This window comes from Balneatrix alpica DSM 16621 (genome assembly GCF_000619885.1).
Lineage (GTDB): Bacteria > Pseudomonadota > Gammaproteobacteria > Pseudomonadales > Balneatricaceae > Balneatrix > Balneatrix alpica.
The window spans coordinates 1-115,343 of sequence record NZ_KK211039.1 but is presented as its reverse complement, the minus strand read 5'-3'; the positions used below and the strand labels follow the sequence as shown (position 1 = coordinate 115,343).

The 115,343-nt window shown below is 53.2% G+C and carries 105 protein-coding genes and 6 tRNA genes (1 of these 111 running past the window's edge); 46 read left to right on the top strand and 65 right to left on the bottom strand.

The genetic code is table 11. From position 1 onward, the window contains the following. From Q334_RS0109970 to Q334_RS0109950, 5 genes are all read left to right on the top strand, one after another. Positions 1–845 carry the 3' portion of a PLP-dependent cysteine synthase family protein gene (locus Q334_RS0109970; protein WP_027313081.1) on the top strand. 202 nt of this gene lie to the left of the window's left edge, so 845 of the gene's 1,047 nt are visible here — the last part of the coding sequence; its start codon lies beyond the left edge, outside the window; it ends in the stop codon at positions 843–845. Positions 846–968: 123 nt separating this feature from the next. Further along, entirely contained in the window at positions 969–2,615 is a 1,647-nt protein-coding gene (locus Q334_RS20015) for a PAS domain-containing sensor histidine kinase (RefSeq protein ID WP_051527696.1), read from the top strand. Further along, positions 2,605–3,039, top strand: a complete 435-nt coding sequence (locus Q334_RS0109960) for a response regulator (protein WP_027313080.1) — start codon at positions 2,605–2,607, stop codon at positions 3,037–3,039. The genes Q334_RS20015 and Q334_RS0109960 overlap by 11 nt, the downstream gene beginning before the upstream one ends. Positions 3,040–3,043: 4 nt before the next feature. After that, complete coding sequence (locus tag Q334_RS18705) at positions 3,044–4,750, top strand: EAL domain-containing protein (RefSeq protein ID WP_051527695.1); 1,707 nt, start codon at positions 3,044–3,046, stop codon at positions 4,748–4,750. A 110-nt stretch (positions 4,751–4,860) separates the two neighbouring features. Continuing rightward, on the top strand, positions 4,861–5,124 hold the full coding sequence (locus Q334_RS0109950; protein WP_027313079.1) for a DUF1289 domain-containing protein: 264 nt from the start codon (positions 4,861–4,863) through the stop codon (positions 5,122–5,124). Here Q334_RS0109950 and Q334_RS0109945 read toward each other — a convergent pair. Together Q334_RS0109945 and Q334_RS18700 are read right to left on the bottom strand one after the other, a co-directional pair. Then, positions 5,121–5,324, bottom strand: coding sequence for a 2-hydroxymuconate tautomerase family protein (locus Q334_RS0109945; RefSeq protein WP_027313078.1), 204 nt, complete (start codon positions 5,322–5,324; stop codon positions 5,121–5,123). The two genes, Q334_RS0109950 and Q334_RS0109945, sit on opposite strands and share 4 nt — an antisense overlap. Next, the gene (locus tag Q334_RS18700; RefSeq protein WP_035461299.1) at positions 5,305–6,198 is read right to left on the bottom strand and encodes a DMT family transporter; all 894 of its coding nucleotides are present in this window, start codon (positions 6,196–6,198) and stop codon (positions 5,305–5,307) included. The genes Q334_RS0109945 and Q334_RS18700 overlap by 20 nt, the downstream gene beginning before the upstream one ends. Before the next feature lie 95 nt (positions 6,199–6,293). Here Q334_RS18700 and Q334_RS0109935 point away from each other — a divergent pair, with 95 nt between their 5' ends. Continuing rightward, positions 6,294–7,151 (top strand): LysR substrate-binding domain-containing protein, encoded by an 858-nt coding sequence (locus tag Q334_RS0109935; protein ID WP_035461297.1) that lies wholly within the window; start codon positions 6,294–6,296, stop codon positions 7,149–7,151. Positions 7,152–7,190: 39 nt separating this feature from the next. Here the strand turns inward: Q334_RS0109935 and Q334_RS0109930 are convergent, their stop codons facing one another. The 6 genes from Q334_RS0109930 to Q334_RS0109905 form a co-directional block, all read right to left on the bottom strand. Next, positions 7,191–8,117 (bottom strand): pseudouridine-5'-phosphate glycosidase, encoded by a 927-nt coding sequence (locus Q334_RS0109930; RefSeq protein ID WP_027313076.1) that lies wholly within the window; start codon positions 8,115–8,117, stop codon positions 7,191–7,193. Beyond that, the gene (locus tag Q334_RS0109925) at positions 8,107–9,201 is read right to left on the bottom strand and encodes a PfkB family carbohydrate kinase (RefSeq protein WP_027313075.1); all 1,095 of its coding nucleotides are present in this window, start codon (positions 9,199–9,201) and stop codon (positions 8,107–8,109) included. Before Q334_RS0109925 ends, Q334_RS0109930 begins: the two co-directional genes overlap by 11 nt. A 113-nt stretch (positions 9,202–9,314) precedes the next feature. After that, positions 9,315–10,289, bottom strand: coding sequence for an ABC transporter permease (locus tag Q334_RS0109920; RefSeq protein WP_027313074.1), 975 nt, complete (start codon positions 10,287–10,289; stop codon positions 9,315–9,317). A gap of 10 nt (positions 10,290–10,299) precedes the next feature. Continuing rightward, on the bottom strand, positions 10,300–11,394 hold the full coding sequence (locus Q334_RS0109915) for an ABC transporter permease (protein WP_027313073.1): 1,095 nt from the start codon (positions 11,392–11,394) through the stop codon (positions 10,300–10,302). Further along, on the bottom strand, positions 11,391–12,977 hold the full coding sequence (locus tag Q334_RS0109910; RefSeq protein WP_051527694.1) for an ABC transporter ATP-binding protein: 1,587 nt from the start codon (positions 12,975–12,977) through the stop codon (positions 11,391–11,393). The genes Q334_RS0109915 and Q334_RS0109910 overlap by 4 nt, the downstream gene beginning before the upstream one ends. A 15-nt stretch (positions 12,978–12,992) precedes the next feature. Continuing rightward, complete coding sequence (locus Q334_RS0109905; protein WP_027313071.1) at positions 12,993–13,985, bottom strand: BMP family lipoprotein; 993 nt, start codon at positions 13,983–13,985, stop codon at positions 12,993–12,995. A gap of 332 nt (positions 13,986–14,317) precedes the next feature. Here Q334_RS0109905 and Q334_RS20010 point away from each other — a divergent pair, with 332 nt between their 5' ends. Then, positions 14,318–15,763: an HD-GYP domain-containing protein gene (locus tag Q334_RS20010; RefSeq protein ID WP_051527693.1), complete on the top strand. Its 1,446-nt coding sequence runs from the start codon at positions 14,318–14,320 to the stop codon at positions 15,761–15,763. Between the two features lie 11 nt (positions 15,764–15,774). On the opposite strand, the gene Q334_RS0109895 is transcribed toward Q334_RS20010, so the two are convergent. After that, on the bottom strand, positions 15,775–16,176 hold the full coding sequence (locus Q334_RS0109895; protein WP_027313070.1) for an acyl-CoA thioesterase: 402 nt from the start codon (positions 16,174–16,176) through the stop codon (positions 15,775–15,777). Positions 16,177–16,266: 90 nt separating this feature from the next. On the opposite strand from Q334_RS0109895, the gene msrA reads away from it, so the two are divergent. Further along, positions 16,267–16,896, top strand: coding sequence for a peptide-methionine (S)-S-oxide reductase MsrA (msrA, locus tag Q334_RS0109890; RefSeq protein WP_245593677.1), 630 nt, complete (start codon positions 16,267–16,269; stop codon positions 16,894–16,896). A 106-nt stretch (positions 16,897–17,002) separates the two neighbouring features. Further along, entirely contained in the window at positions 17,003–17,917 is a 915-nt protein-coding gene (locus Q334_RS0109885; RefSeq protein ID WP_027313068.1) for a recombination-associated protein RdgC, read from the top strand. Between the two features lie 47 nt (positions 17,918–17,964). Here the strand turns inward: Q334_RS0109885 and Q334_RS18690 are convergent, their stop codons facing one another. Continuing rightward, positions 17,965–18,831: a bile acid:sodium symporter family protein gene (locus tag Q334_RS18690; protein ID WP_035461295.1), complete on the bottom strand. Its 867-nt coding sequence runs from the start codon at positions 18,829–18,831 to the stop codon at positions 17,965–17,967. 350 nt (positions 18,832–19,181) lie between these two features. Between Q334_RS18690 and Q334_RS0109875 the strand changes: the two genes are divergently transcribed. Both Q334_RS0109875 and Q334_RS0109870 read left to right on the top strand, forming a co-directional pair. After that, complete coding sequence (locus Q334_RS0109875; protein ID WP_027313067.1) at positions 19,182–20,306, top strand: cation diffusion facilitator family transporter; 1,125 nt, start codon at positions 19,182–19,184, stop codon at positions 20,304–20,306. Positions 20,307–20,309: 3 nt separating this feature from the next. Beyond that, positions 20,310–20,918: a YigZ family protein gene (locus Q334_RS0109870; RefSeq protein WP_051527692.1), complete on the top strand. Its 609-nt coding sequence runs from the start codon at positions 20,310–20,312 to the stop codon at positions 20,916–20,918. Here the strand turns inward: Q334_RS0109870 and Q334_RS18685 are convergent. Continuing rightward, entirely contained in the window at positions 20,915–22,528 is a 1,614-nt protein-coding gene (locus tag Q334_RS18685) for a SulP family inorganic anion transporter (protein WP_051527691.1), read from the bottom strand. The two genes, Q334_RS0109870 and Q334_RS18685, sit on opposite strands and share 4 nt — an antisense overlap. Positions 22,529–22,693: 165 nt before the next feature. Here Q334_RS18685 and Q334_RS0109860 point away from each other — a divergent pair, with 165 nt between their 5' ends. Next, on the top strand, positions 22,694–22,924 hold the full coding sequence (locus Q334_RS0109860) for a hypothetical protein (protein WP_027313065.1): 231 nt from the start codon (positions 22,694–22,696) through the stop codon (positions 22,922–22,924). Positions 22,925–22,961: 37 nt separating this feature from the next. On the opposite strand, the gene Q334_RS0109855 is transcribed toward Q334_RS0109860, so the two are convergent. From Q334_RS0109855 to Q334_RS0109840, 4 genes are read right to left on the bottom strand one after another with little or no spacing between them, the layout of a single operon-like run. After that, positions 22,962–23,918, bottom strand: a complete 957-nt coding sequence (locus Q334_RS0109855) for a 2-hydroxyacid dehydrogenase (RefSeq protein ID WP_035461293.1) — start codon at positions 23,916–23,918, stop codon at positions 22,962–22,964. After that, complete coding sequence (gene dnaQ, locus Q334_RS0109850) at positions 23,918–24,607, bottom strand: DNA polymerase III subunit epsilon (RefSeq protein WP_027313063.1); 690 nt, start codon at positions 24,605–24,607, stop codon at positions 23,918–23,920. Before dnaQ ends, Q334_RS0109855 begins: the two co-directional genes overlap by 1 nt. 12 nt (positions 24,608–24,619) lie before the next feature. Then, complete coding sequence (rnhA, locus tag Q334_RS0109845) at positions 24,620–25,042, bottom strand: ribonuclease HI (protein ID WP_211249528.1); 423 nt, start codon at positions 25,040–25,042, stop codon at positions 24,620–24,622. Between the two features lie 10 nt (positions 25,043–25,052). Then, a complete protein-coding gene (locus Q334_RS0109840) occupies positions 25,053–25,751 on the bottom strand; it encodes a class I SAM-dependent methyltransferase (protein ID WP_027313061.1) in 699 nt (232 codons plus the stop codon). A 94-nt stretch (positions 25,752–25,845) separates the two neighbouring features. On the opposite strand from Q334_RS0109840, the gene gloB reads away from it, so the two are divergent. The 6 genes from gloB (at position 25,846) to Q334_RS0109810 (ending at position 33,897) form a co-directional block, all read left to right on the top strand. Further along, positions 25,846–26,628 carry a hydroxyacylglutathione hydrolase gene (gene gloB / locus Q334_RS0109835; RefSeq protein ID WP_027313060.1) on the top strand — a complete coding sequence of 261 codons (783 nt, stop codon included), beginning with the start codon at positions 25,846–25,848 and terminating at the stop codon, positions 26,626–26,628. An 81-nt stretch (positions 26,629–26,709) separates the two neighbouring features. Beyond that, positions 26,710–28,302: a lytic transglycosylase gene (locus Q334_RS0109830; protein ID WP_051527690.1), complete on the top strand. Its 1,593-nt coding sequence runs from the start codon at positions 26,710–26,712 to the stop codon at positions 28,300–28,302. A 90-nt stretch (positions 28,303–28,392) separates the two neighbouring features. Next, positions 28,393–30,183, top strand: a complete 1,791-nt coding sequence (locus Q334_RS18680) for an extracellular solute-binding protein (RefSeq protein WP_035461291.1) — start codon at positions 28,393–28,395, stop codon at positions 30,181–30,183. Positions 30,184–30,200: 17 nt separating this feature from the next. Then, positions 30,201–31,277, top strand: coding sequence for a microcin C ABC transporter permease YejB (locus tag Q334_RS0109820; RefSeq protein ID WP_027313058.1), 1,077 nt, complete (start codon positions 30,201–30,203; stop codon positions 31,275–31,277). After that, complete coding sequence (locus Q334_RS0109815; RefSeq protein ID WP_027313057.1) at positions 31,274–32,299, top strand: ABC transporter permease; 1,026 nt, start codon at positions 31,274–31,276, stop codon at positions 32,297–32,299. Before Q334_RS0109820 ends, Q334_RS0109815 begins: the two co-directional genes overlap by 4 nt. Next, positions 32,296–33,897 carry an ABC transporter ATP-binding protein gene (locus tag Q334_RS0109810; protein ID WP_027313056.1) on the top strand — a complete coding sequence of 534 codons (1,602 nt, stop codon included), beginning with the start codon at positions 32,296–32,298 and terminating at the stop codon, positions 33,895–33,897. The genes Q334_RS0109815 and Q334_RS0109810 overlap by 4 nt, the downstream gene beginning before the upstream one ends. A 146-nt stretch (positions 33,898–34,043) precedes the next feature. Here the strand turns inward: Q334_RS0109810 and Q334_RS0109805 are convergent. The 9 genes from Q334_RS0109805 to miaE form a co-directional block, all read right to left on the bottom strand. After that, a tRNA-Ala gene (locus tag Q334_RS0109805) sits at positions 34,044–34,119 on the bottom strand. Between the two features lie 59 nt (positions 34,120–34,178). Then, positions 34,179–34,254 (bottom strand) — tRNA-Glu (locus tag Q334_RS0109800). 15 nt (positions 34,255–34,269) lie between these two features. Beyond that, positions 34,270–34,345: transfer RNA gene (locus Q334_RS0109795), tRNA-Ala, on the bottom strand. A gap of 45 nt (positions 34,346–34,390) precedes the next feature. Beyond that, positions 34,391–34,466 (bottom strand) — tRNA-Glu (locus tag Q334_RS0109790). Between the two features lie 16 nt (positions 34,467–34,482). Beyond that, positions 34,483–34,558 (bottom strand) — tRNA-Ala (locus Q334_RS0109785). Between the two features lie 98 nt (positions 34,559–34,656). Then, positions 34,657–36,141 carry a glutamate--tRNA ligase gene (gene gltX, locus Q334_RS0109780; protein WP_027313055.1) on the bottom strand — a complete coding sequence of 495 codons (1,485 nt, stop codon included), beginning with the start codon at positions 36,139–36,141 and terminating at the stop codon, positions 34,657–34,659. Between the two features lie 141 nt (positions 36,142–36,282). Beyond that, entirely contained in the window at positions 36,283–38,832 is a 2,550-nt protein-coding gene (locus Q334_RS20005; protein ID WP_051527689.1) for a methyl-accepting chemotaxis protein, read from the bottom strand. A gap of 4 nt (positions 38,833–38,836) precedes the next feature. Continuing rightward, on the bottom strand, positions 38,837–39,145 hold the full coding sequence (locus Q334_RS18670; RefSeq protein ID WP_035461289.1) for a SelT/SelW/SelH family protein: 309 nt from the start codon (positions 39,143–39,145) through the stop codon (positions 38,837–38,839). Between the two features lie 68 nt (positions 39,146–39,213). Then, positions 39,214–39,828, bottom strand: coding sequence for a tRNA-(ms[2]io[6]A)-hydroxylase (miaE, locus tag Q334_RS0109765; protein ID WP_027313054.1), 615 nt, complete (start codon positions 39,826–39,828; stop codon positions 39,214–39,216). A 308-nt stretch (positions 39,829–40,136) separates the two neighbouring features. Here miaE and acnB point away from each other — a divergent pair, with 308 nt between their 5' ends. Continuing rightward, complete coding sequence (acnB, locus tag Q334_RS0109760) at positions 40,137–42,713, top strand: bifunctional aconitate hydratase 2/2-methylisocitrate dehydratase (RefSeq protein ID WP_027313053.1); 2,577 nt, start codon at positions 40,137–40,139, stop codon at positions 42,711–42,713. Between the two features lie 100 nt (positions 42,714–42,813). Here acnB and Q334_RS0109755 read toward each other — a convergent pair whose 3' ends face one another. The 17 genes from Q334_RS0109755 to leuC form a co-directional block, all read right to left on the bottom strand. After that, positions 42,814–43,290 carry a flagellar basal body-associated FliL family protein gene (locus tag Q334_RS0109755; RefSeq protein WP_027313052.1) on the bottom strand — a complete coding sequence of 159 codons (477 nt, stop codon included), beginning with the start codon at positions 43,288–43,290 and terminating at the stop codon, positions 42,814–42,816. Then, positions 43,287–44,498, bottom strand: coding sequence for an O-succinylhomoserine sulfhydrylase (locus Q334_RS0109750; RefSeq protein ID WP_027313051.1), 1,212 nt, complete (start codon positions 44,496–44,498; stop codon positions 43,287–43,289). The genes Q334_RS0109755 and Q334_RS0109750 overlap by 4 nt, the downstream gene beginning before the upstream one ends. Before the next feature lie 82 nt (positions 44,499–44,580). Continuing rightward, positions 44,581–46,101 carry an amidophosphoribosyltransferase gene (gene purF / locus Q334_RS0109745; RefSeq protein ID WP_027313050.1) on the bottom strand — a complete coding sequence of 507 codons (1,521 nt, stop codon included), beginning with the start codon at positions 46,099–46,101 and terminating at the stop codon, positions 44,581–44,583. A gap of 75 nt (positions 46,102–46,176) precedes the next feature. After that, complete coding sequence (locus Q334_RS0109740) at positions 46,177–46,671, bottom strand: CvpA family protein (protein ID WP_027313049.1); 495 nt, start codon at positions 46,669–46,671, stop codon at positions 46,177–46,179. A 57-nt stretch (positions 46,672–46,728) separates the two neighbouring features. Continuing rightward, positions 46,729–47,331, bottom strand: coding sequence for an SPOR domain-containing protein (locus tag Q334_RS20000; protein ID WP_051527688.1), 603 nt, complete (start codon positions 47,329–47,331; stop codon positions 46,729–46,731). Further along, positions 47,324–48,601, bottom strand: a complete 1,278-nt coding sequence (gene folC / locus Q334_RS0109730; protein WP_027313048.1) for a bifunctional tetrahydrofolate synthase/dihydrofolate synthase — start codon at positions 48,599–48,601, stop codon at positions 47,324–47,326. The genes Q334_RS20000 and folC overlap by 8 nt, the downstream gene beginning before the upstream one ends. Before the next feature lie 74 nt (positions 48,602–48,675). Beyond that, positions 48,676–49,554 (bottom strand): acetyl-CoA carboxylase, carboxyltransferase subunit beta, encoded by an 879-nt coding sequence (gene accD, locus Q334_RS18660; RefSeq protein WP_035461287.1) that lies wholly within the window; start codon positions 49,552–49,554, stop codon positions 48,676–48,678. A 99-nt stretch (positions 49,555–49,653) separates the two neighbouring features. Beyond that, on the bottom strand, positions 49,654–50,457 hold the full coding sequence (gene trpA / locus Q334_RS0109720; protein WP_027313047.1) for a tryptophan synthase subunit alpha: 804 nt from the start codon (positions 50,455–50,457) through the stop codon (positions 49,654–49,656). Positions 50,458–50,466: 9 nt separating this feature from the next. Next, positions 50,467–51,684: a tryptophan synthase subunit beta gene (gene trpB, locus Q334_RS0109715; protein WP_370329267.1), complete on the bottom strand. Its 1,218-nt coding sequence runs from the start codon at positions 51,682–51,684 to the stop codon at positions 50,467–50,469. Continuing rightward, positions 51,671–52,297: a phosphoribosylanthranilate isomerase gene (locus tag Q334_RS0109710; RefSeq protein ID WP_027313045.1), complete on the bottom strand. Its 627-nt coding sequence runs from the start codon at positions 52,295–52,297 to the stop codon at positions 51,671–51,673. The genes trpB and Q334_RS0109710 overlap by 14 nt, the downstream gene beginning before the upstream one ends. Before the next feature lie 73 nt (positions 52,298–52,370). Next, positions 52,371–53,210 carry a tRNA pseudouridine(38-40) synthase TruA gene (truA, locus tag Q334_RS0109705; RefSeq protein ID WP_051527685.1) on the bottom strand — a complete coding sequence of 280 codons (840 nt, stop codon included), beginning with the start codon at positions 53,208–53,210 and terminating at the stop codon, positions 52,371–52,373. Between the two features lie 8 nt (positions 53,211–53,218). Further along, a complete protein-coding gene (locus Q334_RS0109700) occupies positions 53,219–55,723 on the bottom strand; it encodes a FimV/HubP family polar landmark protein (protein WP_027313043.1) in 2,505 nt (834 codons plus the stop codon). A 210-nt stretch (positions 55,724–55,933) separates the two neighbouring features. Continuing rightward, on the bottom strand, positions 55,934–56,977 hold the full coding sequence (locus Q334_RS0109695) for an aspartate-semialdehyde dehydrogenase (RefSeq protein WP_027313042.1): 1,044 nt from the start codon (positions 56,975–56,977) through the stop codon (positions 55,934–55,936). 109 nt (positions 56,978–57,086) lie between these two features. Next, on the bottom strand, positions 57,087–58,199 hold the full coding sequence (gene asd, locus Q334_RS0109690) for an aspartate-semialdehyde dehydrogenase (protein WP_027313041.1): 1,113 nt from the start codon (positions 58,197–58,199) through the stop codon (positions 57,087–57,089). 125 nt (positions 58,200–58,324) lie between these two features. Further along, complete coding sequence (gene leuB, locus Q334_RS0109685; protein WP_027313040.1) at positions 58,325–59,404, bottom strand: 3-isopropylmalate dehydrogenase; 1,080 nt, start codon at positions 59,402–59,404, stop codon at positions 58,325–58,327. 77 nt (positions 59,405–59,481) lie between these two features. Continuing rightward, positions 59,482–60,129, bottom strand: a complete 648-nt coding sequence (gene leuD / locus Q334_RS0109680) for a 3-isopropylmalate dehydratase small subunit (protein ID WP_027313039.1) — start codon at positions 60,127–60,129, stop codon at positions 59,482–59,484. A gap of 11 nt (positions 60,130–60,140) precedes the next feature. Then, positions 60,141–61,565 carry a 3-isopropylmalate dehydratase large subunit gene (gene leuC, locus Q334_RS0109675; RefSeq protein ID WP_027313038.1) on the bottom strand — a complete coding sequence of 475 codons (1,425 nt, stop codon included), beginning with the start codon at positions 61,563–61,565 and terminating at the stop codon, positions 60,141–60,143. Between the two features lie 131 nt (positions 61,566–61,696). Between leuC and Q334_RS0109670 the strand changes: the two genes are divergently transcribed. The 3 genes from Q334_RS0109670 to phaC all read left to right on the top strand — a co-directional run bounded on the left by Q334_RS0109670 (position 61,697) and on the right by phaC (position 64,833). Then, entirely contained in the window at positions 61,697–62,593 is an 897-nt protein-coding gene (locus Q334_RS0109670) for a LysR family transcriptional regulator (RefSeq protein ID WP_027313037.1), read from the top strand. 81 nt (positions 62,594–62,674) lie between these two features. Continuing rightward, positions 62,675–63,751 (top strand): poly(R)-hydroxyalkanoic acid synthase subunit PhaE, encoded by a 1,077-nt coding sequence (locus Q334_RS0109665; RefSeq protein WP_027313036.1) that lies wholly within the window; start codon positions 62,675–62,677, stop codon positions 63,749–63,751. 11 nt (positions 63,752–63,762) lie between these two features. Continuing rightward, positions 63,763–64,833 carry a class III poly(R)-hydroxyalkanoic acid synthase subunit PhaC gene (gene phaC / locus Q334_RS0109660; RefSeq protein ID WP_027313035.1) on the top strand — a complete coding sequence of 357 codons (1,071 nt, stop codon included), beginning with the start codon at positions 63,763–63,765 and terminating at the stop codon, positions 64,831–64,833. A 60-nt stretch (positions 64,834–64,893) separates the two neighbouring features. Here the strand turns inward: phaC and phaR are convergent, their stop codons facing one another. From phaR to rpsA, 3 genes are all read right to left on the bottom strand, one after another. Further along, positions 64,894–65,379 carry a polyhydroxyalkanoate synthesis repressor PhaR gene (gene phaR, locus Q334_RS0109655; RefSeq protein WP_027313034.1) on the bottom strand — a complete coding sequence of 162 codons (486 nt, stop codon included), beginning with the start codon at positions 65,377–65,379 and terminating at the stop codon, positions 64,894–64,896. Positions 65,380–65,759: 380 nt separating this feature from the next. Further along, positions 65,760–66,410: a hypothetical protein gene (locus tag Q334_RS0109650; RefSeq protein WP_027313033.1), complete on the bottom strand. Its 651-nt coding sequence runs from the start codon at positions 66,408–66,410 to the stop codon at positions 65,760–65,762. Between the two features lie 71 nt (positions 66,411–66,481). Beyond that, positions 66,482–68,131 (bottom strand): 30S ribosomal protein S1, encoded by a 1,650-nt coding sequence (rpsA, locus tag Q334_RS0109645; RefSeq protein WP_027313032.1) that lies wholly within the window; start codon positions 68,129–68,131, stop codon positions 66,482–66,484. A 290-nt stretch (positions 68,132–68,421) separates the two neighbouring features. Between rpsA and Q334_RS0109640 the strand changes: the two genes are divergently transcribed. Further along, on the top strand, positions 68,422–68,736 hold the full coding sequence (locus Q334_RS0109640; RefSeq protein ID WP_027313031.1) for a hypothetical protein: 315 nt from the start codon (positions 68,422–68,424) through the stop codon (positions 68,734–68,736). Positions 68,737–68,742: 6 nt separating this feature from the next. Here the strand turns inward: Q334_RS0109640 and Q334_RS0109635 are convergent, their stop codons facing one another. Then, positions 68,743–69,489: a hypothetical protein gene (locus Q334_RS0109635; RefSeq protein ID WP_027313030.1), complete on the bottom strand. Its 747-nt coding sequence runs from the start codon at positions 69,487–69,489 to the stop codon at positions 68,743–68,745. Between the two features lie 172 nt (positions 69,490–69,661). On the opposite strand from Q334_RS0109635, the gene Q334_RS0109630 reads away from it, so the two are divergent. The 3 genes from Q334_RS0109630 to Q334_RS0109620 all read left to right on the top strand — a co-directional run bounded on the left by Q334_RS0109630 (position 69,662) and on the right by Q334_RS0109620 (position 72,084). Then, positions 69,662–70,453, top strand: coding sequence for an enoyl-ACP reductase FabI (locus tag Q334_RS0109630; protein WP_027313029.1), 792 nt, complete (start codon positions 69,662–69,664; stop codon positions 70,451–70,453). Between the two features lie 120 nt (positions 70,454–70,573). Next, positions 70,574–71,188, top strand: a complete 615-nt coding sequence (gene udk / locus Q334_RS0109625; RefSeq protein ID WP_027313028.1) for a uridine kinase — start codon at positions 70,574–70,576, stop codon at positions 71,186–71,188. A 152-nt stretch (positions 71,189–71,340) separates the two neighbouring features. Next, entirely contained in the window at positions 71,341–72,084 is a 744-nt protein-coding gene (locus Q334_RS0109620; protein WP_027313027.1) for a hypothetical protein, read from the top strand. On the opposite strand, the gene Q334_RS0109615 is transcribed toward Q334_RS0109620, so the two are convergent. From Q334_RS0109615 to Q334_RS0109595, 5 genes are all read right to left on the bottom strand, one after another. Continuing rightward, a complete protein-coding gene (locus Q334_RS0109615; RefSeq protein ID WP_027313026.1) occupies positions 72,038–75,445 on the bottom strand; it encodes an SbcC/MukB-like Walker B domain-containing protein in 3,408 nt (1,135 codons plus the stop codon). The two genes, Q334_RS0109620 and Q334_RS0109615, sit on opposite strands and share 47 nt — an antisense overlap. Further along, positions 75,432–76,061, bottom strand: a complete 630-nt coding sequence (locus tag Q334_RS0109610) for a DUF4194 domain-containing protein (RefSeq protein WP_027313025.1) — start codon at positions 76,059–76,061, stop codon at positions 75,432–75,434. The genes Q334_RS0109615 and Q334_RS0109610 overlap by 14 nt, the downstream gene beginning before the upstream one ends. Next, positions 76,061–77,455 carry a Wadjet anti-phage system protein JetA family protein gene (locus tag Q334_RS0109605; RefSeq protein WP_027313024.1) on the bottom strand — a complete coding sequence of 465 codons (1,395 nt, stop codon included), beginning with the start codon at positions 77,453–77,455 and terminating at the stop codon, positions 76,061–76,063. Before Q334_RS0109605 ends, Q334_RS0109610 begins: the two co-directional genes overlap by 1 nt. 208 nt (positions 77,456–77,663) lie before the next feature. Then, positions 77,664–79,571, bottom strand: coding sequence for a DNA topoisomerase 3 (locus tag Q334_RS0109600; protein WP_027313023.1), 1,908 nt, complete (start codon positions 79,569–79,571; stop codon positions 77,664–77,666). 55 nt (positions 79,572–79,626) lie between these two features. Beyond that, positions 79,627–81,375 (bottom strand): YcaO-like family protein, encoded by a 1,749-nt coding sequence (locus Q334_RS0109595; RefSeq protein WP_027313022.1) that lies wholly within the window; start codon positions 81,373–81,375, stop codon positions 79,627–79,629. Positions 81,376–81,676: 301 nt separating this feature from the next. Between Q334_RS0109595 and Q334_RS0109590 the strand changes: the two genes are divergently transcribed. After that, positions 81,677–81,883 carry a hypothetical protein gene (locus Q334_RS0109590; protein ID WP_027313021.1) on the top strand — a complete coding sequence of 69 codons (207 nt, stop codon included), beginning with the start codon at positions 81,677–81,679 and terminating at the stop codon, positions 81,881–81,883. 322 nt (positions 81,884–82,205) lie between these two features. Here the strand turns inward: Q334_RS0109590 and Q334_RS18655 are convergent, their stop codons facing one another. Continuing rightward, positions 82,206–82,736, bottom strand: a complete 531-nt coding sequence (locus Q334_RS18655) for a hypothetical protein (protein WP_051527684.1) — start codon at positions 82,734–82,736, stop codon at positions 82,206–82,208. Between the two features lie 269 nt (positions 82,737–83,005). Here Q334_RS18655 and Q334_RS0109580 point away from each other — a divergent pair, with 269 nt between their 5' ends. After that, entirely contained in the window at positions 83,006–83,503 is a 498-nt protein-coding gene (locus Q334_RS0109580) for a hemerythrin domain-containing protein (protein ID WP_027313020.1), read from the top strand. Between the two features lie 46 nt (positions 83,504–83,549). On the opposite strand, the gene Q334_RS0109575 is transcribed toward Q334_RS0109580, so the two are convergent. The 3 genes from Q334_RS0109575 to Q334_RS0109565 form a co-directional block, all read right to left on the bottom strand. Then, positions 83,550–84,173 (bottom strand): L-threonylcarbamoyladenylate synthase, encoded by a 624-nt coding sequence (locus Q334_RS0109575; RefSeq protein ID WP_027313019.1) that lies wholly within the window; start codon positions 84,171–84,173, stop codon positions 83,550–83,552. A 98-nt stretch (positions 84,174–84,271) separates the two neighbouring features. Further along, positions 84,272–85,069 carry a PHP domain-containing protein gene (locus tag Q334_RS0109570; protein WP_027313018.1) on the bottom strand — a complete coding sequence of 266 codons (798 nt, stop codon included), beginning with the start codon at positions 85,067–85,069 and terminating at the stop codon, positions 84,272–84,274. Positions 85,070–85,126: 57 nt separating this feature from the next. Next, a complete protein-coding gene (locus Q334_RS0109565; protein WP_281173001.1) occupies positions 85,127–85,579 on the bottom strand; it encodes a pilin in 453 nt (150 codons plus the stop codon). A 215-nt stretch (positions 85,580–85,794) separates the two neighbouring features. Between Q334_RS0109565 and pilB the strand changes: the two genes are divergently transcribed. From pilB to Q334_RS0109540, 5 genes are read left to right on the top strand one after another with little or no spacing between them, the layout of a single operon-like run. Then, positions 85,795–87,504, top strand: a complete 1,710-nt coding sequence (pilB, locus tag Q334_RS0109560) for a type IV-A pilus assembly ATPase PilB (protein WP_407059841.1) — start codon at positions 85,795–85,797, stop codon at positions 87,502–87,504. A gap of 6 nt (positions 87,505–87,510) precedes the next feature. Continuing rightward, a complete protein-coding gene (locus Q334_RS0109555) occupies positions 87,511–88,746 on the top strand; it encodes a type II secretion system F family protein (RefSeq protein WP_027313015.1) in 1,236 nt (411 codons plus the stop codon). A gap of 2 nt (positions 88,747–88,748) precedes the next feature. Beyond that, positions 88,749–89,591 (top strand): prepilin peptidase, encoded by an 843-nt coding sequence (locus Q334_RS0109550; protein ID WP_027313014.1) that lies wholly within the window; start codon positions 88,749–88,751, stop codon positions 89,589–89,591. Between the two features lie 4 nt (positions 89,592–89,595). Then, positions 89,596–90,213 carry a dephospho-CoA kinase gene (gene coaE / locus Q334_RS0109545; protein WP_027313013.1) on the top strand — a complete coding sequence of 206 codons (618 nt, stop codon included), beginning with the start codon at positions 89,596–89,598 and terminating at the stop codon, positions 90,211–90,213. After that, a complete protein-coding gene (locus Q334_RS0109540; protein WP_027313012.1) occupies positions 90,210–90,425 on the top strand; it encodes a DNA gyrase inhibitor YacG in 216 nt (71 codons plus the stop codon). Before coaE ends, Q334_RS0109540 begins: the two co-directional genes overlap by 4 nt. An 87-nt stretch (positions 90,426–90,512) precedes the next feature. On the opposite strand, the gene Q334_RS0109535 is transcribed toward Q334_RS0109540, so the two are convergent. Further along, on the bottom strand, positions 90,513–90,845 hold the full coding sequence (locus tag Q334_RS0109535) for a 4a-hydroxytetrahydrobiopterin dehydratase (protein WP_027313011.1): 333 nt from the start codon (positions 90,843–90,845) through the stop codon (positions 90,513–90,515). Positions 90,846–91,097: 252 nt separating this feature from the next. On the opposite strand from Q334_RS0109535, the gene Q334_RS0109530 reads away from it, so the two are divergent. The 3 genes from Q334_RS0109530 to nfsA are packed head-to-tail and all read left to right on the top strand — an operon-like array spanning position 91,098 to position 93,314. Next, the gene (locus tag Q334_RS0109530) at positions 91,098–91,994 is read left to right on the top strand and encodes a ribose-phosphate diphosphokinase (RefSeq protein WP_027313010.1); all 897 of its coding nucleotides are present in this window, start codon (positions 91,098–91,100) and stop codon (positions 91,992–91,994) included. Continuing rightward, positions 91,981–92,574 (top strand): alpha-ketoglutarate-dependent dioxygenase AlkB family protein, encoded by a 594-nt coding sequence (locus Q334_RS0109525; RefSeq protein ID WP_027313009.1) that lies wholly within the window; start codon positions 91,981–91,983, stop codon positions 92,572–92,574. The genes Q334_RS0109530 and Q334_RS0109525 overlap by 14 nt, the downstream gene beginning before the upstream one ends. Continuing rightward, positions 92,571–93,314, top strand: coding sequence for an oxygen-insensitive NADPH nitroreductase (nfsA, locus tag Q334_RS0109520; RefSeq protein WP_027313008.1), 744 nt, complete (start codon positions 92,571–92,573; stop codon positions 93,312–93,314). The genes Q334_RS0109525 and nfsA overlap by 4 nt, the downstream gene beginning before the upstream one ends. Positions 93,315–93,370: 56 nt before the next feature. Here nfsA and Q334_RS0109515 read toward each other — a convergent pair whose 3' ends face one another. Next, positions 93,371–93,820: a flavodoxin domain-containing protein gene (locus Q334_RS0109515; RefSeq protein ID WP_027313007.1), complete on the bottom strand. Its 450-nt coding sequence runs from the start codon at positions 93,818–93,820 to the stop codon at positions 93,371–93,373. A 182-nt stretch (positions 93,821–94,002) separates the two neighbouring features. Between Q334_RS0109515 and Q334_RS0109510 the strand changes: the two genes are divergently transcribed. The 6 genes from Q334_RS0109510 (at position 94,003) to Q334_RS0109485 (ending at position 101,193) form a co-directional block, all read left to right on the top strand. Continuing rightward, positions 94,003–95,283 (top strand): imelysin family protein, encoded by a 1,281-nt coding sequence (locus Q334_RS0109510; protein WP_035461284.1) that lies wholly within the window; start codon positions 94,003–94,005, stop codon positions 95,281–95,283. A 102-nt stretch (positions 95,284–95,385) separates the two neighbouring features. After that, positions 95,386–96,813 (top strand): di-heme oxidoreductase family protein, encoded by a 1,428-nt coding sequence (locus tag Q334_RS0109505; protein WP_051527683.1) that lies wholly within the window; start codon positions 95,386–95,388, stop codon positions 96,811–96,813. Then, positions 96,810–97,919, top strand: coding sequence for an imelysin family protein (locus tag Q334_RS0109500; RefSeq protein ID WP_027313004.1), 1,110 nt, complete (start codon positions 96,810–96,812; stop codon positions 97,917–97,919). Before Q334_RS0109505 ends, Q334_RS0109500 begins: the two co-directional genes overlap by 4 nt. Position 97,920: 1 nt before the next feature. Next, complete coding sequence (locus Q334_RS18650) at positions 97,921–99,075, top strand: DUF1513 domain-containing protein (protein ID WP_051527682.1); 1,155 nt, start codon at positions 97,921–97,923, stop codon at positions 99,073–99,075. Positions 99,076–99,215: 140 nt separating this feature from the next. Next, a complete protein-coding gene (locus Q334_RS0109490; RefSeq protein ID WP_027313003.1) occupies positions 99,216–99,863 on the top strand; it encodes a 7-cyano-7-deazaguanine/7-aminomethyl-7-deazaguanine transporter in 648 nt (215 codons plus the stop codon). A gap of 13 nt (positions 99,864–99,876) precedes the next feature. Next, positions 99,877–101,193, top strand: coding sequence for an RsmB/NOP family class I SAM-dependent RNA methyltransferase (locus tag Q334_RS0109485; protein WP_081414412.1), 1,317 nt, complete (start codon positions 99,877–99,879; stop codon positions 101,191–101,193). An 81-nt stretch (positions 101,194–101,274) separates the two neighbouring features. Here Q334_RS0109485 and Q334_RS0109480 read toward each other — a convergent pair whose 3' ends face one another. Next, on the bottom strand, positions 101,275–102,792 hold the full coding sequence (locus Q334_RS0109480) for a fumarate hydratase (RefSeq protein ID WP_027313001.1): 1,518 nt from the start codon (positions 102,790–102,792) through the stop codon (positions 101,275–101,277). Between the two features lie 280 nt (positions 102,793–103,072). Here Q334_RS0109480 and Q334_RS0109475 point away from each other — a divergent pair, with 280 nt between their 5' ends. Beyond that, entirely contained in the window at positions 103,073–103,588 is a 516-nt protein-coding gene (locus tag Q334_RS0109475) for a CBS domain-containing protein (protein ID WP_027313000.1), read from the top strand. Here Q334_RS0109475 and Q334_RS18645 read toward each other — a convergent pair. The 5 genes from Q334_RS18645 to Q334_RS0109450 all read right to left on the bottom strand — a co-directional run bounded on the left by Q334_RS18645 (position 103,585) and on the right by Q334_RS0109450 (position 109,225). Next, positions 103,585–104,478: a prenyltransferase gene (locus Q334_RS18645; RefSeq protein ID WP_051527681.1), complete on the bottom strand. Its 894-nt coding sequence runs from the start codon at positions 104,476–104,478 to the stop codon at positions 103,585–103,587. The two genes, Q334_RS0109475 and Q334_RS18645, sit on opposite strands and share 4 nt — an antisense overlap. Before the next feature lie 20 nt (positions 104,479–104,498). After that, a complete protein-coding gene (locus Q334_RS0109465) occupies positions 104,499–106,139 on the bottom strand; it encodes a methyl-accepting chemotaxis protein (RefSeq protein WP_027312999.1) in 1,641 nt (546 codons plus the stop codon). A gap of 130 nt (positions 106,140–106,269) precedes the next feature. Beyond that, positions 106,270–107,589 (bottom strand): prephenate-dependent tRNA uridine(34) hydroxylase TrhP, encoded by a 1,320-nt coding sequence (gene trhP, locus Q334_RS0109460; RefSeq protein ID WP_027312998.1) that lies wholly within the window; start codon positions 107,587–107,589, stop codon positions 106,270–106,272. Positions 107,590–107,637: 48 nt separating this feature from the next. Then, the gene (gene thpR / locus Q334_RS19995) at positions 107,638–108,195 is read right to left on the bottom strand and encodes an RNA 2',3'-cyclic phosphodiesterase (protein WP_051527680.1); all 558 of its coding nucleotides are present in this window, start codon (positions 108,193–108,195) and stop codon (positions 107,638–107,640) included. A gap of 4 nt (positions 108,196–108,199) precedes the next feature. Continuing rightward, entirely contained in the window at positions 108,200–109,225 is a 1,026-nt protein-coding gene (locus Q334_RS0109450) for a coiled-coil domain-containing protein (RefSeq protein WP_027312997.1), read from the bottom strand. 219 nt (positions 109,226–109,444) lie between these two features. On the opposite strand from Q334_RS0109450, the gene Q334_RS0109445 reads away from it, so the two are divergent. After that, positions 109,445–110,581: a substrate-binding domain-containing protein gene (locus Q334_RS0109445; RefSeq protein WP_051527679.1), complete on the top strand. Its 1,137-nt coding sequence runs from the start codon at positions 109,445–109,447 to the stop codon at positions 110,579–110,581. Then, positions 110,578–112,341, top strand: a complete 1,764-nt coding sequence (locus Q334_RS19990; protein ID WP_051527678.1) for a LuxQ periplasmic sensor domain-containing protein — start codon at positions 110,578–110,580, stop codon at positions 112,339–112,341. The genes Q334_RS0109445 and Q334_RS19990 overlap by 4 nt, the downstream gene beginning before the upstream one ends. On the opposite strand, the gene Q334_RS18630 is transcribed toward Q334_RS19990, so the two are convergent. Then, positions 112,274–113,257: a LysR substrate-binding domain-containing protein gene (locus tag Q334_RS18630; protein ID WP_051527677.1), complete on the bottom strand. Its 984-nt coding sequence runs from the start codon at positions 113,255–113,257 to the stop codon at positions 112,274–112,276. The two genes, Q334_RS19990 and Q334_RS18630, sit on opposite strands and share 68 nt — an antisense overlap. Before the next feature lie 97 nt (positions 113,258–113,354). Between Q334_RS18630 and Q334_RS0109430 the strand changes: the two genes are divergently transcribed. Then, entirely contained in the window at positions 113,355–114,626 is a 1,272-nt protein-coding gene (locus Q334_RS0109430) for a D-serine ammonia-lyase (protein ID WP_081414410.1), read from the top strand. 78 nt (positions 114,627–114,704) lie between these two features. Here the strand turns inward: Q334_RS0109430 and Q334_RS0109425 are convergent, their stop codons facing one another. Next, positions 114,705–115,175 carry a GNAT family N-acetyltransferase gene (locus Q334_RS0109425; RefSeq protein WP_027312994.1) on the bottom strand — a complete coding sequence of 157 codons (471 nt, stop codon included), beginning with the start codon at positions 115,173–115,175 and terminating at the stop codon, positions 114,705–114,707. A gap of 89 nt (positions 115,176–115,264) precedes the next feature. Then, positions 115,265–115,340, bottom strand: a tRNA-Val gene (locus Q334_RS0109420). Positions 115,341–115,343: the final 3 nt, after the last annotated feature.

Sequence of the window (115,343 nt, the reverse complement as noted above, 5' to 3'; positions counted from 1 at the left end):
GGATCCGTGAAGGTACACCCATTATTGAGTCTTCCAGTGGCAGCACCGCTATCTCGGAGGCCTATTTCGCCCGCCTGTTGGGCCTGCCATTTATTGCTGTTATTCCGGAACATACCGCCAGCAAAAAAATCCGCCAGATAGAATTTTATGGTGGTCGTTGCCACCTCGTACCCGCCACCTCGATTTATGCTGAATCCGAGCGACTCGCCCACGAGTTGGGTGGACACTATATGGATCAGTTTACCTATGCCGAGCGTGCCACCGACTGGCGCGGCAATAACAATATTGCCGAATCGATCTTCCGCCAGATGCAGGCAGAACCCCACCCTATCCCGCAATGGATTGTGATGAGCGCAGGCACCGGAGGCACTTCCGCCACCCTGGGGCGTTATTTACGCTATCAGCGTTTAGATACCCAACTCTGTGTCGCCGACCCCGACTTTTCTGTGTTCTACCCCTATTATCACAGTCGCGATAACAACCTCACCTCATCCCAGGGTTCACGTATTGAAGGCATTGGCCGCCCCAGGGTAGAACCTTCCTTTATTGCAGATGTGATTGACACGATGATGCAGGTAGAGGATACCGCTGCAATTGCCACGCTCTACTGGCTGGATACGTTACTCGGCCGTAAGTGCGGTGCCAGCACCGGCACTAACGTATATGCGGCATTACAGCTTGCGCAGAACATGCAACAGCAGGGTCAGCAAGGCTCCATTGTTACCCTGATCTGCGATAGTGGCGAACGCTACCTGGACACTTACTACAACCCTGACTGGGTGGCCTGCAAAATTGGCGATATTCGCCCTTATCAGCAGCAATTACAGCAACGTTACCCTCTTTAACCGGAGGGCCATAAGCGCCTAACAGGTTCATTAAAAAGCTATTTCCAACCTCCTGGCTGACCCTAAAAGAGCTGCTATAGTTCTCTTACAAAAATTAACAGGGTTAGCTCAAGGAGCTTTGGAATGTCCGCATCCTCGCTAGGCAAGGGTCTCATTCAAGCATTGGAGCAACATGCCCCAGGCATTTTTTATCTCAAAGACGCCAACCTGCGTTTTACCCATGTCAGCCATAATTTCCTCCAATTATTAGGGCTAGAGAAAGAGCAGGTTCTGGGTCAAAGTGCCCGCAGTATTTTTGCAGAGCTGGCCGACCCTATCGAAAGTAACGAGTTTTCCGTACTTCATGGTTTGAAGCTGACGACTGAAGAAACCTATCCCCACCCACACCCTCATCAAGCCCCTCTTACCTTCTGGGTGGAAAAATTCCCACTGCTGGATGAGCAGCAAAATCTGCTTGGCATTTGCACCATTGGTCATGACATTTCCGAAGCCAAGCAAATGCAGCATGCCAGCCGGGAGCTGATCGGTGGCTTAACACGTCGCTATGGTGAGGCCTTTCTACAACATTGCAGCCAGAGTCTGCAGCGTTTATTGAATGCCGACTACCTGATGATTGCGCGCCTTAACGGCGAGGCGCAGGCAGTCCCTATTATCAACCTGGGTCCTGAGGGTAAAGCCTTACCCTTACAGCCCTATGCCCTGCATGACACCCCCTGCGCTCAAACCGGTCAGGGTTACATCTGCGTGCACCAACGCAGCGTTGCCGATCTCTATCCACGTGATCTGATGTTGGCTGAGCTGGGTATTCAGGCCTACATTGGTACCCCTTTGCGTAATGAACAACGCCAGGTAATGGGCATCATCGTGGCAATGTTTAAGCAACCACTGCAGGATCCACAATTTGCGCGGAGCCTGTTTGAGCTCTTTGCTGATCGCATTGCATCCGAAATTGAACGTGGCGATGCAGAGCAAGCCCTTCTTCAAGCCAATGAAGCATTAGAGCAACGGGTGCGCGAACGTACCCGTGAGCTGGAGTTCCTGAACAAAGAACTGGAGTCCTTTGCCTATTCTGCTTCCCACGATCTTCGTACCCCACTGCGTGCACTGGATGGTTTCTCCCATGCCCTGCTGGAAGACTACAGTGGACAATTGGATGGCTTAGGCACTCTCTATCTACAGCGTATGCGCTTGGCAGCGCAACAAATGTCACGCCTGTTGGATGGGCTATTAGAACTCTCCCGTGTCAGCCGTCATCCTCTACAACAACAAGAGGTGAACCTGAGCGACATTGCCGAGGAAATCTGCAGTCAGTTACGCTTAAGCGAACCCCAGCGCCGCGTTAATGTAGAAATCCAACCAACGATGACCAGTATGGGAGACCCCCGCCTGCTTTATTCGATGCTCCAGAATTTGATTGGCAACGCCTGGAAGTACAGCCGGCCACGGCCTGAGGCTAACATCGAGATTGGCCAAACGGCAGACCAGGTGTTCTATGTGCGTGACAACGGCATCGGCATGCCTGCCGACCAGATCAACCGTATTTTTGCTGCCTTCCAACGACTACATAGCCAAGATGAATTTGAAGGCTCCGGCATCGGTCTTGCCACGGTACAACGCATTCTACAACGCCATGGCGGCCACATCTGGGCAGAATCCCAACCGGACCAAGGTAGTACTTTTTATTTCATCCTGGCGGGCGGAAAAACTTCGTCTACACTTGCTCCATTGGCTTTGGACAACGCAAGGAGTAGCAAAACTGATGCTGCGTGAAGGAACCATTTTGTTGGTCGAGGATAATCCGGATGATGAACTCCTCACCCGCCGAGCCCTATTAAAAAACAATATCAGCAATAAAGTGGTGACCGTACGCGACGGTCAACAAGCACTCGACTACTTCAGTGCCCTAGACCACTCACATCCCCTTCCTGTGCTGGTGCTACTAGACCTTAATCTTCCCGCTCTTAATGGGCATGAAGTACTGAAGTATCTGCGCCAGCACCAGCGCACCCGTACCTTACCGGTGGTTGTACTGACCACGTCCAATGAGGAGGCGGATATCAACCAATCCTATTCATTAGGTGCGAATAGCTTCGTCCGTAAACCGGTCGACTTTGATTCTTTTATCGACTCAGTAGGCAGTCTGGGGCGCTACTGGCTGGAAATTAATCACCCGCCTCAGGTTTACGTTTGCTGAAGTTATGAAGCCTATTTCCATTCTGCTAATTGAAGATACCTACGACGACGAACTGTTGCTCGATATTCAGTTGCGTAAGGGAGGGTTTGATCCCCACATCAAACGGGTCTACTTACTGGACGACTTACAAGCGATGTTGCCACAAGAGTGGGACATCGTGATTACTGACCATAACCTACCCGGTTTTAATTGCTTGGATGTCATTGATCTGGTTCGCCAGCAACATCCAGACATCCCGTTGATTGTGGTATCGGGTAGCATGGGTGAAGAGCTAGCGATTGAAACCCTCAAAGCGGGTGCCAATGACTATGTGCTCAAACACAACCTTACCCGCTTAGTACCTGCCATTGAGCGTGAACTACGGGACGCCAATACCCGCCAAGCCCGCCGTGATGCCGAGCAACGCCTGCATTACATGGCTTTTCACGATGCCTTAACCGGCTTGCACAACCGCTTTGCCTTTGAACGGGCCTTAGAGCAAGTCTGCGCCAATCTCAGTGGCAGCGAGGTTCATACTCTGTTGTTTATCGACCTCGATGACTTCAAGGTGGTCAACGATAGTTGTGGCCACTTGGCGGGAGATCAATTGCTCATTCAGGTCGCGACGCTATTTCGCCAGCACTTAGCCAGCTGCCATCAACTCTGCCGCGTGGGTGGCGATGAATTTACCATTTTGATGGAGCACACCCCTCTACAAGAGGGCATGAAAATTGCTGAGCGTCTGCAAGAAGAAGTGCTGCGTTTTCGCTTTAACTGGCAAGACAAGCTTTTCTCGATTGGCGCCAGCATGGGCGCGGTTGAGATTACCCAACAGCTTTGTGAGCCCAGCATGATTCTGTCTGCCGCAGATATGGCTTGTTATTCCGCCAAGGAATCAGGTCGTGGACGCATCCATATTTATCAGGAACAGGATCTGGCCATTAGCCAGATGCGTGAGCAACTCGGCTGGGTCAATATACTTAATCAAGCAATGCAGAATCATGAGTTCTGTGCATTCTGGCAGCCCATAGTGGCACTGCCGCTGACGCAACATTCACAGCCTATTTTCTATGAGTTTTTACTGCGCTTACGCCAACAGGATCGCTTGATTCCGCCAGGAGTGTTCATCCCTGCCGCCGAACGTTACCACCTGATGAATCAGCTTGATCGCCATATGGTGCGTTTAAGTTTCCGCCATATTAGTGAACATCAGAATGGACGTTGCCTGTTCTTTATCAACCTTTCTGGCTCCACCTTGGGGGATGAGCACTTCCCACAGTTTGTTGCCGAACAAATGATTCTCCACAGCATTTCCCCGGAAACCCTTTGTTTTGAAATCACTGAGACCACTGCTGTTTCTAACTTTCAAAAAGCAAGTCAGTTTATTGGCAAGCTACGGGAACTCGGCTGTCACTTTGCCCTGGATGATTTTGGCGCTGGGATGAGTTCTTACGGCTATCTCAAGAATCTGCAAGTGGACTTTATCAAGATAGATGGCAGCTTTGTCCGTGATATTTGCGACTCACCGATGAGCATGGCGATTGTCGAATCGATTAATAAAATCTGTCATGTCGCCGGACTCAAAACCATCGCTGAGTTTGTCGAAGATGAACGTACTCGTGTGGAGCTGGAGCGTTTGGGGGTGGATTACTGCCAAGGCTATGCGATTGGCAAACCAGAAGCCGTTCCAGAACGTTTTGGCCTGCACCAGCTTGTCCAGCAGTCTTGCTAAGTGATTGACTGACCAATCTAAGACACTTACTTGAGCTGCCCCCAGACTTGGCAAAGCTCTGGCGTAACACCATACTGCCACAAGGCGATTCTGGAACATGAGCACAGAACGTGAGCCAATTAGACTTATTTGATATTCCCGTCCCCAGTCCCTGTGCTGGCGTCTGCGAAAGTGACAACCGGGGCTTTTGCCGCGGTTGTCTGCGTACTCGGGATGAGCGCTTCCATTGGCATCAATTTAGCAACCAACAGCGCCTGCAAGTCATTCAAGCTTGCCGTATGCGCTACCTGCGCCGCCTGCAAGCTCAACGACAACAGCAACGCGGCCAGGTCTCCGATACGCCTCAACCGCAACTACCACTGGATGAAAGCTAACGCCCCTGCGCCCGTCTATCGCTTACCAACTCCCCCGCCACGCCCCAATTATCCAGCTCGACTTCATCAATCACGACAACTGTAGTCGCAGGATTTTTACCCAGTACCTCAACCAGTAACTGAGTCACCCCACTGATCAAAGCCTGCTTTTGCTCGCGGCTTACCCCCTCACGGGTCACCTTAATATTCACGTACGGCATAACCTTTCTCCTTACATAACAGCTTGAGTAACGCTTGTTTGTTTGCCTGGATCACGCCCCCCAACACCAGCACGAGTCCCATTGCCGTCGCCCAGCTCCACCCCTCACCTAGAATAGGCACGGCCAGCAAGGCAGAAAACGGCGGAATTAATCCCATCATCATGCCCATTTGCGTGGCTCCTAAATGCTTAATTGCCTGGAGGTAGAGCACCATGGCCAATACAGTGGCAATTACCCCTTGATATACGCCCTGCAACAACACATCTTGCCATTGCCACTGAGATACGTCCGGCCACAAAAACAACCCGTAAATCGGGGCATAGAGCAGTGCCGAAACGATTCCCAAACTGAACGTTGCCTGCCAGGGAGTCATGCCCCAACGCTTAGCCAGCACGGTATAGAGTGACCAACACAGGGCTGAGAGAAAAATTAGGACATCACCTTGGCCGATGGCGGGGTCTTGCCAGGCATCCCCCATCAGGCAGGCCACCCCTGCCAGCATCAACGCCAAGCCCTGTAAACGTGCTTTAGATAAAGGTTCATCCAAGAGCTTCCAGGCCAGCAACGCAATAACAAACGGCAGCATTCCCGGCAATAACACCCCAGCATGGGCGACCGGTGCCTGGCGAAACCCTTGATAGGCCAAGCTGGCATAACCTAACCCCCCCACCAAGGCCAGCAGCACTGAACGGCCATGCCATAGAGATGGCCGTCCCTGCCACCACCACAGCGGTACGAGCAACAGCGTGGCAGGAAAAAAACGCAACGCCATCATGTCCCAGGCGCTGAGGGTGCTAAGACCGCCATGCCGTGACACCAGCATAAACCCCGTCCAGATACTGACCGTTGCTATCGCAAACCCGTAGCCCTTCATCACGCTCTCCTCTTGACTCCTTGCTAGCCTAAGAGAGAAGATCAATCTCATCCAATGAATAAATATGAATACAAAGTTCTCAAAATGAGATAGGCATGCTCAAAACACCGGAACTCACCGACCTGCACATCTTTCAGACCGTCGCTCATACAGGCAGCGTCACCCAAGCTGCCCAGCAATTGCATCGGGTCCAGTCCAATATCAGCACTCGTCTAAAACACTTGGAAGAATTACTTGATGAGCAGCTGTTTTGGCGCCAGGGCAAAGGCATGGAGCTAACCCCCGCGGGAGAGCGCTTACTCAGCCATAGCGAGCAACTGCTGAAACAGGCAGCGGAGATTTATCAGGTAGTCAAGCAGGATGAGCCCAGCGGTCCGCTGCGCATTGGTAGTATGGAAAGCACCGCTGCCGTGCGCATTCCGGTCATTCTGGCGGAACTGCACCAGTGTTACCCTAAGTTGGCGATCCGTTTACAAACAGGTCCTAGCCAACCCATTGCCCAGCAGGTGTTGGACAGGCAACTAGATGTCGCCTTTGTCGCCCATCCACCCGAACACGAGCAGTTACAGCAGCTCGCCATCTGGCAGGAGCATCTGGTTGGTGTGAGCGCACGTGATGGTGAGCATCAGGGCTACCTGCTCGCCTTTACCCGCGGTTGCTCCTACCGCATGGTACTGGAGCAATGGAGTCAAATGCAGGGAGGCCCACAGCGCCCCCTGCTGGAGCTGAACTCCTACCACGGCATACTCAGCTGTGCCAGTGCCGGAATGGGCTTGGGCATTGTGCCGCGTAGCCTGCTGGAAGTTTACCCCTACCGGCACGCTCTCCAGGAGCATCCCTTGCCAACGCAACTGGCACAGGTCACAACCTATATGATCTGGTTACGCCAACGCCAGCAACCCGGTATTGAGGCATTAAAACAGGCGCTCAGCCAACACTCAGCGCCTGAGTAAAGTTTCTCCAACCCCACATTAGGCGGCTGGAGCCCAAGCTCAGCGGCTTAACTGCTGATATTCAGCGGCAATTTTCGCTGCCAAACGGGCATTATTCATCACCAGCTGGATATTCGAGGCCAGCGAATTACCACCGGTCAACTCACATACCCGCGCTAACAGAAAAGGAGTCGACGCCTTACCACTAATCCCCTGTTGTTCTGCTTCTGACAGGGCCTGCTCAATCGCCGCATCAATCGCCTGTTTAGGCATCGCATAGGCCTCGGGTATGGGATTAGTCACCACCACTCCCCCATCCAAGCCCAGCTGCCATTTCACCTGCAAGGCTTGCGCAATCTGGGTGGGAGTGTCGAGGCGATAATCCACCTTATAATCACTATCACGGGTAAAAAACGCCGGCAGCGACTCTGTTTGATAGCCCACCACCGGCACACCATGAGTCTCCAGATACTCCAAGGTTAATCCCAGATCCAAAATAGACTTCGCCCCAGCACAGACAACAGCCACATTGGTTTGGGCCAACTCTTGCAGGTCGGCAGAGATATCGAAACTCTGTTGCGCACCGCGGTGCACGCCGCCAATACCTCCGGTGGCAAACACACGAATGCCCGCCAGCGCCGCAATAATCATGGTTGAGGCCACCGTAGTAGCACCATGACGCCGGGCTGCCAACACAAACGGCAAATCACGGCGACTGCACTTTGCCACTGCCTGCCCCTCTTTACCTAGCAAGGTAATCTCTTCCTGGCTCAGGCCAGCCTTCAAACGGCCATTAATAATTGCGATGGTTGCTGGCACCGCACCCTGTGCACGGACTTCCGCCTCAACCTGTAAAGCCGTCTCCACATTTTGTGGATAGGGCATGCCATGGGAGATGATGGTGGACTCCAGGGCAACCACAGGTTGACCGGCGGCCAAAGCGGCGGCTACCTCAGGATGAATATCCAAATACTGCTCAAGATTCATTAGACGTCTCCATAAAACGGGCTAATAACTGCGGGCTTAAACTGGGATGATTGGTGGATTCGCAGCCCAGGGTCAGGGCGGCACATGCCTGCGCAAAACGTGCTGCCTGGACTAACGGCTGCTGATTCAGCCAGCCCCACACCAGACCTGCCATCAGGGCATCCCCTGCTCCGGTGACATTGACAACTTCAACTGGGATAGGCGGCAGATGCTGCTGGGTCTGTCCATCGCTGCAGAACACTCCCTCTGCTCCTAAGCTGAAAACCACCTGCTGCACCCCTTCACTATGCAACCAGTCCGCCTGGGCCGGTGCCTCATTCAGACCGGCAAAGGCTTTCCCGGATAGCGTGGCTGCCTCCAACTGGTTGGGTTTCAGGGTATGAATATGGCCAAGCCAAGGGCGAATGCGCTCCACCTTATAGGCTGACACAGGGTCAACGAAGATCGGCGAATGCTGGCACTGGCTGCACAACCAAGCCAACGTCTCTGCTTGAATATTGGTGTCTAATACCAAAGCAGCAGCCTGTTGCAGCGCGTCTAATTGAGCTGCCAGCGCCTGGGGCGTGAGAGCCTCCAATACCGCCATATCATTAAAGGCAACCTGCATCTCGCCATCAGGCTGGTGCACTGACACATAGGTCGAGCTGGCTTGCCCTGGGCAAATCAGTGAGGCGCGCACATTAACCCCTGCACGCTGAGTGCTTTCCAACAGGGTTTGTCCGTAGGGGTCATCCCCCACAGCGGTGAGCAGGCGGCAATCTACCCCCAAACGGCCCAGATTTTCGGCGATGTTACGCGCCACTCCCCCCGGGGATGTACGTACTCGACCGGGATTGGAGTCCCCCATCCGTAGCGGTTGCGCGGCGATGGCACTGATATCCATATTGGCTCCGCCGACCACCATGACATAGGAAGAGGGTGCTAGGATGTATCCCTTGCCCAAAATGTAGCCCTTCTGACTCAAGTGCATCAGATGCACGGCAACAGCTGAACGGCTAATTCCTAGACGTTCTGCCAAGGCCTGCTGGGAAATCAGTGGATCCTGCCGCACCAGCTCCAGTATTTGTCGTTCACGCTGCGTCATAAACAAATGCTTACCATGCAAACTTTTGCTTAATTTAGCCTGATCCCCCCCCAAGGTAAAGCCCTAATAAAAAACCCGCCGAAGCGGGTTTTTTAACGACATGAAAAAACGCATTAACGTTCTTTCACATAAGGCTCACCAATCGCCTTAGGAGCCACCGCTTTACCGATAAAACCGGCTAGCAGAATGATAGTGAGCAAGTAAGGCAAGGCCTCAATAAACTGCACCGGCACAACGCCAATCCCAGGTAGAGACACCCCTTGCATCCGCACAGCAACAGCATCAAGGAAGCCAAACAACAGGCAAGCAAACAACACTGGCACCGGCCGCCATTTGCCGAAGATCAGCGCCGCCAAGGCCATAAAGCCTTGTCCCGCAGTCATGTCCCGAACAAATTGGGCATTTTGCGCGATGGCAATGTAAGTACCACCAATACCGCAAAGCAGGCCGCCAATCATCAACGCTCGGTAACGTAGCCACGCCACGTTAATCCCTGCCGTATCCACCGCCTTGGGATTCTCACCCACTGCCCGCAGGCGCAAGCCAAAACGGGTGCGGTAAATCACCCACCAGCTTAGCGGCACTGCCGCAAACGCCAGGTACACCAGCATGTTATGGCCACTGATTAACTCTGAATAGAGCGAACCAATCACCGGCACCTCTGCCAACAACTGCGCCCCAGGCAGATCAATCGAAGTAAAACGTGCCTCATTGCTGATATGCGGTGTTTGCCCACCTTCTTTAAACCACACCAACCCCAGCACTATGGTTAAACCCGCAACCAGGATATTGATAGCCACGCCACTAACCACCTGATTACCGCGATGAGTAATACAAGCAAAGCCATGCAGCATGGCAAAGAAGGTCGATACCACCATCGCCGCCAGTAACGCTAGCCAAGGTGAAGAGGACAGATAAGCTACTGCTGCCGCAACAAAAGCCGCTGCCAGCATCTTGCCTTCCAAGCTGATGTCTACCACCCCTGAACGCTCAGAGAACATCCCCGCCATAGCAGCCAAAATCAGGGGGGTAGCAACCCGCAGAGTGGCGTCCAAAGTCAGCACCAGTACTTCAAAAAATTCAGTCATGGTCGCCTCCTCAAGCCGCTTTACGGCTGAACGCTTTGCTCAGCCAGCCACGGTACATAAACTCCAATGCACCGCAGAACAGGATCACCAAGCCCTGAATCATCACCACGATGTCACGGGTAATATCGGGCATTTCAAAGGCTAATTCCGCCCCACCCTGATAGAGTGCGCCAAACAGCAGGCTGGCCAGAATAATGCCCACTGGGTGATTGCGTCCCATCAGAGCTACCGCAATACCGGCAAAGCCATAGCCGGCATTAAAGCCCAGCATCAGGCGGTGCTGCACACCGAGGATCTCATTCACCCCTACCAAGCCTGCCAAGGCACCAGACAAGCACATCACCCAAATAATGACACGGGCAGGCTTAATCCCGGCATACACCGCCGCCACACTATTGCTGCCTACCGCGCGCAACTCATAACCCCAGCGCGTGCGCCAGATTAAGAACCACACTCCAACACAGCACAGTAATGCCAGGAAAAAGGAAGCATTGAGCGGTGAAGACTCAAACTCCACTCCCAGCCCACCTAAGATGTCGTGGATAAAGGGAATCCAGGCGTGCTCGGCCAGCTCTCGACTTACCGGGGACATCTGTCCAGGAATGATGAGAATGTTCACCATCAGATAAACCATCAGTGCCGAAGCAAGAAAGTTAAACATGATGGTGGTAATAACGATGTGACTGCCGCGTTTAGCTTGCAGATAGCCGGGGATAAAACCCCAGAACGCACCAAAGGCCGCACTGGCAACAATCGCCAAAGGAATTAACAACCAACCCGGCAAATAAGGGTCTAAGCCAAGACACAGCAAACCTGCACCCAGCCCGCCAATATAAGCCTGGCCTTCACCACCGATATTGAACAAGCCTGCGTGAAACGCCACTGCGACTGCCAAACCGGTAAAGATGAAGTTAGTGGTGTAATAGAGGGTATACCCCAAACCTTCTTCATAGCCAAAGGCGCCATACAGCATGATCTGCGCAGCTTCCCAGGGATTTACCCCGATTGCCACAAATACCAGCGCCGTCACCGCAAAGGCGGTCAGAATATTTAAAGCAGGCATCAAGCCTGTATTCACCCACGCAGGAACCGCTGCTTGACTCATGCCTGCCCTCCTGCCTGAGCATTTGCCATCAGCAGACCCAGCGTGCGCTCATCGGCTTCTGCCGCGCTCACCTCACCGGTAATGCGTCCATCGCACATCACCAGAATGCGGTCACTCAGAGACATAATTTCTTCCAGTTCTACCGACACCAGCAAGATAGCCTTCCCCGCATCGCGCATGGCGATAATGCGTTGATGAATAAATTCAATGGCACCAATGTCCACACCCCGTGTGGGCTGGCCGATTAAGAGGATATCCGGGTGACGCTCCATCTCCCGCGCTAACACGATTTTTTGCTGATTGCCGCCGGAAAAATTGGCTGATTTCAGGAAGGGATCCCGCGGACGGACGTCGTAGGCTTCGGCCTTTTCCTGGTAGGAATGCAGAATCGCCGCTTTATCCATCAAAATCTTGCCATTAAATTCAGGCTCACGGTGATAACCGAGAATGGCCGATTCCTGTGCAGTAAAGGCAGTGATCATTCCCATTCGGTGGCGATCTTCCGGTACATGAGCCACCCCTAGTTGACGCAGCTGTGCTGCATCCTGAGGATGTTCTGCATCAATACCTACACCGGCAACCTCAATCCGTCCCGATGCGACGGCCATGATCCCAGATAGCGCCTCAAGCAGCTCACTTTGGCCATTACCAGATACCCCGGCAATACCCACAACTTCCCCTGCTTTAAGCGCAAAGCTGACATCCTTAACCCGCAATACCCCCTGTTTATCCTTCACATTCAACCGCTCAACCTTGAGCAAGGTCTTACCGGGATTTGCCGGGGCTTTATCTACACGTAGCAGCACTTTACGGCCAACCATCAACTCCGCCAGCTCTTCTTTACTGGTGGCGGCAGTCTGGCGGTGCGCCACCATTTCGCCCTGACGCATGACAGCCACTTGATCCGTGGCATCCATGATTTCCCGCAGCTTATGGGTAATCAGCAAAATAGTGACTCCCTGTTCACGCAACGAAAACAGAATACGGAACAGTTCGTCTGTTTCCTGCGGGGTCAATACCCCGGTGGGCTCATCCAGAATCAGAATACGCGCCCCACGATAGAGGGCTTTTAAAATTTCTACTCGTTGCTGTAAGCCTACGGAGAGCTCACCGACGATAGCATCCGGGTCCACTTCTAAGCGGTATTCTCGCCCTAGACGCAGCAGCTCTTGACGAACCTGCTCTCGTCCTTGACGCAGCAAGGCTCCCCCCTCAGCGCCGAGCATGACGTTCTCGACCACTGAGAAGTTATCAACCAGCATAAAATGCTGGTGCACCATACCAATACCTGCCGCAATAGCATCCTGTGAATTACGGATATTACAAAGCTGTCCATCCACCAGAATGTCTCCAGTGTCTGCTTCATAAAAGCCATAAATGATGCTCATTAAAGTGGACTTACCCGCGCCATTCTCACCCACAATCCCTTGAATGGTGCCGGCGGGCACTTGTAATGAAATATCTTTATTGGCCTGCACTGCTCCGAAACGCTTACTGATGTTACGCAGTTCCAGAGCGAGGGGCCGAGCTTGAGCGGAAACCGGGTCCGAAGACCCGGCCGCCTGTGGGGTTAGCACAGTCATAACAACCTATGGAAGTTAGATATCGCAGGAATTGGTAGCCATGTAATCATGGACCTTGATGTCGCCAGCCAGGATGCCCTTGCTCAGCTCTTCCATTTTAGCCTTCATTTCATCCGTGATCAGGTCTTTGTTGTTGTCATCATAGGCCCAGGAAACACCCCCTTCAGCCAGACCCAACACCTGAATTCCAGGCTTCCAGCTATCCGCCATCAGTTCTTTGATGGTGTTATAAGCAGCCACATCAACGCCCTTCACCATAGAAGTGAGCATGGTACCGGGGTGCAGGTGGTTCTGGTTAGAATCAACACCAATTGCCAGTTTGCCATTGTCCTTAGCGGCCTGATAAACCCCCGTGCCAGTACCACCGGCAGCGGCAAAGACGACGTCTGCGCCACGGTCAAACTGGCTCTTAGCCAGCTCAGCACCCTTGCCAGGGTTATTCCAAGCGGTGGGGGTCGACCCAGTCATGTTCTGATACACCTCAACCTGAGGGTTGATGTGCTTGGCGCCCTGCGCATAACCACACTCAAATTTACGGATCAGAGCGATATCCATGCCACCAACAAAGCCAACCTTACCGGTCTTGCTGGCCATGGCAGCCAAAGCTCCTACCAGGAAGGAGCCTTCGTGTTCTTTAAACACCACAGACTGCACGTTAGGCAGATCAACGACCATGTCTAGCAGGGTAAATTGAGTATCAGGAAACTCTTTAGCGACTTTCTCCAGGGCATGAGCCTGGTTAAAGCCGACTGCGATGACAGGGTTAGAACCACGCTTCGCCATCTTGCGTAGCGCCTGCTCAATTTGAGACTCGTTCGAAGGTTCGAACTCGGCTACTTCAATCTGGGTTTCATCGGTGAAGCGCTTCAGACCATTGGCCACTGCTTCGTTGAAAGACTTGTCAAACTTACCGCCCAGATCATAGACCACTGCAGGTTTTACATCCGCAGCCTGGACACTGAAAGAAGCAGACAGCGCCACCGCTGCAGCTAGCAAGGTACGTTTCATAGCACACCTTTCGCTCTGTTATTGTTGGGTTTAACCAGACAAAGAATAGCGGCTGATCTTACGAACAGCCGCCCACTGGTCAGCTATTATATGCAGTATCAAACCTAAGTCTAAGAAACCGCATTCAATTTATCCAAATGGTCAAATAAATAGCAACCAAAATTTCACGCTTTCTGCTTTAACAAAAAACTGCTTTTTTCCACAGAACTCAAAGGGGATTTACACTAGCATGCTGTCGCTACTGAGTTGCTTTTAATCCTGTTTAGCAACACAAGCAGACTAATGCTGGTTATTCTTACTGAGTAAGCTTAGTTGTAACTGCTGGGTGATGGATGGAAATCGACACTTTTTTTGGCTTGCCACTTGAGCAACAAGTTTATGATCTTGATGCGCTATTACGCAGCACTAAGTTGTTAAGCATGGTAAATAAGCATCAAGACGTGCTTGCTGCTGTGCAGGAGTACGGTCCTCGTAGCCTTAAAACCCAACAGTATCGCCGTAAAGCGGCGCTTATTGGCATTCGCCACTTACTCGATTCTTCTCTCCTTCCCTTTGACCCTTATTTCGACACAAAAGAAACCAATCACGCCAGCGAGGAAGATAGACGCTATCACGCCGAGAACAAGCTGCTTGCATATGCTTTACTGCTTGCCACTGGCCGCACTCTGGGCGCTCTGCGCCGCGCGGATTACAAACCGGACGTAAATACTCTTCGTCAGAGCTCGAGCAAACTAAGCCGCTTTGAGTTCTTAATGAGTATTCTGGAGGAGCAAATTAATCCTGCACCCATTCAGCTAGAAGCAAACGCTGAGCAGTCTTCCCGCAACAAGCTGCGTGACTTTGACAGTGAGCTGGTCAGCGCCCGAGCAATCCACCAAAAAGCTGTCTCGCTGATCAAGGGGGTGAGCCTACTCGTTGCTAATGAGGAAGCCCTGGATTTAGATCCCGTTTTCAAAAGTGCTGAGCTTATTTTACGTTCGCTCAACCGTAACCCTGATGCACTGGTGTGTGTAGGCCGTTTACGCAGCCCTGATAACTATCTGTTTGAGCACTCGGTCAACGTCTCCATTTTGCTTGGCCTGTTCGGGCTAAATTTAAATATGAAACCGGTGATGATTCGAGATCTCATTATCGGGGGATTACTACACGATATTGGCATGATGCGCATTCCTGCACACATTCGTGATAAACAGGGTCAACTTAGCAGCGAAGAGCTGGCCCTTATTCGCCGCAACCCCATCCTAGGTGAACAAATTTTAAGTGACTACCCACAGCTTAATGAGCTCACCCGCTCCATTGCTGCCCAGCAATATGAAAACTATGACGGCAGTGGTTATCCCAACCGGTTAAAAGGCAAGCGAATTGGGCTCTATGGAAGGATGACAGCCATCATTAATGCCTACGATGCCATGACCGTCGATCGCTGTTATAAGAACGCCAAAATTCCTGCCGCCGCCATTAAAACCCTGCTGCAGGCCAAAGGCAGCCGCTATGATCCGGAGCTGCTTCTACGCTTTATCACACTGATGGGGATCTTCCCCTTAGGCTCGCTGGTTGAACTCAAAAGTGGTCGTTTAGGCTTCGTCTTAAAACTCAACGACAAAACCAGGCAACCCAGTCTTGTTCGTTGCATTTACCATGCACAAAAACGCATGCACCTGCCGCCTGAGGATGTATGGCTGGAAACCCATATGGGCTCACCCGCCCAGGATGCCGTTGTCGCTCCAGTAGTGAATTTAGAGGCATTGCCTGAGTTAGACTTCAACCAATACCTCTGACACCTTAGGTCTTAGACTGCTGCCAGCATCAGCTCCCGCAAACGCCCTTCCACTGGACGGGCCTGCCGGGTACGCACATCCATAAAGACAAAAGTGATGGTGGCATCAGCGACCACAACCTGATCACGCTCACGCCGTACTTCTTGGGTCAGCTGCACACTCTTTTCTCCCAAACGCCCCACTGCACAACTGATGTCCAGCACATCCCCCAGACGTGCCTCGGCCTTATAGTTAATATTGATATTGACGATAGCGAACACTACTTGCTCCTGCTGCAGAACCTGCATGCAGTCGGAAGCCGCCAGCCAGTCCCAACGAGCAGCCTCTAAAAACTCTAGATAGCGGGCATTATTAACATGGCCAAAACTATCCAAATGAAAACCATGAACCTTTAGTTTAGTGGTGAAACTCATTTATCCTGTTCCTGTCCAAGCAAGGAGACGTTCAGCCATAGCCAATTTAGCTGAACACAAGTCACACCGAATCTAATGGAAGTTGTCACTATGCACCAGAAAAAACTCAGCATGCCCACTCCCGAGGAAGCCCTACCCGGGCGCCAAGAGGCCATGCCGGTGCCGGCAGAACACTATGTTCTCAAAACCCCACTAACAGGACCCTTTCCTGGCCACCTGCAACAAGCCATGTTTGGACTAGGGTGCTTTTGGGGGGCTGAGCGCAAACTCTGGCAACAGCCTGGTATTTACACCACAGCCGTGGGCTATGCCGGTGGCCTGACCGCCAACCCTACTTACCAAGAAGTTTGCACAGGCCTCACCGGCCACAATGAAGTCGTACTGGTTGTGTTCGACCCGACCCAAATTAGTTATCAGCAGCTGCTCAGCCTATTTTGGCAAGTACACAACCCCACTCAAGGCATGCGTCAGGGAGGAGATGTCGGCACTCAGTACCGTTCAGGTATTTACACCTTTAATAACGAGCAGCAACAGCAGGCTGAACACAGTAAAGCCTTGTATCAGCAGCGACTCAGCGAAGCTGGCTACGGCGCCATTACTACTGAAATTCTGCCCGCCCCTCAGTTTTACTATGCAGAGGAATATCATCAGCAATATCTCGCCAAGAACCCTGATGGTTACTGTGGTCTGGGAGGCACTGGCGTCAGCTGTATTCTCTAATCACCGCGACGCAGGCAGCCGTTAAGGCTGCCTGAAGGTGGCAAACTCCTTGGCAGTCACTACAATACCCCCCTCACTACCCCGTCACAGGATAGACCCCCCGGCCATGCTATTTCGCAACCTGATCATCTATAGCTTCACGAGTCCAATTACACTGGATGCCGATACCCTCGAACAGGCCATTACAGCACAGCGCTTTCAACCCTGCTCCAGCCAAGAAGCCGAGCGTTTGGGCTGGGTTGCACCCCTGCCCCAGGGCGATACCCTGGTGCATGCCAACCAGGGCTTTTACCTGCTCAAAGCACGTAAACAAGAGAAAATTCTGCCCGGACAGGTGGTGAATGAACTCCTGCAGGAACGAATGGATGACTTCGAAGCCAAGCAGTCACGCCGCCCCACCCGCAAAGAAAAACAAGAGCTGAAGGACCAGATCACCCTGGAGTTGTTGCCCAAGGCCTTCAGTCGCCACCAGCACTTCTGGATTTGTTTAAACCCGCAGCGCGGTTGGCTTGTGGTGGATGCCAGCAGCCATGCCAAGGCCGAGCCCCTACTGAATCTGCTCCGTGAAGCCTTAGGCAGCCTGCCAGTCATTCCTCCTCGAGTAGAAAAAAGCCCAGCAGCCATTATGACTGCTTGGTTGACAGACCCCAGTCAACAACCAAATGATTTAGTACTGGCGCAGGAATGCGAACTTCGCGCCCCTGAAGAAGATGGCGGTATTCTGCGTTGGCGCCGCCAAGCGCTGGAAGGAGAAGAGCTAGAGTCTCATCTAAGTGCCGGAAAGCAAGCAGTGCGCCTGGGGGTTCATTGGCAAGACTCACTAAGCTTTACCCTTTGCGAAGACCTCACTCTCAAACGCCTGCAGGCCAGTGAACGCCTGCAGGATGAGCTGGCTAACGATCAAAGCGATAATGCCCAGCAAGAGTTTGATGCCCTCTTCACCCTTAGTGCCCTGGAACTGGCTCGGCTGTTACCTGCCTGGATTAGCTGGTTTGAGGGTAACCTTGGCCCAGAGCACTAAGCCTCACAGGCGTTAGTCCGACTAACGCCTTGTCGTTTACCCGACGCCTAGCGGTAATCTGACTGAAACAGAGCCCGAGAGCCGATCAATAGCGCAGCAGGAATCAATTGGATAATGCCATAAGCTAATGGCACTAGCGCCATTTGCGGATTGTTCAATAAGCCAAGCGTGACCAACAGCGCCACCCCAGCATTTTGTACACCAATCTCAAAGGCGAAAGTCACCCGTTGCGCACCTGCCTGCCCTGCTGCCCAAGCCAATCCGGCCCCCAATGCCATCCCAGACAACACCAAAATCAATGTCGCCATGCCACTGGCCGCTAACAACTCGGGAAGTTGGTGATAGGAGTCCAATACCAGCGCCACAATCACCACCAGCATAAAAACCCCTCCTGCCCACTTCACAGGCTTAACCATTGCCTTAGCAAAAGTGGGCCAGCGCCAACGACAAAGCATGCCCAATACAATAGGCAGCATGGTCATTGCCACCAACTTCAACAACAGGGCTGAGACAGGAAAGCTCGGCTGCACATCCTGTAACTGCCACCACCACAGCGTCCACCAAGTCAACACCGGCAAAGTCAGTGGTGTTAACAAACTACTAATGGCAGTTAACGTAACAGAAAGAGGCACATCGCCACGGGCCAAAAAACTCATCAGGTTAGAGGTTGCACCGCCAGGGCTAAAGGTCAAGATCATCAGCCCCATCGCAATCAATGGAGGCAAACCGAACAAGTTAATAATCAGTAGCCCTAACAACGGCAAACCGATGAATTGCCCTATAAGCCCTAATAACACCAAGGGATAACGCTTCATTAATGGTTGAAAGTCATCGGCTCTCAGCGTCATCCCCATCCCTAGCATCAAGATAAACAGTGCCAGAGGCACAACCTGTTGAGACAAAAGCGTCGACATAAGCAATCCTTGGCCAAATAGAGCGCCTATTATGCGCCAGCACTAGCCAGACACCAGTGCTACTGATCAATAGAAGGCAACCAATGAGCCTCCCCCAGAATGAAGTTATCCACAAAAACTGGGGATAGCTCTGTGCATAGCCACGGTACAGGCATAACCTGCCAAAGCCGCTAACAACTGCTCATAAAACTACCAACCTGATTAATACCTTTGCCTTTACTCTTAGCAAGCCATCCATAAAATCAAAGACTTGCATCTTTCACCTGCTCCGCCCATGCTTGTCACGAGCTCACCTCACCCTTACATCCCTGTTAGGCTCACGACTGACCTTGATTAACTAAGCCACGCCCATGTCTATTGCTGCTGCCAACAAACAACAAGCCATGCAACGAGTGACCCTAATCGGTGCTCTCATTAATCTCGTCTTGGGGTTAGCCAAGACCTTTGCAGGTTGGCTGTTTCACTCCCATGCCTTGGTAGCCGATGGCATCCACTCACTGTCTGATTTACTGACCGATGTGATGGTGCTGGTCATTACCCGCATTGCCCACCAAGGACCGGATCATAACCATCCTTATGGACATGAGCGTTTTGAAACCCTGGGGACAGTGGTGCTAGGCACCATTCTAATCGCCGTTGCTGGTGCCATTGGCTATGACAGCCTGATGCGCCTCACAGCGGAGGACTCCGCCAGTTTTCCCACCTGGCCAGCACTAGCCGTCACCCTCGCCTCGATTCTTGGCAAAGAGTGGCTATATCACTACACCCGCCGGGCCGGGGAACGCTTGGGTTCAGAGTTAATGGTGGCCAATGCCTGGCACCATCGCTCCGATGCACTGTCCTCCATCGTGGTTTTGATTGCCCTGATTGGCAGCTTGGCAGGCTTTGTCTGGATGGATGCCTTGGCCGCCGCATTAGTTGCAGTGATGGTGGCCCATATTGGCTGGAAACTGTGTTGGAGCAGCCTGCAGGAACTTACCGATACCGGCTTACCCAGCCAGGAACTGCGCCAAATTCGTCACCTGATGCTGGATGAAGAAGGCGTTCACTCCGTCCACGATCTGCGCACCCGCAAGATGGGCGCTAACTTTCTCCTTGATGTTCACTTAGTGGTGGATGATGAGCTGACCGCCGCCGAGGCCCATCATGTTGGCCTCAGAGCCACCCAACGGGTGCGGGATCATTATGAGCAAGTGAAAGACATCGTCTTCCATATTGATGTGCTGGCAGATGAGCGTGCACAACTTCAGCTTCCCAGCCGCAGCACCATCCAGGCCTGGCTAGCGCCGCAATTACAACCCCAGCAGCTGCAACTGCTGCATCTCAAGCTTTATTACCTACAGCGCAAGATTCGTCTTGAACTGTATTTTCCGCTGCATCAGCGGACGCAAGCTCAGGCACTGGCTCAGCAAATTTTGCATTCTCCTCCTGCTTGGTTAGCCGATATCCAGCTCTGGTTTAATGAGACGGACTAATCCATGCAGCCTTACCTGACTCCCACCGGCCCCTTTGAGTGCGAAGAAGAGATCAAGCACAGCCGCTTTATTGCCAGCCTCAACCACTGCCCGGACCTGGACAGTGCGCAGGCCTGGATTCAACTCCAACGTCAACAGCATCCCAAAGCAAACCACCATTGCTGGGCCTATATCTGGGGTGCCCCCACCCAGCAACACAGCTATGGCAGCAGTGATGACGGCGAGCCGGCCGGCAGTGCCGGGCGACCTATGCTCAATGTGCTACAACACAGTGGCATCGGTCATATTTGCATCGTTATCAGCCGCTACTTTGGCGGCACCAAATTAGGAGTGGGTGGGCTGGTACGGGCTTATGGTGGCTTAACCCAGAGCGCCCTCAAGGAACTTCCCTGTCACACCCTTACCCCCACTGAAGCACTAGACTGCCGTTGTGGCTACAGCGAACATGCCCAGCTAGTGCGCATGCTCCCCACATGGCAGGCAAAAATACATTCTGAATACTTTGCCGCTGAGGTCAGCTTTGTGCTGGAAGTACCACCGCAACAGGTTCCCGCCCTTACACAACAGTTATCCCTGTGGCAGGTTGCTTTCCAATCCCGGCTCCCAGGCTAATACTCTGCCAACGCTAACTGCCGATCGGGATAACTGCGGATTCCCTGTCGATTCAGCGGCATTAACAGCCCCTGTACTTCTTCTCCCAACCCCGCCCAAACCACTTCCACCCCCTGTTGCTGCAAGGCCAGTTGCACATCCTCCATCGCCAGAGCTGTCGAGATATCCAAAAACGTCACGGCGCTGTAATCAATCACCAGCCGCTCACAGGTGGGTAAACGCTCCAACAGTCCCAACACGGCTTTCGCCGCCGCGAAACCCAGGGGCCCCTGCAATGTCAGCAGCACCATCCTTCCCTGCGCCCCTTGCAAGGCATGCCAACTGCTTTGATCCAACCAGGCAGGACAGTGTGGCTCCCCGCCCTGACTAAAGCGAATGCTGGCGGCCTGCAAACGGGCATAAGCCTGCATTTCCAACGCCTGAGTGATAAAAACGCCAACAGCAACGGCAATCAACAGGTCGGTGGTCACCGTCAGCACCGCTACCGACACCATTACGGCCAGCGCCATTCTCGGCAATTGGCGAGCCCGCTTCAGCAAAGGCCAGTCAATAATATCCACCCCCACTTTCAACAGGATGGCTGCCAAAACCGGCTGAGGAATGTATGCCACCCACTGGCCAAACCACAGCACCAGCATCAATAACACCAAGGCGTGCACCATACCTGATAAAGGCGTACGTCCCCCCGCATCGATATTCACCACGGTCCGCATAGTGGCCCCAGCACCTGGCAAACCACCCAGCAAGCCAGCAACCAGATTCCCCACACCTTGCCCAAGTAATTCACGGTCTGAATGATGCAGGTGGCGGCTGCGTTGATCCGCCACCAAGGAGGTTAACAAGGAGTCGAGGGAGCCCAATACCGCCAACATCAAAGCTGCTTGCAGCATGTCCCCCCATAACGGCCAGGACCAATAAGGTACCTGTAAGTGCGGCAAACCACTGGGTACCTCTGGCAAGGTCGCCACGGGCAAGGCCCACCAAGCCACCAGCACACTACCCAGTAACAACGCCACCAGTGGCGCAGGCAGGCGTAAGCGCCAGGCCTTGGGCCAACCATAGAGTAACGCCAGGGTAGCGGCCGCCAACCCCATACTGGCCAGCTGCCCCTGCTCTAACAAGCTGGGCAAGGCCTGCCATACCGCCGCGGGAGAGGACAGCGCCGCCACCCCTAAGATGCCAGGCAACTGTAGAATAATGATGATGATGCCAATGCCACTCATAAAGCCGGAGACCACCGGTAAAGACACCAGGGTGAGATAACGCCCAAGCCGCAGTAGGCCAAACAGCATTTGCAACACACCCGCCAACATCACCACCGTCATCGCCAAGCTAAGGCCCACTTGTGGATGCTGGCCAACAAATTGGGTCAAGACCGCAGCCATCACCACGGTCATCGGCCCTGTAGGGCCGGATATCTGTGCTGGGGTGCCACCAAACAGCGCTGCAAAAAAGCCAACTGCGATCGCCCCATAGAGCCCCGCCAAGGGACCCGCTCCAGAAGCAACACCAAATGCCAAGGCCAGGGGTAAAGCCACTATGGCAGCCGTCACGCCACCAAAGACATCCCCACGCCAGTACTTCAGGCTCCAACCATATACCCCGACCATGCTCACCTCCGCTGCTGTGCAGCAAGCATAGGCCAGCTACTGAAACACTCCATTACTACTTGGTCGCAGATCACCCTTGGCGTAGCCCATTCCCCCCCTTAAAAATACAAAAGCGGTCGAGAGTGATGACCGTTCTCCACTCTTTACCTGGATAAGGGGGTAGATATGCGTTTTCAGAGCACCGAAGACTTGGCCACCCGCTTACGCCAGCGTCACCTGGATGACCTGCTTGATACTGGCAGTCGGATCTTTGGCACATCCGAAGGTTTTTTACACTGGATGCTGACCGACGAGCGCAGCCTGCAAGGTCGGCACCCCGCTGACCTGGTCGGCGTGCCGGGAGGAGTGGATCGCCTCAAAGCGATCCTGGCGGACCTAACGCCACAGACGCATTAGGCCCTGGGGTTAGCTAAACGATTCATTAAACGATGCATTAAACCAAGCGCCGGAGTGACTGCCCCTGCTGCCAGGCCACTAAGTTTTCACGCAATTGCCCCAGCATACGCTGGCGTGATTCACGGCTGCCCCAGGCACAATGCGGGGTAATCAGCAAGTTAGGTAAAGACTGGCCTAACAGCGGATTGCCCTGGCGAGGCGGCTCAATGCTGAGTACATCCGTGGCCGCTCCAGCCAGCTGTCCACGCTGCAACGCCTCTAGTAAAGCCTGCTCATTGACGATGCCTCCACGTGCGGTATTGATCAGGAAGGCACTCGGCTTCATTTTTGCTAAGCGTTTGGCATCAAACAAATCACGGGTCTGTTCGGTAAGTGGACAGTGCAGGCTGACAAAGTCCGCCTGCCGCAGGGCCTCATCTAGCTCAATACGTCCCGCCTTGGCTTCCGCCCCTGGACGTACACACACCAGCACTTCCATAGCAAAAGCACGCGCCAACGCAGCCACCGCCTGCCCCAGCTCACCGTAGCCGACAATCGCCAGCTTCTTACCGCTGAGTTCACAAATGGGATAATCCAATAAACAGAACTGGCTACTCTGTTGCCATTGCCCTGCCTGCACTGCCTGCTGATAACGAACAAAGTTGGTTGCTAAGGCCAGCATCAGCATCAGGGTATGCTGGGCTACCGCTGCGGTGCCATACCCCTGACAATTACGCACATCAATACCCTGGGCTTTAGCCTGGACCAGATCGACATTATTGGTGCCAGTGGCCGACACCAAAATCAGCTGCAGCTGCGGCAAGGCTTGCAGGATCTCAGCGCTCAATACCACCTTATTGACAATCGCCACCTGGGCATCCGCCAAGCGTGGCAGTATTTGCTCCGCAGTGGTTGAGGGATATAGCTGTAGTTGTACCCCTTCAACTTGGAGGGTAGAGAAGTCTAAGTCCTGTCGATCCAGGCTATCAGCATCCAAAAAGACCACCTTGACCATCACCACACCTCCTCGACACCCATTTTGCTTAGAAATTGACGATGTGCCTCCTGCTCCTGCTCATTAGCCACTAAGATAGGGATACTGCCTTGGCGCTGCACCGCTCGGCGCTGCTCGCCATGTTCGCCTGAACTACCATCTCCTCCCGCATAGAGCTGCAAGCTGGTCTGGCCGCCAGTCATGGTCAGATACACATCCGCCAGGATTTCCGCATCCAATAAGGCGCCGTGCAAGGTACGGTTGGAGTTATCAATACCGTAACGTTTGCAGAGCGCATCCAGGTTGTTTTTTTGTCCTGGATGCTTGGCCCTGGCCATGGCCAGGGTGTCCACTACTGAACAGATATCCTCCACTCGCCCCAAACCAGGCTTGAGTAAAGCAAACTCATGGTTGATAAAACCAACGTCAAACGCCGCGTTATGAATGATCAATTCAGCGCCAGTGATAAATTCCTTAAACGCCTGCGCCACCTCGGCAAAGACCGGTTTATCCAACAAGAATTCATTGGTTATACCGTGTACAGCAATAGCCTCCGCTTCAACTTCCCGCTGCGGATTGATGTACTCATGGAAATTACGCCCAGTTAAACGGCGATCCATCAGCTCCACACAGCCAATTTCGATAATGCGATGGCCGGAGGCGGGGTCAATACCCGTGGTTTCGGTATCCAGAACAATCTGTCTGCTCATAGCACTCTCATATTATTTGGCTAAGGTTTTGATGCCTTCATTGGCTAGCTGATCCGCCAGCTCATTGCCCTCATGGCCAGCATGGCCTTTCACCCAGTGCCATTGCACCTGGTGCAATTGACATAATTGATCCAATTGCTGCCAAAGATCCTGATTTTTAACGGGTTCTTTATTCGCCGTTAACCAACCTTTACGCTTCCAACCGGCCAGCCACTGCTGAATGCCCTGCTGAACATAGCGGGAGTCGGTATAGAGATCGACTTCACAAGGACGTTTCAGCGCCCCTAACCCGGCAATGGCGGCCATAAGTTCCATGCGATTATTGGTGGTGTCTGCTTCACCACCACAGAGGCGTTTCTCCACCCCTTTAAAGCGTAATACCACCCCCCAACCACCCGGGCCGGGGTTACCTTTACAGGCACCATCAGTAAACATAAGGACGCGTTCAGTCACCCTGTCGGTTCCGCATTGAGGGTTTAGCAAGGGGTACAGCCACCAGAGGACGCTGATGCCAACGTGGTCGGATCGGTGTAATCCGTCTGACCTCTTTGGTTGCCACCACAATTTGGAATGACCCTAACCACCCCGCCAAACCCTGCTGAAAATGTCTGAGCCACGGCTGCTGCCAGCGGCGTACGAAATGTCCCTCATAGTGCTCGACTCGACAGCCAAGCAACACCAACCAATCACTTAAACGCCCACGCGCAATACCAGGCCACTTGCGCCAACCATAACGTCCATAAGGATTAAAGGTGACTATCACCAAGTGACCGCCGGGAATCAGCACCCGCACCGCTTCCCGTAGCGACAAGTGAGGATGCAAGCTCATATCCAGACTATGGTGTAACAGCAGTACATCCAGGCTATTTTCAGCGAAGGGCAACGCCTCGGGTCGTCCCAGCACAATGCGAGGGTGCACAGCTGAGTCCTGTAGACTGGCATGCAGTTCCATACAGTGGCGAATCGGGCTCTCCCGATACAGGCAGACATCCGGCATCACACTCTGCTGTAACAGGTGATAGCCGAACAAACCCGGCAATAAACGATCCAACGCCTGGCTTTCACGGGTTAGTAATGCTTTTCCCGCCGCTGTTTGCAGCCATGCCTGGAGCGTTTGCAGTTCTGCCTTGAACACCTGATCCATGCCGATACCACCGAGGTTAAATTGACAGGTCCGAGGGACTTGGACACCCTATGATAACAAGGCACTCCACTAATGGCAGTAAAGGATAAGACTCATGCTCCAGATCCACCCCATTCCCGCCTTTAGCGACAACTATATTTGGTGCTGGTATGACCCGACTAGCCGCCAGGCGGTGGTAGTGGATCCAGGCCAGGCGGAGCCTGTGCAAACCTTCCTGCAACAGCAGGGTCTACAACTAAGCGCCATCCTCATTACCCATCACCACCACGACCATGTCGGCGGCATTCTACCTTTATTGCAGCATGTTGACGTACCGGTCTATGGCCCCCACAACCCCCATATCAAGGGCATCACTGACACCCTGGATGAAGGCGAAGCCTTTGTGCTGCTTGGCCAGCGTATCAATGTGCTAGCCGTACCTGGCCATACTCTCGACCATCTCGCTTACCACCTGCCAGCCCAGGATGAACGTCAGGACTGGTTATTCTGTGGTGACACCCTGTTCCGAGCCGGTTGTGGCCGTCTGTTTGAAGGCACCCCAGAACAAATGCTGCAATCGCTGGAGCAACTCTGCCTGTTACCGGATAGCACCCAAGTGTTCTGTACCCACGAATACACTCTGGCTAACCTGGCCTTTGCCCAAGCCGTGGAGCCCAATAACAGCGACATTCAGGCTGCACTCCAACAGGACCAAGCCAAACGTCAACAGGGGAAACCCACGCTACCGAGCAATCTGGGCGAAGAAAAACGCATTAACCCCTTTTTACGTACACAAATCACAGCAGTGCGCCAACAAGCCGAACAATATCAAGGACAAAGCCTCAATTCCCCCTATGAAATCTTCGCCGTCCTACGTGAATGGAAAAACACATTTTGAACACTTTGTAATCAACTGAAGTTGACCCCACCTGTCCCCCTCCCTAAAATCGCGCTTTTGCACCGATTCGGGAGACTGGTTTTGCACTTACCCTTGACTCTGACCCAGCGCAAGAGCCCTGCGCTCTTGATCACCGTGTTGGCCCTCATGGTAAGTGCCTGCTCTAACCAAAATACTCGCCCCCAGCAAAGCGCTTTACTCAGCGATGAGGGGGAAATTCGCGTCCCTGCCTATATTCCCCGTGGTAAATCCGGCTCTCTTGACCAGTTGATGGAGATCCGTCTCAGTAGCACCGATGACCTCTGGCAGTTAACCCGCGATCACTTTAGTCTGACCGACTACTACGAACACCCACGGGTTATCGAACAGCGTGACTGGTATGGGCGCTACTCAAACTACCTGAGCAAAGTCTCCGAGCAGGCCAGTAAGTACTACTTCCATGTGCTCAACCAAGTACTAGCCCGTGGCATGCCGGCAGAAATTGCCCTCCTGCCGATTATTGAAAGTGCTTACAACCCTCACGCAGTCTCCCCTGGCCATGCCGTGGGTCCCTGGCAATTCTTAGCCGGCACCGCCAAGCACTACGGTGTTACCCAGAATTCCTGGTATGACGGTCGCAAAGATATCATTGAGTCCACCCGTGCGGCTTTGGACTACCTGCAAATGCTGGCTGATCGCTATGACGGCGACTGGCTACTAGCCCTGGCGGCTTACAATGCGGGTGAAGGCAATGTTGATCGTGCCATAAGCCGCAATCAAAATGCCGGCAAACCAACCGACTACTGGAACCTGCAATTACCTGGGGAAACCCATAAGTACGTCCCCAAGCTACTGGCAATTTCCGCCATGGTGCAGGAGCCAAATCTGTACGGCATCAACTTGTTCCCTATCTCCAACAGCCCTTACTTCACCGTTTTGGAGACTGATGCACCGGTCAATATTCGGCAATTGGCTAAAGAGGCAGGAGTGAACACCTCAGAACTCGAGGCTCTCAACCCAGGCTTTAAAAAGCCAATTACCACCCCTGCCGGGGCTGGTCCAGATCGTATTTTGGTGCCGATTGAAGTGGCAGAAGTTCTGCGTTTAACCCTTAATGACAGTGCAGATAAAGCGCCGGTCGACTGGCGCCGTTATCAAGTCCGCTCTGGTGACACCCTGAGTGACTTAGCCATTCGTTTTAATACCAGCACCCAGAGCATTAAAGACGCGAACAACCTCAAATCCAACAGTTTAAGCTTAGGGCAAGAATTGATGATTCCGGGTGGCGGCCCAGGCGCCTTACCAGAGCTAAAACTGGCGGAAAACCGCACCCTACAAAACCTAACCAAGGACACGCCACGCTACTATCGAGTGCAATCAGGTGACAGTCTCTGGACCATCGCTAACAAGCATGGCCTCAGTGTGGCGCAGCTCGCCAAACTCAACAAACTGAAACCTAATACCCCTCTCAAAGTAGGCCAATCCCTTAGCTTGGGTGCGCTCAAAGCCCGTGAGAATGAGAACAAAAGCAGTAAATACCGAGTTAAATCCGGCGACACTCTGTCACAAATTGCTGAAGACCATAAAGTGAGTGTTCAGCAGATCAAAGAATGGAACCGCTTAAAAGGCAATCAGCTACGTATCGGGCAAGAATTAGTGCTTTATCCAGCCTCCTTAGCGGACGCAGATTCCTAACCACATCAACACCTTAGCGGGCAATGCGCTAGCCCTGCCCTGCAAAAAAGGCTATCTTGTTTGCACGCTACGCTTGTGACAGGAGATGCCATGACCGCTTTGCTTGCCCGCTTGCTCAGCTTCAGCCTTGCACTCACCCCCCTGGCTCAGGCAGACGATCACGTCACCCATGCCTTAGCCATGCACGGCCAACCCAAGTATGGGGCTGACTTTAGCCATTTTGATTACGTAAATCCTGATGCCCCCCAAGGCGGCACCCTGCGCCAGGCCAGTATTGGCACCTTTGACTCCCTCAATCCTTTTATTGGTAAAGGCGTCAGCGCAGCCGGCAGCGGACTTCTCTATGACACCCTGGCGGTGCACGCCTATGACGAGCCCTTCACCATGTATGGCTTGGTCGCCAAAGACATCATCCTCGCCAATGACCGTAGCTGGATTGAGTTTCGCATTCATCCTGATGCTCGCTTCCAGGATGGCCACCCCATTAGCGCAGAAGACGTAGCCTACACCTTTAAGCTCCTCACCGAGCAGGGCAACCCCTTCTATCAGGCCTACTACCATGACGTCGGCCAGGTAGAGGTTCTGGATAGTCAACGTATCCGCTTCCAGCTGACCAATCCGGAAAACCTGGAACTGCCACTGATTTTGACCCAGCTGCCGGTATTACCTAAACACTACTGGCAAGACCGTGATTTCCAGACCACCAGCCTCGAACCACCACTCGGCTCAGGCCCTTATAAAGTTGAAAAAGTCGATGCTGGGCGCAGCATCAGCTACGTCAAAGTGGCTGACTATTGGGCCAAGAACCATCCAGCCGTGAAAGGGCACTACAACTTCGAACGGATGCAATACGACTATTACCGTGACGAAGATGTTGCCGTTGAGGCCTTCAAAGCCGGTGAGTTTGATCTACGTATTGAGAGCTCCGCCAAGCGTTGGGCTACTGGCTACCAAAGTCCCGCACTGGAACAAGGCAAAATCAAGTTACTCACCCTGGAGGATCACTCGCCAGCAGGCATGCAGGGCTTTGTCTACAATATTCGCCGCTCTCAACTCAGCGATCCCCGGGTACGTCAAGCATTGGCCTACGCCTTCGATTTTGAGTGGAGCAACACCAATCTGTTCTACTCCAGTTACCAGCGTACCAACAGTTATTTCGCCAACTCAGAATTAGCAGCCACTGACCTGCCCAGTCAGGCAGAGCTCGCTCTGCTCGAACCCTTACGGGAGCAAGTGCCAGCAGAAGTCTTTAGCCAGGTTTATCAAGCCCCCACTAGCGATGGCTCCGGTAACATCCGCAACAACCTGCGCCAGGCGCTAAGCTTATTGAAAGAAGCCGGGTGGACCATGGAGCAAGGCAAACTGGTCAACCAAGCCAGCAAAGCACCGTTCCAGTTTGAAATCCTGCTCTATAGCCCTGCGATGGAGCGTGTTGCCACGCCCTTTGTGCGTAATCTGGAGCGCTTGGGTATTCAAGTCAGTCTGCGCATGGTCGATGTCACCCAGTACGTTAACCGACTGCGTAGCTTCGACTTTGACATGGTGGTGGCCACCTTTCCGCAGAGCAACTCCCCTGGCAATGAACAACGCGAATTCTGGCACTCCAGCAAGGCCGATCAGGCTGACAGCCGCAATCTAATCGGCATTAAAAACCCGGCAGTGGACACCCTGATTGAGCATATTATTAACGCCAAAGATCGCGAAGCTCTGGTGGCAGCCTGCCGCGCACTAGATCGGGTCTTGCTGTGGAACCACTATGTCATTCCGCAATTTAATGCAGGTATTTTCCGCATCGCCACTTGGGACAAGTTCGGCCACCCCGATCCACTGCCCGAATACGCCCCTAGCCCCTTGCTGGAAACCTGGTGGCAACAACCCTGATAAGGTAAGTATCTGCTATGGCCGCCTATATCCTGCGACGCCTGCTATTGATGGTGCCGACGCTGCTCGGCATCCTCGCGCTGAATTTTATTATTGTGCAGGCCGCACCCGGCGGCCCGGTTGAACGTGCCCTGGCGGAAATCCAGGGCCTGAGTTTGGACAGTACCGCACGCATCAGCGGCAGCAGCGGCGAAGTTTCCAGCAGCGGCTCAGACTATCGAGGCTCCCAAGGGCTTGATCCACAACTCATCGCTCGCATAGAGCAGCAGTACGGTTTTGATAAACCGGCCCATGAACGCTTCTGGTTGATGCTAAAAAGCTATCTGATGTTTGACTTCGGCAGCAGTTTTTACTCCGATAAGACCGTGCTGCAGCTGATCGCCGAAAAGCTGCCCGTATCAATCAGTCTAGGACTCTGGACCACGCTGATCACCTATTTGGTATCCGTTCCCCTCGGTATCCGCAAAGCGATGCGCCACGGCACCCCCTTCGATGTCTGGAGCAGTAGCGTGATCATCATTGGCTATGCGATCCCCAACTTCCTCTTTGCCATCTTACTGATAGTCCTCTTTGCTGGGGGCACCTATTGGAACCTGTTTCCCCTACGCGGTCTCACCTCGCCTGGTTTTGAACAACTAAGCTGGTATGAACAAATTATTGATTACCTCTGGCATATCACCCTCCCTGTGCTTGCCTCCGTAGTATCCAGCTTTGCCACCCTCACCATGCTGACCAAAAACTCTTTCCTGGATGAGATCCACAAACAATATGTCCTAACCGCCCGCGCTAAAGGCCTGAGTGACAACGCAGTGCTTTATCGTCATGTGTTCCGCAATGCCATGCTGATTATTATTGCCGGCATGCCCGCCGCCTTAGTCGGTATTTTCTTTACCGGCTCCATGCTGATCGAGGTGATTTTCTCCCTCGATGGCTTAGGCCTGCTAGGCTTCGAAGCGGTGATGAATCGGGACTATCCGGTCATGTTTGGCACCCTCTATATCTTCACCCTGATTGGCTTACTGCTAAAGCTGATCAGCGATGTGACCTACGTCTTGGTCGACCCTCGCATTGATTTCGAGAGCCGGGAAACATGAACCTATCGCCTCTTAACCAACGACGCTTACAGATTTATAAAACCAATAAACGTGGCTACTACTCCGGCTGGTTATTGCTGATCTTGTTTGTGTTAAGTCTGGGCGCCGAACTGTTGGCCAACGATAAACCCTTGCTGGTGCGCTATCAGGACAGCTACTACTTTCCACTCTGGCACCACTACAGCGAAACCACCTTCGGCGGCGACTTTGATTTTCCCGCCAACTACAAAGACCCCTATTTACAGGAGCTGATCGAACAACAAGGCTGGATGCTCTGGCCCCCTATTCGCTACAGCTATCAAACTATCAACTATGATCTTCCCACCCCGGCACCCAGCCCGCCTACCCGCGAGAACTGGTTAGGCACGGATGACCAAGGCCGTGATGTACTGGCCAGGGTGATCTATGGTTTTCGTCTATCAATGCTGTTTGCGCTGGTGCTGACCCTGGCCTCATCCGTAATCGGTGTCGTTGCCGGGGCAGTACAAGGCTACTACGGCGGCAAAGTGGACTTGCTCTTTCAACGCTTTATCGAGATCTGGTCAGGCCTGCCGGTCCTCTTTTTGCTGATCATCCTCGCCAGCTTTGTCGAACCTAATTTCTGGTGGCTACTGGGCATTATGTTGCTGTTTTCCTGGATGAACCTGGTTGACGTGGTGAGAGCGGAATTTCTGCGTGGCCGTAATCTGGAATATGTCAAAGCGGCACGCGCCCTCGGTCTGTCCAATGGACGCATCATGTTCAAACATATTCTGCCCAATGCCATGGTGGCTACCCTGACCTTTATGCCGTTCATTTTTAACGGCTCGCTGGTCACCTTAACTGCCTTGGACTTTCTTGGCTTTGGCTTGCCGCCCGGTTCTCCTTCACTCGGCGAACTGGTCGCCCAGGGCAAAAACAATCTGCATGCCCCCTGGTTAGGTTTAACCGCTTTTATGGTGCTATCCGCGATGCTGACCCTGCTTATTTTTGTGGGGGAAGCCATTCGCGATGCCTTTGACCCCAGGAGCCAACTGCAATGAGCACTGCATTACTGGAAGTGGATAACCTTTGGGTCAGCTTTGCCCAGCAACAGGTTGTCAAAGGGCTCAGCTTCAGCCTCCAACCGGGTAAAACCCTGGCACTGGTGGGGGAGTCCGGCTCAGGCAAGTCAGTGAGCGCCTTATCTATTCTGAAACTCCTCCCCTACCCACTGACGCAACATCCCCATGGCCGCATCCTGTTTGATGGGGAAGACTTACTGCAGCAAAGTGAACAACGCCTGCGCCAGATTCGCGGCAACCGCATTTCGGTTATTTTCCAAGAGCCGATGACTTCACTGAACCCCCTGCATACCCTGGAGAAGCAGATCAGCGAAGTGTTGTTCCTGCACAAGGGCATGGGCAAAGCAGCCGCACGACAGCGCACCCTTGAGCTCCTCACGCAAGTCGGTTTGCCAAATCCTGACAACCTGCTGGATCGCTACCCCCATGAACTCTCCGGCGGGCAGCGGCAGCGGGTGATGATTGCCATGGCATTGGCCAATGAGCCCGACCTCTTGATTGCCGATGAACCTACCACCGCCTTGGATGTCACCATCCAGAAACAGATTCTGGAGCTGCTCAAGCAACTGCAACAACAAATGGGCATGGCAATCCTGTTAATTACCCATGACCTCAATATCGTCCGCCGCTATGCCGATCAGGTTTGTGTCCTCTTTCAAGGCGAGGTACAGGAAAGCGGCCCTACTGAGCAGGTATTCACCCAGCCGCAGGCCGCCTATACCCGCAAACTGCTGGATGCTGAGCCTAAAGGGCGCCCCTTGCCACTGGCAGAGCAGGCCGAAGTGCGTCTGCAACTTGAGCAAGTCAAAGTATGGTTCCCGATTAAAAAAGGCTTACTGCGGCGAGTTCAAGGGCATGTCAAAGCGGTAAATGGAGTCTCACTGCAATTACGCGCGGGGGAAACCCTAGGGGTGGTCGGTGAGTCTGGTTCCGGCAAAACTACCCTGGCACAGGCCTTGATACGTTTGATCAGTAGCCAGGGCCAGATTCAACTCAGCGATGAGCAACGACAACTTAAGGCTGTTAATCAATTGAGTAGCCGCCAGTTTCAACCCTGGCGTCGTCACATCCAAATGGTCTTCCAAGACCCCTTTGGCAGCCTGAGTCCGCGCATGACCGTTGGTGAAATCATCACTGAGGGTTTACAAGTACATGAGCCCCACAGCGCTGCCGAGCATGAGCAGCAGGTAATCAGCGTTCTGCAGGAAGTCGGGCTAGATGCCGCCACCCGCCATCGCTATCCGCATGAATTTTCTGGCGGCCAGCGTCAGCGCATCAGCATTGCCCGCGCCCTGGTACTCAAACCCCGGATACTGATCTTGGATGAACCCACCTCAGCACTGGATCGTACCGTGCAGAGCCAAATCCTTGATTTACTCCAGCATCTACAACAGCGTTATCAGCTTAGCTATGTGTTTATCAGCCATGACTTAAGCGTGGTTCGCGCCCTTAGCCATCAATTGCTGGTCATGCATCAAGGCCAGGTTGTAGAACAAGGGGACGCGGCCCAGATATTTGCCAATCCGCAACACCCCTATACTCGTCAACTGTGGCAGGCCGCTCAGCTCGCTTCCTGACAATCTCAGCCAAGCGCAAATGAGGGCCTCAAGGACAAATCTTATCAGCGCAGACGACCTTTCTTAGCGAGGGCGAACGATAGCATAAGCAGAGAAACGCTAAGTCAGACAGAGCAATCAATATGGAGAAGTGAATAGGAGGTGATTGGTGGAGCTAAGCGGGATCGAACCGCTGACCTCTTGCATGCCATGCAAGCGCTCTCCCAGCTGAGCTATAGCCCCACAGAGGGACTCTTCTCAAGGAGCTACGAAGGGTAGGCAGGAATAACCTTGAGGAGAGGTGGCGTCCCATAGGGGGTTCGAACCCCTGTTACCGCCGTGAAAGGGCGGTGTCCTAGGCCACTAGACGAATGGGACACACGAGTAGATTGTTGGTGGAGCTAAGCGGGATCGAACCGCTGACCTCTTGCATGCCATGCAAGCGCTCTCCCAGCTGAGCTATAGCCCCACAAAGGGATACTCTTAACAAGCACAATCAAAATCTTGTAAAGAGTGGCGTCCCATAGGGGGTTCGAACCCCTGTTACCGCCGTGAAAGGGCGGTGTCCTAGGCCACTAGACGAATGGGACGCATTCGTTCAACGATTGGTGGAGCTAAGCGGGATCGAACCGCTGACCTCTTGCATGCCATGCAAGCGCTCTCCCAGCTGAGCTATAGCCCCGTCATCGTTGGTGCGGGGCGTATATTATTGACATCGCCCCACCCTGTCAACAGCTAAATTTAAAAAACTTCCCTGTTTTCTCAAGCACTTAGAGCCCCTTAGGATTCCTGCAATGCTTTGAATTCCTTCTCCCAGGCTTTCGCTTCTTTCTTCGAGGTTCCACCCATCACATTCAGAGCATGGCGTACCCGGGCACGGCTCAGATCCGCCCCCAGGATCGCCATGGCATCCACCACGGAAAACGTGGAAGAAGTACCGGCAATCGCAATAAAGAGGGGGAAGAAGAACTCACCCACCTTAAAACCAAGCGCCTTAGCTAAGCCACTCAGGCAATTAAAGAGACTATCTTTATCCCAATAACGCTGGGTATCGAGTTGCCAGGCGGCAAACTGCAGGATACGCCGTACATCATCCTGACTCAGTTTCTTATGGACAAAGGCCTCAGGTTGCACCTCAATCAGCCCCGACAGCAAATGTCCTGCCAAGGGCACCACATCGCTGAAGGTACTTACACGCGGCTGGACATGCTCAATCGCTGGGGTCAGGTAGGCCGCATTCAATCCCCACTGCAGATAACGTGCCGCGAAGTCTTCAGGGCTAAGCTCACGCAACCATACGCCGTTTAGCCAGCTCAGTTTCTCTAGGTCAAAAATCGGACCACCCAGTGAGACACGCTGAATATCAAAATGCTCAATCATTTCTGCCAGTGAGAACTTCTCCCGCTCATCAGGCATGGACCAACCCATCCGCCCCAGATAGTTCAACAAAGCCTCGGGCAAATAACCCATACGCTTATAGAAGTTGATGCTAGTGGGGTTTTTACGTTTGGATAGCTTGGTCTTATCCGGATTACGCAACAACGGCATATGGCAGAGTGTCGGCATCTGCCAACCAAAGTACTCATAAAGCAATTTGTGCTTAGGCGCAGAAGGTAACCACTCTTCCCCACGAATAACATGGGTAATCTGCATCAGATGATCATCGACCACGTTGGCCAGATGATAGGTCGGCATGCCATCCGACTTCAGCAGAATCTGGCAATCGACCTGAGCCCAATCCAGCTCAATCGGGCCACGCAGCATGTCCTCAATGACACAAATCCCCTGCTCGGGCACGCGCATACGAATCACATAGGGCGCACCTGCCGCCTGACGTTTAGCCACTTCATCCGCCGGCAGTTCCAGGTCGCTGGCTTTCAGCGCAGTATGCAGGCCAGCCTCTTTACGTTCTTCACGTAACTGATCCAGCTCTGCGGCAGTCCGGTAACAGATGAAAGCATGCCCAGCTTCTACTAAGCGCTCCGCATATTCGCGGTACATGCCTTTGCGCTCGCTTTGCCGGTAAGGGCCATGGGGGCCCCCTACATCAGGCCCTTCACTCCAGCTCAAACCCAGCCAGCGTAAGGAATCCAGGATCATTTGCTCTGATTCGGGAGTAGAGCGTTGCTGATCAGTATCCTCAATACGCAGAATAAACTCGCCGCCGTGCTGACGAGCAAAGGCCAAGTTAAACAAAGCAATATAGGCGGTACCTACATGGGGATCGCCGGTAGGTGACGGCGCAATACGCGTGCGAATGGTCATAAATACCCTTTTTGCCAATAAACACAAAGAAGCACCGAAGTGCTTCTTTGCCTAATTCCAATGCTGCCAGAGTATAACAAAGCCAAACAGGGCTTTAACACTCGGCCATTAACCGAGGTTTTGCCCCTCAGCTTTCCAGCATCAAAACTCCTGCCATTCCTGATCATCCTCTGCACTAACTAACAGTGGCGCTGCCGGGGCGGAGGCAGCCACTTTGGCTGTACGCACTGGCTGTGATGAGGATGTATTCTGCCCAGCCAGCTTAAAACGCCGCATTAATTGGTTCAGGTGACGAGCCCTATCACTCAAGGACTCGGCCGCTGCGGAGGTTTCCTCCACGAGCGCAGCATTCTGCTGAGTCACCTCATCCATTTGCTGCACGGCTTTGGCCACTTCGTCGATACCCGCAGACTGCTCCTGACTGGCTGTCGCGATTTGATTCATAATACTTTGTAAGCGTTCAGTAGCTTCACTGATTTGCTGGAGAGAATCACCCGAGCGCTGTACCAGGGTGGTACCAACCTCTACTCGGGAAACAGACTCCTTAATTAATTCTTTAATGTCTCGTGCAGCCTGAGCCGCACGCTGAGATAGCGTCCGCACTTCACCTGCAACCACCCCAAAACCACGGCCATGCTCCCCTGCCCTGGCCGCCTCCACTGACGCATTCAAAGCTAACAGGTTAGTTTGGAAGGCGATGGAATCAATTAAGCCAATAATTTCCGCTATTTTGCGGCTAGACGCCTCTATATTATCCATCGCCTCGGAAGCCTGCAGCATCACGCCATGACTCTGACGGGTAACCATAGCGGAGTTTTGCGCAAGCTTGTCAGCCTCACGTGCACTGTCCGTATTCTGACGCACAGTAGAAGTCATTTGCTCCATACTGGCGGATGTCTCCTCCAAAGAGGCAGCCTGCTCCTGCGTCCGCTGAGCCAAATCAGCACTGCCCTGGGCAATTTCCGCCGCCGAGTTATCCACCTCTTGAACCGCACCACTGACTTCCAGCACCAGCTCTGCCATTTGCTCCATGGCGTTATTCAGCGCCAGCTGCAGCTCAGCAAAGCGCCCCTGATAATGGCCAGTCATAAGCTGAGACAAATCTCCCTGTGCTTGACGCTCAGCAAGCGCCTGCACCTCCTGCAATGCCGACTCAACCATAGCCAGAGAACTATTGAGATGTTGCTGTAAATCAGCCAGCTGACCTTGCAGTTGTCCTTGCATACGCAGACTAAAGTCACCCCGACTCATTGCCGCCATCACCTCACTCACACCACTAATGGCCGAACCTACAGCCTGGCTGACAGAGGCACAAAGATTAAGCAGCGTTTGATAGTCGCCCGGCAAGTCTGAGCGCACCTGTTGGCCAAACTGACCATTCGCCATCGATTGCATCATTTCCTGCACCGCATCCATGCTGGAGGCAATATGGTCTGCACTGGTATTGATCGCCAGTGTTAAACGTGCCAAATCCCCTTCCGCCTGCACATTAACCCGCTGACTAAAGTCTCCCTGGGCAATAGCATCAGCCACCTTGGCGGTATCTCCCAATACACGTTGCAATTGAGCCAACAAGCTATCAACAGCAGCAGCTGCCTGGGCCACCTCATCATGTCCCTGTAAGCCCAAACGCTGACTAAAATCGTTACGTTCTTGTAAATCCAACATAACAGCAGCCAAGCGCTGCAGGGGACGGGTCAATTGAACCGACATCAGTAGCGCCACTAACAGGATAAAGGCTACGCCGATTCCCCCCAGCAACAACACCCGCTCACGCAACGAGGTGATAGCCGCAAAGGCTTCCGCAACATCTATCTCCGCAATAATGGCCCAACGGTGATCGCCAAACTCCAAGGGGGCATAAGCTGACAACACCCAATTACCGTTGTAATCCTCGATGATGGCGGAGCCTTTCTCCCCTGCTAACGCCGCTCGGCTCGCCTGGGTATCTACCTTCCCCTTATCCGGATTAGCGAAGGATGCCATCAAGCTATGGTTTTGGGGATCAAGATAAGAATCAGAGCGCATAAGCCGATCAGAACCAACTAGATAAGTTTCTCCAGTTTCCCCCAAACCTTCACGCTCCTGCATAACCCGGGTAATACGATCGTGCGGAATCTGAGTGGCGATCACTAACTGCACCTCTCCTGCCGCATTTAACAACGGTACTCCCACAAAAGCCGCAGGATCACCATTACTAGGGGCATAGGGTGCAAAGTCACTCACGGCATAGTTTTTTTCCGTCATTATCTGACGGAATAGCTCACCTAAATTAGTGTCTTTATAAGGACCGTTGAGCAAATTAGTGTCGTAGTCCGCTTCTTTAGCAACGGTATAAAAGATATGACCATCGGGGCGAATCAAAAAGACGTCATAAAACCCAAAGCGTTTTTGATACTGGACAAAATAATTTTCATCATCATTGAGACCTGCCTGATACTCCAGCAAAGATCGACGCTGATAGGCAGCTACCTGGGCCTGCAATGAATCCATAGCCGTACGAATCGAATTGATATAATCACGCAATTGTGACTGCTTCAGTGCCCGCACAGATTCCAGTTGCTGAAACGCTTGGCGCTGCAACGACTGACTCGCCGTCTCCATAGCCAGCCACGCCAGGGTCAGAAAGGGTAACAATCCCACCAGCAAATACGTGAGAACAAGCTTGCCGCGAATTTTCAGACGCAACATGACATTACTCCTGTGTGGACGAGTCAGCCTGAACCTGGCGTGCACGATCGATATGGCCCAGATCTCGCTCGGGATCGAGTATATCTCTCACTCGTTGCTTTAACTCTTTAGCTTCCGGAAAACCAGCATCCGCTACCCGACACCAAATTTGTTGGTCATTAAGATAGACTTTAAAGGTGCCTTTACCGCTGGGACGTAGCGCCACTTCATTGAGATCTTGCTCAAAGGTAGACAGCAGCTCTTGGGCCAGCCACGCAGCCCGCAGCATCCAACGGCATAGCGGACAATACTCAATGACAATCCGCGCTTGCATATAATCCCCTGTCAATAACTGCTGCTTATATTGCAGGCAAGTCTAAGTGATAGCGCCAGTTTTGCCAGTTACGCCGCCACGCTGCGGGGCGTACCACTATGAAACCGCAACTGGTCGTCTTCTGCTTCAATGAGCTGTTGCTCCAGTAAGCGAAACTCAGCTACCCGCTGGCTAATATCAGCCTGGGCATAACGCTCTGCCAGCTTCAGATAGTCCTGATAGTGACGCCCTTCAGATTTCAACAAGCTGAGATAGAATTTCTGTAACTCTTCATCTAATAGAGGTGCTAACTTAGCAAAACGCTCGCAGGAGCGAGCTTCCACAAAGGCCCCTACAATCAAAACGTCAATTAAGCGTTGAGGCTCCTGTTTGGAGACCTGATCACGCAATCCAGAAGCATAGCGTGAAGCCGAAAGGTGCTGGTATTCCATACCACGCTTACGCATTAGCGTTAACACCTGCTCAAAGTGGATCAGCTCTTCCCGGGCTAAACGCGACATCCGAATCAAAAGCTCGTGATGATTCGGATAGCGGTACATCAGCGACATCGCTGTGGCTGCTGCCTTTTGCTCGCAGTGAGCATGATCAATCAAGAGGGTATGTAAATCTTGGGTGGCCGCTTGCAGCCAAGCATCAGGGGTAGGACACCCTAAAAAAGATTGAATTTCGTCTAACACATCCATAATAGGCCTCAGAACCCCGCACCAGGCAATGGCAAACAATTCTTTGGGCAGGGGTGTCGTCAATTTGCGCGTCAGTATACTGGATCACGCCAGGCATGCGGAGCCTTAAATCAGCAAGTTAGCCCTGCCTGCAGCCTTCTGATCAAGACTAGCCCCAAAGTCTAAAGGGCGAATTGTCGACAATACTTAACTTAAAAGCGGGATTACGTTAGAATTCGCTCACCCTGATGAAAGGCCTAAAGGTCTCAACCAGTGCTGCTGATCAGCCCAGCGCCCAGCAGCCAAATTACACTGATGAGGGCTATACCGTGCTTGAAGCTTACCGTAAACACGTAGAAGAACGTGCCGCCCTGGGAATTCCTCCCAAACCCCTGGATCCTGAGCAGACCGCCGCGCTGGTTGAACTGCTGAAAAATCCCCCAGCCGGCGAAGAAGAATATCTGCTGGATTTGTTGACAAATCGTGTCCCTGCCGGGGTAGACCAAGCTGCTTATGTCAAAGCAGGCTTTCTGGCTGCCATCGCTAAAGGTGAAGCGAACTCTCCGCTGATCACCAAGGTACGTGCTGTCGAGCTGCTGGGCACCATGCTGGGTGGCTACAACATCGAGCCCCTAATCTCTTGTCTGGACAATGCTGAGTTGGCTGACTCCGCCGCCAACGCTCTGTCTAAAACCCTGCTGATGTTTGATGCTTTCCACGATGTAAAAGAGAAAGCTGATGCTGGCAATGCTGCCGCCAAACGCATTATGCAGTCCTGGGCCGATGCGGAATGGTTCACCAGCCGTCCTGAAGTACCTGAAAAAATCACTGTTACTGTATTCAAGGTACCTGGCGAGACTAACACTGACGACCTGTCTCCCGCCCCTGATGCCTGGTCACGTCCTGACATCCCGTTGCATGCCCTAGCCATGCTGAAAATGCCCCGCGAAGGCGTAGACAAGCCACTGGAAGTTATTCCCCAGCTTAAAGAAAAGGGCTTCCCCGTTGCCTATGTAGGTGATGTCGTTGGTACAGGCTCTTCACGTAAGTCCGCTACCAACTCCGTGCTGTGGCACATGGGTGATGACATTCCCTTCATCCCCAACAAGCGCGACGGCGGATTCTGCCTGGGTGGCAAAATTGCACCTATCTTCTTCAACACCATGGAAGATGCGGGCGCACTGCCCATCGAGTGCGATGTTAACCAGATGGAAATGGGCGATGTCATCGACATCTATCCCTATGCTGGCAAAATCACCCGTCATGGTACCGACGAAGTCATCAGTGAATTCAGCCTGCGTTCTCAAGTGCTGTTAGATGAAGTGCGTGCCGGTGGCCGTATTAACCTGATTATCGGTCGCGGTCTGACTGCCAAAGCACGTGAAGCGCTGGGCCTGGAGCCCTCCAAACTGTTCCGCAGCCCCGATCAGCCCGCTGACACCGGCAAGGGTTACACCCTGGCTCAGAAGATGGTGGGTAAAGCCTGCGGCGTGCAGGGTATCCGTCCTGGCACTTACTGCGAGCCTAAGATGACCACTGTTGGCTCTCAGGACACCACTGGCCCGATGACCCGTGATGAGCTGAAAGACCTGGCTTGCCTAGGCTTCTCTGCTGACCTGGTGATGCAGTCCTTCTGTCATACCGCTGCTTATCCCAAGCCCGTAGACGTTGATACTCACCACACCCTGCCTGATTTCATTATGAACCGCGGCGGTGTGTCTCTGCGTCCTGGCGACGGCATCATCCACTCCTGGCTGAACCGCATGCTGCTGCCTGACACTGTAGGTACCGGTGGCGACTCCCACACCCGCTTCCCCATGGGCATTTCTTTCCCTGCGGGTTCAGGCCTGGTTGCCTTTGCTGCCGCTACTGGCGTCATGCCGCTGGATATGCCTGAGTCTGTACTGGTGCGTTTCAAGGGCAAAATGAAGCCTGGTATCACCCTGCGTGACCTGGTTCATGCCATCCCCTACTACGCCATCCAGCAAGGCCTGCTGACCGTTGAGAAGAAAGGTAAAAAGAACATCTTCTCCGGACGCATCCTGGAGATCGAAGGCCTGGAAGAACTGACTGTCGAGCAAGCGTTCGAGCTGTCCGATGCTTCCGCCGAGCGCTCCGCTGCTGGCTGTACTATCAAGCTGTCAGAGAACTCTGTTGCTGAATACCTGCAGTCCAACGTTGTACTGCTGAAGTGGATGATCGCTAACGGTTACGGCGACCGCCGCACCCTGGAGCGCCGCATCCAAGCAATGGAAGCTTGGCTGGCTAAGCCGGAACTGATGTCAGCTGACGCCGATGCAGAATATGCAGCCGTCATTGAGATTGATCTGGCGGAAGTGAATGAGCCCATTCTGTGTGCGCCTAACGATCCCGATGATGCTCGTCTGCTGTCCTCCGTTGCCGGCGACAAAATTGACGAAGTCTTTATCGGTTCCTGCATGACCAACATCGGTCATTTCCGCGCCGCCGGTAAGCTGCTGGAAAAAGTGAAGGGTCAACTGCCCACTCGTCTGTGGCTGGCTCCGCCCACCAAGATGGACCAGTATCAACTGACCGAGGAAGGCTACTACGGCATTTACGGCAAAGCGGGTGCCCGCATGGAAATGCCCGGTTGCTCACTATGCATGGGTAACCAAGCCCGTGTTGCGGAGAAGTCCACGGTTGTTTCTACCTCAACCCGTAACTTCCCCAACCGTTTGGGTGATGGCGCTAACGTCTACTTGGCCTCGGCTGAGCTGGCGGCGGTTGCCTCTATCATGGGCAAACTGCCCAGCGTAGAGGAGTACATGACTTACGCCCAGAACCTGGACACTATGGCTGGCGATATTTATCGCTACCTGAACTTCCATCAGATCGAGTCTTACCAGAAGGCTGCCTCTACTGTGATTCCCACAGTCGCTGCCTAAGGTTAGCACCATGTAAAAGGCCACCCCCTGCGGGGTGGCCTTTTTGTTTCGCCTCTCTAGCAACCAACCAGCTTACTAAGCCGGCTAGCCCTCAAGCTATTTACTGGTTACTGGTTGCAGGCTTCTTACTTGCCTGCTGCCACAGACGATCTACCAAGATGCGCTCTATGTAGAGGTGCGGGTATTCTTGCTGCAGGCTAGCATTCAAATAGTCACGAACCTGCATCAGCAGCATCTGCCGCTGCTTTTCATCCTCTACTGCCGACATATCCACCTGAGATAAAGCCAGCATTAAGTAATGCTGCACCATCGGCATATGCTTGTTAAGCTCTTCCTTCGCCTTAGGGCTTTTGGTCTCCAGGGTAATATCAATATCCATTTTGCCATTGGGGATGGTAATCAGCAGATCCTGCACCTGAACAAAGTGTTCAGGAATCGGGTCTCGGTTACCCGAAGGACTGACCACTGGCTGGCGTACCTCTTGGAACAAGCGAGCAAAATTCGTCTTATCTTCTTTACCGTCACCACATCCGGCTAATAACCCTACTGCCGCCACCATCCAGATATATTGTTTCATAGCAGCTCCAAGCCTCTATCAAGATCGGCTTTAATATCATCAATATCTTCCAGCCCCACCGAAATCCGAATCAAACTATCACGAATACCCACCTCAGCACGGGCCTCCGGCGTCATTTTGGCATGTGTTGTAGTGGCAGGATGGGTGATGGTGCTGCGGGTGTCGCCCAAATTTCCGGTAATGGAAAGCAAACGGGTATGGTCAATCACTTGCCATGCTTGCTCTTTACCACCTAATACCTCAAATGCCAGCACCCCACCAAAGGCACGCTGTTGACGCTTAGCCAACTCATGCTGCGGATGACTAGGCAAGCCACTGTAATAAACCTTCAAAACCTTAGGATGAGCTTCCAGCCACTGGGCAAGCTCCAATGCATTTTGACTATGGGCCAACATGCGCAGCTTCAAGGTCTCTAGTCCCTTTAAAAACACCCAGGCATTAAAGGGACTCATACTCGGCCCTGCCGTGCGCAGGAAAGCAAACACCTGCTCCATATCAGCATGGTTACCCACCACCACACCCCCGACACAACGCCCCTGTCCATCCAAATACTTGGTGGCCGAGTGAACGATAATATCCGCCCCCTGCTCCAACGGACGCTGCAATGCTGGCGTACAGAAGCAATTATCAACGATCAGCTTCGCTCCCGCCTGCTTGGCCAATTCAGACAATGCAGGCACATCGACGATTTCCGCTAAGGGGTTAGAGGGGGTTTCAATAAAGAACAACTTGGTATTGGGACGCAGTGCCTGACGCCAGGCTTCTACATTCTTAGGATCAACATAACTGGTCTGGATACCAAACTTAGCCAAGTATTTATCAAACAAGGTAATGGTAGAGCCAAATACCGAGCGAGAGCAGAGAATATGATCCCCCTGCTGCAACATTCCCAGCGTTACACTCAGGATCGCCGCCATTCCTGACGAGGTCGCTACCCCGCGCTCTCCCCCTTCCAAGGCCGCAATACGCTGCTCAAAGGCGCGCACTGTCGGATTAGTAAAGCGTGAATAGATGTTACCTTCAGCACTGGCAAAACGCTCCGCGGCCTCTGCTGCCGAGGTAAACACAAAGCTGGAAGTGGGGAAAATCGCCTCGGCATGCTCCGCTTCCAGGGTACGCTGATGCCCTGCCCGTACGGCTAACGTATCCAGCCCTACGCCTTGCAAATCAGCTTGTAGCCGCGCGAAGTTTAGTTGTTTGTCTGCCATGTACCTTCATCTCCACAGGAACAAAAACGCCGCCTAATGGCGGCGTTTCGACTGCATCAGAGCACTTGGCTCCGATTCAACATCACAAGTTTTGCAACATGTTCGCCGATTCATTGGCTACCGTTCCCGGATGCTGAGAACGCGCCTTGGCTTCATCATTGCGCATGGATTCTAATTTATCGAAATAAGTCTGATCAATGTCGCCAGTGACATAGTGCCCGTCAAATACCGAGCAGTCAAAATGATGCACCGGCGAATCCCCACCCTGAGTAGAGGCAATCAGATCTTCCAAATCCTGATACACCAACCAGTCGGCACCGATATATGCACACACCTCATCCTCAGTACGACCATGGGCCACCAGCTCCCGCGCCGCAGGCATATCAATGCCATAGACATTAGGATAACGAATAGCAGGCGCTGCGGAGGCCATATAGACTTTTTTCGCCCCACATTCGCGTGCCATATCGATAATCTGCCGTGAAGTAGTGCCCCGTACGATAGAGTCATCTACTAATAGAACCACCTTGTCCTTGAACTCCAACTCAATCGGGCTGAGCTTCTGACGGACAGACTTTTCCCGGATAGTTTGCCCAGGCATGATGAAGGTGCGGCCAATATAGCGGTTTTTCACAAAGCCCTCGCGCATTTTAACGCCAAGCTTCAACGCCATCTGCATCGCTGCGGTACGGCTGGTATCTGGAATAGGAATGACCACATCAATATCATGCTGGGGACGCTGGCGTAGCACCTTTTCCGCCAGCAGCTCACCCATCCGCAGGCGGGCCTTATAGACTGAAATGCCATCGATAATGGCATCCGGACGAGCCAGATAAACATGTTCAAAAATACAGGGACGGTATTCGGTATGCTCGGCACAGACTCGTGCAGCAAACTCGCCTTCTTTATTAATAAAGACGCCTTCACCGGGTACCACATCCCGCAGTAGCTTATAACCCGCACCAGTAATAGCGCAGCTTTCGGATGCCACCATATACTCTGGCCCAGCCGCGCCATCACGCTTACCGATACAAAGCGGACGAATCCCCTGAGGATCGCGGAAAGCCACTAAGCCGTGTCCAGCAATCACCGCCACTACCGCATAGGCACCCCGGATGCGCTTGTACACCTTACTCAGCGCGGTAAAGATATCCTCGGCCGTCAGATGCAGCTTATGCAACACCTGTAACTCATGAGCCAGGACGTTCAGCAAGACCTCTGAGTCAGAAGTCGTGTTGATATGGCGCAAGTCTTCTCGGAACAGATCATCAGCCAACTCATCCGTATTGGTCAGATTACCGTTGTGGGCCAACGCAATACCGTAGGGCGAGTTCACATAGAAGGGCTGTGACTCGGCAGAGCTAGAGCTCCCGGCCGTGGGATAGCGCACATGGCCAATTCCCACATTACCAATCAGGCGACGCATGTGCCGGGTACGGAATACATCCCGCACAAGGCCATTTTCTTTACGCAGGTAAAAGCGCCCTTCATGGCAGGTCACCATACCGGCGGCGTCCTGGCCACGATGCTGCAGCACCGTCAACGCATCAAAAATTTCCTGGTTCACATAGGAATTGGCAACAATGCCGACAATACCGCACATTCGTTAGTACCTCAGTGACTTCATTGGCGTGCACCAATAGGAAAGGCTGCATATGCAGCCTTTCCTTGCAACAAACTATCCACCTACAGACAAGATGGCGCCGGATACGTCCTTCAACAAGGCGAGTGACCAGCTTTCCATCATTTTGAATTCGGGAATTAACTGGGAGTTCTGCCACCAGACATCATTCACCACCGGGGTGTAAGACAGTAGCGCCACACAGACCACTACCAACACACAACCACGAGCAACGCCAAATGCCATACCCAATACCCGATCCGTGCCACTCAAACCCGTCGCCTTCACCAATTCGGCAAAAACGAAACTGATCAGCGAGCCCAAAATCAGGGTAGCGACAAACAGTCCAACAAAGGCCGCAGCCACCCTCAATGAAGGAGTTTGGATATAAGACGTCAGCAATACAGTCAATTGATCGGTAAACAGACGGGCAACGATGAAGGCCAATACCCAGGTCACCAGCGACAGCGCTTCACGGATAAACCCCCGGCGCAGGCTAATGAGTCCTGAAATGACAATAATCGCTAAAATCACCCAATCGGCCCAATTCATGCATAGTTCCTCACAAATGCGAGCGCATTCTAGCAGAAGCCTTCCTTACTGCTAACCCTATTTCGCCCCAGGTAACTGATAACGCACGACCATTGCCGCCAAACCAAACTGCGTTTTGATCTCTGCTTTTAATCGTTCCATTCTCGCTTTATCCAGCTCCGGGCCGATCAGCACTTTATGCAATCCCCCCTCTTGAATCAGGTAAGCCTTATGGCCTTTACCCTGCACCTGCTGGTGCAAACGCTTAGCATTCGCCTCATCCTTAAAACTGGCTAGCTGCAATGACCAGGCCGCAGGTACACCCTGTTGATCAAACTGTACCTCGGGGGGAGCCACTGGCTTAGCAGCGGCTTTTACTTCGTTTTTGGTTATTGGCTTCGCCGGCTGAGCCGCTGCAGTCGGGGGCGGAGCCACTTCAGTGGCTTGCATTTGTGCCGCCTGATTAACCACCGGTGCCACCTCAGTTTGCAGCGGCAATACTGGCTGTTGTGGCGGGTAATTTTGCAATACCGGTGCCGGAGGACGCGGAGGAATACCGGCCTGGGCCACAACCGGCAAACTTGGCACCCCCGCCCCATCCCAAAAAGCCCAGCCAAAGGCGGTCAGGATAAGGGCCAAAACAAAGGCTCCGGCAATGCGATAACGATTACGCTCAGACATGCGCTTCCTCCTGGTAATGGGCCAAGAAAGCACTCACCGTCAAGAAAGAACCAAATACCAGAATGCGGTCTTGTTCACTGGAATGCTGCAGTAACCACTGCACCGCCTGCCCGATGGAATTGGCATAGCCCTGAGGGGCTTCCACTGCCAACTTAGCAGACAACTCCTGCCCGGTCTGACCCCGAGGTCCCGGCAAGTCCAGCCAGCACCAGGCTTGTACCTGAGGCGCCAATGCCTGAAGCACAGGCTCAGCATCCTTATCCTTAAGCATCCCACACAGAGCAAGATGTTTACCTGCAACGGGATGTCGAGCCAACCAAGTGGCCAAATGACGCGCAGCTTCCGGGTTATGGGCCACATCCAACAGCCATTCACGTCCCTGCCAATGCAGACTCTGAAAACGCCCCGTTAGGCTGGCTTCCGCCAACACACCGGCAGCAAATTGACTAAGCCCGGGCATCTGCAATAAAACCGCCGCTTGTAAGGCCGGCGCCATATTGCGTAACGGTAAACGTGGTTCCTGCAACCCAGTTAACTGCCAACTCCTTCCCTGTACATCCACCCCATAAGCGAGCCAGCTGCCATCTTCCTGTTCACGCAAACCAAATTGCTGATTAATTTGCAGCAATTGGCTACCGAGCCGCTCGGCTTGTTCCACTACACTCAGAGGGGGTTCTGGATCGGCACAGAGGGCATAGCGCCCAGGGCGAAAAATACCGGCTTTTTCCCGACCGATGCTATAGCGATCCGGCCCCAACCAGTCAGTGTGATCCAAGTCGATCGAAGTGATGATGGCGACATCGGCATCAATCAGGTTAACCGCATCAAGACGTCCACCCAACCCTACTTCTAACACCACCAAATCCAGCTGCGCCTCAGCCAGAATCAAAAAAGCCGCCAGGGTGCCGAACTCAAAATAGGTCAGCGCAGGCGGTACAGCGAGCTGCTGACGAGCCTGCTCTACCTGGGCAAAAGCATCACAGAGCTGCTGGTCGGTCACCATCTGCCCCTGCACACAAACGCGCTCGTTGTAACGTAAAAAATGCGGCGAGGTGTAACAGCCCACTTTCCAGCCAGCGGCCATCCCCAATTGGCTGAGGTACGTCAGGGTGGAGCCTTTACCATTGGTGCCGCCAACAGTCACCACTCGACGAGCTAATTGAGGCTGCCCTAGCGCCTGCCATACCTGGCCAACCCGCTCCAAACCCAGCTCGATTTGCTGCGGATGTTGTTGCTCCATCCAACTGAGCCATTGATCTAGCGTCCGCACCTGATCTCTACCCCACTTACAAGATAAAGCCGGCTCCAGGCCGGCTTTAGTAACTTCATACTGACTTGTCAGACTCAGACAGCATTGGCTGCCGGCAAGTGACTGAACTTACGCAACAAACCACCCACTTTTCCACGCATTTGCTTGCGATGGATGATCATATCAATCGCCCCGTGCTCCAGCAGGAACTCACTACGCTGGAAGCCTTCAGGCAATTTTTCCCGTACGGTTTGCTCGATAACCCGGGGGCCAGCAAAGCCGATCAAAGCATTGGGTTCGGCCACATTGACATCACCCAACATCGCCAAACTGGCAGACACACCACCAAACACGGGATCAGTCAGCACCGAAATGAAGGGAATCCCCTGCATTTTCATTTTTTCCAACGCCGCACTGGTTTTAGCCATCTGCATCAGCGAAAACAGCGCTTCCTGCATCCGCGCACCACCGGAGGCCGCAAAGCAAACCAAAGGAATACGCTGTTCCAGGCACACATTCACCGCCCGTACAAAACGCTCACCGACAACCGCACCCATGGAGCCGCCCATAAAATTAAATTCAAAGGCAACAGCAACCAGCGGCATGCCGTCCAAGGTGCCTTTCATAGCGATCAAGGCATCTTTTTCATTGGTATCTTTTTGTGCAGCAGCTAAACGCTCTTTATAGCGCTTGGAGTCTTTAAATTTGAGACGATCCACTGGCTCCACATCGGCACCGACTTCCTGACGGCCTTCCGCATCCAAGAAAATATCCAGACGACGACGTGCACTAACCCGCATGTGATGGTCACACTTGGGGCACACATCCAGGTTTTTATCCAGCTCAGGACGATAGAGTACCGCTTCGCATTTCGGACACTTCTTCCACAAGCCCTCAGGCACGCTGCTAGCTTGAGCGCTCTTGCGCTGCACTCGTACGAGAGAAGGAACAATTTTCTCTAGCCAGTTACTCATGGTCTCTCCAGGTCCACTACACGCAGTAGCAGACTTTTACTCAGCTTTCTTATCTAAGGTTGTGCCTGCTCAGCCTCGCTGAACAAGCCGACACACCCATTATTGATCTAGTGCGTCACGCATGGCCGCTATGATAGCAGGAACTTCCGCTAACAGCTGCTCGGGCTGCTGTTGTAATTGCGCCATCTTATTGACCAGCACACTCCCCACAATCACCCCATCCGCTACCTCTGACACCGCCCGGGCAGACTGAGGATCACGAATACCGAAGCCCACCCCTACAGGAGTCTGCACATACTGGCGAATCAAAGCCACACGCTCAGCCACTTCTTGGGTGTTCAAAGTCGCCGAACCCGTCACCCCTTTCAGGGAGACGTAATAGACATAGCCAGAACCCGCCTCACCAATCGCTTTAATCCGCTCAACACTACTGGTAGGTGCCAGCAGGAAAATCACGTCCAGCCCCTTACCTCTAAATAGTGCCGGGTAATCCCCCGCCTCTTCCGGTGGCATATCCACCAGCAGCACGCCATCCACCCCAGCTTGACAGGCCTGCTCGGCAAATTTCTCATAGCCCATCATTTCAATGGGATTAAGGTAGCCCATCAGCACCACCGGGGTCTGCTGGTCACGCTGACGAAATTCACTCACCATCGCCAACACATCCACCAGGCGCGTACCCGCTGCTAAGGCACGCTCACAGGCCAGTTGAATCACAGGGCCATCGGCCATCGGATCCGAGAAAGGCACCCCCAATTCAATTAAATCTGCGCCAGACTCCACCAGCTTATGCATCAGGGGCACGGTAAGTGCCTGACCACCATCCCCCGCAGTGATATAGGGAATCAAGGCTTTTTTACCCTGGTCAGCCAGGCCTGCAAAACACGCTTGAATACGACTCATGGCAGCTCCTTAAAGTTCAAGACCATCAATGGCGGCCACGGTATGGATGTCTTTATCGCCACGACCAGAAAGGTTAACCACGATAATTTGTTCCGGCTTCATACTGGCAGCCATCTTCATCGCATGAGCAACCGCATGACTGGACTCAAGCGCAGGCATAATACCTTCCACTCGGGTCAGGGTACGGAAGGCATGCATGGCTTCATCATCGGTAGCTGCCACATATTGGGCTCGGCCAGTATCTTTCAGGTAAGCATGCTCAGGACCTACTCCGGGGTAATCCAAACCGGCAGAAACGGAATGAGTGCCCAGAATCTGGCCTGCATCGTCCGCCATCAAATAGGTGCGGTTGCCATGCAACACGCCTGGACGTCCAGCGGTCAGAGGAGCCGCATGCTGACCCGTGTGCAGACCATGGCCACCAGCTTCCACCCCAACCATCTGCACTTCGGCATCTTCAATAAAGGGATAGAACAGGCCAATGGCATTCGAGCCACCACCGACACAGGCCACTACTGCATCAGGCAAACGTCCGGTCATTTCCAGACACTGCTCACGCGCTTCACGGCCAATCACCGCTTGGAAGTCACGCACCATCTGCGGATAAGGATGGGGACCTGCAGCGGTGCCTATAATGTAGAAGGTTGAGTCTACGTTGGTCACCCAATCACGCATCGCCTCGTTCAAGGCATCTTTCAGCGTGCGAGTGCCCGAAGTCACAGGCACAACCGTAGCCCCCAGCAACTTCATGCGGTACACATTCAAGGCCTGACGACGGATGTCCTCCTCACCCATGTACACCACACACTCCAAACCAAGGCGTGCTGCTACGGTGGCGGATGCCACTCCGTGCTGACCGGCCCCCGTCTCGGCAATCACGCGGGGCTTGCCAATACGTTTTGCCAGCAACGCCTGACCGATGGTGTTGTTTACCTTATGGGCACCGGTGTGGTTCAAGTCTTCGCGCTTGAGATAAATCTGCGCTCCGCCAATCTCACGTGATAAACGCTCGGCGTGATACAGCGGAGAAGGACGGCCAACATAGTGCTTAAGATCGCGGTCGAACTCAGCCACAAACTCGGGATCCTGCCAGACACCACGATAGGTATCAGCGAGCTGATCCAGTGCCGCCATCAGGGTTTCGGAAACAAAACGGCCGCCGTAGGGGCCAAAGTGACCACGCTCATCCGGCAACTGCACCAGGTTTTTCCAATCAACTTGCGTCACCACGACCCACCTCTTGCATAAATGCGGAAATTAAACTGGCATCTTTTTGCCCAGGTTGCGCCTCAACTCCACCACTCACATCCACTGCATAGGGGCGAACTTGCGTAATGGCCTGGGCTACATTACTGGCCGTCAGGCCACCCGCCAAGATCAAAGGCTTGCTGAATTGAGCCGGCAAAGACTGCCAATCAAAGACTTGACCCGTACCACCAGGCACACCCGGCTGGTAGGTATCGACTAGCAATGCCCGCGCCGACTGATAACGCTGTGCCTCTGCAGCCAGGTTGATTCCTGGGCGCATGCGGATTGCCTTAATGTACGGCAGGGAAAAGCTTTCACAGTACTCCGGGCTTTCATCACCATGAAACTGCAGCAAGCTTAACGACACCCGTTGGATGATCTGCTCAACCCGTTGGCGTTCGTCATCGACGAACAACCCTACCCGCTCCACAAAAGGCGGTAGCAAGACGGTCATAGCGGCGGCCTGCTCCAGGGAGACAGCCCTTTTGCTAGGAGGATAAAACACCCAACCCAAGGCATCCGCCCCAGCGGCGATAGCGGCTTGCGCATCCTCTATATGGCAAATTCCACAAATTTTGACTCGGGTTCTCACCCCTGCCTCTCCTATTTGACTGGCAAACCGGCCCGACAATGCAGGCCGATCTTAACAAAAGGCACAGCAGGCGTCAGCCCATCAACGCCTTGATAAAGCTGGGTCCTGGCGCCTCCTGTGGCAACAGGAAGTGTTCCGGATAACCCGCTCGCACCAGGTACAAACCAAAGGGAGGTGCAGTCACCCCTCCCAGGCGCCGATCCCGCGCCTGCAAAACCTCTCGTGCCCAAGTTGGCTCAGCTTCACCGGCACCGATTTTCATCAGCACTCCCGCCAAGTTGCGCACCATATGATGGAGAAAAGCATTGGCACGGACATTCAGCACGATGTAATCACCAAAGCGCTGTACACTCAGCTCGTGCAGGGTGCGAACCGGGCTTTTCGCCTGACACTGCACCGCTCGATAAGAGGTGAAGTCATGGGTACCAAGTAAATAGTTTGCTGCCTGCTGCATGCGCTCAACATTGAGCGGTTTATGAGTCCAGGTCAGATGACGATTAAACAGCGCTGGCTGAACTGAGTGGTTATAAATCACATAGCGATATTGACGCTCAACAGCAGAAAAGCGGGCGTGGAAATCCATCGATACTGGCGTGGCCCAACGCACGCTGACATGGCGACTAAGATTGGAGTTAGTACCCAAAATCCAGGCTCGCATATCCCGCGTGACATGGGTATCAAAATGCACTACTTGCTCGCTGGCATGCACCCCTGTATCGGTACGCCCTGCACAGATCACACTGATAGGCTCAGCCGCCACCTTACTTAAGGCTGCCTCTAACTCTGCCTGCACGCTGGCAACGGCAAACTTCTGCGCTTGCCAACCATGAAACTGACTACCATCGTACTCAACACCCAAAGCAACACGCATCAGGGGCTTTACAGCCCCTGAAGTTAAGTCTTCAACACTCATGGAAACTATCACGCAATCGCGGCAAGTAACTCTTCCGCTTCCTGTTTCTGGGCATCGGTGCCTTCTTGCAGCACCTCATCAAGAATATCCCGTGCGCCATCGGCATCTTCCATGTCGATATAGGCGCGGGCCAAGTCTAGCTTGGTGGCCACCTCATCAGCCCCCGAGAGGAAAGTAAAGTCTTCCTCACCCAGGGACTCTTCTTCGACAAATCCATCCTGATCTGCTTCCGCCAACAGTGCATCCAACTCCTGGTCTAGCGAGCTAATGGCATCGTTATCTTCCTCAGCCACCACCGGCTCGTCTTCTACCAGTACGTCATCATCACTCTCAGCCACCAGCTCATCCAATGGGTCGGCAGACGGCTCTGTCTCCAACATCTCATCCAGGTCGAAGTCTTGTTCATCTTCGCCTAGGGTGTCATTCAATAGAGAATCGATATCCGCCTGCGCATCGGAGTCTTCAGCGCTTTCTGGTTCACCTTCCTCAGCCAGGTTCGGCAGAGGTTCTTCTTCCATTAGCGCATCCAGGTCAAAGTCACTTTCCTGATCCGCTTCTTCAACCGCCGCCTGCTCATTCTCATTTAACAACGACTGGACAAAAGCCTCTTCATCATCGCCCGGACTATCACTGACATCCAGCTCGATATCCTGAGTCAACTCATCCAGGTCAAACTCTCCGACCTGCACATCATCGACTTCATCCGCCGCCTTACTGGGCTGATCGTCATCCTCTAGCGAGGCGTCTAAATCTAAATCAAGGTTAATCTCTTCTGGCTGATCCTGTACTTCATCAACCAACGTCGGCCCAGTCAGATCATCTTCTTCGGCTTGATTAAATGGATCGTCTTCATCGGTGACCATATCCAGATCAAGCTCATCACTGAGCAATTCGTCAAAGCCCTCAAGCGGATCCAATTCAGGAATATTGTCATCCTGTACCGGCTCAGCCATGGCAGTGGCAGCGGCGGCTCCCACCGCCGCACCTGCTACTGCTGCAGTTGCTGCAGGAGCAGCGGCACTGGGTTGCTGACTTAACTGCGACTGGAGCTCCTGGCGAATACGCTCATGAATATCTTCTGCCGAACTGTTACGACGGCGCATCAACAACAGTGTCCCCACCAACAGCGCCACTAAGGTCCCCGCGCCAGCAATCCAATACATCGGTGGAATCTGTTCTAACCACTGTTCAATGCTTTGTTCATCTTCTGCTGGCATGTTTTCATCGGCAGCAGGCATAGCAGGTTGCATTTGCTGGGCCGCCAACTGCTTTTTAGCCTCTTCCAGCTGTTGCGCTAATTGAATATTGTCTTGCACAGCCTCTTGTTCGGACTGACGCGCCTTAGCCGCTTCCTGCTCCAGTACAGCCAACTGCTCATCTTTCAAAGTCAGCAGTTTCTGTAAGGTTTCCAACTGTTGCTCTAACGCATCTAAACGACTCTTCAACTCAGCGTTTTCTCGCTCAGAGCGATCCAAACCTTCTTGCGCCAGAGATAGCTTATGCTCTAAGTCTTCATACTTTTGTTTAAGCTCACCGTTTTCCCCTGCCTCCTCCTTGGCGGGTGCCATTACCCGTAACTGACCTTCTTCCTTGGCATTGGCTTTAGCTGGCTCAGCTTTGGCGGGCTCTGACTTTAGCGTTGGTGCCTTAGCTGGCTCCGCTTTAGCAGCCCCACCACTTTTCCAGAGGCGATTCTGCCGAGCAACTTCCTGCACCGCTTCTTGAAAACTTAGCTTTTCAATCTCTGCCAGGGCAGGAACCTGCAAGCTCACTCCCTGCTTTAGGCGATTAATATTGCCATCGACAAAGGCCGTTGGATTAACCCGCTGGTACGCCAACATCACCTGTTGCGGACTGACCTTTTTAGTAGGACGAGTCCGCACTGCAATATCCCACAGGGTATCTTTGCGCCCGACCTTTACTTTTTTCCCTTTCACTACCGAGGTTTTACCGGCCTGGGGCTCCGATGCCTTGGCGGACTCCACGGGTACAGGTATGGCGGGGGCACTGTTATCCAAACGTTGAATACTGCCACCGCTAAAGGGTTGGTCAGGGGTGGTAAATCCTGAAGGAGCCTGCACCCGGACACCATTCACCTCAGCCCCCACTAATTGCACTACTGGCACAGGAGGATCGAGAAAAAGCGTGTACTCGCGCACTAACTTGCCTTGAGGCCAACTCACCTCAACCAAGAAGTTCAAATAGGGTTGATCAATGGGTGTATTACTAGTGACTTGAACCAGGGGCTGGCCATTGCGTGTGGCAACTTGGAAGCGCAAGGCATTGAGTAATGATGAAGGCTCAACCCCGGCTAGTTTGAAGGCTTGGTTGTCCGCCAAACGAACACGTACCTGCCCCAAACGCACCCCTTGGGTGTCCAATAAGGGCAGTTCAGCATTCAAGGGTTCATTGAGAAAGGAGCCGATGGATGCCTCACCCAATGCGAGACCCCAGGCAGAGGTGGTGTGCAAGGCACCTACCATCAGGAGGCTAGTGGCAAGCTTACGCAGCATTCGACATCCTTACCCTCTTATTATCACCACCAAGACATAAGTCAGGCTTTCGACCTGGCTGCAGGCTCGCCTAAGTCGTTCCCTTTGCAGGCTATGTCCTTGAGTTATCAGGCATTCATTTTTTGATGCTGAGGAGTATATGCGCAGACTGACGCCATGTCTAACGCCTGCCTGCGCCCTCAGAACGAGCTTAATTCTGTCGACTAAGACTTAGTTCTGTTGATTGAGATAGTCACGAACTAGGATTTCGGCAATCTGTACCGAGTTAGTCGCCGCGCCCTTACGCACGTTATCCGCCACAACCCACAGATTTAGCCCGTTTTCCCAGGAAATATCCTTACGCACACGCCCAACCCAAACCCAATCATTACCGGCCGCCTCGCCCGCCGGAGTGGGATATCCCCCAGCCTTACGCTCATCCAGCAACTTGACCCCAGGCGCCTTGGCTAACAATTGCTGTACACGCTCAACGCTAATAGGCTCACGGGTTTCCAGATGCACCGCTTCTGAGTGGCCGAAGAATACCGGCACCCTGACGCAGGTCGGATTTACCAGAATATGCTCGTCCCCTAAAATTTTGCGGGTTTCCCGCACCATCTTCATCTCTTCACGGGTATAGCCGTTATCCTCAAACACATCGATTTGGGGCAACACGTTAAAAGCGATGCTCTTCGGATAAACTTCACATTCCGCATCTTCCCGGCCTTTACCACTCATCATATGAATGGTTTGCTTGGCCAGTTCCTCAACGGCCTCACGACCGCTGCCGGATACGGCCTGATAGGTGGCGACATTGATCCGCTCCACCCCAGCCTCATCGTGAATAGGCTTCAGCGCCACCAGCATCTGAATAGTTGAGCAATTGGGATTAGCAATCAGATTACGCGCTCTGTAGCCTGCAACCGCCTCAGGATTCACTTCTGCTACCACGAGGGGCACATCCTGCTCATAACGAAACGCGCTGGAATTATCGATCACTACCGCACCTGCCGCAGCCGCTTTAGGGGCATAAGCCTTGGCCAGCTCACCACTGGCCATAAAGAAAGCAATATCCACCTGGCTAAAGTCAAAGTTATCCAGCAACTGAATCTTGACCGAACGCTCCTGGAAATAAATCACCTTACCGGCAGAGCGCTCACTGGCGAGCAAAAAGAGTTGTTTTACTGGAAACTGACGCTGTTCCAGAATTTCAATCAGGGTTTCCCCGACTGCACCGGTGGCACCAACCACCGCCACATTGTAAGTCTTGCTCATTAGGCACCTCATTCACAGCAGGGCGGCACTTTAGCGGTTTCAGCGCAGCCAGACAAGCGAGCCAAATAACAAGCCCGGCAGAGCCGGGCTTGAGAAGGCAGGGGGATGCTTAGTCTTCCAGCAGGATGCGTAGCATCCGACGCAGCGGTTCCGCCGCCCCCCATAGGAGTTGATCACCGACAGTGAACGCCCCCAGATACTGAGGCCCCATATTCAGCTTGCGCAAACGCCCAACGGGCACGCTCAGGGTGCCGGTCACCGCTGCGGGGGTCAGCTCTTTCATGCTCACTTCACGATGATTAGGCACCACCTTCACCCAGTCATTGTGCTGCGCCAGCAGACCTTCAATATCCGCCAGCGGCACATCTTTATTCAGTTTGATTGTCAGGGCCTGGCTATGGCACCGCATCGCACCGATACGCACACAGATACCGTCTACCGGAATGGGGTTACCACTACGACCGAGGATCTTATTGGTTTCCACCTGGCCCTTCCACTCTTCCTTGGATTGTCCACTTTCCAGCTCTTTATCAATCCACGGAATCAGGCTACCCGCCAAGGGCACACCAAAGTTTTCTGTGGGATAGGTATCGGAGCGCAGCAGATCCGCCACTTTACGATCAATATCCAAGATAGCACTGGAGGGAGTTGCCAGCTCAGCAGCAACGTGCTGATTAGCAGCGCCCATCTGCTTGAGCAGCTCACGCATGTTCTGCGCACCGGCACCGGAAGCCGCCTGATAGGTCATGGCAGTCATCCACTCCACCAGACCTTTTTCAAACAAGCCGCCCAGCGCCATCAGCATCAGGCTGACCGTGCAGTTACCGCCCACATAGTTTTTCACGCCCTGATGCAGTGCATCCTTAATGACGTTTTTGTTAACCGGATCAAGAATAATGACACTGTCATCCGCCATCCGCAGGGCAGACGCCGCATCAATCCAGTAGCCTTGCCAGCCCGCCTGACGCAGTCTGGGGAAAACATCATTGGTGTAATCACCACCCTGACAGGTGATGATAATGTCCATGGTTTTGAGTTCATCAATGCTGTAAGCATCTTTCAGCGTAGGAATGTCTTTACCAATCGTGGGACCCTGCTGACCAATCTGAGAGGTGGTGAAAAACACCGGCTCAATCAGGTCAAAGTCACGCTCTTCCAGCATACGCTGCATGAGCACGGAGCCAACCATGCCCCGCCATCCGATCATACCTACACGCTTCATGGACATTCTCAATTGTTCTCACAGTTTAGGGGAGCTGAGCTCCCTCGTTTTACTGGGGAGGTTGATCAACCTCCCCCATTGCTCCTTGCCCAGTAGATGAAAGTGTTGCTCTCTTTCAACCCTGGTTAAGAGTCAAGTGCTGCCACCACTGCCGCACCCATGGCAGCAGTTCCGACCTTTTGCATTCCCTCAGACCAGATATCCGCTGTACGCAGTCCCTGATCCAACACCTTACTGACCGCCTGCTCAATGGCGATGGCCGCTGCCTCTTGCTTAAAGGTGTAGCGCAGCATCATGGCGGCAGACAAAATGGTGGCCAAGGGGTTAGCAATACCCTGCCCGGCAATATCGGGCGCACTGCCATGACAGGGTTCATACATGCCCTTGCCGTTGGCATCCAAAGAAGCCGAAGGCAACATGCCAATAGAACCGGTCAACATGGCAGCTTCGTCAGACAAAATATCACCAAACATATTACCGGTCACCAGCACATCAAACTGCTTAGGTGCTTTCACCAGCTGCATGGCGGCATTGTCGACATACATATGGGACAACTGCACATCCGGATACTCTTTGCTCAGTTCATCCATCACTTCACGCCACAGTACCGTCACTTCCAGTACGTTGGCTTTATCAACGGAGCAGACCCGCCCCTGGCGCTGCCGTGCCAACTCGAACGCCACACGACCAATACGGCGAATTTCCGACTCGGAGTAAACGTAGGTGTTAAAGCCTTCGCGCTCTCCATTCTCCAGGGTGCGCACCCCACGCGGCTTACCGAAGTAAATGCCACCGGTCAGTTCACGCACGATCAAAATATCCAAACCAGAGACAATTTCTGCTTTAAGACTGGAGGCATCAGCCAACTGGGGATACAGAATCGCCGGACGCAGGTTAGCGAACAGCGTCAGGTTTGAGCGCAACCCTAACAGTCCTTTCTCAGGACGAATCGCCATCTCCAGCTTATCCCACTTGGGGCCACCCACCGCACCAAGCAACACGGCATCCGCAGCTTTCGCCTGGGCCAGGGTTTCTTCAGGCAGTGGCACGCCGGTCGCATCAATAGCAGCACCACCCACCAAAGCCTGTTCCAAGCTCAGGTTAAGATCGAAACGCTGATTGACAACCTCCAGCACCTTGACCGCCTCAGCCATAATCTCAGGGCCAATACCGTCACCCGGCAGAATCAGAATACGTTTGCTCATGTTCAGAATCCGTTTGCTATGGGGCGCAGTGGGCTGCGCCTCCGTATTGATGCCCCACAAGAGGGCCGATCACAGGTTTAGGGGGTAGTCGTAAATAACCAGGGGGCTTGTTCACGACGCTTGGCTTCATAGGCACGGATGTCATCCCCATGCTCTAAGGTCAAGCCAATTTCATCCAAGCCATTGAGCAGGCAATGGCGGCGAAAGCCATCCACCTCAAAAGCAAAGGCCTGGCCATCCGCTAACTGGACCTGCTGTTGCTCCAGGTCAATCACTATCTGATAACCGGGTTCAGCTTCCACCGCACGGAACAAGTAATCCACCTGCTCAGCGGGCAGAATAATCGGCAGCAAGCCATTCTTAAAGCAGTTATTAAAGAAGATATCGGCAAAGCTCGGCGCAATCACCGCGCGAAAACCGTAATCATCCAGCGCCCAAGGAGCATGTTCGCGGCTTGAACCACAACCAAAGTTTTCCCGTGCCAGCAAGATGGAGGCGCCCTGATAACGCGGCTGATTCAACACAAAGTCCGGATTAATCGGACGGCCACTACAATCTTGATCCGGCTGCCCCTCATCAAGGTAACGCAGCTCATCAAACAGGTTTTTGCCAAAACCAGTGCGCTTGATGGACTTCAGGAATTGCTTGGGAATGATCATGTCAGTATCGACATTGGCTCGATCCAAGGGGGCAACCAGACCCTGGTGAATGCGGAAGGCTTTCATGTTGCTTCTCCTTATTTGAGCCAATCACGGACATCAACGAAGTGACCAGCGATAGCAGCAGCAGCAGCCATTGCCGGGCTAACCAAGTGGGTACGCCCACCAAAACCCTGACGGCCTTCAAAGTTACGGTTAGAGGTGGAGGCGCAGTGCTCACCCGCTCCCAGCTTATCGGCATTCATCGCCAAACACATGGAGCAACCGGGCTCACGCCATTCCATCCCAGCCTCGATAAAAATCTTATCCAGGCCCTCTGCTTCAGCCTGCTCTTTTACCAAGCCAGAACCAGGCACCACCAGTGCTTGCTTCAGGCTGGCCGCCACCTTGCGGCCTTTTACCACAGCCGCCGCCTCTCGCAGATCTTCAATCCGCGAATTGGTGCAGGAACCAATAAAGACACGATCCAGCTGAATCTCAGTAATCGCTTGATTGGCACTTAAACCCATATACTTCAACGCCCGCTCAATACCCAGACGCTTCACACCATCTTGCTCCGCGACAGGGTCCGGCACCCGACTGCTCACGGCCACCACCATCTCAGGTGAGGTTCCCCAGGTGACCTGGGGCTCAATATCCTCTGCACGCAGCTCCACTACTCGATCAAAGTGTGCATCTGCATCGGAATGCAACTCACGCCAGGCTTGCACCGCCTGCTCCCAGGCAGCACCCTGCGGGGCAAACGGCCGACCCTTGACGTAATCCAGGGTAATTTCATCCACCGCCACCATGCCTGCACGGGCACCGGCTTCAATCGCCATATTGCAGATTGTCATCCGCCCTTCCATTGACAGGCTGCGGATGGCCTCACCGGCAAACTCAATCGCATAGCCTGTGCCGCCAGCAGTACCGATCTGACCAATGATGTAGAGCACCACATCTTTCGCGGTCACCCCTGACCCTAACTGACCGTCAACCCGGATCAGCATGTTTTTCATTTTCTTAGCCACCAAACACTGGGTCGCTAAGACATGCTCAACTTCAGAGGTACCGATACCATGGGCCAGGGCACCAAAGGCACCATGGGTGGAGGTATGGCTATCGCCACAGACTACCGTCATACCTGGCAGCGTCGCCCCCTGCTCAGGCCCCACGACATGGACGATCCCCTGGCGCTTATCACCCATTTTGAATTCACGAATACCAAAGGCATCACAGTTTTGATCCAGGGTTTGTACCTGGGTTTTGGACACCGGATCGGCTATGCCGTCAATACCAGAGCGACGCTCCAAGACTGTCGTCGGCACGTTATGGTCCGGTGTTGCCAGGTTAGCTTCCAGACGCCATGGCTGACGCCCAGCCAGACGCAAGCCCTCAAATGCCTGGGGAGAGGTCACTTCATGGAGCAGGTGACGATCAATGTAAATCAGGGCGCTGCCATCATCATTCTGGCGCACCAAATGGGCATCCCAGAGCTTGTCATAAAGCGTCTTGCCAGCCATCAGAAGGTCCTCATGCTAATCAAGGTTGACGCCCGTTACAGGAAAGAAAAGGGCGTTCATTTATTGTGGCTTTTATCCTAGAGCCGCCGCTAGAATAAAACAAATTCATATTTTTTATTCGGAGCATTCCAATGGGGAATACATTTGACCCCCAGGCACTGATTGCCTTTATTGCCGTGGCGGATCAGGGTTCATTTTCCCTCGCTGCCGAGCAATTATTTCTCACCCAGCCTGCTATCAGTAAACGCATCTCCACGCTGGAGGAACAATTAGGTCATCGTCTGTTTGACCGTATTGGCCGGCAGATCAGCCTTACTCAGGCTGGCCGACTACTCTATCAGCGCAGCCAGACCCTACTCAATTTGATGGAAGACACTCGACGGGAGCTGGACAATTTAAACGTCGAAGTAAAAGGCAACTTACACCTTGCCACCAGCCACCACATTGGCTTACACCGCTTACCCCCTCTATTAAAAGCCTTTAGCCACAGTTATCCCGAGGTCAAACTGCAATTGCAGTTTGGCGAGTCAGAGAAAGTCTATGAGCAAGTTCTCCAAGGCCAAGTGGAAATCGGCATTATCACCCTGGCCCCCGACCCTGATCCACGTTTGCTCAGCACCCCTGTATGGCAAGATCAACTGCACTTCGTCAGCGCCAGTGATCACCCTGCTGCAGGTTGCCAAAGCCTGCAACAGCTCTGTCAATATGATGCAATCCTGCCCGATAGCGGCACCTTTACCCGTCTCTTATTGGAACGTCTGTTTCAACAACGTGGACTGCAACTGCAGCTAGGTCTTCATACCAATAACCTCGACACCCTGCGCATGATGGTGGAAATAGGTCTTGGTTGGAGCCTGCTCCCCGCTACCCTTTGCCAGGGACTCCAGCTACTGCCCCTACTCGACCCGCCCCTCAGCCGAGAACTAGGCTATATTCGCCATCAGGAGCGCAGTCAATCCAGTGCCGCTCAAGCCTTTATTCGACTGATTAAGCAGCATCAGGATCGCCACTTGTGCAATGCAACATGAGCGCTATACTGGCTCAAGAGTCAGGGCAAGCATGCGGTAGGCCCAAGACTTCCCCAGCCAATGCAATGAGGAGGTGCAGTAATGGAGTCCACACTACCCTTTGGCCTGGATCAGTGGCTCAAGCTGCAGCAAGAGTACTGGCAAGCCCTCGGCCAAGGGATCGATACCCTACCCCAGAATCCCTGGCAGGGCCTGTTCAGCAACTGGCAAAAGTTTGCCAGCCAACACCTGGACCCACAAAGCCAAAATCTGTTTCAGCAAAGCAGCCTGCAAGCTGACTGGTTTACTCAGCTTGGCGAAACGCTGCTGAAGAACTGGAGCAATTTCCAAGGAACAGAAGGCCAGACTCAGCTATTTAACTTCTTTATCAATGAAGTCCAAAAACAAGCCATCAATTTTGCCCTGAAAGAGTTCAGCCTACCGGAACAGTTCTCCGCCCTGTTTAAAACCCATAGTTTTCAGGATGACCTGCTGTTCGATAATGCTTTTATCAATGCTATCAAGAACCACCTGGACATCCCGACTCTCGGCAGTAATCGAGAATTACAGGAGCGTCTACAGGAAGGCGGCAAGCTCTGGTTGGAATATCAGGAAGCCCTTAGCCGTTACCTGGAGCTCTACTCCAGCATCCAGCTCGACACCAGTAAACTCATGCTGGAACGCCTGCGCGATGGCAGCAGCCAAGTCAATACCCTCGGAGAACTACATGACCTATGGGTAGATGCCTATGAGAGTTGCTACCAGAGGCTGGTATTCACCCTTGAATACCGACAAGCCCATGGCCGCATCTCCAATGCCTTTATGGCCCTGCGCAAATACGCCCTGGATATGCGTGACCTACAAGCCAAGCAGCTTGGCATGCCTACTCGGGTAGAGATGAATACAGCACTCAAGCGCCAGCATGAAGCACGCAAGCAGCTCAAGCGAATGGAAAAAGACATGCAGGCGCTTAAGCAGCAAATGGCCAGTTTGCAACAACAGCTAAGCGAGCAAAGCCAAGCTCCAAATCAGGCACAGCCAGAAGCCGTCAGTGCTAAACCAACCAGCAGCAACAGCACTGCGAGCAAACGCCCCTCTCGCCGGCAAAACAGCAACACTCGATCCAGTACCACGAAAGCCCCAAGCCGTAGCCGTAAAACCACCAGTGATAAGGCTTGAGGAGGTAAAAGATGAAAGGTTTAAATCTCAACCCTCAACGCTTAGCAGAAGAGCTGAGCGACTTCAGTAGCAAGCTGGTCAACAGTTTCCAGACACTACAACAAATCAACGACATAGACGTTGACCAGACCCCTAAAGAGCTGGTGTACCAGGCAGATAAGTTACGCCTGTACCGCTATCTTCCCCTCACGGATCAACCAAGCAATAAGCAGACACCCTTGTTAATCGTGTATGCCTTGGTAAATCGCTACTACATGATTGACTTGCAAGCAGACCGCTCACTGGTTCGCGGCTTACTAGAACAGGGCCAAAGCGTCTACTTAATTGACTGGGGTTATCCCGACCCGGCTGATCGCTATGTCGACCTAGACGACTACATCAATGACTATATTGACTCCTGTGTTGATGCCTGCAGCCAGCACGCAGGCAGCGAACAGGTTAACTTATTGGGCATATGCCAAGGCGGCACTCTCAGCCTCTGTTACACCGCACTACACCCGCATAAAGTTAAGAACCTGATTACCATGGTGACACCGGTAGACTTCCATACCGAAGACAATCTGCTGTCACACCTCGCCCGAGAAGTAGACACCGACCTCGCTGTTGACACCTATGGCAACATTCCAGGGGCCGTCCTTAATGATGCTTACAATTCACTGATGCCAATGCGCTTAGGCATTCAAAAAAATCTAGGCATGCCAGCTCATCTTGCCGACAAAGACAAAGCTCTGAACTTCCTACGCATGGAAAAGTGGATCTATGACAGCCCGGATCAAGCAGGTGAAGCCTTTCGCCAATTTATCAAAGACTTTTTCCAGCAGAACAAACTGGTAAAAGGCGAGATTACCATTGGCAACCAACCGGTGTTACTCAGCAATATTCAGCAACCTGTACTGAATGTGTACGCTACCCAAGATCACCTCGTCCCCCCTTCTGCCTCAAAGGCACTCAAACAGGTTATTGGTAGCCAAGACTATGAGGAATACGCCTTTAAAGCGGGTCACATTGGCATTTTTGTCAGCGGGCGCGCCCAGCGAGAGGTTCCCCCTCAACTCGCCAACTGGCTAAAAGCTCGCGAGTAACCCATAAAACAAAGCCCCCTCACTTGAGGGGGCTTTGCAATGCGGCATCGCAATAAAAACTTACTTATCCTTCTCTTTTCTCTCGCTCTCATTGCTTTCTTCCGCCTCTTTCCCTTTACGGTCAAAGCCCTGAGAGAACATATTCCACATCGCCATATTCTGGTCTGCGATACGATTAATCATCGTGAGCGGATTGGCTGCTGCCATCATGGTTTCCATCTGCTCACGAATACGCTCCTGCTGCTCAAGAAAAGCACCAATACTGTGTTCCAAATACTGCGCCATCAAACCCTGCATGTTATCCCCATAAAAACGGATTAACTGCTGCAACACCTGATTGGTCAGCAACGCGCTACCACTCTGCCCTTCTTGTTCACTAATAATCTGCAACAAAATATTGCGAGTAAGATCCTGCCCGGTTTTCGAATCCTCAACCTTAAACGGCTCATTATTCAGCACCAGCTGTTTTACATCCTCCAAGGTGATATAGCAGCTACGGGAGGTATCATAGAGACGGCGGTTGGTATATTTACGCAATACTCGCATATTCACCTTCACGATTCAGAACGGGCAAACTGGCCTGATTATAGCCAAGCTAAGACGGCTTTACATAACGCACATGCAAAAATGAAATAACTATTCTTTTCTTATAATAAATAAATATAAAAAAAGTTACACAAACGCCGATAACGGTTAGAGGCGCTCATTAGACTTTTGTATAATACGTGAGCACTCTTACTAGACACCATGGAACGAGGTGACCCATGACGACACAAGCCTACCGTCACGAAGATGACGACAGCGAAAGCATCTATGTGCTTTCCAACAACTAAACCGGCACAATCGAAAATAAAAAGCGGCCCCTGATTCAGGCGCCGCTTTTTTCTAATCTTACACCGCTTAACTACCTACCCTAACCGCTTACTTTAGTGCAGTACCACACCTAAGGGGCGAACGCTCGCACGAATACGATCAAACTCTGTGCGCAGCTCAGATAACGGCTTCAACCCAAAATCCAGCGGATCTTCTGGCAACACATACCAATTCAGCGTCGCCACACGAGTCATCAAATCAAACTCACCAATTAAAGCGTCCAAATAGTACATCACCGCTTCAACACGAGTATCACTTTCCAAGCCCTGGAACTCCTCCAGGAAAATACTTAAATGCAACTCATCGGTACGGCTGAGATGGAACCAGAGCGTTGACAATGCCAGCGGCTCTTCATCAAGCGTTTCCACCACTCCAGGCACCTCATCCAGGCGCTCATGAAATGCCCGAATGTGCACTCCCTGCATCGAAGGAGCAGCCTGCACTAGACTCATGACACTAGCGATGGATTCTGCATAACCATCACAACCGATTACCAACTCCACAGGTGCCTGGGCATGCGCCCTCCCAACCTGCAGGGTTAAATTCTCATCAATCTGCTTTAGCAAACGCTCGTAACCAAGCAGGATATCTTCCACATGCACATGCACGGACCCTGCTCGTTCTGTCACCCAGCTAATGGTGTTTTGCACCTGGGTCCAGAAGGCATTAACAAGCGCGTTACGGGTAGTCGCATCCAGATTCATAACATCACAGATTCGCTTAGTTAAAACGCAAGAAGGCCGCCCTCAGGCGGCCTCCCCCAACCTAGGGTTAATTAACCCTGGTTAGCCATTTGTTGCTTGATCAGATCACCGATGGTGGTAGGACCAGAGGTCTCCACTTCCTGGTTACGGATCTCACGCATGGCAGCACGCTCTTCAGCAGCTTCCAGCGCTTTCACAGACAGGCTGATTACACGAGACTTGCGGTCCACGTTGGTGATCAGAACTTCCAGGCTCTGGCCGACAGTCAGGTCAGCCGCTTCACCTTTCAGTACACCCTCAACACCTTCGATCAGCGTCAGAACGGCATCTTTCTCACCCACTTCCTTAACGGTAGCGGTTACCTTGGTGTTTTTGCCATTCTGGGCAACGAAGGCAGAGAAAGGATCGCTTTCCAGCTGCTTGATACCCAGAGAAATACGCTCTTTCTCAGCATCAACGGCCAGGATAACAGCTTCTACTTCATCGCCTTTCTTGAATTGGCGCAGCAGAGCTTCGTTATCAGCATCCCAAGACAGATCAGATACGTGTACCAGACCATCCAGATCCCAATCCAGACCAACAAACACACCGAAATCAGTGATGGTCTTGATCTTGCCCTGTACCTTGTCACCGGCCTTGAATTCGTTAGCGAAACGAACCCAGGGGTTTTCCTGGCACTGCTTCAGACCCAGAGAGATACGACGACGAGCGGTGTCGATATCCAGCACCATCACTTCAACATCATCACCTACCTGCACAACCTTGGAGGGGTGGATGTTTTTGTTAGTCCAGGACATTTCAGAAACGTGCACCAGACCTTCAATACCTTCTTCCAGCGCAGCGAAGCAACCGTAGTCAGTCAGGTTAGTTACCACGGCCTTAACCTTGGCACCGGAGGGATAACGGGATTCGATATCGTCCCAAGGATCGTTGCTCAGCTGCTTCAGACCCAGAGACAGACGACCGGACTCACGGTCAAACTTGATGATCTTGACAGTGATTTCGTCACCAGGATTCAGCATTTCGCTGGGGTGAGAAATACGCTTCCACGCCATGTCAGTGATGTGCAACAGACCATCAACACCACCCAGGTCAATAAAGGCACCGTAGTTGGTCAGGTTCTTCACCACACCTTCTACTACCTGACCTTCCTGCAGAGAAGCCAGCAGCTCTTCACGCTGCGCACTGTTTGCTGCTTCCAGCACAGCACGGCGAGATACCACGATGTTGTTACGCTTGGCATCCAGCTTGATCAGTTTAAAGTCCAGCTCTTTGCCTTCTAAGTAATCAACGTCACGAACAGGGCGCACATCTACCAGAGAACCAGGCAGGAAGCCCTGAATGTTCATGATGCTGACGGTGAAGCCACCCTTCACCTTGCCGCTGATAATACCTTTAACAGGCTCGTCAGCTTCAAAGGCCTTCTCCAGAACAGACCAGGCTTCCGCACGCTTGGCTTTTTCACGAGACAGACGGGTCTCACCAAAACCGTTTTCAACGGCTTCAAGTGCAACCTTGATCTCGTCGCCCACTTTAACTTCCAGCTCGCCTTTGTCGTTCAGGAACTGGCTGCGGGCAATAACGGACTCAGACTTCAAACCAGCGTTTACAGTCACCCAGTCACTGTCGATAGCAACGATTTCACCGGTAACGATAGCACCGGGTTGCATCTGCAGTTCCTGTAGGGAGGCTTCAAAGAGTTCGGCAAAAGATTCAGTCATGATGTTTTCCGAGTTGTGATCAGTAGCTGATCAAACAAACCTGCCATCCAGCGCACAGCAGGGGTTGTGATTTTCATCCCGGTTCGACTCGCTGGTAAGTAAAAAGGCGTCTACCCGGCACAAATTTTTCGAGGGGCGCATTATATTCAAATCAGCCAAATTAAACAATGAAGCCCACCAAAAAAGGCGAAAAAGCATCCAAAATGCCATAGCCATTCCGCCGAAGAGCAACTATAATAGCCGCCGTTTTTCACCAACCTCACTCAAGCGAGCAGGCGGAGACATACACGTTGGATCTTGAAGCCCAAATAGCGAAGTTACAGGCTCTCGAAGAAAGCATTAATCGCAAAAAGCAGGCTCAACTTGACGAACTCAACAAAGTCATTGAAGAGCAAAACTCTCAACTGATGGATGAGTTGAAAGAGCAGGCCAAAAGCAAACGCGAGCGCGACAAAGAGCGCCAAGAAGCTTTCGAAGCCTACCAAAATCAGCGTCAACAAGAGCTGGAAGATAAGAAAGCAGCACGCCTACAGGCTAAGCGCGACAAAGAGGCTGCTAAACGCGAGGCTGCCAAAGCTCGCCTGGCTGAGCGTAATAAGAAGTAAGCCCTCCTACTCCGCAGCCATTAAGCGAGCCTCGACAAAGCTGTCTAACTCTTGTTTACAAGGTAGCAGCGCACGCACGACATCCTCTTGCAGCGCTCTGGACAGCTTTGACTCCTTTCCTTGCAGGTAATTTTTTACCTCAACTCGTTCAGCACGGTTATTGGCAACAATATCCACACCTTCAGCTGCACAAAAAGCGTAACGGGATAAGCCATTTTGCAATAACGCAGTACGTTTACGCTCCGTCAGCAACAACCCATATTCCTGCGCGATCGCAATGTAGCTTTGATATGTCAGCATAATACTCAGCTCTCGCTGGTATTCATCAAAACGGCGATACTCAGGCAACTGTTCAAAATAAGCAGCCAATCGCTGCTCACTTAAAGCACCGCTATTGTTAGGCAGCTGGTATACCGCTACCTGCTCACGGAGATCTTTTAATTCTTGCTGGTATGCGATGACCTGCGCTTGCAACTCTTCGACCTTGGCACTCAACTCCATCTTCGCCAGCTGCAAACTTTGAATCTGCTGCTGCTCCTGGGTTAGCTTAGGCGGCGGAAGGTTTGCAGGATCGGTTGCAACCGCCCCATCCCGCCCACGCACAGGCGCATCCGCCAAGGGCACAACCTTATAACCAAAGTTCTGAAAATCCTGGGTGCTTTTCTGATGCATTTGCTCAATATTGGCAAACAGGTAAATACCGCCCCCTATTAATCCTGCTACCAATACCCCACTCGCTACCCATATTTTCATCGACACTTTCCTACCACGGCATCCTTGAATTAGGCCTATTATGCTTACCCTTAACCTTGAATAACAACCTATGAGGCAAGTCGCTATCGCTGTTTTTATCCGCTATACTCCGCCCATTTAGCTGGCCCCAGGCGCTTGGGCCTTTCCAGAATTCTATTAGCAAGGTCGTGATATGGGATTTTTGCAAGGCAAACGTTTTCTGATTGTTGGCGTCGCCAGCAAGATGTCAATCGCCTACGGTATCGCTGAAGCGATGCAACGTGAAGGCGCCGAACTCGCATTCACCTACCAAAATGAAAAGCTCAAAGAACGAGTTACTGGTTTTGCCGAGCAATGGGGCTCCAAACTGGTTTTCCCGCTGGATGTCGCCGATGACCAACAAATTGCCGATGCCTTTAGCGAATTACGTCAACACTGGGATTATCTGGATGGCGTTGTCCATGCGGTCGCGTATGCTCCTGCAGAAGCTCTGGATGGCGACTTCACCGAATCAACCAGCCGCGAGGCTTTCCGCATTGCCCACGACATCAGTTCTTACAGTTTCATTGCTTTAGCACGCGAAGCACGCCCCCTAATGCAGGGTCGCCATGCTGCCTTACTGACACTGAGCTATCTAGGCGCCGAGCGCACCATGCCCAATTACAATGTGATGGGACTGGCTAAAGCCAGTCTAGAAGCCAATGTGCGCTACCTTGCCACCAGCCTGGGCCCCGAAGGCATTCGCGTCAACGCCATTTCCGCTGGCCCTATTCGTACCTTGGCCGCATCAGGCATTAAGAGCTTTCGCAAAATGCTCGACTACAACGAAAAACGCACACCCTTGCGCCGCAACGTCACTATCCAGGAAGTCGGCAATACCGCCGCATTTCTTTGCTCTGACCTCGCCTCCGGTATTACCGGTGAAGTTACCTATGTCGATGCCGGTTACAACATTACTGCCATGGGCGCTATCGACCAGGAGTAACTTGCCAAGAGTTGCCCTTAACCTTATTAACTGAGGGGCTGGATAACCAGCCCCCACCCCTAAAACAATGACAATAAACAGGGTCCTTCACCCTTACTTGACCACAACTGCTGTTAACCTATGCCAAACCCCGTCATTATTGGGATTGCCGGCGCCTCTGGCTCAGGCAAAACCCTGTTATCCCACACCCTGGTTGAAGAACTCGGCTCCAGCCAAGTTCGCGTTATCAACGAGGATAGCTATTACAAGGATCAGTCCCATCTCAGCATGGATGAACGGGTAAAAACTAACTACGACCACCCCAATGCCTTTGATCATGATTTGCTGTTTGAACACCTACAGCAGCTATTAACTGGCCAAGGCGTTGAAATCCCTGTCTATGATTACAAACTCCACACCCGTTCACCGGACACTATCCCAGTTGGCCCCCATAAGATCATTATCCTGGAAGGCCTACTGATTTTTACCGAAGCCCGCCTGCGCAATCTGATGCACACCCGCATCTATATGGATACACCACTCGACATCTGTCTGCTGCGCCGCATTCAGCGTGACGTCAGTGAGCGTGGCCGCTCCGTGGAATCCGTCCTGGAGCAGTATCAAGCAACCGTGCGCCCCATGTTCTTAAAGTATGTCAATCCATCCAAAGAGCATGCACATCTGATCGTTCCAGGCGGTGGCCGCAACCGTGTAGCGATCGACCTGCTGCGCGCCCGCCTACGTGAAATGCTGTAATACCCTGCCGGCAGCTCAGCTGCCGGCCTCCTTCCCCACTACTCCTTCAAGTTTTCCTTTGTGCTGCCGATTTCTCTGCGCAGGGTGTGCTAACCCGAGCAAGCTGCTAAGATGTTTTCACCGCTTGCAGGCGTCTGAGGAGAAATAACCCGATGATAATCCGCATCCTGCCACAGCTGGAGCAGGCCCATCAGTGGCAAGATTTCATGCAGCGTGAGCAGCGCTATTGCTATGTCAACGAACCCGAAGTGCTAGTTGATATGCAAAGCAATCATCTAATGATTACCCTCTTGGGGCGCAAAGTCGTTAACGGTCGCCAAGCTATTAAGTACAGCATTGGAGCCAAGAGCAGTCCCGAGCCCACCGCCGCCTTTATTGCCCATTGCCGATATAGCTTGAGCTATATGCTCTATTTACTTGAGCAACTCGATTTTTCTCAAACCGTTTTAAACAATCCAGGCTTTGCCTTTAGTCGTGAACTGACGATTCGCCGCTTCCATGCCCGCGACCGAGAGATATTCTCCCCCAGCCTGCTGTCTAGCCTTGAACCCTTACCTGCTTGGCCTGAGAGCTGGAGCCTGGCAGCATTACTCTCAGTGCTCGCAAACAAGCAGTATCACTATCTGTTTGGCAGCCGCTATATGCAGGGCACCAGGGTGGCACCACGTCTAGATGGTCTGGCATTAATGCTCAGCATTATGGATAGCCCCAGCCGATATAAGGTGAAGCCTTTGGAGGAAGAGCTGTTCATCAACAAAGATGGCGAACCCTTTGCAGTATTGATGCCCAAACTGCCGGGCGGGTTACCCCGCCCTCAGCTGGAAGCACAGCCCAATATCGACAAAGAGATTATGCCAACCTTGCCTGCTGCTGGCGGTAGGGATTATCTGAATTAAGCAGCGCTTTACCCTCGGGCGTGGGGAACTCCACGTCCAGATCCACCACATTGCCATCCCGACAAACGTTAATCACCGTATCCATGGTCGCCGCCATCAGGGAGTACTTGTCATCCGGCGCAGCAATCATCGTTTGCAGCCCCAGATCCGCCATAAAGCCCAAAGATGTCTGGGTATTCTCCGAATCCAGCTTATTAAAGGCCTCATCGAACAGGCTTAAGCTAAAACCGCCCACGACCTTGCCATCACTCCCTTCACGCAGGCGATAGCTCGCAGCCAAGGCCGCCGCAATCGCCACGTAGAAAGGCACCTGATGCTCACCACCCGAGCCTGTCTTAATCCGCTGGCTTAGCGTGGTTTTCTGATTGCCATCCAGATCCATCACAATCAGCTCAAAATTGTAGAAGTTGCGATAGTCCTGTAGCAGATGGGATTCCCCTTCATCCTTCAAGACTTCATGCACCTTTTCCAAGGCTGCACGATAGGGAGAATCCTCTTGCAGACTGGTATCGAATAACGACCCCACATTCGCCTGCTCCTGACAGGAGAACGTCTCCACCAACTCCAACACATCCTTGAGTTCAGGATTAGGGGTCATGGTGAAAGCGTACATTTCCCGATGGAACGGCCGCTGCTTAAGGTGAGCATTGATCTCACGTATCAAGCCTTTAATCTTGTCGATCTGATCATTCAGATGCGCCACAAAGTCTGAGCGAAAGGCAGTTTCCGCCTCCATTCGCGCCCTTTCGGCCTGCTTCTGATAGTTCGCTAATTCAGAGTCACGCAACACTTTGAGCTGCTCGACTACAAATGCCATCAACATTTCATGGCTAGCTTCACCGCTAAGGTTAGCGTGCTGGGTCTGACTAAGGTTTTGATTGTGGTAACGGGCCCGATACTCCGCTACCAGATCACGCACCCCGTTCCGCTTGCGCTCACTCAGCTGCAACTCACCCTGTGCTTTACGCGCAGCCTCAAAGATCATCCGCTCAAGTTCTCCGGCACAGCTTTCTTGCAGGTAATCGAGCTTCTCTTGTGCTGCTTGCGCATCGAAGCCTTCCTGCTCTGCACAACGCTGACGCGCTTGACTGTGCTCCTGCAGCTCACGCTCCAACACCTCCAGCCCCGCTTCTTGCTTGATCGCCTCAGTTTTCAGCGACTGCAGTTTATCCATGAGCTTCTTCTGTTCTGCCTGCTGCCGCTGCTGTTGCTGCAGAGCTTGCTCGAGACGCTGACGAGCAGGACCATCTTCCAGGTTACGCAATTCCTCAATGGCTTGACGCAGGCCTTGCATATCGGCCTCCATCTGCATCCGCTCATTGACCAAGGCAAAGGCCGTTTCTGCCTCACCACTGAGCTTGGTTGCCACCTTGATCAAGGCCTCACGCGCCCCCTCCAGCAACTCATGCTGCTGCTCCAGGCGCTGATATTCGGCCACCATTTTATCGAAAGCCTGATCCTGATTTTGCAAGCGCGATTGGCGCCCCAACCCCAGCATTGGGCTCTCTTCACGGATGGAAGTCGTGGCACCATCGGACTGCAGCATACAGTCAGGGGTCATGGCTCGCTCATGACGTAGCAGCTCCGCTTCGGTTTCCACCGCCATCACTGAGCCTAGGGAACGATTAATATAGGCCTCAGCGTGCTCACTCTGACAACGAACAAACTGCACCAAAGAGCGCTGATCCGCCTTATTTAACCACTTGTCAGTTTGACGGGTGTTCACAATCCGGCAGTTTTTCAGGTGGCGACCTTTACGCCGATAAAGCGTGACCGCATCCTGCACCCGATCCGGATCAACGATTAACGCCTCGCGTCGCCCCCCCAGGAAACTTTCAATCGCCGTACGCCACTTCTCATCACTGACATCCACCAGCTCACACAGGGGCGTGGACTGAATACCATACTCCTGTAATAGCGCCATCAGCTCTTGGGTATTGCGCTTGAGTGGCGCCTTGCCCTGCTTGAGCTGCTCAATTGCATCACGGTGTTCCTGAATATCTTCCTTCAGCCGATTCAGACGGATCACACTGGCCTGGGCTTGCGCATTAATATGCTGGCGCACCCCATCCACCTGCTTGCGCAGCATGGTGATGACACGATCTACCTCAACCGGCTGATTAGGCCATTGGCCAGAAGCCAAGTCTTCTCCATCACGCCAGAGATTCACCGCCTCTTTGATAGTTTGCAGGAAGTCGGCGGGCAGCAGTGTTTCATAACGGGCAAAAGCAACCGTGGTGCGCAGCAGCTCATACAAAGAGGTCAACTTTGCCTGCACCGCGTTCAGACCATGCTGACGGGACTCCAGGTTGGATTCGAGCGCTTTTAGCTTATGCGCCGAGTCCGAGTTATTCAGGGCCGCACGGGCTTCTGCCACCTGCTCCATCCGCTGATTCAACTCAGTATTGAGGCGCTCCAGCTCTGCCTGCAGCTTTTCTTCCTGCTCACGTAAAGTGTCCAGACGCTCGGCAGTCTCTTCTTTCTTCAGGTCGGCCTGCTCAAAGCGCGCCTCATGCACCACCCACTCATACTCACTGCCATTTTTGCGATGGCGCAAGCTGGCCTTATCCTGCTCTTCAATTTTCTCCAGCTCAGCAATACGCTTAGCCACCTCACGGGTTTTATCCTCCATACTACGGTACTCTTCCAGCGACTTGCGGAAGGCACCCACCTGGACAATATTCTGCTCCAGTACATATTCACGGATAAAACGAGTGGGACTATCAATAGGCGCAAATTTCAGCGCATTTTTGAAATTTTTAACGAACTTATCTTCGTCATTGGGGAAGTTAGGATCATAACTCAGATGAGTCATCACCTCTTTGAGGAAACGTTTCGAGCGCTTTTCCAGGATCATCTGCGGACAACGGTTACGCATACTCTCACGCACTTCATCCCAGCTGCGTGGAATACGCCCATCCCCCTGACGCAAGGTAAAATCATCCAGGCACACGGAGAAATTAGGCAGAATAAAGCGCCCCAGCACATCCTCATCGGCACTGCTTAAGGAGGTGGCAATCGCCAGCCCCATTGCCGTTTCTTCGCCCGTTTCCTCATCGCGAAAACTAAGCGCCAGATAAGTCAAGGCATCTTCCCGATGGTGCTTGCGCCCCTGGGCACTGGTGTCATCCAAGTACCCCAGGCAATACGTCCGCAGACTACGCTCGCTCCGCTCGCCGGCACTGGCGTTAAAACTCAACCAGTGCTTATTGCCCCCCATCAACACTGTTTGCACCGCATCCAGGATAGAGGACTTGCCCGAGCCATTGGGGCCGACAATGGCAACATTGCCACGGATAGGAATTTCCACCGCGCCAAGCATATACCAGTTGACCAAAACAATGCGGTTAAGCTGCTTCATCGTCGCCCTCGTTATCCTCTGCTTGCTCGGCTGGTGCGGTCGCCACCAGTTGCTCCAACTGACCGAGATAGTCTTCCACCACTACCTGGCGAATCACCGGCTGGATCACCAGGGTGAAATTCTTCGGATCCGTCTCATGGGGACGCCCGCGTTCAATCAGACCATGGCGGGCAAATAACGCCAAAATGTCCTTCATGCGGGTCTCGTTGGGCAACTCCTTACTGGTGAGGTGCTCATAGGTCTGCAGAAACTTATCCAGATCGACATAAGCCCGTCCGGATTCCACCTCAAAGTTCTCTAACTTTTCTTCATAGAGTTGACGCAAACACAGAAGCAGCAGAGATTCATCCAACTTCAGCCGCAGGGTGCGCTCTTCATCACCCGGCAAAATCCCGACAAAGGCTTCTTCTGCTTGATGTACCAGGGTCCAGCCAATGGCCTCAAACAGATTACGAAAATATTCGAGATTCTCGCTGATCAAGAAATAATGCTGTCGCTGACTACTTTTGTCGGCGTACAGAAACTGGTTAGCCAGCAGCACCTTTGCCGCCTGAATAAAATCTTCGGCTTCGTGGTGCTCGGCTTTTTTGGCCGCTTTTACGAGGTCTCCAAGCATCAGTCGATCCTTTCAATTTGGAAGTCGCGGCATTCCACCATGCCTGCCACCGTCACATAGCTATCTTTAAATTGGATGCGGTAATTGGCCGCCAATCCTTTGCCAGTCTTGCCGAGTGCCGCCAGGTGGCGCACATAACTAAAGCAGATAAAGTCCTCGATACTGTTGATCGCAAACTCACTGGCCTGTAACTGCCTGCGCCCAAGCAGCTGCTCCTGCAGATAAAAGTCCACCTTTTCCGCACTCACTTCCCGCCGGGCTTTATAGGCTTTGAAACGTTCACGCAGTGCCAACACTTCAGGGTCAATCTGCACCTGCTGGATAACCCTTGGCGCAGGTGGCGGACGCCGCTTGGGCGGTACCCGGATAGAACGGGGCGCAATAAAGGCCGGCTGATCAAGGGTGTCGACACAGGGAATGCGCTCTTCCGGCAACTGCGCTACCGCCGAGATTAAACGCTGCAGGCGCGCAGCCATACCGGGGGTGGTTTTATCCATATAACGCACGGTATCCGCCACCCGTTTTTCCAGGCGGAAACGGAACTCGTCAATAATCTGCAAACGCTGATCAATGGACTCGAAAATACGCAAAATACGGCTGATATGTTGATGGACACGGTTTTGCGCTTCGACATAACTCAGATCCAGTTGATCCTGATAATGGTGCGCCAAGGCTGCCAACTTCGGTGGGTCAAACTGCAAATCTTTCAACAACGCCAAAATTTGACGACGGAAGCGGAAGGGGTTGTTCTGGGTTTTCAGCGTTTTATAGTCGGCCACCAGAATGCGCTCGACAAACTCTTCAAAGAATCCCCGCAAAATACGCTGCGGATCATTAGTGGCCGCAATCGCGCGACGCAACTCTCGCAACCCCAGCAGCATATCGGTCAGGTGGGCACTGAAGTCCGCCGCCGTCCGCGCCGCTTCGGCCAGCGTCAGCCCTCGCCCTTCCGGATCGGCAATCGCTGCTTCAACCGAACTTAAAACGTTGAGGATCGTCCCGCCATAACTACGTTTCTGCTGGCGCGCCACCCCTACCAGAGCCCGCAGCACATAGCTAATAGCAGGCGCCATCAATACATAGGTGCGGAACAGTTTGGTCTCTTCTTCTAGCCAACCCGTCTGCAACAGGCGCCGATAGATACGCGCAGCGAAGTCCGCTGTAGAACGAGGGGGCTCCTGCTCAGATTCGGACTCTGGCGCCCATTGCCGCAGGCCGTATTTAATCACGGCCTCTTCAATCGCAGAGCGCACCAAATCACGGGGCACAAAGGGGTCAACGGCATCCTCATCGAAGAACAGATCCGCCAACTCCATCAACACCGCCTGATACACGGCCTTGTTGGTGCCTGCCAAGGGGGCAAACAGCTCTTCCGGCAGGTGGTTAAACAGCATAGGGATGCTTCCTGATCAATTCGGCTCTATTTACCTCCGTCACAACACAACGCTTATCACACTCGTGCTTGCGCCCGCATCAACCTGACAGGAGGAAATCAAATCGCTTATCGGTGAAGCCAGTCTGCGTATGGACTTCACCCTCAAATAAACCTGTAAAGATAGCGGATTCGGCCAAGCAAGGCTACGAACAGCGCTAGACTCGTGTTTAAGCCGCCGTTTTTTTCAACCTTTTCATAGATTTAGAAGCAGACTTAGACGCTTTACGCCGCCCTTTACCCACTCGTTTCAGCTGCCCAGACATCGGCTCTGTCAGCGGCCAGCTCTGTTGCTTCACCCCCTCTACCACCTTGGTTAGCCAACGCTGCTGATGCTGCATAAACTCCTCCAGGCTCATCTCCCCCGCCTCCACCAGCGCCAGTCCACGCTCCCAGCGGGCGGTCAAGACTGGACTGGTTAACTGTGGTAGCAGCACATCAACAACCTGTTTACCCAGAGTCGTACTGCGTAGGCTCTTGCCCTGACGCTGCAAATAGCCACGCTCAAGCAATAATTCGATAATCCCGGCCCGCGAACTCTCTTCACCGATGCCCTTAGCTTCTTTGAGTTTGGCCTTCAGCTCCGCGTCCTCAATCAGCTTGGCCACGTTAGCCATCGCTGCAATCAGGGTGCCGTCCGTATAGGGAGCGGGGGGCTCTGTTTGCTTAGCCTGCACTTGCGCAGCCAGGCCTACCCCCTGCTGCCCCTCTGCCAAAGCGTGATAGTGGGCTGGCCAGTCTGACTCCAGCGGTTTGTCTAACTGCCGCCAGCCCTGCGCCAGCACTTCCCGCCCCTGCGCTTCAAAGCGTTGTTGCAAGCATAGGATTTGCAGCTGCCAGCGCCGTACCTGCAAGGGTGGGTAAAACTGCATCAACCAACGCAACGCGCAACTGAGGTACAGATTACGTTCCAGCTGACTGAGCTTATCAAGTTGTGGACGCTGCCCGGTGGGTACGATGGCGGTGTGTTCACCCACCTTAGTATCGTTATAGCAAGGCGGTCGCCGTTGCCAGTCTGCCGCAGCCAACCACCCTTCCCCTTCCGGCAAGGCTGACAGCGCTTGGCGCTGACGCGCCACATCCTGCCACTGCGCCTCACTTAAGTACTCGCAATCCGTGCGCGGATAACTGAGCAACTTATGCTTCTCGTATAACGCTTGCAGCCCATCCAGGGTTTGCTGAGCACCATAACCAAAGCGCTTGGAGGCATAGGCCTGCAATTTCGACAGGGAAAAGGGCAAGGGTGCGGCACTACGCTGCACCTTGTCCTGCAACTGCGTCAACAGTGCTGCAGCACCGGGCAAACGTGCGGCTAACTGCTCCGCAGGCTGTGGCTGTAACAAATAGCCCTGCTCGCTTAGCAGAGACTCATCTGGCTGCCACTGGGCCTGAACCTGCACACCAGCAATCACAAAACTGCCCTGTAACTGAAAGTGCTGAATATAGGCAAAGTCATCAATTTGCCGATCCCGTGCTACCACCAAGGCCAACGTGGGGGATTGCACCCGCCCCACACTAATCAGCACCTGGCCACCTTGCTGCTTAGCCTTTAGGGTGTAAGCCCTGGAGCAATTCATGCCGACTAACCAGTCGGAATACTGGCGAGCCTTGGCCGCTGCCAGCAGCGCATCAAACTCACTGCCTTGACGTAGCTGTGCCAGCGCACGCTGCAACACCGGCAATTCAAGTGAGTGATGCCAAAGCCGCCACAGGGGGCCACGCCAGTGCATTTCTTCGAGCAGCTCACGGATCAGCAATTCACCTTCCCGCCCGGTATCCCCTGCATTGACCACCTCCGTCGCCTGTTTAAGGCAACTGCGGATCACTTTTAGCTGAGCACTCACGCCTTTACGCGGCAGACGCTGCCAGTTTTCCGGCAACATGGGCAGGTGGATTAAGGTCCAGGGCTTCCAATGGGGATGATAAACTTCCGGCGGCGCCAACTCGTACATGTGACCAAACAACCAGGTCACTCGCCAGCCCTGTCCTTCAATATAACCTTGCGCAGTACGCCCCCCGCCTAAAGCTTTGGCAACTTCGCGAGCCAAGGAGGGCTTTTCACACAGAAACAGACGCATAACCACCTCAAAGCATGGATATGCGTACAGTATTTAAATTTTTATCAAAACTCAATCAGCGTATCGCAAAGTGATGAGCTGCCTTGGCCTTATGCAGCTTGTCATAAGCCTCCAGCAAACTCTGATGCAGGCGGAATCCTTCCAACTCTAACCCAGCTGCTTCAATACCCGGAAAGGTGCCACAGGCATCCAGCACCTGCAAACATAGACTCACCTGCTGCTGGCCATAGGTTCGCACCAGAATTCGCTCAAAGTCGGTGATTTTGCGTTCATCATCCAGCGCCAGCTGCAACAACACATGTAGGCAACGGTAGAAACCTGCCCGCTCCATTGCTGGGGGGAGTTGTAATAATTGCCGCAAGCAGGGCAACGCCTGCTCTCGCTCACCGAGGGCAAGGTATACCAGGGTTTGCACTTCCGCCACACAGAGGCTATGCCACACTGAGCCTTTATCCGCGACCAGGCCTATTAATTCGGCGATACGTAGCTGTGGCGAGAGCTCAAGATCATCCAAGCCTTCCAACAGTTCACGCCACTGCTGCTCAGATAACTTGGGCAAGTTCAGCAGCGCTGAACGCAATCCGGCTGCACGGTTATCATTACTGCGCAGTAACTTCGCCACCGGCTGCACATCAGACATACCGGGCACAATAATGCGGCAAGCAGGCAGGCCCATAAACTCATAGTCGGCGATGTAAATATCCATATCGACTTTGTGGATCAGCTCGCACATCCAGGCAAACTGCTGCTGCGCTGTACCCGGGTGGTCCCAGTCGACAAAGGGATAATCAGAACGGTCACTGAGCAAATCCCAGGCGACCCGACCAGTGAACTTACTAAAGTGAGCGCTGATATTGGCTTGTTCGGCAATCCGCGCTAAGTCAAAACTTGCCTCGGGCAAATCAAACAACTGCGGTAGTGAGCGCCCCTGCATCAACTCCGTCAGAGCCCGCTCCAGAGCTACACCAAAGCGAGGATGGGCACCAAAACAGGCAAACACCCCTCCGCTTTGCGGACTCACCACCGTCACATTAATCAGCGGAAATTTGCCATTCATGGAGGCATCCTGTACCTCCACCACAAAGCCGGCCGCCTCAAGTGCTTTCAACGTAGCCTGGGCTTGAGGGTAACGCGCCAGCACCTCATCCGGCACGCGCGGTAAGCTAATACCATCAGAAATAATGGTAGTTTTTATATGCCGCTCAAAAATTTCGGATAACGCCTGCACCCGAGCTTCATACTTGCCAACCCCCACCCCCATGCCATTACCGCCATAGAGGTTAGAAATAATATTGACCGGAAACCAAACGGTTTGATGGTTACGCTGGCGGATAAAGGGCAAAGCACAGATGCCCCGCACACGATTGGCCGTGCCGGTATCTAATAGATCTTCCGGAAACAAATCCTGGTTGAGGTTGTAGTGCGCCAGAGTAGGCCCATCCAGCAGCCCACGCGGCCATTCTGGCCCTTCAATGGCAAACCAACGTTCTTGCGGATAATAGGCAAAGGCCTCTTCCTGAAAACGGGCAGAGAGATACAAACCATTAAAGAAGGAGTTGCAGCTCAGGCGTTCAATAAACTCACCATAGGCCGATACCAACGCTGCTTCACGGGATACGCCCTTACCATTGCTGATCAAATAGGGGCAATGCTTCTCCCGCAGTTGCACTGACCAAACATGGGGGAGAGGATTCAGCCAGTCTTCCTCCTCTAACAGGAAACCCCGTTGACGCAACAGGTGGCGCATTTTATCCAGGGTTTCCAGCAAGGTATAAGAAGAGGGTCGATAATCTACGGCAGTCATGGAGCACCCTTGCAGCTGGCATTGAATGTTGATTCTAGGGGTTGAAGCCCGGTAGGCACAAGCCAGACCCTTTAACTGAGCACACCACCGCCCAGCCTGATTACTTTTTAGACAAAATTAACCCTTGTCATAGCCTTGTCACCCCAAGCCACTAGGCTAGGCTTAAGTGGCTGGTTGGATGCCTCCATCCCACAGGAACACCTGTACCAGAGGCTGATCCGGTTCACTGCCACCTATCCAATTAACCATAACAACTACCAAGCTCAATGAGCCCAGGATAATAAGCGATCAGGAGACAGCCATGAATCAACAAGAACACACCCGTACCATCGCCATCCTTGCTGTTGATGGACAGCAGTTTGAAATAGCAGGTTGTTATCAAGGAGAGGAGCGCCACCCGCGGGCGTATCAAGTTAACTGGGTGGGCCAAAATCAGGCCATCAAACTCGATAGTTTCCCTAGCCACAATCAGTTGCGCCGCTTAGTTCAACCTCGAGCAAATGATTAAAATTATCAACGCCCGTAAAAAATTTGAAAAAATCGTCGCTTCTGTGATAGTTTACGCGCTGGCTCGCAACTACAATTGCGGGCCTGTCTTCACAGGTTTGGGGGTAGGCGTGGATCGCCTGCCCTATTTTTTTGCCCGCCTTTTATCCAAGTCAGTATCTACCACCATTCAAACCCTATCGGCGTACGCCAGCATGCTTGCGTACTTTCAAACTCATGCTCTAAGCAGCCCACACAGATCAAAACGTCAGAATCCATTTGAATCCAAGTCGCTTGTTATGCTCATACCTAGCTTAGACTCACACGCTTAAAGCGATTCACTCTTAACCTTCGTGCTGTAAATCAGGTTCAATATATTCATCCTCGAGGCCAGTTGAGGATATTTGCCCGACCGGCTCATCCAAATGCTCCCAATCCACCCCGCGGTATGCGCCATGCACATTCACCTCCAGTGCTGACATGGAGTGCACCGCTTGTGGATTTTGCTCCAACAAGTGAGCTGGCAAAGCAACTAATGAATCACTAAATCCCACTAAAGCAATATTGTGGCGACGGCAATGCTGCAACACCTTCTCCAGTGCTGATAACACAGCCATCTGCTGACGGGTAAGCTGCTCGGCCAGCTTGGGCTTGGCCTCTTCCCCTCGTCGCCGGCTAGAGGCCTGACGTATGGCATAACCATCATAATCAATGAGCTGTAAGGTCACATCTGGCTTACCCGACTTCTGTAACGCGCGCTTCGCCTCCTGAAACACTGCCTCGGCATGACAGCAGATGATGTCTTCCGCCGTACAACGGCGAATAGCTTCGCGGATATCCTCCAAACTCGCCAGCGGTGACAAATTTATATCCATGCCTATTCCTCAGCACTCAGGTTTGCCTGCAGTATAGCCAAAACTTCGCTACCCCCCTCAAAACCCACCCTTATCGGCTGCTTCTTACCAAGCTGGAGGACGGTTTAAGTTGACCTACATCAGCAGCCTCACAACTTTGCCAGCCTATAGTAAAAACTCTTTTGCTAACGCCATATCAACTAGCACCAGTACCACAGGATGACAAATTAGAAGGACTTCCTACCTTTATCTGCTCATCCCTCCTGGCTGGGCCATATTGAGAGGTCAGTATGAATTTAATCCATAAACTGCAACAGGATCACCACTACCTCAGCCAGGTACTGACTCATCTTCAACACCACCTTAATCAAGAGGCACCGGAACTCGCCCTGATTAATGAAGTACTGCTATTTATTGAAGATTATGCAGAGCAATATCATCACCCTATTGAAGACCAACTACTTAGCCATTTGAGCCAACACCTACCTCACCTTAACGAGATGCACCAGCACCTGCTCGTAGAGCACCTTCAACTACAAGAGCACACCGACCATCTCCGTGAGCAGCTCGCTCAAGCAGAACAAGGCAACTTATTACCCTGGCCACAGTTACGCCAAGCCGTGAGTAGCTGGATCAGCGCACAAAAGCATCATATCGAGAAAGAAGATCAGCATATGCTGCCACTACTGGAGGCAGGTTTGGCCCAACACCCTTTCCAAGCCGCCCCTTTACCCAAGGCATCCGTCTACCTCAGTGAACAATTTCGCCAGCTTTGTAATGAGCTCTAACCTCTAGCGCCCTGGCGCTGCCCTCACCCCAAAGAGATAAACAACTTTAAGATTGGAAGTGGGTAGGGTCCCCAGCGCCCACTCTCATTACCTCCGGCACTTCATCGGTTAATGCCACCACGGTTGTCGCTTCCAAACCACAATAACCACCGTCTATGATCAGATCCAACTGGTGCTCCAATGTTGCTCGAATCTCATAGGGATCGGTCATTGGCTGCTCATCACCCGGTAAAATCAGGGAGACACTCATCAGCGGCTCCCCCAGCTCCTCTAGCAGTGCTAAAGCAATCGGATTATCCGGCACCCGAATACCGATAGTACGCCTTTTTGGATGCAACAAACGCTTAGGAACTTCACGGGTAGCATTGAGAATAAAGGTATAGGCGCCAGGAGTATGGGCTTTCAGTAAGCGATAAGCCTGATTATCTACCTTGGCGTAAGTCGATAACTCAGACAGGTCACGGCACATCAGGGTGAAGTTATGTCTATCATCTAAACGCCGTAATTGTTTAATCCGCTCTAGTGCCTGCTTATCACCCATATGGCAACCCAAGGCATAGGCTGAATCCGTGGGATAGGCAATCACGCCCCCTTGCTGCAAAATCTCAACTGCCTGCTTAATCAAGCGCTTTTGCGGTGTTTCAGGGTGTATTTGAAAGAACTGGCTCATAAAAGGCTACCTTTCAGCCTGGTGGTTAGGGAAAGCATAGCACAATCAGATACTTAGCAAGTGCAGTCGAGAATAGAACACTCACCCAAGTCGTACGGCTACCGCCATAGTGTGTGAACTGGAGTTAACTCTTGGGGCAAGGCCGTAAAACGTCCTACCTGATGGTAAGGAGTAGCTGGACCATGGAAGTCACTCCCAGCAGAGGCCAACAACTCCAACTGCAGCGTCAGCTGACTTAAATAAGCTACCTCTTCACTCGATTGCAGACCATTGCATACCTCCACCGCCTGCCCACCTGCAGCTTTAAAGTCCTTCATCAACATTTTTAGCTTAGTATTACTCATGCGGTATTGCTTAGGGTGCGCCAGTACTGCCACGCCACCCGAGGCGTTAATCACGTCCACTGCATGGGTCAAATGTGGCCACTCTGCCTTTATATCCCCCACTTTGCCTGGACCAAGATATTTCTTAAACGCCTGAGCAATATCCTTTACATGCCCCTGCTCAACCATCCAGCGAGCGAAATGAGGACGACACAGCATACCGCCATCGGCATAGACCAACGCACCTTGCAAGGCGCCGGAAAAGCCCTTTTTATGCAAACGCTCGGCAATTTTTTCACCCCGTAACTGCCGCTGCAGAGCTATACCCTGGCAGTGCTGATAAATCGGCGCCTGTTGATCCAGTGATAAATTTAAACCTACAACGTGGATTAATTGATTCGACCACACGCAGGAAAGCTCCACCCCCGCAGCGGTGATACCATCCCACAAACAAACATGATCGTGATCCGTAATAAAAAAGGACTCAATCTGCTGAGCCTGTAATTCAGCCAGCAATTGTGAAGGGGTCAAAACACCATCGGATTCGGTGGTGTGGAGGTGGTAGTCAAACATAAGGAATCAATAATAAAAAAGCCGGGGCATCCCGGCTTTTTTTCGGCACTAAAAAGCTTAAGGAGCGGTACAGCCCTGAGGCAGAAACGCATTCTTCCATCCTGCCGGACGAGCAGTAATTGTACAAGTCCAAGTACCGTTTGCAGCACGGTTCAAGTTAACTACAGCAGCCAAAATAGCAGGATTACCTGCCAGTGTACAAGTTAGTGCAGGAGCCGCACCACCCCCAGCAGCAGGAGCCGCAACTGCAATAGCGGAGCAGCGTGTTGTGGGGCTTACCAAGCCCATATTATCAAGTGTATAGAAAGCTGCTGCCTGCCCGTCATTTACTGCCTGTTCATACGCAGTTTTAGCACCTGCTATATCTGCTAACCCTGTAGCCGTTTGAGATTTCGCTGTATAGTCCTGGTACTGAGGTATCGCGATAGCTGCCAAGATACCGATAATTGCTACCACAATCATCAGTTCAATTAGGGTAAAGCCCTGTTGTTTGGATTGAGCCATAGGCATGGCCGATTCTCCTATCTGTTATGGAACTTGTCCTTGAGTCAAAAAGCCACCGGCTGATGCCAGTAACCCCATCCGGTATGTCTATGATGTAGCAAATATTTGTGACTATTCAAGAGTCTAGATACACTCATGTGCAAATATGCCGCTTTACTTAACTCTTTGGCACGTCCGGAACAGCTCCGGTAGGCAATTTGAGGTCACAGATGCAGGGAATGATGGGGATCCCCTTCCAACCGGTGGGACTGGTGGGGCAACTGGTAAAAGCAGGCCTGATTACCGAGGCCCAGGCTAAGGAAGCCACGCGTAATGCCAATCAGCAGCAACAGCCCCTGCCCCTTTACCTGGTTGAACAACTTGGGGTGGATGAGCGTGCCCTAGCGGAGGCCATCTCCCGTGCTTTTAGCATGCCTTTACTTGATCTCGACAAGATGGACAAAGACCTTTGGCCAGTCGATCTGGTTAAAGACAAAGTTATTAACAAACACTTTGCCATCCCGATTTTTAAACGCGGCAAAAAGCTGTTTATTGCCGTCTGTGACCCCACGCAAAATCAGGCCATCAGCGAATTTAAATTCTCTACCAATATGCAGGTGGAGCCGGTCTTGGTCGAGGCGGGTAAACTGACCCGCACCATCGAAACCCTGTTTGACTCTACCGGCGAGGCTCTTGCAGGTTTTGATGATGCAGAACTGGCCAATGTCGAAGTTGCCGAAGATGGGGGCGGCCAGCTACAAGCCCTTGACCTGACGAATATGGGCACCGACGACGCCCCTGTGGTCAAGTTCGTCAATAAAATCCTGCTTGATGCAATCAAACGCGGTTCTTCGGATATCCACTTTGAGCCCTATGAGCGCATCTATCGGGTGCGCTGTCGCACTGATGGCGTCCTGCACGAGGTGAGTCGCCCTCCCGCCTCCCTCTCTAACCGGATTGCCGCCCGCCTTAAAGTCATGTCCCATATGGATATCTCTGAGCGGCGCATTCCCCAAGATGGCCGTATTAAACTCAAAATATCCCGTACCCGTGCTATCGACTTCCGCGTCAACACCCTTCCTACCCTTTGGGGGGAAAAAGTAGTACTGCGTATTCTCGACCCCAGCAGTGCTCAGCTGGGTATAGACGCTCTTGGCTATGAGCCAGAGCAGAAAGCCTTGTATATGGATGCCCTAAGCCAACCTCAGGGCATGATTCTGGTTACCGGCCCAACGGGCAGCGGTAAAACCGTGAGCCTGTATACCGGCCTGAATATCCTCAATACGCCAGAGCGTAATATTTCTACCGCTGAAGATCCGGTGGAAATCAACCTGGAAGGGGTCAATCAGGTCCATATCAGCAGTAAAGTCGGCCTAACCTTTGCCGAGGCACTGCGTTCGTTCTTACGCCAAGACCCCGATGTTGTCATGGTAGGGGAGATTCGCGACCTGGAAACCGCCGAAATCGCAGTCAAAGCCGCGCAAACTGGTCACTTGGTACTCTCTACCCTGCACACCAATAGTGCACCGGAAACCCTGACCCGTTTAGCCAATATGGGGGTACCGGCTTACAATATTGCTACCTCTGCCAGCTTGATTATCGCCCAGCGCCTGGCCCGCCGTCTGTGCTCACACTGCAAGGAAAGCGTTGAGGTACCCGCCCAAGTCCTACAAGAAGCCGGTTTTAAACCAGAGCAAATCCAGAGCGCCAAACTCTTTAAAGCAGTTGGCTGCACCCGCTGCCATCAGGGTTATAAAGGTCGGGTAGGTATCTATGAAGTGCTTAAGGTCACCCCTGCCATTCAGGAGGTGATTATGCGTAATGGTAATGCGCTGGATATTGCCCGCACTGCAATCAAAGAAGGCATGTCTGACTTGCGCCAATCCGGTATCCGTAAAGTATTGGCAGGCTTAATCAGCCTGGAAGAACTCAACCGAGTCATCAAGGAGTAATAGGCCATGGCGAAGGCGGCTGAGGTCAAAGTCAAAACCAAACCGGTTTTTCGCTGGTCAGGGGTAGATCACCAGGGGGAAAAGGTCAGCGGCGAGATTGAAGCCGCCTCCCTTGAAGCCGCCAAAGAGCAACTCAGCCAACAGCGGATTAAAATTCGCTCAGTCCGCAAAAAGGTGGAAATCGGTCTTTTTAGTGAAAAAAGCAAAAAGATCACCCCAATGGATCTGGCGGTATTTACCCGGCAATTGGCCACCATGATGCAAGCTGGGGTGCCCATCGTCCAGGCCTTCGACCTCGTAGCCGGCACTAGCCAAAAAGATCAAATGAAGCAGCTACTACGTCAACTCCGTGCGGAGGTAGCGGGGGGCAATCTAATCTCTTCCGCGATGCGTAAGCATCCGCAGTATTTTGATCCACTATTCTGCCAGCTGGTTATGGTGGGTGAGCAGTCCGGTACCCTGGATATTATGCTGGATCGTATTGCCAGCTATAAGGAAAAGACCGAACTGTTAAAAGGCAAAATTAAAAAGGCCATGACCTATCCCGCCGCAGTTGTGGTTGTAGCCATTATTGTAACTGGCATTTTATTAGTAAAAGTCGTACCTCAATTTGAAGCCATGTTCAAAGGTTTTGGAGCCGACCTGCCTGCTTTTACCCAAATGGTATTAGGCTTATCCGAAGTGGTGCAAGACTGGTGGTGGGCAGTGCTATTAGCTGCCGGTGGGGGAGTTTTTCTATTCCGTCGGGCAATGCGTATCAATGTGCAATTTCGCCATCAAGTACAACGTAAGACTCTCAGCTTACCTGTTATCGGTAAAATTCTGCATAACGCCTGTATTGCTCGCTTTTCCCGTACTCTGCATACCACCTATGCCTCAGGGGTACCAATGATCGAAGCCCTGACTTCCTCTGCTGGCGCCACCAATAATGCCTACTATGAGAAAGCGCTGTTACAGGCCAAGCGCGCTGTTGCCGGAGGACAAAGCCTACGCCTTTCCCTGCAAATGACTGGTATTCTGCCGCCAATGGTGATTCAAATGATTGGTATCGGCGAAGAAGCAGGTTCCCTGGAAATCATGCTGGATAAACTGGCCATCTATTATGAAGCCGAGGTTGATAATGCTATCGACTCTCTGACATCCCTGCTTGAGCCGATGATTATGGCGGTGATAGGGGTATTGGTGGGCGGGCTGATTATTGCTATGTATCTCCCTATTTTCCAACTCGGCTCGGTTGTTTAACAATGCAGCAAGCTTTAACCGACCCTGTTTGGGGCCCGGCACTGATTGCCCTTTTTGGCCTAATGTTTGGTAGTTTTTTTAATGTGGTGATCTACCGTCTGCCTCGTTGGCTACAACAGCAATGGCGGCAAGAATGCCAACTCTACCTTGATATGCCCAATGAACCAGCGCCTCGCTTTAATCTGTGCTGGCCAGCCTCCCATTGTCCGCACTGCCAGACGCCTCTGGCCTGGTGGCATAATCTTCCTCTAATCAGTTTTATCTTGCTCAGAGGGCGCTGCCAGCATTGCCAAGGAGCCATTAGCTGGCGTTATCCTCTGGTCGAACTCGGCACCGCCCTACTTTGGGGACTGATTTGGCTACAGCTAGGTGCAAACTGGTTAAGCCTGTGCCTAATCCTCGCTGCCAGCATGTTATGGATCTTGTTTTGGATTGACGCCGAACATCAACTGCTGCCGGATATTCTCACCCTCCCGTTACTCTGGGCCGGTTTACTCAGCACCAGCCTGACCGCCTACCAGCCGTTAGCGGATGCTGTCTGGGGCGCAACGCTGGGTTATCTCAGCCTGTGGAGTCTCTACTGGCTCTTTAAACTCGCCACTGGCAAAGAGGGTTTTGGCTATGGCGACTTCAAACTACTGGCGGCACTAGGCGCCTGGACCGGCCCCTGGACGTTACCCTGGCTACTGCTGGCCGCCTCGGTAACCGGCCTATTTTATGCTGGAGTTCTACGCGTTCTCGGCAAACTGGCCGCTGGCCAGGCCTTTGCCTTTGGCCCCGCCCTGGTCTTAGCAGGGGGAGCGATTCTCCTGCTTCAACATCTTTATCCCAGTCTATTACCCTGATGCCATGAACTCCTCTACTCCCATTTTTGGCCTGACTGGCGGCATCGGCAGTGGCAAAAGTGCAGCTGCCAAATTTTTCAATGAATTAGGTATTCAGTATGTTGATGCCGACCAACTCGCCCGTGAAGTGGTCGAACCAGATCAACCAGCCCTTCAGGCCATTGCCGACCATTTCGGCTCTGCATTAATCGATGAACAAGGCCAACTACGCCGCGCCCAATTACGCCAGATTATCTTTGCTGATCCGGCGGCCAAAACCTGGTTGGAGCAGCTACTTCATCCTTTAATTCGTCAACTACTAGAACAACGGCTAGCACTCTGCCCTCCCCCCTATGGCCTCTTGGTCAGCCCGCTCCTGTTTGAAACAGGGCAGGATCAACTGACCCAGGGAGTCATCGTGGTGGATGTCAGCGAGCAAACTCAACTGACCCGCACCCAACAGCGGGATCGCAACAGTGCCGAACAAGTCCGTGCCATCATGCAAAGCCAACTGCCACGCGAGCAGCGCTTACAGCAAGCCCGTTGGCGGTTAACTAACGAAGGCAGCTTGGCTGACTTGCAATCACAAATTCAGGCCTTAGATAAGCAACTACGCCAGCTAATCAATCAGCAAACACTATGACTCGTTACCCCTGCCCTCAGTGCAAACAAGACGTTACTTGGTCCAATCAAAATCCCTATCGCCCTTTTTGCAGTGAACGCTGCAAACTGATTGATCTGGGCAGCTGGGCCGATGGCAGCTATGCCATCCCTGCCACGCCCCAAGTCGAAGACTTTGGCGAAACCAGCGAAGACAGTTTTTTTATCGACCCCGATCAACCACCAGCACATTGATTACGCCCTAGGCTTAAACAGCAAACGGACAAACAAAAAAGGCCAAACAGACAAGCTGCTTGGCCTTTTTTCACACGCGCAAATGCCTTAGAGCACAGCGTCAGTCTTGGCAGCACAGATGAAATCATTCTTGTGCAAGCCGTTAATTTTGTGGGTCCACCAAGTGACTGTCACCTTACCCCACTCGGTCAACAAGCCGGGGTGATGCCCTTCTTGTTCAGCCATTTCCCCTACCCGATTGGTAAAGGCCAAAGCTTCTTTAAAGTTTTTGAAGGTAAACACACGCTCCAACTGGCCAATCCCTTCGACCTCAATCAAGCGCCACTCGGGGATTTCTTTTAACAGTTCCTGCGCTTCCTCGGCGGTGACCAGGGGGGCACCAATACGGCACACTTCGCAGGTTGCTTCACATAAAGACATGGTCGGCTCCTTATTGTTATCGCCTATCAATTACTAATGCCTAAAATGGGCAGCCCAAGAGGGCATGCCCACATCATAACCATGATTAAAACGAAGCCCTAGCCCCAAGATGAAAATTTTCAACATCCGTTGAGGATTAAGCGAAAAGCGTTTCACTGTAAAGCATCCGAAGGCTGTATAGACGGGTACCAAATCCTGACCGACTATGCTGAAATAACCGCTATTTAAGCTTGAGCAAGGAGCTATGCGCCGATGACGGCTATTCTGTTCAATATTGGTCAAGCCCCAGCCGATGCCAAGCATTTGGCCGACCTATTGGGTGCGGAGCTAGGTGAACTGGAGCAACGCCAGTTTCCTGATCAAGAGCATTATTTACGCCTACACCAGGAGGTGTCAGGCAAGGAAGTTATATTCTTCTGCTCATTATTCTTACCAGAAGCCAAGCTCCTGCCCCTGCTGTTTCTTGCCGCCCATTGCCGCAGTCAGGGAGCACGTCAGGTAGGTTTGATCACCCCCTACCTCAGTTATATGCGTCAGGATCAAGCCTTTAATCCCGGTGAGGTGGTCACCTCACGCAGTTTTGCCAACCTGCTCTCTGCCCATTTGGATTATCTGGTTACCCTGGACCCTCACTTACATCGCTACCCTTGTCTAAGTGAGATCTATCAATGTCGCACCCAGGCGGTTGCCGCTGCCCCGGCCATTAGCGCCTGGCTGGCCCAACAACAGCAAGACTTTATCCTGATCGGACCCGATCAAGAGAGCCAACAATGGGTCGAAGCGGTCGCCACCCCCCTACAGATGCCCTGGTTAGTACTGCATAAAGATCGTTACGGCGATCGCGATGTCCGTATTTCTCAGCTCAATTTGCAGGACTATCCTCACCACCGCCCAGTGGTGCTGGATGACATTATCTCCAGCGGCAAAACCATGCTCGGTGCACTGGAGCAAATTCCAGCGCAAAGCCAGCATCGCCCCCTGTGTATTGGTATTCATGGTGTCTTTGCTGATCACGCCTATGCCGAACTCAGCACCCTGGCCCAAGTCATCACCTGCAACTCCTTACCCCACCCCAGTAATCAGATTGATATTTACCCGCTGCTGGCTGAGGCGACCCGTCAGTGCTGGCTACCCCATGCGCTCGGTTGAGCAAGACTTTGCCTATCAACCGGGCTTTCTCAGCCCGGTGCAAAGCCAAACCCTGCTAAAAGCTTTACTCCAGGCGCCGATTTGGAACCAACCCTCCATTCAGGTATTTGGCCACTGGCATCCTATCCCCCGTCTACAGGCCTGGATGGGGGATGTGCATTATCGCTACGCAGGGCTGACGCTGCCGCCAACCCCCTGGCACCCCCAGGTGCAACAACTGCGTGAGCACTTAAGCACACACCTGCAGCAACCCTTCAACTCGGTTTTACTCAACCTCTATCGCAGTGGCCAAGATAAGATGGGGTGGCACGCCGATGATGAACCTGAGCTTGATCGCACTGCCGCCATTGCCAGCATCAGCCTGGGGGCCATGCGTGCCTTCCACCTTCGTCACCAAGGACATAGCCGCAGCCACAGTAAAATCTGGCTGGAGGATGGCAGCCTTCTGATTATGCGGCCTGGCAGCCAGCAACACTGGCAGCATGCTCTTCCCGCCAGCCGTCGTTGCCAGGCACCTCGAATTAACCTGACCTTTCGGCACATCAATATTTGCCCACCTCACCACAAGGACCTGCCATGAATGCCACCCAGGAACTCATGCGTCGCCATACCTCAGTGCGCAAATTCCTGCCCGACGCCATTAGCGATGAGCAACTACAGCACTGGATCCAAGCTGGACAACAGGCTTCCACCTCCAGCTTTATCCAAGCAACCAGCGTCATTCGGGTACGTAACCCCACAACCCGTTGCCAACTCGCCGAGCTGGCGGGCCAGCAGGAATATGTTGCCAGTGCTCCGCTATTACTGGTGTTCTGCGCCGATCTGCTGCGGGCCAGCACCCTGGCCGAACAGCAACTGAGCCAACCCCTGCCCCAGGGTTATATCGAGCACCTGCTGATAGCCACCGTTGATACCGCGCTCTTTGCCCAGAATGTGATGCTGGCTGCTGAGTCGGAGCAGTATGGCGGGGTCTTTATTGGTGGCATTCGCAATGCCCCCCAACAGGTCGCTGAGCTGCTGGCTCTGCCATCTTTGGTGTACCCAGTATTTGCCATGTGCTTGGGCAAGCCTGATCAAGCACCCAGCCTGCGTCCACGCTTACCCACTGACTTGGTATTAATGGAAGAGCGCTACCAGCCTCTGCAGCCGGAAGATCCACGCCTGCACCAATACGATGCCGAAGTACGCCAGTATTACCGCGAGCGCAGTGGCGGCAAAAAAGACATGAGCTGGAGTGAGCAGATGGCACAGCTACTCGGCAAGGAGGCCCGCCCCCACATGTTGGCCTTTTTACACAACCAAGGTTTTGCCTTGCGCTGAGCAGGGGGCAGCCAAACAAAAGCAGCCAGGGTCACTCCCCTGGCTGACAGTACGCATTAGTCCGATAACTTCGCCACATATTGCGCTAACCAGGTTGCACTGGCGGCGACTGGGTCCGATTCTTCACAGGCGTCGATAATCAGGGCCGCCTGCACTGCCGGTACCGCCATTTCCGCAAACACCTCGATAAACTTACGTCCTGCACCTGCAAAGGTATCGCCATAGGATGAATCTCCCAGGGCAATCACATCCGCATAACGCCCTGTCACCTGCGGCAACGTATCACGCAGCTGGTAATACACCAGATTCAAAGGATCGGGCACATCCCCCTGGCCCGTGGTTGAGGTGCATACCAGCACATGAGTCCAATCCTGCTGATAGGCATCCGCCTCAAGCGGCATCAACTGAGCCTGATGCCCAGCTTGTTGCAGCCGCTGTAACGCCTGTTGCGCGACCGCCTCTGCCCCGCCGAATACGGAGCCAACCCAAATACCTACTTTGGCCATGTTCTTTCCCTTTGCGTAAAGCCTTTTAGCAAGACTAACCTCGGCTTTTTACCTTTCCAAGTCTTGATCCAGATCAATCACAAAACTCAAAAAGTATTATTACTGATACAAAGTTTGATAATCATTATCATTAGTACTACACTGCCGAGCCTGCTCACATCAAGGAATCCAAGAGGTTGAACATGCTCAAACCCAGTCTGCTTTCCGTTGCTGTGGCCCTGGCCGCATCCTCCCCTCTCCTGCTACAGGCTGACAATTCCGTCAAGCCAGAAGCCGTTGTCAGCCACTATGCCGACATCGCCCTAGCTGGCTATCAGGACAGCCTTAGCACCGCAGAAACACTACTGAGCGCTGTCCAAAAGCTGGTTGCTGAGCCCACGGAAGCAAACTTGCAATTGGCCAGAGAGGCCTGGATCGCCGCCCGCGTACCCTATCAGCAGACTGAGGTATACCGCTTTGGCAACGCTATCGTGGATGAGTGGGAAGGCAAAGTGAATGCCTGGCCCTTGGATGAAGGCCTGATCGACTATGTTGCTCAAGCCAGCTATGGCGACAGCTCCGATGAGAATCCCCTCTACAGCGCCAATGTCATTGCCAACCCGACACTCAGCATTAATGGCAAAAACATTGATGCCAGCACGATTGATAAGAAGCTGTTGGCCGAGGTGCTGCATGAAGCAGAAGAAGTCGAGGCAAACGTTGCCACCGGCTATCACGCCATTGAATTTCTCCTCTGGGGCCAGGATCTCAACGGCACCTCACCGGGTGCGGGCCAGCGTCCCGCCACAGACTACGATACCGCCAACTGCACGGGTGGAAACTGTGATCGCCGTGGCCAATACCTGGTCGCAGCCACTGAGCTACTGATTGATGACCTAAAAGAGATGGTTGCCAATTGGCAAGCTGAAGGTGCAGCACGCCAAGAACTGCTGAATAAACCTGCTGCCGAAGGCCTCGCTACCATGCTGACCGGCATGGGCTCCCTGGCTTACGGTGAGCTGGCGGGTGAACGTACCAAGCTCGGTTTGATGCTGCATGATCCGGAAGAAGAGCATGACTGCTTCTCCGACAACACCCACTGGTCGCATTACTATGATGCCAAGGGTATCCAGAATGTGTACCTGGGTCAGTATCAGCGCGTCAACGGTGACGTCGTCCAGGGCCCCAGCCTGGCTGATCTGGTGAAGATGAAGGATGCCCAGCTGGATACTGCTATGCGTCAACGCCTGCAGGCCACTGAAAGCGCCGCTCAGGCGATGGTTGATCAAGCCAAGCAGGGCAATACCTTCGATGTCCTGATCGGCGCAGGTAACCAGGAAGGGAATCAGATTGTGCAGAACTTCGTTGACTCCCTCACCCAGGAAGCTCGCACCCTGGAACAGCTGGTCGCCAAGCTGGATGCCGCCGCCATCAGCATTGAAGGCTCTGATAGCCTGGATAACCTCAGCGCCGTTAGCCAATAACGCCCGTTTGGAGAGGGTTTCGGCCCTCTCCAACTTCCTCTCAACTTGCCTGACCAGCCAAGACTGCAGGGTGACCTCACCCTTGCTGAGTCCCTAGCCATCATGATGCCGTTGATTGCCACTCTCCTCAGTCTTTGCTTAAGCCTCGTTGCCCTAAGCAGCACCGCACAGCCCGCAGCCGGTGGTAATACCAGCTATTTAGGCGGATTAGATCAACGCGGTTTTCAGCACCCTTCCACCAATCTCAGCCTAGAGGCACGCCTTAACTTTCGTATCGGTGAGAGCCTGTTTCAAAAACTCTGGGTGGCATCCCCTTCCTCCACCACCGCCAGCGATGGTCTCGGCCCACTGTTTAATGCCCGTTCCTGTCATGGTTGTCATCTGCAAGGTGGTCGCGGCAAAGCCGTTAATACGGAACATCCTTTTGGCCCCGGCAGCCTGATCCGCCTTAGCCAACCCGCAGATGCCAGCCTACAGGCGGCGATGCAAGCCGGTCTGCAGGTCAATCAGGCTGACCCTCTCTACGGCCATCAACTACAACCCCGGGCACTGCCGGGACTCACGCCAGAAGCAGAGCTCAACATTCGCTATCAGGAACAGATCGTCGAGCTGGCTGATGGTAGCCAGGTGTCATTGCGGCAACCCAAGATTTTGCTGACTTGGCTACAGGGGCAGCCAGCCTCCCCACCCCACACCAGCCTGCGTATTGCCCCTGGTATGCAGGGGCTTGGTCTGCTGGAGGCCATTGCCAGTGAAGACATCCTCGCTCTAGCAGATCCTGACGATCGCAATGGTGATGGCATTTCTGGCCGTCCCAACTGGGTATGGAGCCGCGCCCATCAGCAAACACTACTCGGTCGCTTTGGCTGGAAGGCCGGACAAGCCAGCCTACTCGATCAAAATGCCGCCGCCCTGAATGGTGATCTTGGCCTGAGCAATCCGCTTTACCCCAATCCTGCAGGGGACTGCAGCCCCCAACAACAAACCTGCCTGGAGCAGCCCCACGGCAATACCGTCGCCCAGGACAACCTGGAGGTATCCAGCGTCCAGGCGGAGCTATTACGTTTCTACACCCGTCATCTAGCCCCCCTGGCAGCATCTGCCCCACAGGATAGGGAGCAACGCCAAGCAGGTGAGCAAGTTTTTCATCAGTTAGGTTGTCAGCAATGCCATCGCCCGCAGTGGCAAACCAGCAGCACACCCACCCTGCTCAGCGATGATCCTGCCTTACTGCAACAGACTATTTATCCCTACACCGATTTGTTGCTGCACGATATGGGCCCAGGCCTTGCTGACCCCCATCAGGAATACCAGGCCTTAGGACAGGAATGGCGCACCCCTCCTCTATGGGGGCTCGGCGCGGCCTTACGCCTGACCCCGCAAACCGGCTTATTGCATGATGGCCGTGCCCGTACTCTGGCAGAAGCCATCCTTTGGCATGACGGCGAAGCCCGCCAAGCTCAACAGGCTTATCGACACCTCTCTAGCGCACAACGCCAAGCCCTGCACCTGTTTTTGGAGTCTCTATGATGATGACGATTGCTTTTACCGCCCTGGGGAGAATTAGCCAGCTTGCCAAACGCCTTCTTGGCACTTACCGCCCCTTGCCGTTAGGGCTACTCTGCTTGCTAAGCTTGGCCAGTCTGCACGCCCAGGCCATACCGTCTATCGAGCAACAGCAACGCCAGAGTCTTATCCTGGCAGAACAGGTCTTATTACCTGGTTATCGCCAGCTCGCCCAACGCAATCACATCCTGCAGCAGAGCTGGCAGGCCTTCTGTGCCGGACAACAAAGCCTCAGCCAACTGCAGCAGGATCTGCGCCTTAGCCTGCAAGCCTGGGGCTATTTACAAGCCATTAACTGGGGGCCAGTGGAACACCAGCATCGCTATACAGCCCTCTACTTTTGGCCTGATAAAAAAGACATTGCCAGCCGCCAACTGCGCAGCCTACTAAACAATGAAGACCCTGCAGCACTGCAACCTGACTACTTTGCCGAGGCTAGCGTGGCAGTCAGTGGCTTAAGCGCACTGGAGCGTCTGGCTTTTGCTGATCCCGCCCTCACTCCCAACAGCTATGCCTGCCAACTTGGCCTGGCCATCAGCCACAATACCCTCAACATCAGTCAAGCACTGCTGACAGAGTGGCCAGCCTACTTAGCGCGCTGGCAGCAAGACTCGGCTCTCGGCATTCGTCTACTGGTGAAAAGTCTGCATGAGAGCGTACAGGTGATGTACCAGCTCAAACTCGCGCAGCCACTGGGCTCCAGTGCCGAGCGGGCACGCCTGAGCCGCGCTGAAGCCTGGCGCAGTCAAGCGTCGCTAAACATGCTGACAGCCAACCTGCAACTTCTGGAAGCTCTCTGGGGTAATCAACAACAAGGCATCGCCAGCCTGCTCTACGGTCCAGGTGGCGATGTGGAGCTGGCGTTGCTGGTCAGCAGTCAGCTGCAATTGATCAGACAGCAAGTCGATAGTCTGACTCTCCCCTTTGCAACCCTATTGCAGGATCGACAGGGACGTGCCCAGTTGCTGATGCTCAGTGCCAACCTTGAGTCGCTGCAAAACCAACTAGCCGAATACGTTAGCGCTGCCCTGGGCATCATCCTCGGCTTTAACAGCCGTGACGGGGATTAACATGAAGGTAGACTCGCAACGACGCCAATTACTGGCGGGGATAGTCAGCGCAACCACGCTGCTTGCCCTGCCCCTGCAACTCCAGGCCAACAACAGCCCCATCGTACTGGTGTCCGCTATGGTGGATGAGGCAGGCAACAGCTGGCTAGCAGGACTGGATGAAATGGGTGAGGCAGGTTTCAAGCTACCCTTACCGGGTCGTGCCCACGGTTGCTGCCTACACCCGGATGGCCGTCATTTGGTAGTCTTTGCGCGCCGCCCCGGCACCTTCGCCATCCTGGTGGATCTGCAACGAGGCCAGGCACTGCAACAACTCCACACTGGTCCTCAGCAACACTTTTACGGCCATGGCTGTTGGAGTCAGGATGGCCAGACCCTGTTCACCAGTGAGAATCACTATGGCAGTCAGATCAACGAGCATGGCGTCAAGCAACTCAGCGGCCGTGGCCAAATCGGCGTCTGGCGCTGGCAACAACAACGGCTGCTACGTCAGGCCAGCTGGGACAGCGGTGGTCTGGGCCCCCATGAAATCGCCCTGCACCCCTCTGGTTGCTTAGTCGTCGCCAATGGGGGAATCGAAACCCATCCGGAGGAAGGTCGTACCCCCCTCAACCTTGCCAGCATGGCGGCCAATCTCAGCTATTTAGCTGCCGATAGCGGTTATCTCCAACAACGCCTGTTATTGCCCGAGGAGTTACACCTACTTTCCCTGCGCCACCTCGCCATTAACCAACACGGTCAAGTAGCCTGCATCATGCAGTATCAGGGTGAGAACACTAGTGAAGTTCCCTTACTGGCATTACATCAGCCGGGACAACCTACCCTGCAACTGCTGCCCTTGCCGGAAGCGGCTAACCGACATCAAAATTATCTGGGCAGCGTATGCTGGGACAGCAGTGGCCAGTGGCTGGCTTGCTCGGCTCCCCGGGGGCATCGGATTTACTTCTACCATCTCACCCAACAACAATGGCATCAGCCGATCAGCCTCACCGATGGCTGCGGCTTGGCGGCAGATAGCATCGAGGCTAGCTTTCTGCTTAGTTCAGGTGCAGGTGGCATCCACAGCTACAGCCCAGAAGAGCAAAGCTGGCAACCCTTACCAGGCAGCCTCAGCCGCCAGGGTCATTGGGATAACCATATGCTGAGCCTGTTCTGACCGCATAGAGCCTCCCCCAACCGAGTAGCAGGGGAATAACTCGACCAAAGAGTCAATTTTGGTAGGCAATCCCATCACTTTTCGCTATATTAGCCGCCCTTCCGGGTTCCCTTACCCCGGCCATCAAAAAGGAGTTCAATATGAATCCTATCCGTTCGTCCGTACTAAGCACCCTGGTGCTCTTTCATATCGCCATCATTACCGCCTCTAACTACCTGGTGCAGCTGCCAATCAATATTTTTGGCTTCCACACCACCTGGGGCGCCTTTAGTTTTCCACTGATTTTTATTGCCACTGACTTGAGCGTACGCTTGCTCGGTGCCGACTTGGCTCGCCAAGTGATCTGGCGCGTGATGCTACCGGCTCTGCTGGTGTCCTACCTGGTCTCCGTGCTGTTCTTCCAGGGACAATGGCAGGGTTGGCAGTCTCTGCAGGAGCTAAATACCTTTGTTGCCCGCATTGCCGCCGCCAGCTTTGCCGCTTACTTACTGGGTCAGCTCCTGGATATCAGTGTGTTTAACCGCCTGCGTCAAATCAGCCTCTGGTGGGTTGCACCGCTGTGTTCCACCCTGCTGGGTAACCTGGTTGATACCTTTGCTTTCTTCGGCTTGGCCTTCGCTGGTTCCAGCGATGAGTTTATGCGTCAGCACTGGGTCGAAATTGCCTGGGCCGACTACGGTTTTAAACTCTTGATCAGCGTCGCTTTTTCATTACCCTTATACGCCTTGGTGCTAGGCCGCCTGCAGCGTTGGTTACAACCTGCCGCCCTGACACCCCAGCAGGCTTAAAGAGAATCACACTATGCCCCCTCGTCCCCGCTCCGGCTCCCGCGCGCAACCGCCTCGCGCCCACTCCTCTCGCGCACGCCAACCCAGCTCCCAGGGTTACCCCTGGCAGTGGCTGCAGCTCGCCACGGAGTTACTGGAGCAGCTTTGGCAGATGCAGCGCCCTGCCGATGTGGTGATTAGCCAGTTTTTGCGCCAACACCAAGCCAAGGGGGCAATGCGCACCTGGTTAGCCGAAACCTGCTATGGCGTCCTGCGCAGCGGCTTGCGCTTGCAGGCCAGCTACCCCGATGCCAATACCCGCCTATTAGTACTGGCCTACCTGCAACAGCAGCAGGCCCTACCGGAGGCCTGGCAGCAGCGCTTAAAACCCCATGAACTACAACGCTTGGCTGCTCCACAAAAGCTGGCGGCCCACCAGCAGGCCGCCTTGCCTGAGTGGCTGTGGCAACGCCTGCAACATCAACCCCAGGTAAACTGGCATGCATTTGGCCAAAGTTGTCAGCAGCGCCCCAGCCTAGACTTGCGCCTCAACCCGCTATTTCAACAGGAGCGGGATGCACTGGTTAAGTCTTTACACCAGGTACCGGTGAAAGCCCAAGCGACGCCCTACTCCCCCATAGGCATTCGCAGCGAGCCTCACCTGGCCGTGCATGAGCTGGAATTATTCAAACAGGGCAAGATTGAAGTGCAGGACGAAGGCAGCCAGTTGCTCGCCTTACTCTGTCGTCCTCAAGCTGGCATGACGGTAGTGGACTTCTGTGCCGGCGCCGGTGGCAAGACACTGTTACTGGGCGCTTTGATGCAATCCAAGGGCCGTTTGATTGCCATGGATATTGAGCCGCGCCGCCTCAACAACCTCAAACCACGCTTACAGCGTTCAGGTCTGAGCAATGTGCAGCCGGTATTGATCAAAAATGAGCAGGACACCGCCGTCAAGCGTCTGCGGGACAAAGCCGACGTGGTTCTGGTGGACGCCCCCTGCTCAGGTACCGGCACCCTGAGACGCAACCCGGATTTGAAGTGGCGGATTCAACCGGATCATCTCCCGCGGCTGTGCCAAACCCAGGCCAGCATTCTCAGCCAGGCGGCAAAATTAGTGAAGGTCGGTGCCGAACTGGTTTACTCCACCTGCAGTGTGCTGGTAGAGGAAAACCAAGCACAGATTGATGCCTTCTTACAGGCCCACCCGCACTTCCAGCAAGTGCCCATACAACAGCGACTGGATGAGCTAAACATTCCCTTATCCAGCAGCGATCCAGGCTTACTGCTACTGCCGCAAATTCACCATACCGATGGTTTCTTTGTCGCCATATTAAAACGTATTGCCTAAGCCCGATTGATCTATCTCTCTGGCTTAAACGACAAGCCCCGGATCAACCGGGGCTTGTTACTATCGGACGAACTGAATCGCTTAGATCACTTTGATCGCCAGCTCTTCAATCTTGTGCTTCCACTCGGCGGGGCCAGTGATATGCACAGAGGTGCCTTGCGCATCTACCGCGACAGTCACCGGCATGTCCTTCACTTCAAACTCATAGATGGCTTCCATTCCCAGTTCAGGGAAAGCCAACACCTTGGCTGCGGTAATCGCCTTGGATACCAGATACGCCGCTCCACCTACCGCCATCAGGTAAACCGCCTTGTTATCCTTGATCGCTTCGATCGCAATAGGACCACGCTCTGATTTACCGATCATGCCCAATAAGCCGGTTTGCTCAAGAATGGTGCGGGTAAACTTATCCATTCGGGTCGCTGTGGTCGGACCCGCTGGGCCCACCACTTCATCACGCACCGGATCAACCGGGCCAACGTAATAAATAAAGCGCCCTTTCAGATCCACCGGCAACGGCTCACCTTTGGCCAGCATATCCACCATACGCTTGTGGGCAGCATCACGACCGGTCAGCATTTTGCCAGACAGCAGAATAGTCTCACCGGGTTTCCAGGTGGCTACCTCCGCAGGGGTGACACTGTCGAGATTCACCCGGCGTACGCTCTCCCCGACTTCCCAGGTGATATCAGGCCAATCATCCAGGCTAGGAGGAGTCTGCAATGCCGGGCCGCTTCCATCCAGCACAAAGTGCGCATGGCGGGTCGCCGCACAGTTAGGAATCATCACCACCGGCAAAGAGGCGGCATGCGTGGGGTAATCCTTAATCTTGATATCCAGCACCGTGGACAGGCCACCCAGCCCCTGAGCGCCGATACCCAGTTGGTTTACCTTCTCGTACAGCTCCAGACGCAGTTCTTCGATGCGGTTCTGCGGACCACGGGCAATCAGTTCTTGGATATCGATCGGCTCCATCAGCGCTTCTTTGGCCAATACCGCCGCTTTCTCAGCAGTGCCACCAATACCTAGTCCCAGCATACCGGGAGGACACCAGCCAGCTCCCATGGTAGGCACGGTTTTCAGCACCCAATCAACGATGGAGTCAGAGGGATTCAGCATCGCCATCTTGGACTTGTTTTCCGAACCGCCGCCCTTGGCTGCCACCTCGACTTCAACCTTATCCCCCGGCACCACCTGCATGTGGATCACCGCGGGGGTGTTGTCCTTGGTGTTTTTACGTGCACCCGCCGGATCAGCCAGAATAGAAGCACGGAGTACGTTATCAGGGTGGGTGTAAGCACGGCGCACCCCTTCATTGATCATCTCCTCCACGCTGAGCTCAGACTCCCAACGCACGTTCATACCGATCTTGATAAAGACGGTGACAATGCCGGTGTCCTGACAAATAGGGCGGTGACCCTGGGCGCACATACGGGAGTTAATCAAAATCTGCGCAATGGCATCTTTGGCGGCCTGGTTCTGCTCACGCAGGTAGGCTTGATGCATGGCATCGATGAAATCTTTGGGGTGGTAATAAGAGATGAACTGAAGTGCATCGGCAACGCTCGCAATGAGGTCGTCCTGGCGAATCACGGTCATGCTCGGGGTGTCCTCTCATATTTAGGCAGGCTGCGCCGCTCATCATCGGCCGGTCACTGCGCTTGGGATAGGAGCCAAGAGTATACACTAAAGCCCAGCGTACTGGAGCGGTTAAGCGGCCTTAAGACTATTAGACTAGCCTTCTGACAGACACCCAAAACCGCAAACAAACTATCTACCCTTCTAGGGTTAATAAATTGAGACTATTAATTGACCCACGTCATCACCGCTTATACATCCTCTGCGCCAGACTGAAGGCGAGTGACAGAGGAGCCTCCCCATGAGCAGCCAAACACAACTCCAGCAACCGCACTTCTCCCATCTTGCCGCCGCCCAGGTGATGACCCCTCAGGTGCTCTGCGCCTACGAGGGCTGGTCGATTAAACGCCTCACAGAATTCTTTTTACGTAATCGGATTTCCGGTGCCCCGGTAATAGCCGCCGATCACAGTTTAGTGGGCGTGGTCAGCCTGTCCGACATCATTCAGTTTGAACAGCTACCGGAACATACTAAATTGAAAATGATTGCCGAGACGGTCTATCAGGAAATGCTCGGCCATCCCCTGCCTGAGTCCGCCCTGCGTGAGCTGAGCCAGCACGCCAGCCAGAATTGCACCGTCAATCAGATTATGACTCCGGCATTGATTGCCGCCGATGTACAGACCCCCCTTCCCCAGGTAGCGGCCTTGATGGTCGAGCATCAAATTCATCGCCTCTTTGTGACCGATGAACAAAAGGTAGTAGGGGTGATCTCCAGCCTGGATCTACTACGCCTGATGGCACAGAGCGATGATTAGTTAAGCTCAATATTCAGCAAGATCAGCAAATAGCTGCCACCCAATAGGGCCAGTAGCCTACCGCTCAGGGGCATCAGCCCCTGACGCTGTCCTGGAGCTGCCATCAACCAAATCCGGCTTTGATGCTGATGCCAATATACATTCCCGCCTAACCAGGCCGCCGCCAGGAGCCAGCCCCATAGCGGCAAGCTCCCCAGCAACAGCAACAGCAATAACATCAGCATCACCACCAGCCAAGGTAGCCCCAGATACCAGCGCCGCGCACGCACTAATCCTAACCGAACACTTAGAGTATAAAGATGGCGTTGGCGGTCCTGTTCAAGGTCACGAATTTCATTAGCGAGCAATAACCAGCCAATCAACAACGCTAAGGGAGCAGACCACCACCATACCCCCGCTTGCCACTGCCCCGTCAGTGCTTTGACACTGCCCCAGCTCATCAGGCTGCCCATCATCAAACCCGCCAGCACTGCCCCCCAGCCCCGCCTCTTGTAGTTAATGGGCTCCTGGGTATACCCCCAACAACCGAGCAAGCCGAGTGCTCCCAGCCATAACAGACTCCAGCCGGAGTACCAGGCAAGGTATAAGCCCAACAAGACCGCCAGCAATAACGCCACCCCACCTGCATAAAGATGCTGACGCACTGAGGCTAGTTTGCGTTGTCGTGCCGGGCTATCGGGTAATAATCCTAATTGCTGACGATCACCATAATCGTTTATCAGGTTTACCCCTGCCTGTATCAGCGCAGCCGCCAGCCACACCCATAACATCTGCCAACTCCAACCCTGCTGGTCCGCCACCCACACCAGAGCCAAGCCCACACTGAGGATAATCACCACAAAAGAAAAGGGGCGTAACGCCCCTAAAAAGGATTTAGGTTGTAGATCCATCTCAAACCTTTAGGTCGGGTTTACACCTTAAAACGGTTCACCAAACGTTCCAGTTGTTGTACCGCATCGGCCACCGAATCGGCTGCCTGTGCAGTTTGGCTGGAAGTATCAGCCACCTGTGAAGAAGCATCGTTAATAGTGGAAACACTGATATTAACGCTTTCTGCGGTACTGCTTTGCTCTTCTGCCGCAGTCGCAATTTGCGCACTCATATCGCGGATACGGGCAATCGCATCAGCCATCGCCTGTAAGGCGCCCTCCGCTTTAGTAGAGGACTCTGCCGTTTGCTTGGCCTGCTCTACCCCACGCTGCATCGCCGTTGCCGCTTCTTTCGAGCCACTTTGCAGGCTTTCCATAATGCCGCGAATCTCAGCGGTAGAATCCTGGGTACGCTGTGCCAGAGTACGGACCTCATCCGCGACTACAGCAAAACCCCGGCCGGCTTCCCCTGCCCGCGCTGCTTCAATTGCCGCGTTAAGAGCCAGCAAGTTCGTTTGTTCGGCAATACCACGGATGACCTCCAATACCTTATCGATATTGGTACTGGCATCCGCTACGCGGGTAATGGTGGCACTGATGGCATCGATTTCCTGTGCCAGCTCGCGCACATTAGCGACAATACTTTCCACTACCTGATGACTGGAGTTGGTTAAGTTATCCGCTTCATTGGTGGCTGCGGAGGTTTCTTCCGCATGGCGTGCCACCTCCTGTGAGGTTGCTACCATTTGATGCATCGCCGAGGCCAGATTATCTGCCTCCTGTGATTGTCGGCGAATGCTGCCATCGGCATGGTGAGTCACATCACGCAATTTGGCAGAGGAGACTCCCAACTGCGCTGAGATCTGGCTGATATCACTAATCACCTGACCAATACCACCGGCAAACTTATTAAAAGCTTGGGCCAATTGGGCCAATTCATGGTTACCTTCCACTGGTAACTTCTTGCTCAGGTCACCATCTCCTTCAGCCAGTTCCTGCATTGCCTTCACAGCCTGCTGTACGGGTTGGCGGATACTACTTACCACCACACCACCAATTAGCACTAACGCTAAAATAATCACCGCGCTTTCAATTAAATTGAGTTTTATTTGACCAATGACTTGTGCGTTCAAGTCGTCGATATAAATGCCTGAGCCATACATCCACTGCCAGTCAGCAAAATGAGCAGAAATCCCTAATTTAGGCAGTGGCTCTCCCCCTTTCACTCTTGGCCATAAATATTCCAGTTCACCACGGGGAGCATTGAGGGAGCGATTGATCAGCTCTTTAATCACCTCAACGCCATTAGAGTCCTTCACCCCAATCAAATTAGTGCCAATTTTGTCAGGGGTTGCTGTCGGGTTAGCTACCAGGGTGCCGTCTTTCAAATAAACAAAAATGTAATTGCCATCATCAAAGCGTAACTGCGCCAAGGCATCTACGGCGGCCTTCTGCGCTTGTTCTTTACTCATGGCTCCTGACTTTTCCTGCTTGGCATAGTGATTCAAGATGGTCGTACTGGCCTGTAGCATGAAGTCAACTGATTGCTTACGTCCGTGCAAAATCGCACTGTACATATCGTTATAGGTGAAGAAGGTATTGGCAATCAGGGCCAGCACAGCCAAGCCTATAATCGACCAAATGCGGGCAGCCAAGGTGAAGCGTTGGAGTAAGGAGGTCATAGGCATTCCTTAGAATTATCGTTGTTTGGACTCATCACATGCGCTAAGGCTGAGTATAGCGATGATTTCTGTCACTTCCATGTGAACTTTCATTCGCAAAATCAAACTATTACGCCAGTTTTTTGGCCTATTAACGCAGCTGACGCATTAGCAGTCCATACTGCCAAGGTAAGGTATCAGGCAAGTCTGCGTAGATGCGCACTCTATGCCCGGAACCCGGCGCTACCTGGGTTGCCTGCATATTGCGATCAAGCAAATGCTGCAACCTGAATCTGCAATTACCTGCAGGAGTCATGAATTCCAAGTCGTCTCCCACGGCAAAGCGATTTTTCACCTCAATGTCCAACCAACCTTGAGATAAATCAGCCTCCAGCACCTCACCAACAAATTGTTGATGCACCCCCACGGAGTTCCCCGTCAGATAATTCTGATATTCGTCATGCACATGACGACGATAAAAGCCTTCGGTATAACCACGATTAGCCAGGTTCTCCAACACATCCATCAGGCCACGATTAAAGGGCTTGCCTGCCACCGCATCATCAATCGCCTGACGATACACTTGAGCAGTACGGGCCACGTAATAATGCGATTTGGTACGCCCTTCGATTTTCAGCGAGTGAATCCCCATTCGCACAAACTCTGGCACATGCTGTACCGCACGCAAGTCCTTGGAGTTCATGATGTAGGTACCATGCTCATCCTCATAGGCGGGCATGTATTCTCCTGGACGGGTGGCCTCCTGCAACAAGTAACCCGCGGGCTCTGCATCAGAGGGCTGCCACTGCTGCACTTGTTGTAACGGGATAAGTTCGCCCTTTTCATCTTCCGTCGCCGCATGGGCTTGGTATTGCCAACGACAAGCATTGGTGCAGGTACCCTGATTAGGGTCACGGTGATTGATATAGCCAGACAGCAAACAACGCCCCGAATAGGCAATGCAGAGGGCACCATGAACGAATACCTCCAGCTCCATTTCTGGCACCCGTTCACGGATTTCAGCCACCTCTTCCAAGGACAGCTCGCGTGACAAAATCACCCGCTCAATCCCTTGTTGCTGCCAAAACTTCACCGCTGCCCAGTTCAGCGTATTCATCTGCACTGACAGGTGAATTGGCTGCTCAGGCCAACGCTCACGCACCATCATAATCAATCCGGGATCGGACATGATCAGCGCATCAGGCTGCATCTCAATCACGGGTTCCATATCCGTCAGATAGGTTTTTAACTTGGCATTATGGGGAGCAATATTGCTGGCAACGTAAAGCCGCTTTCCTTGCTGGCGGGCAATTTCAATCCCTTCACGCAGGTGCGCCAAATTAAAGTCGTTATTGCGCACCCTCAGGCTATAGCGCGGTTGCCCGGCATAGACCGCATCGGCACCATAGGCAAAGGCATAACGCAGGTTTTTCAGGGTACCAGCAGGAGAAAGAAGTTCAGGGACAAACATAACCACAACCTAGACTAACAAGGGCTCATACAGCGGCCACGGGGGCGGCTATTCTAAAGCCTTTCCAGCCAAAGGCAGGGACGCCAGCGGAGTATAAATGGAGTTTTGTTGACCTAGATCACTACGATAAATAATCACTTGATCTACTCGCCAGCTCGCAGCAGCCAAGGGTTTCTCTACTTCAGAGTGCGCCTGACCACGATAGCGTGCCAAGGTGATATGGGGTCGATAGGTTTGCGACGAGGCGACCCAGCCAAGCTGCTGACACGACTGATTGAGCTGCTGTTGCAGGTTTAGCAAAGGAAGGCTTCGCTCAGGCCAGGCCACCCATAGCTCCCGCTTGGCAGACAACTGCCAGCCCCCTAGCTGACTCACTGTCAGCGTGAAAGGGGAGTGTTGCCGACACACCTGCGCCAGACTCTGCTGCAACACCTGCTGCTGCGTCAGCGGCCAATCCCCTAAAAACGCCAGGGTAAGATGCAAATTCGCTAATGGTTGTAGATTGAGCGCCCCTACCCCCTCCAAGACTTCTGGCACCTGAGAAAGCCAGAGCTGCCCTAGCTCTGGCGGGACAGGGAGAGCGATAAAAATACGCTGAACGCTCATTGCCTTATTTACGTTTCAGCCGATCTTCCAGGGTAGCAAGACGCTGACTTACCTGTAGACGGAAGGCATCAATGGCACGAATGGCCTCCTCACTGAGGTACAGGCGCTCTTCCAACTCCGCCACCTTCAGGTCACTGACACTACCCCCTTTAGCTGCGGTCTGATTTTGTTTCGCCAAGCGTTCCGTATCCTGAATACGCTTGTCCTGTTTGGCGAGACGCTCTTGCCATTGGCCTAGTTCCGCCTGGGCCTGCTGTTGAGTCTGCGCCAATTGGGTCAACTTTTGCTCCAACTGCGCCAAGCTCTGACGCAGCCCCTGTAGCGCTTGCTCATCCAGTTGGGGCGGTTTGCTTTGCAATTGCTGCAAGCGGCTATCCAAAGTACTGGCCAAACGCTGTTGTTCTACAGCTAATTGTTGACTCTCCCCTTTTGCGCTCTCCAATTCAGCTTGTAAAGCTAAGGACGCGCTCTGTTGTTGATCCTGCTGTTTCTGTAACGTCAGCAGCTGATCGCTTTGCTTTTGCAACTGCTGTTGCTGCAACCCTAAACGATCAGACAGTGCACTCAAACTCAACCGAAGCTCATCCGTTAACTGCGCCTGCTCTTTCAGCACCTTATCGAAATCGAGCAAGCGCTTATCAATTTGCCCTTGCCACTCCTGTTGCTGCGTCAACATTTGCTGCTGTTGTTCACTAATGTACTGCTGGCCAAGCTTAATTTGTCCCAGGGTACTTTGTAGCTGCTGCCCTGACTCACTACTGGTCACCTGAGTGGCGGATAACAACGCCTCTATTTCACTCAGACGGCGCTGGGTTTGCTCTACCTGCTCCGAGCCGATCTGGCTCTGCCCTTGCTCCCGTTGGTAGCGCAGTTCTGACCACACCACATAGGCAGCCAGCACCGCCAACACCAACATGGCTGGTAACCAACCGGGCCCAGAGCGACTGCCAGGCTCATCCCGCCTGAGTTGCTGCCGTGGCTCATCAGCAGGCCCAAGACTGGGTAACTCAAAATCCTCACCTTTACGCATGCTTCCTCTCGCTCGTTACCATGAATCACTGCTATTCGGCGTCGACATATCGTCACCACACCTAAGACAAACTGAGCGTTTGCAAGCTTATCCCCTTTAATCGCTTTGTGCAGCTTTCTCGTTGTCTGCACGCTGCAACCCAGTCGGGAGTATCCAGCAACATTTGGGCCCCAGCCACAAGGCAGGTAGAATCCAGGCATTCGTCAACGGAATGAAGTTATGCCCTTCACCTCATCAGTGTTCGCCCGCCTGAGTCGCTCTGTCATTGCTCTCTGCTCTCTGCTGTTGCTGAGCCCCTCCGTCACCGCGCTGGAAGAATGGAGCATTTCCTATTGGACACTTGATGAATTCTATCGTCTCAACCCCCAGCAGCTCTTACTGGCCGAAAATATGCGCCAGCGTATCAGCGAACCTGGTCAGCCGCTGACCCCAGCGCCTACCACGCCGTTACGCATTACCCTGGTGCAGCCGGGCAACCAATTCTCCAGCTACTGGACAAGCAATATTAAGGCGATGCAAGAACGTTTGGCGGAATTAGGCATCCCTTATCAGTTAGAAGTCGTCAACCTTCGCCCCGATGACGAAGCCCGGGTTCAGGAGCTACATATCGCCAAGGTACTCGCGCAGCAACCGGACTACCTGATAACCACCCTGGACACCCTCCCCCATAAGAAAGTGCTCGAACGGGTGCTAACCCACGGTCGTACCAAGCTGATTCTGCAAAATATCACTACCCCATTAAAAGAGTGGCAAAGCACACCGCCACTCCTATATGTCGGCTTTGATCACATTCAGGGTAGTCGCATGCTGGCGGATTACCTCAAGCGCACCCTGCCTGCCAACAGCAGCTATGGCGTACTCTATTGGCAACCCGGTTATGTTAGTCAGGCACGAGGGGACAGTCTGATTCAGGAGCTGCAACAACACAGTCAACTCCAACTACACTCTGCGTTCTATACCGAAGCCAGCCGAGACTCTGCCAAAGCACGCACGCTGGAAATGCTGCGCCAGCACCCCCAACCCACTTTCATTTATGCCTGCGCCACAGACCTTGCCCTGGGTGCTGCCGATGCGCTAGCAGAACTAGGGCTCAGTCAACAAGTCGCCCTGAACGGCTGGGGCGGTACCGAGTTGGAGCTGGAACAATTACAGGCTGGCCGTTTGCAGGTAACGGTGATGCGCATGAACGATGACAGCGGCATTGCCATTGCCGAAGCGATTCGTAGTGATTTACTCGGTGAAGCCGTACCCCAAGTTTTTGCTGGCTCCATGGTTCTGGTCACCACCAAAACTCCTGATACCGAACTCCAGCGTCTACGCCATCAGGCCTATCGTTATTCAAGGAAACAGCCATGAAGCGCTACCCATTATTTAGCTTCTGGCTGGTCGCACTGTTGTTACTGTCTGGCCTGGCGACTGCACTGATTTACGGCTTAAGCTATCAAAGCGGCCTGAACCTCATTCAAGATGAATCCGCCAAGGCTTTTCATCAGTTTCGCACTCTGTCCCAGTATATGTTTGATCGGCATCTGGAACGCTTGGGGCAACGCCTGACCCAGTTTAGTCAGGAACCCTCCCTAGGCCTGCTACCCGATCAAGTCAGTAATCAGGAGCTTGATCAGCTCTACTATCAAAAATATCGCATGGAGTTTGACCTGCTCATCATTGAGCACCTGCCAGGAGAGCGCTGGATTGATCTGAGCTCCCCCCTCTACGACATGCGCCCCTTCTATCCGCAATTACGCGAGCACCTGCCTAACCGCTGGCAACTGATTCACCATCCAGAGCAAAACTGGCATGGATTACTGCTCAGCAAACCCATTATTAATCCAGACAGCGGTCAAGTGATGGGGCGATTACTTGGGGGGATTGTCTTGAATGACAGCTTCGTCTTAATCAATACCCTGAAAGGCACTGCAACAGAAGATACTTTGGCTCTAACGCTCTTTCAGGACAGTCAGGCGCTAATCAGCAGCACCAGTGACGATAGTCCCTACGTCAACAGCCTCAGTCAGCATCTGCCTCTCTCTGGCCGTGTGGGTGAGCAAGGTGGCAGCCTGATTTTCCATACCCCCATTTTGCTACAGGGAGAAGATCAGGGGCTCAGCCTTGGTAGCCTGCGCAGCAGCGCCTCCCTGGATGCCTTCCGCTCCAATCTCAGCAGCATTTTATTCAGCACGATTTTAGTGATTTTAATGCTCTCCGCTTTGATTGCCGTCCTAGCCTCCAAACTGAGCGTGGCGCCTTTACAAGAATTACTACGCTTAGCCGAACGCCCCAGTGCCGATGCCGAGCGAACCTTTCATCACCCGATTCGTGAATTTGATAGCCTCGGCAAAATCCTCCTGGGCTTAATTGTGCAGCTACAGCAACGTGAAACTGACCTGCTCGCCTTGAACCAAGACCTCGACCTGGCCCGCCAGCGCGCCAAACAGCTGAGCCAACAGCTGATCATGTTGCAGGAACAAGAACGCAAAATGCTCGCCAGTGAACTCCACGATGAACTGGGTCAGTGCCTGACCGCTGTCAGTTCCGATGCCTACCTGATCAAGACCCGGGCCGAGGAAGGTTCTTTGCTACAGCAATGTGCCGACTCCATCTACAACACCTCCAAACTCATGTACGACACCGTCTACAACCTTATTCGTAGTCTGCGCCCACTCCCTCTGGATGAATTTGGCCTGATTGAGGCCCTGGTCAACATGCCGATTCTAGACACCCTGCAGCAAAAAAATGTGCAGTTTTTCTTTGATTTAGCCGAGCAGGAAGAGCTGGACCAACTGGATGAGCGTAGCACCACGGCGCTGTATCGCATTATTCAAGAAGCCCTAAACAATGTTGCCAAACATGCCCAGGCCAGCAGCGTCGAGCTCCATCTGCACTTTAATGACCAACACGAGTTACAACTGCGCTTACAAGATAATGGTAAAGGCTTTAATGTCGCTGCCGCCGAGCAAGGCTATGGCTTACTCGGCATTCGCGAGCGGGTCGATGCCCTCAACGGCAGCCTCCGTCTGGAGTCCAGCATCAAGGGCACCTGCTTAGAAGTTAGGATTCCGGTGCCTGCGGTAGCTCCGTTACCCAATCCGGCAACAAGCGCGAACAACTACGCTTAAAGTCTTCAATCTCACGCTTTAACCACTGGCAAAATTGCTGCACACCGGCCTGACGTCGGCGCTCACCATGGGTTAAGAGTACATAGCGCGCTGGCGAAGCAACCGCCGGCGCCCAGAGGCCATCCAATTGGCCGGCGATCAAGGCATCCGCCACCAGGGCCAATCGCCCCATCGCTACCCCCCGCCCCTGCGCTGCTGCCTGCTGGGCCAACTGTGCCAAATTAAAAATCTGCTCCTGCCGCCCCTTCAGGCCGCTCAACTCTTTCGCATGAAGCCAGGCATGCCATTCATCATGGGCGTCTGCCCCGGCCCAACTGACCGCATCCAGTAACCACACTTGCTTGCTAAGGGTTTTAACCGGGTCGGCCAGCTGCTGCTGATCCAGATGCCCAGGTGCCACCACCGGCAGTAAATATTCCTCCAGTAGCACCTCATCAAACCCTATCGGATAACCCCAGGGATCGTAACGAATGGCCAAATCAATGCCCTCTGCCAGGAGTTCACGCGGCGTCAACGCATGAAACTCCGCACGCAGCGATACCTCTATATCAGGGTACAACGCTGAAAAACGCCCCAACCGTGGCAATAACCACTGCATGGCAAAAGAAGGACAGCAACTCACCACTAGTTGGCGATCACTGTCTGGGCGACGGATACGCCGCACCTCATCGGAGATTTCCGCCACCACTCGGGAAGTGAGACTGGCCAAGCGGCGCCCTTCCGGACTCAGCATCACCCCACGCCCCTGTCGAATAAACAACTGCACTCCCAGCTGTTCTTCCAACTGGCGAATCTGTTGACTGACCGCTCCCTGGGTAACGCAAAGCTCATCGGCCGCCTTGGTAAAGCTTTGTAGACGGGCAGCCGCCTCAAAGACCCGCAACGCATTCCAGCATAGACTGTTTAATATAGGCATTGATTAGACCTGCTAATCTTTATGCAAGCCATTACAGCTTGTTATCACGGTATAAGCGGCTAGATTAGTGACATCATTCAGACAAGACAAGCCAAAGATGAATTTAGAACAACTAATCCAACATGCTCAGGCTCATCGGCCCCTGTGCTGGCTCAATCCCCACTATCAACCCGCTTTTAGCCCAAGCTGGATCGATGCCCAAATCCAGCAGGCCGAACAAGACTCAGAGTGGTTAACGACCGCCATAAGCCACCTGATTCCGGCTTTCACGAAAGGACGCATCCAGGCCCCGCTGCTGAGTGCGAATGCTCTGCTGCCCTACTACCCAGATCTGCAGTCAGATCAACTGTGGCTACAGGCAGACCACCTATTGCCGGTGGCGGGCTCGGTAAAAGCACGGGGCGGCTTCTACGAAGTGCTGCAACATGCCAGCCAACTGGCACAGCAAGCTGGACTTCTCTCGGCTAACAGTGACAGCCTGACCCTACTCAGTGATGCGGCCAAACAGCTATTTGCCCAACACCGCATTGCCGTGGGGAGCACCGGCAACCTGGGCATGGCAATTGGCATCATGGCGGCACTCTTAGGCTTTCAAGCGGAAGTCCACATGTCAGTAGAGGCCAAAGCCTGGAAAAAAGCGCGCCTACGTCAGCATGGCGTCAAGGTGATTGAGCACAGCGGTGACTACAGCCGCGCGGTTGCCGCTGGCCGGGCCCTGGCTGAGCAAGACCCCTTCACTTATTTTGTTGACGATGAACGTTCCAGCAGCCTTTTTAGCGGCTATGCACTGGCAGCAGATCAGGTCATCCAGGCCCTTACCGAGCAAGGTCGCCGCATTGACAGCGAGCATCCTTTACTGGTCTATCTCCCCTGTGGAGTGGGTGGCGCCCCCGGTGGCATTGGCTATGGCCTTAAGCGTCGCCTGGGGGATGCCGTACACTTATTTTTTGTCGAGCCCTGCGCCAGCCCCTGCATCCTGACCGCAATGGCCAGTCCGCAGCCTCAAGATGTGTACCAATGGGGGCTGGATAATCAAACCCTCGCCGACGGACTTGCTGTGCCCGCCGCCTCCGAACTGGTCTTAACTTTGCTCAAAACACAGCTATCAGGCTGTATGACTGTGAGCGATGCAAGCCTGCTATTGTGGTTACAATGCGCCTATCAGCAGCTACAGCTTCAACTGGAACCCTCCGCAGCAGCAGGATTTGTCGGCCCGCAGCTACTACTCAACAGCCCCGAGGGACGGCAGTATCTTGCTCAACAGGGATTAGACGCACGACTTAAGCAGACTACTCACTTAATTTGGACAACCGGTGGCAGCCTGGTGCCAGAGAACGAATTCCAATCCTGGCTACAACTACCTAACTAACATTGGCAGGTAAAAGCCAGGGAAGGCGCCTTACTTGGCGAGACGAACAAGATGCTTACTTGATGACCCCGCGGCGCTTTAAGCGCCAGCATCAAGCAACAAGAGCGTCATAAATACCGAATTAGGATCTGGCCGATAACTGGCAAAAGGTGGACAGGGGACAAAGCCAAAACGCTGATACAAACGCCGCGCCGGAGCAAAAAAAGGCATGGAGCCGGTTTCCAGGCTGATACGACGATAGCCCTGCAATCTGGCTTGTTCCAAAACATGATTCAACATCAGCGTACCAATACCCTGCTTACGCGCATGAGCTTTTGTGCGCATCGACTTCAACTCAGCATCCAGGGCAGATAAACGCTTTAAGGCAGCGCAACCGAGCAGATCCTCTCCCATCCACAGCGTCCAAAATTGCACATCGGGCTGCTGTAATGCCTCCACATCTAACGCATGCTTGCTCTCCGGCGGAGAAACGGCACGCATATCCTGGAGATGTGCCTGCAAAAAGCTCACCACCTGAGGGGAACGCAAATCATCCAGACGAATATGCACAAGCACTCCTAAGCATTCAGCAATAAGCCAAATAAGGAGAATAGGCGAAGATAAAGAAATAACGGAAGGAAAAATTTAGAGAGGCGATATGGTGGGTGCAAAGAGACTCGAACTCCTGACCCACGCCTTGTAAGGGCGTTGCTCTACCAACTGAGCTATGCACCCACA

What these genes read in the sequence shown, in the direction of transcription:
- trpA (WP_027313047.1), bottom strand. Translation starts at nt 50,457, where the DNA reads ATGAGTCGTATTCAAGCGTGTTTTGCAGGCCTGGCTGACCAGGGTAAA.
- Q334_RS0109555 (WP_027313015.1), top strand. Translation starts at nt 87,511, where the DNA reads ATGGCGAAGGCGGCTGAGGTCAAAGTCAAAACCAAACCGGTTTTTCGC.
- Q334_RS18680 (WP_035461291.1), top strand. Translation starts at nt 28,393, where the DNA reads ATGACCGCTTTGCTTGCCCGCTTGCTCAGCTTCAGCCTTGCACTCACC.
- Q334_RS18630 (WP_051527677.1), bottom strand. Translation starts at nt 113,257, where the DNA reads ATGCCTATATTAAACAGTCTATGCTGGAATGCGTTGCGGGTCTTTGAG.
- Q334_RS0109960 (WP_027313080.1), top strand. Translation starts at nt 2,605, where the DNA reads ATGCTGCGTGAAGGAACCATTTTGTTGGTCGAGGATAATCCGGATGAT.
- Q334_RS0109905 (WP_027313071.1), bottom strand. Translation starts at nt 13,985, where the DNA reads ATGAAACGTACCTTGCTAGCTGCAGCGGTGGCGCTGTCTGCTTCTTTC.
- udk (WP_027313028.1), top strand. Translation starts at nt 70,574, where the DNA reads ATGCCAAACCCCGTCATTATTGGGATTGCCGGCGCCTCTGGCTCAGGC.
- phaR (WP_027313034.1), bottom strand. Translation starts at nt 65,379, where the DNA reads ATGCGAGTATTGCGTAAATATACCAACCGCCGTCTCTATGATACCTCC.
- Q334_RS0109695 (WP_027313042.1), bottom strand. Translation starts at nt 56,977, where the DNA reads ATGAGCAAGACTTACAATGTGGCGGTGGTTGGTGCCACCGGTGCAGTC.
- Q334_RS18705 (WP_051527695.1), top strand. Translation starts at nt 3,044, where the DNA reads ATGAAGCCTATTTCCATTCTGCTAATTGAAGATACCTACGACGACGAA.
- Q334_RS0109535 (WP_027313011.1), bottom strand. Translation starts at nt 90,845, where the DNA reads ATGTCTTTATGTGAAGCAACCTGCGAAGTGTGCCGTATTGGTGCCCCC.
- dnaQ (WP_027313063.1), bottom strand. Translation starts at nt 24,607, where the DNA reads ATGAGCAGACAGATTGTTCTGGATACCGAAACCACGGGTATTGACCCC.
- Q334_RS0109575 (WP_027313019.1), bottom strand. Translation starts at nt 84,173, where the DNA reads ATGAGCCAGTTCTTTCAAATACACCCTGAAACACCGCAAAAGCGCTTG.
- Q334_RS0109505 (WP_051527683.1), top strand. Translation starts at nt 95,386, where the DNA reads ATGATGCCGTTGATTGCCACTCTCCTCAGTCTTTGCTTAAGCCTCGTT.
- trhP (WP_027312998.1), bottom strand. Translation starts at nt 107,589, where the DNA reads ATGTTTGTCCCTGAACTTCTTTCTCCTGCTGGTACCCTGAAAAACCTG.
- rnhA (WP_211249528.1), bottom strand. Translation starts at nt 25,042, where the DNA reads ATGTTTACTGATGGTGCCTGTAAAGGTAACCCCGGCCCGGGTGGTTGG.
- Q334_RS0109565 (WP_281173001.1), bottom strand. Translation starts at nt 85,579, where the DNA reads ATGCCTATGGCTCAATCCAAACAACAGGGCTTTACCCTAATTGAACTG.
- Q334_RS0109665 (WP_027313036.1), top strand. Translation starts at nt 62,675, where the DNA reads ATGGAGTCCACACTACCCTTTGGCCTGGATCAGTGGCTCAAGCTGCAG.
- Q334_RS0109485 (WP_081414412.1), top strand. Translation starts at nt 99,877, where the DNA reads ATGCCCCCTCGTCCCCGCTCCGGCTCCCGCGCGCAACCGCCTCGCGCC.
- Q334_RS0109860 (WP_027313065.1), top strand. Translation starts at nt 22,694, where the DNA reads ATGCGTTTTCAGAGCACCGAAGACTTGGCCACCCGCTTACGCCAGCGT.
- Q334_RS0109590 (WP_027313021.1), top strand. Translation starts at nt 81,677, where the DNA reads ATGAATCAACAAGAACACACCCGTACCATCGCCATCCTTGCTGTTGAT.
- Q334_RS0109920 (WP_027313074.1), bottom strand. Translation starts at nt 10,289, where the DNA reads ATGACTGAATTTTTTGAAGTACTGGTGCTGACTTTGGACGCCACTCTG.
- Q334_RS18685 (WP_051527691.1), bottom strand. Translation starts at nt 22,528, where the DNA reads ATGGTCGGGGTATATGGTTGGAGCCTGAAGTACTGGCGTGGGGATGTC.
- thpR (WP_051527680.1), bottom strand. Translation starts at nt 108,195, where the DNA reads ATGAGCGTTCAGCGTATTTTTATCGCTCTCCCTGTCCCGCCAGAGCTA.
- gloB (WP_027313060.1), top strand. Translation starts at nt 25,846, where the DNA reads ATGCTCCAGATCCACCCCATTCCCGCCTTTAGCGACAACTATATTTGG.
- Q334_RS0109925 (WP_027313075.1), bottom strand. Translation starts at nt 9,201, where the DNA reads ATGACGCAGCGTGAACGACAAATACTGGAGCTGGTGCGGCAGGATCCA.
- Q334_RS0109700 (WP_027313043.1), bottom strand. Translation starts at nt 55,723, where the DNA reads ATGCTGCGTAAGCTTGCCACTAGCCTCCTGATGGTAGGTGCCTTGCAC.
- Q334_RS0109885 (WP_027313068.1), top strand. Translation starts at nt 17,003, where the DNA reads ATGCTATTTCGCAACCTGATCATCTATAGCTTCACGAGTCCAATTACA.
- truA (WP_051527685.1), bottom strand. Translation starts at nt 53,210, where the DNA reads ATGAGTGTTGAAGACTTAACTTCAGGGGCTGTAAAGCCCCTGATGCGT.
- Q334_RS0109935 (WP_035461297.1), top strand. Translation starts at nt 6,294, where the DNA reads ATGCTCAAAACACCGGAACTCACCGACCTGCACATCTTTCAGACCGTC.
- leuD (WP_027313039.1), bottom strand. Translation starts at nt 60,129, where the DNA reads ATGAAAGCCTTCCGCATTCACCAGGGTCTGGTTGCCCCCTTGGATCGA.
- Q334_RS0109500 (WP_027313004.1), top strand. Translation starts at nt 96,810, where the DNA reads ATGATGATGACGATTGCTTTTACCGCCCTGGGGAGAATTAGCCAGCTT.
- Q334_RS0109525 (WP_027313009.1), top strand. Translation starts at nt 91,981, where the DNA reads ATGCGCTCGGTTGAGCAAGACTTTGCCTATCAACCGGGCTTTCTCAGC.
- Q334_RS0109810 (WP_027313056.1), top strand. Translation starts at nt 32,296, where the DNA reads ATGAGCACTGCATTACTGGAAGTGGATAACCTTTGGGTCAGCTTTGCC.
- Q334_RS19990 (WP_051527678.1), top strand. Translation starts at nt 110,578, where the DNA reads ATGAAGCGCTACCCATTATTTAGCTTCTGGCTGGTCGCACTGTTGTTA.
- Q334_RS0109840 (WP_027313061.1), bottom strand. Translation starts at nt 25,751, where the DNA reads ATGGATCAGGTGTTCAAGGCAGAACTGCAAACGCTCCAGGCATGGCTG.
- Q334_RS0109450 (WP_027312997.1), bottom strand. Translation starts at nt 109,225, where the DNA reads ATGCGTAAAGGTGAGGATTTTGAGTTACCCAGTCTTGGGCCTGCTGAT.
- Q334_RS0109615 (WP_027313026.1), bottom strand. Translation starts at nt 75,445, where the DNA reads ATGAAGCAGCTTAACCGCATTGTTTTGGTCAACTGGTATATGCTTGGC.
- Q334_RS18670 (WP_035461289.1), bottom strand. Translation starts at nt 39,145, where the DNA reads ATGCAAGCGCGGATTGTCATTGAGTATTGTCCGCTATGCCGTTGGATG.
- Q334_RS0109610 (WP_027313025.1), bottom strand. Translation starts at nt 76,061, where the DNA reads ATGCTTGGAGACCTCGTAAAAGCGGCCAAAAAAGCCGAGCACCACGAA.
- leuC (WP_027313038.1), bottom strand. Translation starts at nt 61,565, where the DNA reads ATGGCTGGCAAGACGCTTTATGACAAGCTCTGGGATGCCCATTTGGTG.
- Q334_RS0109650 (WP_027313033.1), bottom strand. Translation starts at nt 66,410, where the DNA reads ATGAATCTGGATGCGACTACCCGTAACGCGCTTGTTAATGCCTTCTGG.
- Q334_RS0109515 (WP_027313007.1), bottom strand. Translation starts at nt 93,820, where the DNA reads ATGGCCAAAGTAGGTATTTGGGTTGGCTCCGTATTCGGCGGGGCAGAG.
- Q334_RS0109945 (WP_027313078.1), bottom strand. Translation starts at nt 5,324, where the DNA reads ATGCCGTACGTGAATATTAAGGTGACCCGTGAGGGGGTAAGCCGCGAG.
- Q334_RS0109540 (WP_027313012.1), top strand. Translation starts at nt 90,210, where the DNA reads ATGACTCGTTACCCCTGCCCTCAGTGCAAACAAGACGTTACTTGGTCC.
- Q334_RS18650 (WP_051527682.1), top strand. Translation starts at nt 97,921, where the DNA reads ATGAAGGTAGACTCGCAACGACGCCAATTACTGGCGGGGATAGTCAGC.
- accD (WP_035461287.1), bottom strand. Translation starts at nt 49,554, where the DNA reads ATGAGTAACTGGCTAGAGAAAATTGTTCCTTCTCTCGTACGAGTGCAG.
- Q334_RS0109620 (WP_027313027.1), top strand. Translation starts at nt 71,341, where the DNA reads ATGATAATCCGCATCCTGCCACAGCTGGAGCAGGCCCATCAGTGGCAA.
- Q334_RS18700 (WP_035461299.1), bottom strand. Translation starts at nt 6,198, where the DNA reads ATGAAGGGCTACGGGTTTGCGATAGCAACGGTCAGTATCTGGACGGGG.
- Q334_RS0109870 (WP_051527692.1), top strand. Translation starts at nt 20,310, where the DNA reads ATGCAGCCTTACCTGACTCCCACCGGCCCCTTTGAGTGCGAAGAAGAG.
- Q334_RS0109465 (WP_027312999.1), bottom strand. Translation starts at nt 106,139, where the DNA reads ATGACCTCCTTACTCCAACGCTTCACCTTGGCTGCCCGCATTTGGTCG.
- Q334_RS0109895 (WP_027313070.1), bottom strand. Translation starts at nt 16,176, where the DNA reads ATGAGTTTCACCACTAAACTAAAGGTTCATGGTTTTCATTTGGATAGT.
- Q334_RS20005 (WP_051527689.1), bottom strand. Translation starts at nt 38,832, where the DNA reads ATGTTGCGTCTGAAAATTCGCGGCAAGCTTGTTCTCACGTATTTGCTG.
- asd (WP_027313041.1), bottom strand. Translation starts at nt 58,199, where the DNA reads ATGAAGCGTGTAGGTATGATCGGATGGCGGGGCATGGTTGGCTCCGTG.
- purF (WP_027313050.1), bottom strand. Translation starts at nt 46,101, where the DNA reads ATGTGCGGTATTGTCGGCATTGTTGCCAATTCCTATGTGAACCAGGAA.
- Q334_RS0109580 (WP_027313020.1), top strand. Translation starts at nt 83,006, where the DNA reads ATGAATTTAATCCATAAACTGCAACAGGATCACCACTACCTCAGCCAG.
- Q334_RS20010 (WP_051527693.1), top strand. Translation starts at nt 14,318, where the DNA reads ATGGAAATCGACACTTTTTTTGGCTTGCCACTTGAGCAACAAGTTTAT.
- Q334_RS0109550 (WP_027313014.1), top strand. Translation starts at nt 88,749, where the DNA reads ATGCAGCAAGCTTTAACCGACCCTGTTTGGGGCCCGGCACTGATTGCC.
- Q334_RS0109430 (WP_081414410.1), top strand. Translation starts at nt 113,355, where the DNA reads ATGAATTTAGAACAACTAATCCAACATGCTCAGGCTCATCGGCCCCTG.
- leuB (WP_027313040.1), bottom strand. Translation starts at nt 59,404, where the DNA reads ATGAGCAAACGTATTCTGATTCTGCCGGGTGACGGTATTGGCCCTGAG.
- phaC (WP_027313035.1), top strand. Translation starts at nt 63,763, where the DNA reads ATGAAAGGTTTAAATCTCAACCCTCAACGCTTAGCAGAAGAGCTGAGC.
- Q334_RS18655 (WP_051527684.1), bottom strand. Translation starts at nt 82,736, where the DNA reads ATGGATATAAATTTGTCACCGCTGGCGAGTTTGGAGGATATCCGCGAA.
- Q334_RS0109510 (WP_035461284.1), top strand. Translation starts at nt 94,003, where the DNA reads ATGCTCAAACCCAGTCTGCTTTCCGTTGCTGTGGCCCTGGCCGCATCC.
- Q334_RS0109490 (WP_027313003.1), top strand. Translation starts at nt 99,216, where the DNA reads ATGAATCCTATCCGTTCGTCCGTACTAAGCACCCTGGTGCTCTTTCAT.
- gltX (WP_027313055.1), bottom strand. Translation starts at nt 36,141, where the DNA reads ATGACCATTCGCACGCGTATTGCGCCGTCACCTACCGGCGATCCCCAT.
- Q334_RS0109570 (WP_027313018.1), bottom strand. Translation starts at nt 85,069, where the DNA reads ATGTTTGACTACCACCTCCACACCACCGAATCCGATGGTGTTTTGACC.
- Q334_RS0109670 (WP_027313037.1), top strand. Translation starts at nt 61,697, where the DNA reads ATGGGGAATACATTTGACCCCCAGGCACTGATTGCCTTTATTGCCGTG.
- Q334_RS0109630 (WP_027313029.1), top strand. Translation starts at nt 69,662, where the DNA reads ATGGGATTTTTGCAAGGCAAACGTTTTCTGATTGTTGGCGTCGCCAGC.
- pilB (WP_407059841.1), top strand. Translation starts at nt 85,795, where the DNA reads ATGGGGATCCCCTTCCAACCGGTGGGACTGGTGGGGCAACTGGTAAAA.
- miaE (WP_027313054.1), bottom strand. Translation starts at nt 39,828, where the DNA reads ATGGATGTGTTAGACGAAATTCAATCTTTTTTAGGGTGTCCTACCCCT.
- msrA (WP_245593677.1), top strand. Translation starts at nt 16,267, where the DNA reads ATGCACCAGAAAAAACTCAGCATGCCCACTCCCGAGGAAGCCCTACCC.
- Q334_RS0109815 (WP_027313057.1), top strand. Translation starts at nt 31,274, where the DNA reads ATGAACCTATCGCCTCTTAACCAACGACGCTTACAGATTTATAAAACC.
- Q334_RS0109480 (WP_027313001.1), bottom strand. Translation starts at nt 102,792, where the DNA reads ATGACCGTGATTCGCCAGGACGACCTCATTGCGAGCGTTGCCGATGCA.
- Q334_RS18690 (WP_035461295.1), bottom strand. Translation starts at nt 18,831, where the DNA reads ATGTCGACGCTTTTGTCTCAACAGGTTGTGCCTCTGGCACTGTTTATC.
- Q334_RS0109595 (WP_027313022.1), bottom strand. Translation starts at nt 81,375, where the DNA reads ATGACTGCCGTAGATTATCGACCCTCTTCTTATACCTTGCTGGAAACC.
- Q334_RS0109530 (WP_027313010.1), top strand. Translation starts at nt 91,098, where the DNA reads ATGACGGCTATTCTGTTCAATATTGGTCAAGCCCCAGCCGATGCCAAG.
- coaE (WP_027313013.1), top strand. Translation starts at nt 89,596, where the DNA reads ATGAACTCCTCTACTCCCATTTTTGGCCTGACTGGCGGCATCGGCAGT.
- Q334_RS0109445 (WP_051527679.1), top strand. Translation starts at nt 109,445, where the DNA reads ATGCCCTTCACCTCATCAGTGTTCGCCCGCCTGAGTCGCTCTGTCATT.
- Q334_RS0109635 (WP_027313030.1), bottom strand. Translation starts at nt 69,489, where the DNA reads ATGAAAATATGGGTAGCGAGTGGGGTATTGGTAGCAGGATTAATAGGG.
- Q334_RS0109750 (WP_027313051.1), bottom strand. Translation starts at nt 44,498, where the DNA reads ATGGCAGACAAACAACTAAACTTCGCGCGGCTACAAGCTGATTTGCAA.
- nfsA (WP_027313008.1), top strand. Translation starts at nt 92,571, where the DNA reads ATGAATGCCACCCAGGAACTCATGCGTCGCCATACCTCAGTGCGCAAA.
- Q334_RS0109820 (WP_027313058.1), top strand. Translation starts at nt 30,201, where the DNA reads ATGGCCGCCTATATCCTGCGACGCCTGCTATTGATGGTGCCGACGCTG.
- rpsA (WP_027313032.1), bottom strand. Translation starts at nt 68,131, where the DNA reads ATGACTGAATCTTTTGCCGAACTCTTTGAAGCCTCCCTACAGGAACTG.
- Q334_RS0109855 (WP_035461293.1), bottom strand. Translation starts at nt 23,918, where the DNA reads ATGGTCAAGGTGGTCTTTTTGGATGCTGATAGCCTGGATCGACAGGAC.
- Q334_RS0109930 (WP_027313076.1), bottom strand. Translation starts at nt 8,117, where the DNA reads ATGAATCTTGAGCAGTATTTGGATATTCATCCTGAGGTAGCCGCCGCT.
- Q334_RS0109740 (WP_027313049.1), bottom strand. Translation starts at nt 46,671, where the DNA reads ATGAATTGGGCCGATTGGGTGATTTTAGCGATTATTGTCATTTCAGGA.
- Q334_RS0109755 (WP_027313052.1), bottom strand. Translation starts at nt 43,290, where the DNA reads ATGAAACAATATATCTGGATGGTGGCGGCAGTAGGGTTATTAGCCGGA.
- Q334_RS0109475 (WP_027313000.1), top strand. Translation starts at nt 103,073, where the DNA reads ATGAGCAGCCAAACACAACTCCAGCAACCGCACTTCTCCCATCTTGCC.
- Q334_RS20015 (WP_051527696.1), top strand. Translation starts at nt 969, where the DNA reads ATGTCCGCATCCTCGCTAGGCAAGGGTCTCATTCAAGCATTGGAGCAA.
- Q334_RS20000 (WP_051527688.1), bottom strand. Translation starts at nt 47,331, where the DNA reads ATGTCTGAGCGTAATCGTTATCGCATTGCCGGAGCCTTTGTTTTGGCC.
- Q334_RS0109910 (WP_051527694.1), bottom strand. Translation starts at nt 12,977, where the DNA reads ATGACTGTGCTAACCCCACAGGCGGCCGGGTCTTCGGACCCGGTTTCC.
- Q334_RS0109605 (WP_027313024.1), bottom strand. Translation starts at nt 77,455, where the DNA reads ATGCTGTTTAACCACCTGCCGGAAGAGCTGTTTGCCCCCTTGGCAGGC.
- Q334_RS18645 (WP_051527681.1), bottom strand. Translation starts at nt 104,478, where the DNA reads ATGGATCTACAACCTAAATCCTTTTTAGGGGCGTTACGCCCCTTTTCT.
- Q334_RS0109915 (WP_027313073.1), bottom strand. Translation starts at nt 11,394, where the DNA reads ATGAGTCAAGCAGCGGTTCCTGCGTGGGTGAATACAGGCTTGATGCCT.
- Q334_RS0109600 (WP_027313023.1), bottom strand. Translation starts at nt 79,571, where the DNA reads ATGCGTCTGTTTCTGTGTGAAAAGCCCTCCTTGGCTCGCGAAGTTGCC.
- Q334_RS0109875 (WP_027313067.1), top strand. Translation starts at nt 19,182, where the DNA reads ATGTCTATTGCTGCTGCCAACAAACAACAAGCCATGCAACGAGTGACC.